We start from the raw sequence: 112367 nt of genomic DNA, 5'->3' as shown, positions 1-112367 counted from the left end.
GCGACCCGCGCGACCACGGCCGCCTGAAGGCGCAGGGCCTCTGCCGCGACATGGATCCCGTCCAGACGGCCAGCATCGGCGAGTAGGCCAGCCATTTCGATCGAACGATCAGGCTCCCTCACCCAGCGTGAGGGAGCCGTTTCTTTATGCCATGAGACCAATTGCCGGGCTCGGAGACAGCCCCACCTCTCCTCTTACAGACGATACGGCCTTGATAAGGGCAGCATTGCTGACCAAAATGGGTGATCAGAAAAGTGGTCCATCGCTCCCCGCGACCATGGGCGGGCGAATGGAACCGGGAGGAACAGATGCTGCAGAATGCCGCCAAGGGCTTCAATTTCGATCTCGGCGAGACGGCCGACGCGATCCGCGAAACCGTGAGTGACTTCGCGCAGGAGAAGATCGCGCCCCGCGCCGAGGAAATCGACCGGACGAACCAGTTTCCGCGCGATCTCTGGCCCCAGATGGGCGAGCTCGGCCTGCACGGCATCACGGTCGAGGAGGAATACGGTGGGGCTGGGCTCGGCTATCTCGAACACGTGATCGCCATGGAGGAGATTTCCCGGGCCTCCGCGTCGGTCGGCCTGTCCTATGGCGCCCATTCGAACCTCTGCGTCAACCAGATCCGCCGAAACGGCAACGAGGACCAGAAGCGCCGCTACCTGCCGAAGCTGATCTCCGGCGAGCATCTCGGGGCGCTCGCCATGTCCGAGCCGGGCTCCGGATCCGACGTGGTCTCGATGCGCACCCGCGCCGAGAAGCGCGGCGACCGCTACGTGCTCAACGGCAACAAGATGTGGATCACCAACGGCCCCACGGCCGACACCCTGGTGGTCTATGCCAAGACCGATCCGGCGGCCGGCCCACGCGGCATCACGGCCTTCCTCATCGAGAAAGGCTTCAAGGGCTTCTCCACGCACCAGAAGCTCGATAAGCTCGGCATGCGCGGCTCCGACACCTGCGAACTGGTGTTCGAGGATTGCGAAGTGCCTGAAGAAAACGTGCTCGGTCAGGTCGGCCGGGGCGTGAACGTGCTCATGTCCGGCCTCGATTACGAGCGCGCCGTGTTGGCTGCCGGTTCCACGGGCATCATGCAGGCCTGCATGGACGTGGTCCTGCCCTACATCCATGAGCGCAAGCAGTTCGGGCAGGCTATCGGCGAGTTCCAGCTCGTGCAGGGCAAGGTCGCTGACATGTACGTGACCATGAATGCCGCGAAAGCCTATGTCTATGCGGTCGCCAAGGCGTGCGACCGGGGCGAGACCACCCGGGAGGACGCAGCCGGCGCCATCCTCTACGCGGCAGAAAACGCCACCAAGATGGCCCTCGATGCAATCCAGCTTCTCGGCGGCAACGGCTATATCAACGATTACCCGACCGGTCGCCTGCTGCGGGACGCGAAGCTCTACGAGATCGGCGCCGGCACGAGCGAGATCCGCCGAATGCTGATCGGGCGCGAACTTTTCGCCAAGACGGCTTAGAGCATCGTGCGAAAAAGCGGGCACCGCTTTCGCATGGGAAGATGCGATCGAGCACAGGAATGAAGCTACGAGCGTAAGGTCTATCCGACGTCCGGAGATTCAGGAGTCCTTCCTGATCTTGTAGAGCTGGAACCCGCGCCCATTGTGCACGATCCGCAGGAGATCGGGCGCAGGATTGGCCGTCTCGTCCGGATCGGTGCCGAGCACGATCAGATAGTCGTAAAAGTCGGTCCATCGATCCCAGTAATGGGGGCCATCGGCCGGAGCCTCTTCTTCCTCCGCAGCCACGATGATCTGGCTGATGCGCGGCGTGTCCCCATCTTCCGTATCGACGTGCCCGCCGTATTCCGGCCGCGCGTGAAGGATCTGCTTTCCAGGCACGACGAACAGGCGGGAGACGAGCGCCGAGCGCTCGATTACCGCAAGCGTCGGCGCATGGGACAGGGCGGCGTCGACAGGGCCCTCGGCGGGATCGTCCGCCTGGGTGACGAGCAGACGCGAGCCCGAGGGCATGAGGCGGAGCGAGCTTTTCAGCTCCTGAAGCGGCTGCGAGATGGCCACCCAATGGGCTGAGACGTCGACGACGCGGAAGGCGATCGCGACGAGGCAGACCGCGAAGAAGGCGTTGTGGTTCTCGAGCCTTTTCAGATCGACCGAAATGAAACCAAGCGTCATGAAGAAGATGCCTACAACGATGCGCTGGTCGGCCATCCAGGACCCGAAGGCCATGCGCGGCATGGCCAGAAAGGCCAGAGTCAGCACACCGGCCACAATCAGGCCAGCCGGATGAAAACTGACCAGACCGCGTTTGATGGCGATTCCAATGGCGATGGCGATCAGGATCAGGAAGGGGATGTCGGTGACATCGGAATAGACCGAGAGGAAAAGCGTAAGGGCCTCGAACTTTCCCTGCGATTCCCAGACGATGTCGTGCGAGAGCCCCCATGTCGGGCTGCTGACCAGGAAATAGAGGAAGGGCAGGAACGGTACGCCGAGTGCCAGGGCGCTCCTCAGCAGAGGCGCAGGCTTCCAGGCCTTCTGCGTCCAGAGCCGCCAGAACTCGAAACTGGCGATTCCGAGGCCATAGAGACCGAGCGCCGACAAATGGCACACATAAAGAACCGCGCAGAAGACGAAGCTCGCAAGGGCTCGGATGACCATCGGCTTCCCGCAGAGCGTGATCCAGACGGAGAGACCCAGCACCGCCGCCCCAACGCCGAACAGGTAATTCATCAGACCCGTGAACAGAAAGCCGTTATAGACGAACAGCCCGCCCACGAGGGGCCAGGCCGACCAGCGCCCGTCGAGCGTGCGATGCAGCAGCATCGGCCCCAGGAGCATCAGGAGGAGCGTCAGCCCCACGAAGACCCGACCAGCGGCATAGACACCGAAGACCTGGACCAGCGGCGGGACGATCAGGTCCATGATGAGATTGGGAATCGGCGCCCAGGCGACCTCGTAGAACCGCGACAGGGGCTCGTTGCCCGGGATGCTCGCAAGCGCCTGCATCCGGGCCAGGTGATTGGGATAATCCTCCAGCGGCGGCACGATCGTGTAGAACAGCGGCAGAAGGATCAATGCCGCCACGAGCACCGTCTGCTTGAGGACGACCCAGGGGCGCTCGATGCTCCTGTCGAGAGACGCGGGGGCCGACAGGCCGCGATTATGAAATTCAGACATCCCCTACCCCGCATCCGCATTGTTCATGGACGGCGCGAATCCCGTCTCTACAGGACGGCATAAGAGCCAGCTCCCGTTCCAGGTCAACCTCATCGTTCAAAGAGGCACTTTGAGAAATGTCTGGAAAGCCGGGCATTGCGACACTTCGCTCAGATCGTCCACACATCCCGGGTGATGGCGATGAGGGAAAAGCCTCGGTCGCCCCTGCGGAAGATCAGGCGCAGGCTCTTCCACTCCAGGTCGGTTGCAACGGTTTTACCGCGGATATGCAGTTCGACGACAACACTGTCGGGCGCAAAGGCGTGATTGTTGTTGATATCGTTTCCCCTCTGACGCGGTTCATTGTAGCGTACCTCATCCGCTCTGCGGTAATCCGCACTCCATACGAACTCCTCGAAGTAGCGGCGGCAATCGGCCTCGATGGGGTCGCCGCTGCCGTCCTTCTCGCCCCAATGGCGCACCCGCGGATCCGTAGCGCAGCGCTCGACCTCGGCTCGGGACAGGCGCACATCGCCGTCATCGATCGTCACATAGGGGCTCACGATCAGCCCCTCCCCACCGACGAACGATGCAAGCTTATTGAAATCCTGTGTCGCCAGAGCGTCCAACACCTCCCTGACGAGACCCTGTACAGCTTGGCGGGCTTCACCGGGTTTCAGCGGCACTACCGAGGCCGATGCGGCACCGAGGGTGAGATACAGCAGCCAAGGGGCGAGAAAGCGATTCATTCACCGTTCCAAACCAGCGCGTGCCTCGACGGCACCATTCTGACATGAAACATTGATGCAGAGGATGGCAAGGTCTAATGGTGGCGTTCGGGGCGGACGGCCGTTATGAGTAGCTACCCCAACGTCAGGAACCTCTCATGACTCTCGACAAGACGATCGCCGATGCCCTTCGCGCTGCCTCTACCGCCACGATCACAACTGTGCTTCTGAAGAAGGGCGTCCGCCGCTGCTGGATGAGGGGGCCGATGCCCGCATTCAATGCCACCGAGAAGATGGTCGGCCGTGCCTTCACCCTGCGCTTCGTGCCCGCGCGCGAGGATCTGGCCACGCCGGAATCCTGGGCCTCACCGCGCTCCACCCGCGCGGCCATCGAGGACATGCCGGAAGGCTGCATCGCGGTGGTCGATTCCATGGGCGTCACCGATGCCGGCATCTTCGGCGACATTCTCACCGCACGCATGCAGAAGCGGGGCGTCGCCGCCCTCATTACCGATGGCGTGGTGCGCGATGCGGCTGGTGTCGAAGGCACTAACCTGCCGGTCTGGTGCGCGGGCGTGGCCGCTCCGCCCTCCGTCGCGGGCCTTACCTTCGTCGGCTGGCAGGAACCCATCGGCTGCGGCGGAGTCGCCATCTTCCCCGATGACGTGATCGTCGCAGACCGCGACGGCGTCGTCGTGATCCCCGCCGCCATGGTGGAAGAGGTCGCCAAGGCCGCCGTCGAGCAGGAGCGCTACGAACTCTGGGTCATGCGTGAGGTCGAAAAGGGTGTCCCCCTCCCCGGCCTGTATCCGCCCAATGCGGAGACCAAGGCCCGCTACGAGGCCGAGTCGAAGGTTTAAGACGTCAAGAAGGATGGCGGGTGTTCTATTACGTCTCGAAAATTGCGTGGTTCTTCGCCACGCCATCCAACCTTCTGATCAGCCTCATTCTGATGGGGCTGATCCTTGCAGCCTTCAAACGCTACCGGCGGGTCGGCATCGGCCTTAGCCTCGTGTTCACCCTGGCGACCATCGTTCTGGGGCTGCTCCCGATCGCCAGCTACATCCTGCTCCCGCTGGAGGAGCGTTTCCCGCCCTTCCGTGACGATGGAAAGCCGGTCGACGGCATCATCCTGCTGGGCGGCTCCGTGGAGGCGGCGGATTCGGCCGCCCGGGGCATAATCGTCTCCAATGAATCGGCCGAGCGCGTCCTCGATACGATCCAGCTCGCCCATCGCTATCCGGGCGCCCGGATCCTGATTTCGGGCGGAGGCGGCACGGTTTTCGGGGATGGGACCGCCGAAGCACCCATCATCGCGGAGTATTTCAAGAGCATCGGGATGGATCCGGCACGCATGCTGATCGAGGATCGCTCGCGCACGACTTACGAAAACGCCGCCTACTCCATCGAGCTCGCCAGGCCCAGGCAGGGCGAGCGTTGGCTGCTCGTCACGTCTGCATGGCATATGCCGCGCGCAGTCGGCGTCTTCGAAAAGGTTGGTTTTGCTGTCGTTGCCTATCCGGTGGATTTCCGCACATCCGGCGGTTCCGGGATCAATCGCCCCTTTGCGTTCATCTCGGAAGGCCTGCGGCGGCTCGACATTGGAACTAAGGAGTGGGCCGGTCTGATCGCCTATTATCTCGCGGGCCGCACGGTGGGGCTGTTGCCATCTCCTCATGGATCTTGGATCGGCGACAGCGCCAACCGATAAGTTCCGCGAAAATCGTCGGGATCGACCGGACGGCCCTTGCGGAGGATGACGATGCGGCCCTCCTTCATGAGGCGCACGGCCACCTTCCTGACCGGCTGCATCAAGGGTCCCCAACCTTCCGGCTGGTTGCCGCCGATGGCCTGGGCCACATCGGCCGGGCTGATGGTCTTGCCGGGGCCACGCTCCTCGAGAAGCGCCAGCATCGCCGTCTCCAGCTCCTCGGGCTTTGCGTTCTTAGACATCGGCTGACCTTAGGGCTGCATCGTGGGCATCGGACAGGAACTGGCGCCGCCACATGACGAGAAGGACGCCGGCCGTCGCTCCGATGAAGAGATAGGCGCTCACGAACCAGCCGAGATAGGCCAGGGAGAAGAAAAAGGCCCGTTGTCCCCTGTTGAAATGCTTCCCGGCCACCGCATTCATCGCGGCGGCCTGACGGGCAACAGCCAGCGCCTCCTCGCGATTGCCCTCCTTCAGCACCGGCACGGCCCCGACGATGATCGCCATGTAGTTGAACAGGCGGTACGACCAGGCGAATTTGAAGAAGGCATAGACGAAGATCACCGCGAGCCCGATCACCTTCACGTCCCAACCCAGGCGCGTCGGCGGCTCTCCGAACGGAAGGTCGGCAAAGAGCGGCAGCACGCTATCCGCCGAGCGCAGGAGCGCCAGCACGCCGCCGATGGCGATCAGAGAGGTCGAGGCGAAGAACGCGGTGCCGTTCATGAGCGAGGCCATGATGGTGGTGTCGACGATGCGGTTCTCCCGCACCACCATCTGCTCCATCCAGTGGTAGCGGTATTGGTTCATGAGCCTGTTGAGGCTGCCTTGCCCGGCAGGCGTGAGTTCGAGCGCGGCATGATACCCGAGCCAAGCGGTAAGGAAGAATGCCAACGCCCCATAATCGAGATTCGTGAAACCCAGCACCCGTCGTCTCCCGTTGACTCCGCCGCCATCTTGCCCAGTTTGTGCAAAGCCTCAATGGGGAGCGACCGTTCATGTCTCAGACCATCACCCGCGGCTACAAGGCATTGCTCGACGAAGCCAATGCGAAGATCAGGACCCTGCCCATCGCCGAGGCCATGGCCCTGCACGGCCGGGACGACGTGGTGTTCGTGGACCTGCGCGACCCACGCGAGCTCGAACGCGAAGGTCGCGTTCCCGGCGCGGTCCATTGCCCGCGGGGCATGCTGGAATTCTGGATCGATCCGGAAAGCCCCTATCACAAGCCGGTCTTCGCCCAGGACAAGACCTTCGTGTTTTTCTGCGCCGCGGGATGGCGCTCGGCACTGTCCACGAAAACGGCGCAGGATATGGGCCTGACCCCGGTTGCTCATGTGGAGGGTGGCTTCACCGCCTGGAAGAATGCGGGCGGTCCGGTCGAGACCGGGGCTCCGGCGAAAGGTTAGACCGTCCCTCGAACCTCGAACCGGCTCGAAAGGTCATATTCAGGATCGCCTTCGTCGAGGATCTCGACCTTCTCCACCCGCGAGCCGGCAGGCCCCTCGTGGCAGGCCTTCAGCATCACCTCGACGAGGTCTTCCGGCCCCGAGAACAAAGCCTCGACCGTACCGTCCCGCCGATTGCGGACCCAGCCCATGAGACCATGCAGCTGCGCCTGATGCTGCGTCCAGGCGCGAAAGCTCACGCCCTGGACGCGTCCGTGGATCAGTACGTGCGAGGTTCGATGTGCGGTCATCATGCCCTATCGTGCGTGCGGCAAGCGCGGTGTGGCGCCCGCCGGAATCCTAATCCACCGTCTGGATAATGCGCTCTGCTCTCGGCAGATCCAGCCTGCGCAGGATTTCATCGGCCTTCGTCTGGCCTCAGCGTGGTCTACGGATCGTTCCCGATGGCGCGTCCCAGAGGGGGCGGACTTTGGGAAGCTGAGGAACCGGTGCGGTGACCTGGGTCCTGGGCAGCCATGTTCCTAAGCTCCGGACGTAATCGTCCGGCAGTCCCGCATGCCGGGCCGCCTCGATCACGCCCTCCATATAGCCCGGCAGCGGCGTGCCCGGCTTGGCGCTCCGTCCGATGTAAACTACGGCCCGGCGCGGACCTTTGTCGGTCACGATGGGCTGGATGACCTTGGTATAGAGGCCCGTCGAGAGGCTCTCGTAGCGGTCGAGGGCGGGAACGTCCGCCAAGGCCAGGTCCCAGACCATGCCCCAGACCGCGCGCTGCGAATCCCGCACCACGGAAGCATAGCCCTCATCGAAGATGATGAAACGATGCCGCATGAGCCGCCCGATGCCGACCGGCTTGGAAGCCGGGCAGCGTTGAAGCATGGCGGTCCGGTCCATGTTGGACCCATAGGCGAAATAGAGGGGCATGGCGTAAGCGCTCTCTTCGTTGGCGTCGGCCTAATCCATGAGAATCTGGCCATCCACCTCCCACGTCATCACCGGCCTTGTGCCGGTGATCTCGATTACGTGAAATGCTGAGCCTCTCGTTATCGGGATGGCCGGCACATGGCCGGCCATGACGTCCAGGTAAATTTCCTGACGGCGGATCGGCCCCAGATTTTCGTCAGCGACCAGTTACTAATAACGATCGAATGTGACCGCGTTATGCGAATTCCATGATAACGGCATCCACCGCCAGGCTGTCGCCTTCCTTGGCGTGGATCTTGGAGATGGTGCCGTCGCGCTCGGCGCGCAGGACGTTTTCCATCTTCATGGCCTCGACGATGCAGAGCGGCTCGCCGGCCTTGATCTCTTGGCCGACGCTGACGCTGATCGCCTTCACCAGACCTGGCATCGGGCAGAGCAGCTGCTTGCCCGTATCGGCCTCGAGCCGCTCGGGCATCAGGGCAGCCAGCTCGGCCTCGCGTCGGGTGTAGACCCTCACCTCGGCCGAGGCGCCGGCATGGGAGAGCACGACGCCATTGAGGATAGGCCGAACCTGCACGGCAATGGCTTCACCGCCGACCGTGCCGGTCCAGACCGGCTCGCCGGGCACCCAGCCCGACACGATGGGCCAAGCCTGACCGCCGATCACGACAGCGAAGCCGCCCTCGATATCCTCGATCACGACCTCGTGCCGCTCCCGGCCCAGGAGCACCACCCGCTCCCGGTCGAACTGCACGCTCGAGACGGACCTCATCTGGCCCGAGATATGGCGCTTGCGCTCGTTGAGCAGGTGATCGATGGCGGCACCGACGGCCGCCATCCTGAGCGCCACTTCACCCTCCGGTGCCGGGGCTCTGAACCCTTGGGGAAACTCCTCGGCGATGAAGCCGGTTGAGAGCTTGCCCGATTGCCAGCGCGGATGCTGCATCAGGGCGGACAGGAACGGGATGTTGTGGCGGATGCCGTCGATGGCGAAGGCATCGAGCGCCGTCGCCTGCGCCTCGATGGCCTGGAGGCGGGTCGGCGCATGTGTGACGAGCTTGGCGATCATCGGATCGTAATAGATCGAGATCTCGCCGCCCTCGTACACGCCCGTGTCGTTGCGCACCGTGACGCCGTCCTGATCGCCCTCCTGGGGCGGGCGGTAGGTGACGAGGCGGCCCGTGGAAGGCAGGAAGTTGCGGACCGGGTCTTCCGCATAGATGCGGCTTTCGACCGACCAGCCGCTGAGCTTCACGTCCGACTGCGACAATCTCAAGGGCTCGCCGGCGGCAACCCGGATCATCTCCTCCACCAGATCGATGCCGGTGATCATTTCGGTGACCGGATGCTCCACCTGAAGGCGGGTGTTCATCTCGAGGAAGTAGAAGGACTTGTCCTGGCCGGCCACGAACTCCACCGTTCCGGCGGAATCATAGCCCACAGCCTTGGCGAGAGCGACCGCCTGCTCGCCCATCAGGCGGCGCGTCTCCTCATCGAGAAGCGGCGATGGCGCCTCCTCGATGACCTTCTGGTTGCGGCGCTGGATCGAGCATTCGCGCTCGCCGAGATAGATGACGTTGCCGTGCTTGTCTCCGAGCACCTGAATTTCGATGTGACGCGGATCGGTAATGAACTTCTCGACGAAGACCCGGTCGTCACCGAAGGAGGATGCCGCCTCCGACTTGGCGCGGGCAAAGCCCTCGGCGACCTCGTCGGCCGAATAGGCGATGCGCATGCCCTTGCCGCCGCCGCCGGCGGAGGCCTTGATCATCACCGGGTAGCCGATCTCGTCGGCGATCTTGATCGCCTGCTCCGGCCCCTCGATCACCCCGAGATAGCCGGGCACGGTCGAGACCCTGGCGGCCGCCGCCGCTTTCTTCGACTCGATCTTGTCGCCCATGGCCGCTATGGCGCCGGGGTTCGGACCGATGAACACGATCCCAGCCTCGGCCAGAGCCTTCGGGAACGCCTCGCGCTCGGAGAGGAAGCCGTAGCCGGGATGGACGGCCTGGGCGCCGGTGGCCTTGCAGGCCTCGATGATCTTCTCGATCACCAGGTAGGACTGGGCTGCGGCCGCCGGGCCGATATGGACGGCCTCGTCGGCCATCTCCACGTGGAGCGCGTCCCGGTCGGCATCGGAATAGACCGCCACAGTCTTGATGCCCATGCGCCGGGCGGTCTTGATGACCCGGCACGCAATCTCGCCCCGGTTCGCAATCAGGATCTTGTCGAACATGAACCCTCGAACGCTCCACCCAAAACAGAACTCAGCCCCACCTCCGTTACTGCACATCCGTGCCTTGGGGAAGCGGGGCTTCGTCAGCATTTAGCGTTAGACGGCAATCCGCCCTTGGGTGGCTGGCTTAATCCAGGCTCCAGGACCGGGATCACGTAATAGGATCGACTTTATCCGGTCCTACTTCACTTCGGCCTCGTAGATATAGAGCGTGGACTTGTCGTCCTCGGGCATGAAGTAGCCGCGGATTCCGGCGTCGCTCGCTTCCATCCAGACTGGGTTGTGGGTCATGTCCATGCCAGAGGCGGACCAGAGCAGAACCGGCGTCTGGAAGATCGGTCGGCCATCCGTGAGGCTGACGAGATCGAGCCCACCGAGGCGGAACAGGGGTGCATCGGGCGTGACCCGCATCTCGGTCACACCGGAGCACAGCATCCGGCTTTTGCCCGCATATTTGCAGTCCTGGTAGTCGAGATAGTGCGAGGTGTTGAGCGCCCTCAGCTTCTCGGGGCTTTCGCCGGCATTCGTGGGCTTTCCACTATCGTCGAGGGACCAGCGGTAGAAGCGGCGCGAGCCCCAGCTCACGCCGTGCAGGGTCTTGTCATCGGTGTTGTGCACCAGGCCGCCCACATGGTCTGCGAAGCGGAACATCTCCTCGGCCTTCATCGTCTCCGGGTCGACCCGGTAGATGATGGATCGGCTGTTCGGGCGGTATTCGGCCACGGGAACCCAGATGTACTTGCCGTCGTAATCGATGCCGCCCGGGTGATAGATCGTCCCCTCGCCGAGAGTGATATCGGCGATGAGATTGCCCTTCATGTCGATCTTGAACAGGTGCCCGACGCCCGCGCCCGTGTCGCGATCATAGCCGTCCACCGGCTGCGGGAACCGCTTGGTCGGCTCCTTGATCTCGACCGAGGACACGAACAGCGTGTCGCCGATCTTCACCATGCCTTGCGGGTGATGGGTCAGAAAGTTGATCGGAACAGCCGAGACCGGCTTCCATTGGGTCCCGCGCGACAGCTTCGTCACGCGGTCGGCCAACACGTCACGGTCAGGCTCCGCCGCCATGAGAACCGCAGGCGCAGCCCCGAGGCAGAGCATCGTCAGAATCGCAGTCAGGCAACGTCTCGAAAAGCAATCCATCGCGTTCCTCCATCAGTGACGATCCGCTTCTAGCGAGCGGGTGGTGTCACTTTAGTGTCGAGCCCAGGCGCTCGGCAAATCGGGGAGTGATGGCAAGGACAATGAACTATGTTACAAGAGACGCTCTCCATTGAGCGGTCCATGCGCAATTTCCTGATTGTCGTAGCCTACATTCTTGCCGTGCCAGCCTGCGTTTTCGGCACGCTTTTCACGGCCATGTGGTTGTCGCTCGATACGCATGAATTCGGGCGATGGGATCCGAGATATCTGCTCCTCATCTATGGAACTCAGGTTGAGGAACTGGGTCTGATGGACCCTATCGCCGGGAGCGTCGAATATAGAGGACGGGCACAAGACGGTACGGCTCCCGCCTATGCATATGTGACGTACAAGACCAAGAGCATGCCGCAACAGGTCATCGACACGTACGGGACGCGCTGCCGAACCATTCAGCTAGCCGCTCGACGGCTGCCGGACGAAGCGCAAAAGCTACGGCTAGCCTGCGAATGTGGGGGAGTTGAACTTACGATCGAGGCCGAACGGTCCGGCGACGCTACCAATGTAGCTATCGGCGGATGGGAATTTGAATAATCAGTTCGACCGCTCGCGACTGAAGGACAGGAGCCGAGCTCTCGGCCGTCACCCCTCCAGCTCCTCCCGCAGCATCTCCAGCTCCAGCCACCGTTCCTCGGCCGTGTGTAGTTCCGTCTGCAACTGCGTCAGTGCATCCATGGCCTTCTGGAAACGGGCCGGGTCGCGGGAATAGAGTTCCGGATCGGCGAGGATCTCCTGGACCTTGGCGATCTTGGCCTCCATCTCGGCCATGCGCTGAGGCAGGGTCTTGAGATCATGCTGCTCGTTGAAGGAGAGTTTGCGCTTCGAGGCCGGAGCGGCCTGGGCGGCAGGCTTGTCGGCGCTCTTCGTCTTGGCGTCCTTCTCGACGATTCGGGCCTGAACGCCGCGGCCGCGCTGGGCCACCATGTCCGTGTAACCGCCCGCATATTCGATCCAGCGCCCCTCGCCTTCCGACACCAGGACGGAACTGACCGTACGATCGAGGAAATCGCGGTCGTGGCTGACCAGGATCACGGTGCCCGAATAATCCTGGATCATCTCCTCCAGGAGATCGAGGGTTTCGAGATCGAGATCGTTGGTGGGCTCGTCCAGCACCAGGAGATTGGAGGGCTGGGCCAGGGCCCGGGCCAGGATGAGGCGGTTGCGCTCTCCCCCTGAGAGCACCCCCACGGGGGTGCGGGCCTGCTCGGGAGAGAATAGGAAGTCCTTCATGTAGCCGATGACGTGCTTGGTTTGCCCGCCGATGGTGACGGAATCCCCGCGCCCGCCGGTCAGGGTCTCGGCCACGGTGGCGTCGGGATCGAGGCTCGCGCGGCGCTGGTCGAGGGTGACCATCTGCAGATTGGAGCCGAGCCGCACCCGGCCCTCGTCCGGCTCCAGGGCGCCGGTGAGCAGGTTGATGAGGGTCGTCTTGCCTGCCCCGTTCGGTCCGATGATGCCGAGACGGTCGCCACGCAGGACGCGCAGCGACAGGTTAGACACGATCGGCCGGTCGCCGTAGGACTTCGAGATGCCCTCCGCCTCGACCACCAGGGTGCCGGACTGCTCGGCCTCGGCGAGGCTCATATTGACCGTACCGACGGCCCGCTGGCGGTCCCGGTATTGCTGGCGCATGGCCTGGAGGTTGCCGAGACGGCGGACGTTGCGCTTGCGCCGGGCGGTCACCCCGTAACGCAGCCAGTCGGCTTCGGCCACGAGCTTGCGGCCCAGCTTATGATGCTCGGCCTCCTCCTGCTCCAGCACCTGATCGCGCCATTCCTCGAAATGGGCAAAGCCCCGATCCATGCGGCGGGTCCTGCCCCGGTCGAGCCAGACGGTGGCCTGCGACAGGCTCTCCAGGAAGCGGCGGTCGTGGCTGATCAGCACGAGGGCGGACCGGAGGCTCTTCAGCTCGCCTTCCAGCCACTCGATCACCGGGAGGTCGAGATGGTTCGTCGGCTCGTCAAGGAGCAGGATGTCCGGCTGGGGCGCCAGCACATGGGCGAGCGCAGCCCGGCGGGCCTCGCCGCCGGACAGGTCGGCGGGCTTCTCCTCGCCGGTCAGCCCCAGCTGCTCCAGCAGGTAGCGTGCCCGGTAAGGGTCGTCGCCCGGCCCCAAGCCCGCCTCCACATAGGCAAGGGTCGTAGGATAGGCCGAGAGATCGGGCTCCTGCGCCAGATAGCGTACGGTCGCCCCCGGCTGCACGAAGCGCTTGCCACGGTCGGCTTCGACGAGGCCTGCGGCGATTTTGAGCAGGGTGGACTTGCCCGAGCCGTTGCGGCCCACGAGGCACGCCCGCTCGCCTGGAGAGACGGACAGCTCGGCGCTCTCGATCAGCGGTGTGCCGCCGAATGTGAGAGCGATATCTTGAAGGAGAAGAAGAGGAGGAAGCGCCATTCCCGCTCACCTGACACCTCTTCGTCGCAGATGCAAGACCGGTCCCATCCGTTAAAGCATCGGGCCCGATAGTGGACTGCACTTTTGGGATTTGTCCGATGCTGACCTTAGGACTTGCGCGTCGTTTGAGCGGAACCGGAGGGCCGCGCCGGCGAAAACCCAAGCTACTTTTCCGCACGATGCGGCTGAGGGGTGGACGGTTACCGCGGTTTATGGTCCCCTTCCCACGTTAAGCTGAGCGTTTGCATGACACTGACGAGGCGTCTGCTTCTTCTTGCTTTGATCTCGGTTCTTCCGGCGATCGTCATCTGGACTTACACGGAAGTCTCGCTGCGCCGTGCCCGGGAAGCGGAGGTAAGCGACCTCGCCATCAGGCAGGCGCAGCTGGTGGACGCGGAAATCGAGCGGATCTTCGACGGCATCCACGGCCTTCTGCTGGCCGTGGACGAGTCTCCGTCCATCCGTTCCTTCGACACGGCCGCGTGCAGCTCCTACATGAAGGCCATCCAGGAAAAGGTGCCTTATGTGCTGTCCTTCGTGGCGATGGACATCAGCGGGCACATCCGTTGCCGCCCGACAGGGACCACCGACACAAAGCATTATTATGCCGACCGCTCCTATTTCCATCAGGCCCTGGGAGACAAGGATCTCGTGGTCGGCGAATATACTCCGGTCTTCGAGGAAGGTGACCTGCCCCCCCATCCCGTTCTGCCCCTCGCCCTGCCGATCTGGAACGACCGGGGCGACGTGATCGGAGTCCTGGCAGCTGCGCTCGATCTGAAATGGCTCGGCCAAAAGCTGAAGGAGCGCACTGTCCCGGATGACGGCTCCCTGACGATTGCCGATCGGAGGGGAATCGTCCTTGTGCAGAATCCCAATCCGGAGCGGCTGATCGGGAAGCTCCTGCCTCCGGAATACATGCGTCAGGCCATGGCGAAGAGTCCCGGGACGGCGGAAACCACGAGCCTCGACGGCGCCCGCCGCATCATCGGCTACATCCCGATCGCGACACCACCCCACGACATCTACATCAATGTCGGCTTGTCCACGAAGGCGGCCTTCGCGCTGATCAACCAAGCGGCAAGACGCGGGTTCATGCTGATTGCGGCCGCGCTCGTCCTGGCGCTGTCCCTGTCCGCCCTCCTCAGCCGCGCGTTCATCACCAAGCCCTTCGAGCTCGTGACGGACGGCATCCGGGCCTGGAGGCAGGGCGATTATCGAGCACGCATTGCGCTGCCGGGGAAATCCGGGGAGTTCGGCATCCTGGCACGGGCCTTCAATGACCTGATGGACGATGTGGCTGAACGGCAGAAGGCGCTTCAGGCCAGCGAGGAGCGAGCGCGCCTTGCCCTCGAAGCGGGGCATATGGGCACCTGGTGGTTCGACCCCAACAAGAATGTCGGCGGCTGGTCCAGCCAGGCGGCGGCGATGCTCGGGCTGTCTCGTTACAATGAGGCGATGGACAACAAGTACTGGCTGGAAATCCTTCACCCCGAGGATTTGGATCGCGTCATTCAGAAATGGTACGACGCCGTCAAGAACCAGGGAGATTATCAGGACGAGTACCGCATCCGACTTCCCAACGGTAATCTGCGCTGGATCAACTCCAAAGGCCGCGTTTTCTTCGACATTCAGAGAAGGCCCGCTTATTTCATCGGGATCTTCCAGGACATCACGGAACAGAAGCACGCCGAGGAGCAGCAGCGCTTCTTCCTCGATGAGCTGAATCACCGGGTGAAGAACACCCTGACAACCGTACAGTCCATTGCATCCCAAACCCTGCGCACCACCGACTCCCCCGCTCAGTTCAAGGAAGCCTTCGAGGGCCGGCTGCTCGCGCTGTCGAAAACGCACAACCTGCTGACCCGCAAATCCTGGCGCGAGGCGGAGCTCCGCGATGTGGCCGAGCAGGAGCTGGCGCCCTATCGCAAGCAGGGAGATGAGAGGGTCGTGCTGACGGGACCCGACGTCAGGCTCCCGGCGCGCTATGCCATCAATCTCGGATTGGTCCTGCACGAGCTGGTGACGAACGCGGCCAAGTACGGGGCGCTCTCGACCAATACGGGACTTCTCGAAGTGAGCTGGTCGATCACCGAACATGAGGATCGCCCGGATCAATTGCGCATTTGCTGGACGGAAAGCGGTGGTCCTGCCGTGCCGCCACCGAAACGCCAGGGCTTCGGCTCGCGCCTGATCCGCCGCAGCATCGAGGGCGAGCTCGGTGGCTACATGGTGCTCAACTTCGCGGAAAGCGGCGTTTCCTACGACATCTCCGTGCCGCTGGCGCATACATCTAGCGCAGCAGCATAGCCAGGAGGCGGTTCATGCGGCTGCCGTAAGGCGGCTTCGACATTCCGGCGCCGTTGAAGCGAGCCTGGCGGAAGACGGATCTCGCATGGCTAAAGGTCCGGAATCCGGCCTCGCCGTGATAGGCGCCCATGCCGCTCGAGCCCACGCCGCCGAAGGGCAACTCCTCCTGTACGCAATGGAGCAGCGTATCGTTGACGGTCACGCCTCCCGAAATGGTCCGCTCGAGAATGCGGTCCACGATTCTGCGGTCATGACTGAACGGATAGAGCGCCAGCGGATGCGGTCGCGCTGCGATGAAGCGGCAGGCTTCATCAAGATCGTCAAAGGCGATCACCGGTAGCACGGGACCGAAGATCTCCTCGCTCATGATATCTGCGTGATCCGGCACGTCCGTCAGGACAACGGGTGCCATCTTTCGCCGCGACGGATCGAATGTCTCCCCAGCTGGATTGATCTCGTGCATCCGTGCGCCGCAGGATCGAGCATCCGCGACGAGATGACGAAGGCGCTCGTAATGCCGCTCGTTGATGATCGCCGTGTAATCGGGATTGGCGGCAAGCGACGGATAGAGTCGCGCTACTGCATCGCGATAGGCTGCCATGAAGGTGTCTTCAACGTCGCGAGGCACGAGCACGTAATCGGGGGCGATGCAGGTCTGCCCCGCATTGAACAGCTTGCCCACGGCGATCCGCTCGGCAGCCTTCTCGACCGGATAATCGGCCGCCACCAGAGCCGGAGATTTTCCTCCCAATTCGAGCGTCACCGGCACGAGATTATGCGCCGCCGCCTGCATCACCTGGCGCCCGACCGCCGTGGAACCGGTGAAGAACAGATGATCGAGTTTCAATCGCGCGAAGGCTTTCGCCACATCCGGTCCGCCCTGGATCACCGCGACTTCCAAAGGATCGAACACCTCGCCGATGATCTGCTCAAGCAGAGCGGAGGTGCGTGGCGTGATCTCGGACGGCTTGACCATGACCCGGTTCCCCGCAGCCAACGCTCCCGCGAGCGGAGAGAGCGTGAGCTGGACCGGATAATTCCACGGGCTGACGATCCCGACGACGCCGAGGGGCTGATAATGCACCCGCCCCCGGCCCGGTTGGAACATGAGCTGGACAGGGCGGCGCCGCGGCTTCATCCAGGTCCGGAAATGTTTTCGCGCATGGTGCAAGGCCGCCACTACGGGATAGAGATCGGCGAGCTTCGTTTCGTGAAAGGAGCGATGCCCGAAATCAACCGCGATGGCGCTCGCAAAATCATCAGCATGGCGGATGACGGCTTTCGCCAGCCCGTCGAGGCCTTCGGCCCGCCGCTCGGGTGTCAGAGGCCCGTGCACGGCCAGGGCGGCACGCTGCGCGTTCAGGCAAGTCTGCAGCCTGTCCTCCACTGGATTTTGAACGACGTCGTGCACGGGGTCGGGACTCCTCCTGATGAGCGTGATGATATGGCAGCGCCGGCTCCATTCTCAACATGACGTCAGACAAGATGGATTGACGAAGCGGCAGAGATCGCAAGGATGAGCCTCCGAACTCCGCAGGAGCATGATGTTGAGCCCTCTCTCCCCCGTGCTGTCGATCCAGAACCTCTCCATCGGCCTCCCCGCCCTGGCCGATCGGCAGCATGCGATCAAGGACCTGTCGCTCTCCATCAATCCAGGCGAGACGCTCTGCGTCGTAGGCGAATCCGCGTCCGGCAAGTCCATGACCGCCATGGCGACCATCGGGCTCCTGCCACCGGGCGTCGCGGTCCTGTCCGGCTCGATCAGGCTCGGCGGACGCGATCTCCTGGCCCTCGACGAGCCCCGCTGGTGCGACGTGCGCGGCCGGGAGGTCGGCACCGTATTCCAGGAGCCGATGACCTCACTCAACCCGGTAATGCGTGTGGCCGACCAGATCGCGGAAACCTTCCGCGCCCATGGCCTTCTCAGCCCCGCCGAGCGCGACCGCCGCGTCCTCGACCTGCTCTCTGAAGTCAACCTGCCGAACCCGGAGCTGATCGCGAAGGCCTATCCGCACGAGCTCTCGGGCGGGCAGCGCCAGCGGGTCATGATCGCCATGGCACTCGCCCTTGAGCCTAAGCTCCTGATCGCCGACGAGCCGACGACGGCCCTCGACGTGACAACCCAGGCCCAGGTCCTGAAGCTCATCGACAACCTGCGCCGGAAGAAGGGCACGGCCGTGCTCTTCATCACCCACGATTTCGGCGTCGTGGCCGAGATCGCCGACCGGGTCGCCGTTCTCCAGCAGGGGGAACTCGTCGAAGAGGGACCGGTCGAGGAAGTGCTGACCCGTCCGCAGCACCCTTACACAAAGCGCCTTCTGGCGGCGGTGCCATCGCTGACCCCTCCCGCCCCCAAGCCCCTCGCCGGACAGCCCATTGCCCTCAAGGTCAATGCGTTGACCAAGGCTTACGGCGGACGCGGCTTGTTTCGCAAAAGCCGCGAAGTCCAGGCCGCCGATGCGGTGAGCTTCGACATCCGGCGCGGCGAGACCCTGGGGCTCGTGGGCGAATCCGGCTCCGGCAAGTCGACCGTGGGGCGCTGCGTGCTGCGCCTGATCGAGCCGGATGGCGGCGCCATCGAGATCGGGGACCTTTCCTTCGGCACCCTGTCCCAGCGTGAGTTGAGGCCATACCGTCGCCGGATCCAGATGGTGTTCCAGGATCCCTTCGCCTCCCTCAACCCACGGCGGACCGTGGGACGCATCATCGCCGAGGGGCCGGTCACCCAGGGGGAAGAGCCGGGCAAGGCGCTGGACGAGGCACAGCTTCTCCTGGAGAAGGTTGGCCTGCCGGCCAAGGCCGTCGACCGCTATCCGCACGAGTTCTCCGGTGGTCAGCGCCAGCGCATCGGCATCGCCCGAGCGCTCGCCATGAAGCCGGACGTGCTGGTGGCCGACGAGGCCGTCTCGGCCCTCGACGTGTCGGTTCAGGCCGAAATCCTCAAGCTGATCCGGGGGCTTCAGGAGGAGTTAGGCCTTGCCATTCTCTTCATCACCCACGATCTGCGAGTCGCAGCCCAGATCTGCGACCGCGTGGCAGTTATGCAAAAAGGCCGGATTGTGGAAATGGCCGAAACCGCGCAACTCTTCGCGCACCCGCGGGACGCGTACACGCGTCAGCTCCTGGCCGCCGTGCCGGGCATGAACAAGATGATTTAGGGAGACGATATCCGTGAACGATCAGGTCAGCGCGCGCCTCGCGCCCAACATGGTGTTCCAAAACCTCATTGGAGGACAGGAGCGCCCGGCTTCCGACGGAATGACCCTCGACGTGCTCTCGCCGGTCGACGGCTCGCTCCTTGCCCGGATCGCGGCCGGGACCTCGCAGGACATCGACGAAGCCGTGAAGGCCGCCCGCGCGGCCTTCGAAGGCCCCTGGGGCAAGTTGACGGCAACGGAGCGCGGACGCCTGCTCACCAAGCTCGCCGCCGCAGTCGAGACCCGTGCGGATGAGCTTGCCATCCTGGAGAGCCGCGACAACGGCAAGCCCCTGCGTCAGTCACGGGCCGATGCCATCGCGCTCGCCCGCTATTTCGAGTTCTACGGAAGCGCGGCCGACAAGTTGCACGGGGACGTGATCCCCTATCTCAATACCCATTTCATCGGCGTCGAGCGGGTACCGCACGGGGTGACGGGGCACATCGTGCCCTGGAACTACCCGATGCAGATCTTCGGGCGCTCGGTCGGTGCGGCACTCGCGGCCGGCAACGCCACGGTGGTCAAACCCGCGGAAGACGCCTCGCTCACGATCCTCCGCGTGTCCGCGCTCGCCCGGGAAGTCGGCTTCCCTGATGGAGCCCTCAACGTCGTGACCGGCCTCGGCCGCACGGCCGGCGCGGCGCTCGCCGCCCATCCGGGCATCGACTTTCTGTCCTTCACCGGCAGTCCCGAGACCGGCACGGCGGTCCAGACGGCGGCGGCCAGGAACCACGTGGGCGTCACCCTCGAACTCGGCGGCAAGTCGGCCCAGGTCGTCTTCGATGACGCGGATCTCGAACGCGCCCTGCCGACCCTCGTCAACGCCATCATCCAGAACGGCGGCCAGACCTGCTCGGCGGGCAGCCGCCTGCTGATCCAGCGTGGCATCTTCCAGGATGTGGTCGATGCTGTAGCCGAGCGCTTTCGGACGCTCCGTGCCGGACATCCCGAGCATGAGCCCGATCTCGGACCGATGATCAACCAGGCCCAGCAGCGTCGCGTCCTCGGCTACCTGGAGCGTGGCCGCAACGAGGGGCTGAACGTCATCGGCGAAGGCATTGTGGCGCTGGACGCGCCGGCCGGCGGTTATTACGTGGCGCCGGCCTTCCTGGCCCCGGTCCCGCATGAGAGCATCCTGTCCCAGGAGGAAGTCTTCGGCCCGGTTCTGGTGGCGACGCCCTTCGACGACGAGGCGGAGGCGGTCAGGCTCGCCAACGGCACGCCCTACGGCCTTGCCGCGGGCGTGTGGACCCGCGACGCCATGCGCTCCACCCGCGTGGCTCGTTCCATCCGCGCAGGCCAGGTCTTCGTGAACTGCTACGGCGCAGGCGGCGGAATCGAGCTGCCCTTCGGCGGCTTCGGCCGGTCGGGCCACGGCCGCGAGAAGGGCTTCGAAGGCCTCGTCGAGTTCACGACGACGAAGACGCTCGTCATCGCGCATGGATGACAGGTGTAAGCAAAACTCACCCTCATCCTGAGGAGCAGCCGTAGGCTGCGTCTCGAAGGAGACTCCAGAAAACACTGGAAGCGCCTCGTCCTTCGAGTCGGATTGCCGACGCAATCCTCCTCAGGATGAGGCTTTGGATCAGCATGATTTGTAAAATAGGGGAAGAAACATGAATCGCCTGGAAGGCAAGGTGGCGCTGATCACGGGCGCCGGATCCGGTTTCGGTCTGGGCATTGCGGAAACCTTCGCCCGGGAGGGCGCGAAGGTCGCGATCGTCGACATCAATGAAGCAGCGGCCAAGGGCGCAGCCGAGAAGATCGGCTCGTCGGCCATCGGCCTAGCCGCCGACGTATCCAAGGCTGCCGATGTGAATGCCGCAGTGGAGAAGACCGTCTCTGCCTTCGGGAAGCTCGACATCGTCGTCAACAACGCGGGCATCAGCCATCGCAACCGGCCGATGCTGGAAGTGGAGGAAGACGAGTTCGACCGGGTCTTTGCGGTCAACGTGAAGTCGATCTATCTCTTCGCCAAGGCGGCCGTGCCGCTGATGCAGAAGCAGGGCGGCGGCGCGATCATCAATGTGGGCTCCACGGCCGGCCTGCGCCCTCGCCCCGGCCTCACCTGGTACAACAGCACCAAGGGCGCCGTGCACACCATGACCAAGTCCATGGCCGTGGAACTCGCCCCCAACAAGATCCGCGTCTGCGCCCTTGCTCCCGTGGCCGGCGAGACGCCGCTGCTCGCCACCTTCATGGGGGAGGACACGCCCCAGAAGCGCGAGCTCTTCGTCAACTCGATCCCGCTCGGCCGTTTCTCGACCCCACAAGACATCGCCAACGCGGCGCTCTACCTCGCCTCGGACGAGGCCAGCATGATCACCGGCGTGGTGCTGGAGGTCGATGGCGGGCGGTGTATCTAAGACGGCCATTCTCTGACGTCATCACCGGCCTTGTGCCGGTGATCTCGATTGGAAGAGCCACGTCGGTGTCATTCCCGACCGGAGCGCAGCGGAGGGGAAGGGAATCCATCGCTCAGCATTTGATCGTGGATCCCCTTCCCGCACTTCGTGCGCCGGGGATGACACGAGGCGACCTGTTTAGGCTTTCCACTCGAACGGCAGCGGCGCTTCCCTGAACGCGAACCGATCGAGATGGGACGCGACGACCCCCTTCATCCGCTGAAGCGTCTCGTCGTCTTGCGCCTCCACGCTCACCGTCAGGGCGTCCGGGGCGGCCGTCATCGTCGCGACGGCGGCCGGAAAGCGGACGATTCCCTCGTTTTCCGAAAACTGAACATCCAGCTTGTGGCTCCAGTGCTTGCAGAGCTGCTGGAGGTATCTGGCGCCGTTGGCGGTCGGCACCCGCGCGGTTTCAAGAGCCATTTTCAACCCTTTCACTCCGCCGATCGCCCTGAACCGGCCGACCCAGGCGGATCTCTTCGACCCAATGCTTAAGTCCCGGCCACGCGGAAGTTAAGTGAAGAATCGGTAATGAGCATCTTCCATCCGGCGCGGTCCTGCGTAAGCTGAAGCCACCGCGACCTGTCGCATCTCCCACTGGATGGAGTTCAAGCCCTGATGACGAAACGCCTCCTGACTGCCGCTCTCCTTCTTACCGTCAGCGTCATCCCGGCCTTTGCCGCCAAAACCTCCCTCGTGGTGGGCATGCCCATCGAGCCGCCGGGACTCGATCCGACGATCGCCGCGCCCGTGGCGATCCGCGAAGTGACCTGGGTCAACCTGTACGAGGGCCTCGTGCGCATCGACCGGACCGGTAAGGTCCAGCCGCTGCTGGCAAAGAGCTGGGAGGTCTCGCCGGATGGGCTGACCTATACCTTCCACCTGCAGGAAGGCGTGAAGTTCCATGACGGTTCCGCCTTCGATTCGGCCGATGTGAAATTCGCCTTCGACCGTGCCCGCGATCCGAAATCGACCAATGCGCAGAAGCAGATCTTCGCGCCCATCACGTCCATCGAAACGCCCGATCCCGCAACCGTGGTGATCAAGCTCAAGGAGACTTCGGGCAACTTCCTCTATTATCTCGGCTGGGGCGACGCGGTGATCGTGGCGCCGGAGACCGCGGCGAACAATGCCGCCACTCCCGTCGGTACCGGGCCCTTCAAGTTCAAGTCCTGGACGCGCGGCGACCGGGTGGAACTCGTGCGCAACCCGGATTACTGGCAGAAGGACAAGACCAAGCTCGACAGCGTTACCTTCCGGTTCATCAGCGACGCGCAGGCCCAGGTCGCGGCCCTCAGGGCCGGCGACGTGGATGCCTTCCCGAATCTCGGCGCGCCGGAACTCTTCGCCGAGTTCCAGAAGGATTCGCGCTTCAAGGCCGTCGCCGGCAATACAGAGGGCGAGATCGTCGCCGGCATGAACAATGCCAAGAAGCCGTTCGACGACGTGCGCGTGCGCCGCGCGCTCATGCATGCGGTGGACCGCAAGGCGCTGGTGGAAGGGGCCTATTCGGGCTTCGGCCAGCCGATCGGCAGCTTCTTCTCGCCGAACCATCCGGCGTTCGTGGACATGACGAGCGTCATCCCCTATGACCCCGAGAAGGCGAAGGCTCTTCTGAAGGAAGCAGGATACGGCAGCGGCCTATCGATCACGATCAAGAGCCCGCAGATGGCCTATGCGAGCCGCTCGGCGGAACTCCTCTCCGCGATGCTGTCCGAAGTCGGCGTCGACCTGAAGATCATCCCGACGGAATTTCCGGCGAAGTGGATCGAGGAGGTATTCAAGGCCAAGGACTACGACATGACCATCGTGGCCCATGCGGAACCGCTCGATATCGATATCTTCGCTCGCGACAACTATTACTTCAATTACAAGAACGACACGTTCAAGACCTTGGTTGCGGACGCCGCCAAGACTACGGACGAGAAGGCGCGCTTTGCGAAATACGCAGAAGCGCAGAAGATCCTCGCCGAGGATGTTCCCGCCCTCTTCCTGTTCCAGCTGCCGAAGCTCGGCGTGTGGAACGCGAAAGTGCAAGGCCTGTGGGAGAACTCGCCGATCCCGTCGAACGACGTGACGGAGGTTTCGTGGACGGAGTGAGCTCTGTTCATATCATTTGGGAGTTTCTGCGAAGAGATCCGGTCTGCACGAGACGACGAGCATCAGATCGAGCCCGAAAGAGGATTGGCTCTTCCGGGATCGAATCTTCGATCACCGGAGAAATGCGGGCCGACTATCCACAAGAAGCCGCCCCATGAAGCTTGCTCCTTCCTTTGTGAAATGAGCGGTATCATAAAAGATCGGCTTCCGATCATCTGTCAGGACATGACATCGATTGGCTGCCGGACAGACGATGCTCATCATGTCCACGTATCTGTTGCCGAACATCCCCGAGAGCATCGCATTTATCCTTGTTGTCTCGGGAAGAATCCGTCTCGATGCGAAGTTCTCGATGCCTTCGAGCTTCTTGTATTTGTTAACGATCTCCACACTGCTTTGACTGAGATCCTTGCGCCCGAGAACGTAGATTTCCGCGCCCGTATGCCTTTGAATCTCAGCCACTGCAGCACTCAGATGCTCCACGCTTTCGGGAAACCACAGCATCGCGATGACCACGGCATCTGCCTTGGTCAGAGCAGGAGAATTCAGCACGGCTTGCATCTGCCGCCGGCATTCGGGGATAAAGGCCGGGTTCTTAATCGTATGGCGATTCTCAACTGTCCAAAATGTTTTCTCATTTGCCTCGGAGATATAGGGCACGCCGCATTCCATCACGACGCGGCCCGATACGACTTCCGCACCGTTGTTCCGATCTGCTTCGAAGAGCATGTTGACCAAGTCAGCAGCCTGAGAGTCTCCAATCACGTAGATGCGCTTCTTCTCTGTCGTAAATGACTTTCCCTCGACCAATTCATACTGCCGGAACAGATATTTTCTTACAGCCTTTTCGTCGAAAGTGCCGATTTGACCGACTGCCTGCGGCATTCGCCAAGCCCAGCCCTTTCCGATCCAGCTGCCCACAGCGGGAACCATAATCAGCACTGACACAACGACACAGGCGAGGTTGAAGGCGTGGGGCGGCGACAGCCTCCCGGTCTTCGGTCTGCGGAACGTCGTCTCGACGATTTGATACAGTACAAAAGCCGACGCAAAAGTTGTGGCAATCAGCAATGCCACCTCAATTGCGGTCAGTTCGCGCGACACGATGTAGCGCGTAAATACCCAGAGCGGCCAATGGACCAGATAGAGCGAGTAACTGATCGCACCAATTCTCCTCATCGGGGCGCTTTGCAACAGGCTCGCGCTCCGTGCCGCGGAACCGGACTGGATCATAGCCGCGGCGCCCAGAGCCGGAACCAGAGCTGCATAGCCTGGGAAGCGTGTCCGCTCGCTATAGACAAAAACGGCAACCAGAACGGCTGCAAACCCTGCAGAATAGAGTACCTCGGAGAGCCATTGTGGCAATCTGAGCGGCTTCAGAAAAACCACCATCCCGCCGAGGGCGAATTCATAGATTCTGAATGGTGTCAAATAGAATACGCCAGTGGGGTCCTTCTTCAGCATCAACACCGAGATAGCAAAGCTTACACCGGCTGCTAGAGTGATTCCAATCAGGACAGTCCGGCGGCTTCGGGTCCGAGCGAGCACGAACAAGAAGGCTGGCCATACGAGATAGAATTGAAACTCTACCGCCAAGGACCACGTGTGCAGCAGAGGCTTGAGAATGGCGGCGGTATCAAAGTAATCCGCTTGAATCCAATAAAAGATATTTGAGACCGTTAGGACAGCGGCCAAGGTCGCGCGAGACAATGGAAGAAAATCGGGCGCTGCGAAGAAGAAAAATCCTGCTGTGTAAGTTCCAGCGATAGTCACAAGCAGGGCTGGCAAGAGCCGTCGGGAACGGCGGGTATAGAAGTCAGCAAAGGAGAACGCTTCTGCTTCCGCCCCATTGAGGATGATTTTGCTGATCAGGTAACCACTGATCACAAAGAAAATGTCGACGCCGACAAAGCCTCCCGTGAAGGGCCACACCTGAAAGTGGAACAGGAGAACAGCCAGCACGGCTACAGCGCGCAAGCCATCGATATCGGGACGGTAGGAAGGATTAATCATCCTGCCCTCATGCCATACAGAATCCGCACAAGCAATTTGATAACATATAACTAAGCTATAGCATCGGCGACTGCTAAGTTGAAACTATATTACAATAATATATCATTATCATGCTTAAAGCTGGCGTGTTGGAGAATTTTTTGTGACCTAATGTTCCAGGAGATCGAAAAGCAATTCTCCTAGCAATCACTCAAGACCATGTTAGATCAATGTCTCGCCTCGTCATCTCACGCCTCGTCTCTCTGGCCGTCACACTGCTGGCGGTGTCGCTCGCGATCTTTCTGATTCTTGAAGTGCTTCCCGGCGATCCGGCGGCGATCATGCTTGGTACCGCCGCGCGGGAGGATACGCTCGCGGCCCTGCGGCAGGAGCTCGGGCTCGATCAGCCGGCACTCGTGCGCTACCTGCATTGGATCGGCGGGCTTCTGCACGGCGATCTAGGGCAGTCGATCACCTACAAGATGCCGGTCTCGACGCTGGTGGCTGAGCGCATGAACGTGACGTTGCCACTGAGCCTTCTCGCAATCGTGATCTCGACCGCGCTCGCCCTGCCGCTCGGCGTCGCGGCGGCCGCGCGACGCGACGGGATCGTGGATCGCGCCGTGCTCGTCTTCAGTCAGCTCGGCGTGGCCGTGCCGAATTTCTGGATCGGCCTTTTGTTCATTCTCTTTTTCTCGACCTGGCTCGGCTGGTTTCCGGCCGGCGGCTTCCCCGGCTGGAGCGCGGGGATCTGGCCTGCCTTCCAGGCGCTTCTGCTCCCCGCCGTGGCGCTCGCGCTGCCGCAGGCCGCCGTGCTCACACGCGTCACGCGCTCCGCAACCCTCGAAGTGATCGGCGCCGATTTCGTGCGCACCGCTCGCGCCAAGGGCGTCGACAAGGGAGGAACGCTGCGCCGCCACGTGGTGCCGAATGCGCTCATTCCGGTCACGACGATCTTAGGCCTGCAGCTTTCGTTCTTCTTCGGCGGAGCGATCCTGGTTGAGAACGTGTTCAACCTGCCGGGCCTCGGACGGCTCGCCTATCAGGCGCTCAACCAGCGCGACCTCGTGGTGATCAAGGATATCGTGCTGATCTTTTCCGGACTTGTGATCGTCGTGAACTTCGTCGTCGACATCGGCTATGCCATCCTCGATCCGCGCCTGAGGGGTCGGTCATGAGCAAGCGCTCCCGCATTCCCTTGAACTCTGCCCTCGTCATCGGCGGCATCCTCACGACGCTTTTGATCGCTACCGCACTCGTATCGCTCGTCTGGACGCCAGAGGTGCCGACGCGCGTTCGCGTCGCAATGCGTCTGAAGGCGCCTGGGGAACTCGGCATTCTGGGCACCGATCATTTCGGCCGCGACGTGGCCTCGCTCCTCATGGTCGGAGCGTGGAACTCGCTCGCCATCGCCTGGCCGGCCGTCCTGCTGGGAGCGGCCATCGGCACGGCCATCGGCTGCGCGGCCGCTGCCTGGAAGGGCATCGCCGACGAGATCGCCATGCGGGTGTCGGACGTGGTCTTCGCCTTCCCCGCCGTGCTCTCCGCCATCATGATCGGTGCGCTCGTGGGTTCCGGCCCGCTTGCGGCGATCCTGGCGATTGCGGTGTTCAACATCCCGGTCTTCGCCCGCGTCACGCGTGGCGTCGCGCTGCAAGTCTGGACGCTCGATTACATCGCGGCGGCCCGCGCCATCGGCAAGCACCCGTTGCGGATCACCTGGGAAGACGTGATGCCCAACATCGCGGGCGCGCTGATCGTGCAAGTGACGATCCAGCTCGCGCTCGCCATCCTGACCGAAGCAGGCTTGAGCTATCTCGGCCTCGGCGTGCGCCCGCCCAATCCGAGCTGGGGGCGCATGCTAAGCGACGCGCAGACCTATCTCTCCCAGGCCCCTCACCTAGCTATCGCGCCAGGTGTCGCCATCGCGCTGTCGGTATTGGGACTGAACCTGCTGGGTGATGGATTGCGCGACGCGCTCGATCCGACATTGAAGGGGCGAGGCGCGGCTTAGGAACGCGAGTGCTTTAATGCCCACCTACACGTCGTCACCGGCCTTGTGCCGGTGACCTCGATGCCGTGGAGCGCCGCGCTCTTCCAATCGGGATGGCCGGCACAAGGCCGGCCATGACGAGAGAAATTTACTGCAGTGCTTAAGCCGCTTTGCTCATCGCCTTGTGCACGTCGCTGAGAATCTCGTACGAGCGCAGGCGCTTGGAATGGTCGTAGATCGCGGCTGCGACCATGACCTCGTCGGCACCGGTCTGCGCGATGAAGCCCTCCAGCCCCTCCCGTACAGTCTTGGCTGAGCCGACGAAGGAGCAGGACAGCATATTCATGGCCTGCGCCTTCTCGTGTGGCGACCAATAGCTCTCGATGTCGTCGATGGGCGGCTGGAGCTTGCCGCGGGCGCCGCGGAACAGGTTCGTGAAGGATTGCTGCGCCGAGGTGAAGAGATGGCGCGCCTCCTCGTCCGTATCGGCAGCAATCACGTTGACGCCCACCATGGCATGGGGCCGGTCGAGCTGGGCGGAAGGCTGGAACCGCTCGCGATACACCTGCAGCGCCTGCATCAGGGCTCCGGGTGCGAAATGGGACGCAAACGCGTAAGGCAGGCCCAGCATGGCGGCGAGTTGCGCGCCGAACAGGCTGGAGCCGAGAATCCAGATCGGTACATTCGAGCCTGCCCCCGGCACGGCCTGGATCACCTGATCGGGCTGGACGGGTCCGAGAAGCGCCTGCAACTCGAGCACGTCCTGTGGGAAGGTGTCGGCCGATGTGGGATCGCGGCGAAGCGCGCGGAGCGTGCGCTGGTCCGTACCCGGAGCGCGGCCGACACCCAGATCAATGCGCCCGGGAAAGAGAGCATCCAGGGTGCCGAACTGCTCGGCGATCACCAGGGGCGAGTGGTTCGGCAGCATGATGCCGCCCGCACCGATCCGCATGGTCTTCGTGCCGCCGGCCACATGGCCGATCACGACGCTCGTCGCGGCACTCGCGATGCCGACCATGTTGTGGTGCTCAGCTAGCCAGTAGCGATTGTAGCCCCAGGCTTCGGCGTGCTGCGCCAGATCGAGCGTGTTGCGCAAGGCATCGGAGGGCGTGAAGCCTTCGGGAACGGGCGCGAGATCGAGGACCGAGAAGGGAGGCATGATTAAGCTTTCTGGTGCGGTTCAAGGCCGGACAAGGGTTGCCATGAGATCATCATTCCATGGGTCGGATGCAACCCTCCAGCCTCCTGTTTGAGGCACACCAGCCCTGCAAAGAAAAAACCCGGCGCTTGAGACGCCGGGTTCTGCACTATGATCGTCGGTTTAGACTTAACCGCGGGTGCGGGCGCGGATCATGTAGGTGTCGAAGGCGTATTCGGCGACTTGGAACCAGAGATATTCCTCGTTGCGGAAGGCGCGGAGCGAGTCGATCAGCTTCTTGAAGTCCGCATTCTGCGCGGAAATCTCCGCATAGACCTCGTTCGTTGCCTTGTAGGCAGCGTCGAGGATCTCCTGCGAGAACGGACGCAGCTGGGCGCCGGCACCCACGAGGCTGCGCAGGGCGGCCGGGTTCTTGGCGTCGTACTTGGCCAGCATGTCCATGTTGGCGGCCATGCAGCCTGCCTGCAGGATCGCCTGATAGTTCTTCGGCAGGGATTCCCACTTGCCCTTGTTGAACAGGAAGTGGAGGGTCAGGCCGCCCTCCCAGAAGCCCGGATAGTAGTAGTACGGCGCGACCTTCTGGAAGCCGAGCTTCTCGTCGTCGTAAGGTCCGATCCACTCGGCGGCGTCGATGGTGCCACGCTCGAGGGATGGGTAGATGTCGCCGCCCGCCACCTGCTGCGGAATGACACCGAGCTTGGCCATCACCTGACCGGCGATTCCGGCGATACGCATCTTGAGGCCCTTCAGATCCTCGACGGTCTTGATCTCCTTTCGGAACCAGCCGCCCATCTGCGTGCCCGTGTTGCCGCCCGGCAGAGCATACAGATTGTGCTTCGCCATGAAGTCGTTGACGAGGCCGATGCCGCCGCCGTGATACTGCCAGGCATTGAGCTGGCGGGCGTTGAGCGTGAACGGCACCGCAGCGGCGGCCGCGAAGGTCGGATCCTTGCCGACATAGTAATAGGCGGCCGTATGGGCCATTTCGACCGTGCCGGCCGAGACGGCGTCCGCCGCCTGGAAAGTGCCGACGATCTCACCTGCGGAGAACGGCTGGATCTGGAACTTGCCTTCGGTCGCTTCCGACACGTACTTCGCCAGGAAGTCTGCGCCGCCATAGATGGTATCGAGCGACTTCGGGAAGCCCGACGTCAGACGCCAGCGGATTTCCGGGTTGGACTGGGCAATGGCGGGCTTGGCAACGGCGCCGGCAGCGAGACCTGCGCCGGCGGTTGCGAGAAAATGACGGCGTTTCATCGGAGCTTACTCCAGTTCGAGGGCTGTCGCGCTTTGAGGAAGAGTCGGTAACAAGGGATGCTCGACCTTGAGTAAAGTTAGACTAAAGAAGAAGTTAGTATCGCAGTCCGTGCGGCAACCGGCTCTCTCCCTATCCTAGAACGATCTCCTTCTTAGCCTCAACCTGTTGATATCTTGAGGATGTTGCTCTTTCCGCCGAGAGATTCGTTTCAGCAGCAATGTTTCACAAATCTCTTAGGCATGAATTCAACGCAACGGCCCTCTGCCAAGCTTGCATGGACAACACGACATGAAGGACGACAACCAAGGAGTGTACCGCTTTGAGGCCGATTGCACACGAACTTCTGCGCATTGCTCAATGATATAAAGTAGATGAAATTAGTCATTATTTCGATAAATGTTTCGCTTCAGTAAATTCCAACGGTCCCGCCGTTTTTACTTAAAAAAGCATCAGTATCACCAAAGCATACCTCTAAGGAGATAAGAGGAACCTGTCTAAAAGTCACAGTTCAGCCGCAATCTTTAATTGAGCTTTACCCAAGCAAGGGGAAGAGCCAAAGTGCTCTTATAGGCCGATGAACAGAACGCTTATTTTGCTTGGTGCGTCCATCGTCACGCTTGGGACGATTTCCAGCGGCGCCGAGGCCCGGCTGGTTCGCTACGAGATCAACGGGAAACACTATTCCTACAGCACGAACAATCGCGCCCAGACGGCCGAAGCCAGGAAGCGGATCGCGGCGGCAAAGGCTGCCGAGGCCGCGAAGGCGAAGGCCGAGGCGGAAAAGGCCAAGAACCCGCTCGTGGCGGCGTTCGGCTCAGCAACCCAAAAGGAAGCCACGGAGGCGCATGAACGGCTTCAAAAGATCCTCTCCGGACCGACGGAGTACATGGCGGTCTCCCAGGGCCCCCGCGACCGCACGAGTGATTCCGACAAGAAGCCACAGGACAAGCAGCCATCACAGGCGTCCGTCGCTAAGCCGTCGCAACAGCCGATCGCCGTCGTCCGCACGCCGCCCAGGCCGATCCTGGCCTCGGCGTCGGTTGCATCGCTCGTGATTGCCGAGCCGGTCGATCCGCACCGTCGGACCAAGGTGAAGTCCGTCTCCTTCGACATCCAGACAGGAATCAAGACGACGATCATGATCGACGGCACCATCGAGGAGGAGCCGTTCGACAGCAGCGCCCTTACCTTCCTCGCTCCCGAGCCGGAGAAAGTGAACAGCCTGACGGCCTTCGTGAACCAACTGCGCAAGATGGCGCCCGAGGACATGACCGGCTCGATCAGAACCAGCGTCGCCGAGCCGGGAGACACAGGGCTGATCCGGCATCGGTAGGGCTGCGGAAGCGTCTTCAGTAATTTGCTGCAGTAACGCCCGGCTCCAGGAGTGTGAGCCGGGACCGGCTGCAATCGATCTCTGCCGTGACGCCATATGGCAATGTCGTCATCGGGTCGGTGTGCCCGAAATCGCACTCAGCCAGAACGGGAAGGTGCTGCAAGCCTGCCTCGGCGAGCGCGCGCAAGACCGCCTTCTCCTGCTCTCTCCTATATGCCTCATCCGTCTGCCCGCCGGGCCGCCCGAGAACAATGCCCGAGAGACGAGGCAAGATGCCCTGAGCGGCGAAATTGCGCAGCCATCGCAGGACATGGCTTGCCGGTGGAGCCTCCTCGGAGGTCTCATAGAAGAGGATCGCGCTGTTCCAATAATCCGCCGGCGGCCACCAATCCGAGCCCTTCAGCATCTCCAGAACCTCCGCGCATCCACCGATGAGTTGGCCCCGAGCAATGCCCGTTCCCTGCAGGATGCGGGGCCCTGTCGAGGGCGTCAGTGTTCTGCGACGGCTCTGGTTCGCGGGGTCCTTCCAGGGCAGGCGCTCGACGGTCCACCCTTCCGAGTTTGGCTCGATCTCGCCGATGGGGCCCGTTTGAAAGATGACTTTGCGCAGAGCCTTCTCGGTGTAGGCGTGCATGCCGCCGTTCTCGGCAAAACCTGCCATGATCGTGGGACCGTAGAAGGACCCCAACCCTGCCTTGAGGCACCCGAAGTGCAGGACGGTCGGATCGGAGTAGCCGAGAAAGATCTTCGGATTGTCCGCAATCACATTCAGGTCGATATATGGGATCAGGCGGATCGCATCGTCGCCGCCGATACTCGCAATGACGCCTTTGATCGAGTTATCCGCAAAGGCAGCGTGAATGTCGTCGGCCCGAGCCTGGGGATTCCGATCAAGCCATGCGGCATCGCGAAGGGCATGAGGCATGTCGATAGGCTCAAGCCCGAAGAGCTCCGCCAAATACGCCTTGCCTGCCTCGTAGCGATGCGGAAAGGTCGCGGGCCCGCCCCAGCTCGTCGAAACGATGGCAATACGGTCGCCAGCCTTGAGGGCCCGCGGTTTAACGAGAGGTCTTCTCCACCAACGATCAGCCATAGCGTCTCCGCGGGTCGACGATTTGCCTCTTGTCGCAGATTGAACGCTCAAAGAAAACGGCGCCGCTTGCACGGCGCCGTTCGCTCTTTGGATGAGGCTGGAGCTTAGAAGTCCATGCCGCCGGCCGGCATCGCCGGAGCCGCCTCCTTCTTGGGCTTTTCAGCGATCATAGCCTCGGTCGTGATGAGAAGGCCTGCAACGGAGGCGGCGTCCTCGAGAGCGACACGCACGACCTTCGCCGGGTCGATGATGCCGAGCTTGTAGAGGTCGCCGTACTCGCCGGTCTGAGCGTTCCAGCCTGCGGAGTAGTCCGTCGCTTCCGCCACCTTGCCGACGATTACGGATCCGTCCTCACCGGCGTTGAGAGCGATCTGCCGGGCAGGAGCCTGGAGCGCCCGACGCACGATTTCGACGCCGGTCTTCTGATCGTCGTTGACTGGTTTCACCGACTCGAGAGCCTTGAGGGCGCGCAGCAGCGCGACGCCGCCGCCGGGCAGGATGCCCTCCTCGACAGCCGCCTTGGTGGCGTGCATGGCATCGTCGACGCGGTCCTTCTTCTCCTTGACCTCGACCTCGGTCGCGCCGCCGACGCGGATCACCGCGACGCCGCCGGCGAGCTTGGCCAGACGCTCCTGGAGCTTCTCACGGTCGTAGTCCGAGGTGGTCTCCTCGATCTGCGCCTTGATCTGGCCGACGCGTGCTTCGATGTCGCGCTTGTCGCCGGCACCATCCACGATGGTGGTGTTCTCCTTCTCGATCACCACCTTCTTGGCGCGTCCGAGCATCGGCAAGGTGACGGTCTCGAGCTTGATGCCGAGATCTTCGGAGACAACCTGTCCCTTGGTGAGGACGGCGATGTCCTCGAGCATGGCCTTGCGGCGGTCGCCGAAGCCCGGAGCCTTGACGGCGGCGATCTTCAGGCCGCCGCGCAGCTTGTTGACCACGAGGGTGGCGAGAGCCTCGCCTTCCACGTCCTCGGCGATGATGAGGAGCGGCTTGCCGGTCTGAACGACGGCTTCGAGCACGGGCAACATGGCCTGGAGGCCCGAGAGCTTCTTCTCATGAATGAGGATGTAGGGATCCTCCAGCTCCACACGCATCTTCTCGGCGTTGGTGATGAAGTACGGCGAGAGATAGCCGCGGTCGAACTGCATACCCTCGACGACTTCGAGCTCGGTTTCGAGCGACTTCGCCTCTTCGACGGTGATCACGCCCTCGTTGCCGACCTTCTGCATGGCTTCAGCCAGCATGCGGCCAACCTCGGCGTCGCCGTTCGCCGAGATGGTGCCGACCTGGACGATCTCGTCGTTCGAGGTCACCTTCTTGGCGTTCTTCTTGAGATCCGCCACCACGGCCTCGACGGCCATGTCGATGCCGCGCTTGAGGTCCATCGGGTTCATGCCGGCCGCCACGGATTTGGCGCCCTCGCGCACGATGGCCTGGGCCAGAACCGTCGCCGTGGTGGTGCCGTCACCGGCGCGGTCGTTCTGCTTAGAAGCGACCTCGCGCACCATCTGGGCGCCCATGTTCTCGAACTTGTCGGAGAGCTCGATCTCCTTGGCGACGGTGACGCCGTCCTTGGTGATGCGCGGCGCGCCGAAGGACTTCTCGATCACCACGTTGCGGCCCTTGGGACCCAGCGTGACCTTCACGGCGTCGGCCAGAATATCGACGCCGCGCAGCATCTTCTCGCGAGCGTCCAGGGCGAATTTGACTTCCTTAGCAGCCATTGTTCGTCACTCCTGATGAGACGTAACGATGTGTGACTCTGATTGTGGGACTTGGCCTTAGGCGGCCTTCTTCTGGGCGGCCGACTGTTCCAGCACGCCCATGATGTCGCTCTCCTTCATGATCAGGAGATCCTCGCCATCGATCTTCACTTCCGTGCCCGACCATTTGCCGAAGAGCACGGTGTCGCCGACCTTGACGTCGAGGAGAACGAGCTGGCCCTGGTCGTTGCGGGCGCCGGGACCGACAGCGATCACCTCGCCCTGCTGGGGCTTCTCCTTGGCCGTGTCGGGGATGATGATCCCACCCGCCGTCTTCTCCTCGGCATCGATGCGCTTGACCACGATACGGTCATGCAAAGGACGGAACTTCATGAAGCTTCCTCCAATGATATCAGCGTGTTAACTGCTCACACGGAGCCTCTCGGGGCCTCCGCGGGCGATGATTTGGTTGAACAAGCTTCACCGTTCAAGAGGGCGACAGAAAAATTTTTGGCAGTGGTGGGAACCGGGCGAGAGCCGAATGCTCCTTCCGACGAAAGAGGCATGGTTTTGAACACCTTCCAAACGCCACAGGCACTGGAGCGGAGACAGGACGAGGTATTCCCCTCCTTATCATACCGGTCTCGCGCCGGTGATCTCGCTTCCGTAAAGAGCCGCGCCCTTCTCATCGGGATGGCCGGCACAAGGCCGGCCATGACGAGGAAGGATCCAACACACGATCCTGGTATCGGCTCCGCAGCCGAGACAACCGGCGCAGCCTTGCTAGTAATGCGGCGGCGGAGGCTCGGGCGTGGAGTTCCCGCCCGCGTTGTCCTCGACTTCTTGGACACGGTCGAGCAGTTCGTTGAGCTGCCGTTTGAGGCTGTCGATCAGCTTCCACTGGGCAATGACGGTCTGGTTCAGGTCCTCGATTACCTGGTCCTGATAGGCGGCGCGCACCTCGAGCGCCTCGATGCGGGTCTCGACGTCACTCATCGGATTGCCCTGCCCCGTCCGGCTGCTCGACGAGTCCGTGGCCGAGCGCGATGCGCTCGTCGAACACGAAGCACCCGCCGTTCCAGCGGCTCTCCGTTTCCGGAACCTCTTCAAGATATTTCAGAATGCCGCCCTTGAGATGGAACACCTCTTCGAAGCCCTGGGCCAGCATGTAGGAACTGGCCTTCTCGCACCGGATACCGCCGGTGCAGAACATGGCGACCTTCCTGTGCTGCTTCGGGTCGAGCTCCTTCTCCACGAAGTCCTTGAACTCGCTGAAGCGCTTGATCCGGGGATCGACCGCTCCCTCGAAGGTGCCCATCTCGACCTCGAAATCGTTACGTGTGTCGAGCAACACGATGCCGGGCTCGTCCAAGAGCCGGTTCCACTCGGCGGGCGTCACATAGGTCCCGACCTGACGCAGCGGATCGGTCTGCGGATCGCCGAGGGTCACGATCTCCTTCTTGAGCCGCACCTTCATCCGCTTGAACGGCATCTCCGCCGCGCTCGAGAACTTGAGCTCGAGATTGTCGAGGCGGCCGTTGAAAAGCGGGCCGTCACGCAGCTCGGCCATAAGCCCGTCGATGGCCTCACCGGTCCCGGCCACCGTCCCGTTGATGCCCTCATGGGCAAGGAGCAGCGTGCCCCGGATTCCGAGGTCGAGGCAGAGCTTGTGCAGCGGGTCCTTCAGCTCCCGGAAGTCCGGCAGCGGGACGAACTGGTAGAGAGCGGCAACTTTGTACGTCATGGCGGCTGTTTATCAGCAGCTCTCATGGGAGAAAACCCATCCACCCGAGCCCTGATGTCGCTTCGATAGTCCCGCCTCTTCGAGCAACCGGAATGACTGGGGCAAGCCCGGCCATGACCGGCGAATGTGAGCCATGCCGCTACAGCTTCGGCCAGGGTCGCTTGTTCGCGCACATCGTCTCCCAGGCTTGAGAGAGCCGCAACACGCCCACATCGTCGAAGCGGCGGCCAATGATCTGGAGGCCGATGGGAAGGCCCGCCTTCGTGAAGCCCGCATTGACGGAAGAGGCAGGCTGGTCCGACATGTTGAAGGCGACCGTATAGCCGATATGCTCGAACGGCTCCTCCGGATTATGAATGGGCGACGCCAGTTCCGCCGGATAGGCCACGCAGGGCGCCACCGGTGAAATAACGAAATCGAAGCGGTGGGTTGCGGCGACGGCCGCATGGCGCATCACCATCATCTGGTTCATGCCGCTATACACTTCTGCGCCGGTCAGATCCTTGCCACCTTCCGCCCATTGCAGGATGTAGGGCAGAATCTTCCCACGCTCCTCGTCGCTCAAGGGAGCCATGTCCATCCAGGCCCGCTGGCGCCAGAAATCGTCGAGGCCGTCGAGCATCTCGCGGGTAATGAAGGGCGGCACATCCTCGATGATCGCACCGGCGTCCTGGAAAGCCTTCGCTGCCTTCTCGATGGCGGCACGAACCTCCGGGTCGAGCGGCATGCCGATGCCCGCCTGCATCATCACGCCGATGGTCAGGCCTTTCACGTCGATATCGAGATCGAGCCATGGCAGATCCTGATACGGCAGGCTCATGGGATCGCGCGGGTCGGGGCGCGTGAGGCTTCTCATTATGAGGGCCGCGTCGCGCACGGTGCGGGTCATCGGCCCTGCAACACGCCCGTAATAGGTTGGATCGATCGGGATGCGGCCGAAGCTGGGTTTGAGGCCGAACACGCCGCACCAGGACGCCGGCAGGCGGATCGAACCGCCGATATCGGTGCCGATATGGAACGGCCCATAGCCGGCTGCTGCGGCTGCGCCCGCCCCCGCCGAGCTGCCGCCCGGGTTCTTGGAGAGATCCCATGGATTGCGCGCGAGCGGATGGAAGCTCGAAAGGCCCGAGGAGAGCATGCCGTAATCCGGCATGGTGGTCTTGGCGAGGATGATCACCCCATCCTCGCGCAGTCGCGCCGCCGCCGGCGCATCCTCGGCGGCCGGGACGAGCGGGCGTGCCGCGGTGCCGAGCGGCACCGGCGTTCCTTTGGTGGCGATGTTCTCCTTGATCGTGGCCGGAACGCCATCCAGCGCCCTCGCCTCTCCGTTCATCCAGCGCTGCTCCGAGGCCCGTGCATCGCGAAGCGCCGCATCCGGATCGAAGGCGTAGAGAGCCTGGAGTTGCGGTTCATATGCATCGATCCGCGCAATCACGGCCTTCGTGACATCCACCGGCGACACAGCCTTGCGAGCATACGCTTCGAGTAGCTCTGGAGCAGACCAGTCGGCCAGGTCCACCGGCGCAGCGCCGCGTGCCTGATGCGAGGATGATTGCGTACTCAATGCGAAAGTCTCCCAAGGAATCGGCCCGTAGCCATGCTGGATTCTTCCGTGAGACCGGTAAACCTGTTTTCCCCGCGATCATGCGCATGGGCCCATGACATCAGCGCAGGGGCAGGCCTCGAAAGGTAATCGCGCCCCTGGGCCGCACTCTTTGGAGGCATGCTCCATCGGGGAACGGCACAAAGCGAAGAGCCCGTTGTTGCTCTGAAGTCAAGCAGAGGCTTCGGTTCCAACACTTTCCTGCAGGGAGGGCCAACCAGCGAATGAGAAACGCCTGTTCATAAGGGACCCATCGGGATTGCACATTTTTGGAATGTGATATCAATATCAGGACGGATCTCAGGTTACCCCGTCCGGGGATCCGAAACGCGGTGAGACCCTGCCATGAAGAATGGTATGAAGGCCGTCATCCACCGGAGAAACCAGCTCCTCGCTGCTTTGGAGCCAGACGATTATTTGTGGCTGGAGTCCCATCTCGAAGTTGTCGACCTCCCGCGAGGGAAGGTTGTGTATCAGGCCGGAGAACGGATCCGGCATGCCTATTTCCCGCATGATGCCGTCATTTCCCTAGTCGCCGCTTTACAGGATGGGGGTTCCGTCGAGATGGCGCATTTCGGCCGGGAATCCGTCGTCGGCTTCATGAGCGCGCTCATCATGCCTCAATCGTTCGGACGCTACGTCACCCAGGTTGCCGGAACGGCGTCGCGTATTCCTTTGGATCGCTTGAGAGATGTGATTGAGAGGCGCGAGAACATGCGCAGCTTATTGTTCCGGTACACGGACGCCCTCTTGGCGCAGACGCTTCAAGCCGTCGCCTGCAATGCCATCCACAGTGTGGAAGCCCGCTGCTGCCGTGCCATCCTGAGCACCCGCGACAGAACCGAAAAGGACGACGTCCCTCTCACGCATGAAATCCTCGCCGAAATGCTGGGGGTTCAGCGCTCTACGGTCAGCAGCGTTACGAGCACGCTCCAGCGGATGGGACTGGTCAGCCAAGGTCGTGGAACGATCAGGATCACCGACCACGAAGGCCTCGAGAGGACGACCTGCGAGTGCTACCACACCATCCGCCAAAGCTTCGAACGGCTTCTGCCCGGGCTCTCCGAACAGGGAGCACCCGATAGGAAAGATCGCCCGGCTCCTACCAAGAAAAGAAATACGGCAATTTGATCGAAAGAAAGATTTCTTCCGGTTTTGTCGGGTTCCCAACAGACGGGGTAACCCTACCTCAGTATTCTAAGGCTCTATTAACGAAAGTTAATATGAGGAACGAGATGAGCGATACTAAGTTTCATAAAGATGAACAGTATAACGGGGCCATCTTTCCTAGAATCTATCCATCAAGCGTCCAGCCGCTACTTCAATCCCTTCTCGCGACCTTGGCCGACATCGATTTCGATTACGAACAGGAGCGTCAGAAACTAAGTAACACTTCCCCGGACACGAATCTCAAGATTCGCGCACTCGAAAGGCTGAAAGCACGCCATTATGAGCGTCGGCAGCCCTATATTCAGCAACTCGCCATCCTGCAGAAGCGCATGATGGAATTTACAGCCTAATCAAACGTCTCCTTGTACGGCGTAATTCAGACGCCAAGCGCCGCAACCAACAATAATTCTCTGGGGCATCAGCACTCAACGAGGCAGGTCGCCTGAGTGCTTTCACAAGACCTGAGCACAGACCGACTGCTCATGAGGGATTGTAGCCAATGACTGAGGAAGAGATCGAAATCGTTGCAGAGGAGCTGGCCAAGATCGGTGGCGTGACTTGGTATCCAGGCCGCGAAAAGGGAACCCTGATGCGGGTCGTCTGCGACCGTTACCGCGACAGGGCCAGGGTGGCAATTCAAGCGCTTGAGCGCTACCGGGCCGGCCAGCAGGCGGCCCTTGAACAGGACAACAGACAGGTCACTACGCTTTCGGCCAGCAACGAGCCGCATGCATCGGCCCATGACGAGATCAGGCCCGGCGTGACCGTCGTCTACCGCCCCCCGGGGGACCGGAGGGCCTATTCCTGCCGCGTTGTCGAAATCGAGGGCAATCGTGCGTATCTTGCCCCCATTCTCAGGGCGTGCACGGACTGGGTGTCCATCGAGCATCTCGTCCCGATGCAGGAGCCCGACAAGGCCGCTGCTCACGATTGAGCATTGTCGCCGCAACGAAAGGGCGGCTCCATCAGGAGCCGCCTTCGTCTTAGCTGGGCAAGTCGCCCCTCACTGAGCGAGCTTGCTGTACGTACCGCCCTTCCAGACATTGATGTTGTATTTCGGATCCTTGATGTCGCCCTTCTCGTCGAAGGTCACCGGACCGAGGACCGTATCGACGTTCGTACTGCGCAACGTCTTGGCCACCGCCTTTGGATCCGCGCTGCCGGCCTTTGCGATGCCACCGGCGATGGCCTGAACTGTCGCATATGAGAACAGCGTAAAGCCCTCCGGCACAAAGCCGATCTTCTGGAACTGCTCCAGTGCTCCCTTGGCGGCATCGTTGTCACGTCCGTCCGGCGGGAAGGTGAACAGGGTCCCGTCGGCCGCAGGCCCAGCCACGGCACCGAATTCCGGTGTCGCAATGCTGTCGCCCATCATCAGCTGGAACTTGTAGCCCTGATCGGCGGCCTGCCGCATGATCAACCCGGCCTCGGTGTGGTAGCCGCCGAAATAGAGGAACTCGACGCCCTGGCTCTTGAGGCGATTGACCACCGCCTTGTAATCCTTTTCGCCGGCATTGATGCCCTCGTAGAGCACTTCCTTGACCCCGGCGCCGTTGAGGGAAGCCTTCACAACATCCGCAAGGCCTTTGCCGTAGGCGCTCTTGTCGTGGAGAATCCCGATCTTCTTGGTGCCGTAGTTCTGCTTGATCCACGGCCCGATGAACTTGCCCTGCGCATCGTCACGTCCATAGAGTCGCATGATGGTCGACCAGCCCTGCTCGGCCGCCTTGTCGGTCATGGCCGGATTGCTGGAGGCTGGGCTCATCATCAGGACATCCGCTTCCGCATAGACCTCGGAGGCCGGGATCGACGAGCCCGAGCAGGCGTGGCCATCGACGAACTTGATGCCCTCGGACACGATGCGGTTGGCGATGGCTACGGCCTGCTTGGGATCGCAGGCGTCGTCATAGACGACGATCTTGACGGTCTTTCCGTTCACGCCACCGTTGTTGTTGATGGCCTGTGCGGCCAGCTCGGCACCGTTCTTGAGCTGCTCGCCGATGGTGGCGACTGCGCCGGTCATGGGCCCGGCCACGGCAATCGCGATGTCCTCCGCGCGGGCCAGCCCGGTTCCTGCCAGCAGGGCCAGAATCGACAGATGACAGACGTATCCCTTCTTCATGGCAGCTCCTCCAGAATTTGATTTGTCGTCTCAGGCCGATTGTGCGCCAAAGCGATCAAGCCTGAACCGAGAGATGTCGTTCGCGGACTCATTTCCAAGGGCGAGGTCGGCCAGCACCTCCCCGATCACGCTCGCAAACTTGAAGCCGTGGCCCGAACAGGGCGAGGCCAGCACGATCCGCGGGTCGGCCGATGACCGGTCGATCACGAAGTCCTCATCCGGCGTGCGGGTATAAATGCAGGTCCGCATTGCCTTGAGCGGCCCGTTGGCATCCGGCATCGCCAGGGCGAGCATTTGCCGAATATGCGCCTCGTCCTCGGCTCCGCCGTCCTGCGCCAGGTCATTGGCCGACGGGAGATCAGCGCCTTTGCGGTGGGAGGCCGTTTTGACGCCCGTACCGGCGAGATCCGGGAAACCGTAGCAGGCGTCGTCTTCGGATTCGAAGATGAAGACCGGGCACCGATCAGGCGTGTATGAAGCCGGTCGGAGGGGCTCGAACCAGCCGAGCACCTGGCGCGTCAGCTTGAGGTGCGGCCTCAGTTCGGGTGCGAAATCGCCGATCCAGGCGCCTGCCGCGATGATGACCGATCCGGCCTCGATCTCACCGGCGTCGGTCGTGACGCGGACGCCGGAGCCGACCGGCTCGATGGCGAGGACACGTGTCCCGGTCCTGACCTCGGCGCCATGCCGCTGTGCAAGTCCGACGAATTGCCGGATAGCAAGCTCCGGTCGCAGGAATCCGCCGTCCGGCTGATACAATCCGGTCCAATGGGACGGGACCTTGAACGCGGGAAAGCGCCGGTTGATCTCGTCCGCGCTCAGGACTTCGTGCTCGAGCCCGTGCAGCCGGGACGCTTCCAGGGAGCCTTCGACAACCTGACAGCCGGGAAAGCCCGCCTCGAGAACTCCCGTGACGGTCAGAACCGTCTCGCCGGAGAGCTTCTCGAGTTCGCGCCATTTTTCCAAGGCCCGACGGGCCAGCGGCACATAGGACGGGTGTTCGAAATAGGAAAGCCTGATGATCCGGCTCTCCCCATGCGAGGAGCCCTTGTCGTGGCCCGGCTCGAATTGTTCGATTCCGATCGCACGCCGCCCTCGGCGGGCGAGCTCGAAGAGCGCGGCGCTTCCCATTGCGCCCAATCCGATCACCGCTACATCGAACGACGCCATCGATTACACCTTTCAAGACTCTACCGAGTGAGGGCGCATACATTCCTCAGCGCGCAAAGGTTCGTCAATCCGGCCCATTGGCCGGTCCCTGGGGCCATGGGTTCTGCGCCTCTGGCCATGGATCCGCGAGAGAGATTGGAACCCTTTCGGGTCGACCGCGATTCTCGTGCATCGGACGAGGAGGAAAACATGAGCCGAGGCTTTCCATCGATGACGGCCCTTTTGGGACTTCTTGCCGTCGCAGGATTTCAGAATCGCGACAAGATCGCCGAAATGCTGCGCGGTTCGACAGCCAACAGCAATCCCACTGGCACGCCGGGAAATCTCAGCCCACCACAAGGCAGCTCCAATGGCCTGGGCGGCTTGGGCGGCCTGGGAGGATTGCTGGGAGGCTTGAGCGGGCAGAACCCGGGCGGCTTTCTGAGCGGTGGCTTGGGAGAGCTGGTCGACAGCTTTAGGCAAAGCGGTCACGGCGATGTTGCCGATTCCTGGGTGGGCACAGGCCCGAACAAGGAGGTCGCGCCACAGCAACTGGAGCAGGCCATCGGACCTGACGTGCTGGCGACCTTGACACAGCAGACCGGCTTGTCCCGCGAGGAGATTCTTGCACGGCTGTCCAAGGAGCTGCCGCAGGCCGTCGACAAATATACGCCGGAAGGGCGGCTCCCTTCCGCCTGAGCGGCTCCTCTCGATCTTGGGCAATGGTCGCCTTCGATGCTGTCGATGGCGACCGTTCTTCGAACGAGAGCACCGCATCAAGTGCAAGGTGGAGGCTCGCTTCGACCAAAGGATCGAGGCGAGCCTCTATCCTTTTGACCTCCCCCCTACCTCCATCGCCTCCTTCCTGAAGGACGGTAATCGGGTAGCCTGCCAAGTCTCGGTTGCAAAGCATGGGAGGGGCTGATGCATACGGACCGCTTTGTCGTCTTCAAGTTCCAGGACGAGTGGCTGGTGACATACGCAGACCGGGAGCAATCGGCCTTCGCGACACGCCAGGATGCGGAGCGGTCGGCCTTCGATGCCGCCGATACACTCGCGTCACATGGTCATGCGGTATCCGTGCTCATCATTCCCGATGGCGCGAGCGACGCTTCCAAGCCTTGTCTTTCCATCGTGGGGTCCGAGAAGAAGAGCCTGAATTGAGCTGATCCTCTCCAGAGCCTTCGGCCGTACAGGCAATCGCATCCTTGTCTCAATCTCGAACCTTGCTCTCCTGCAGCCGCTCGCTTGTCGGCTCGCATTGGATTAGGATGCAACGTGAGACGGGGTTCCTCAGGCCGGGATGGCGGCGATGCTCTGGGCAAAGAAGGCAATCGACCCCGATGAATGGGACCTGACGCAGGATCGGTTCGAGGAATTGTTCGTCAAGCTCGGAAGTCCGAAGCAGATGATGCTCGCTGCGGCGTGCGACCCTGAATCCGGACAATCGATCCTCCTCATGAGCCTGCCGAACACGGCATATCTGGGCTTCTTCTCAGGCTTCGAATCCGTGACGGAGGACGCCCTGCCGTCGGAAGCCGCCCTGCTCGTCGGCCATAGCGACGAACTGCTCAAACGCTTCAAATATCCGGCAAGCCGGGCCGCTCCTTAGAACGAATCGCTCTTTCCGTTGAACATCCCACACCTGAACCTAGCTTGGGCATTCCCTTGCCACAATTGGCTGCCAATGGCCGAGCTCGTTCGAGACTTCGCAGTGGAGAGCATCGTGACAGCAGCCCACGATTTCGACGAGATGGTGGACCTTCTTGCACTCACCCGGCCATACGAGAGGTCGACCGGCATGAACATGGCATGCAAGGTGGCAACATTGCCGCTTCGGGACGCCGTCACCGTGGTGGTCGAGGATTGGGCCGACGACAAGTTCCGGCAGTTGAGCGCCGTGATCGTCAGGCCGTCGGGCCCAGCGATCCGAAGCTTCGAGGAAATCCGGCATCTCTACGGGAAGGCTGAGATGAGTTCTCCGTCATGAGCGAAGCGGTGTAACCTGCCCCTCGGCATTCACGGTGCTCGGCTTTTAGTCGCAAAGGTAAACATTTCATCACCCGACACTCTTCCCTATCGGGCCCGCAGCCGCTCTTATGCCGTCGGTCACTGGCCGACGGAGGAACAGAGTGGAACTCGACGAAGCCAATTGCTCATGCCCGAAATGGTTTCCGATATTCCTTTCGGGGATCGGATTGACCAGTCTCGCCCTGTCCCATCTGTTCTGGTAGGAGCACGGCCCTCGTTTGCAGGCCTCTCAAGCTCGTCTTTGATCCAGAACAATGCCGTAGCGTAAGCACATGATAGAAAGAGCCCCAACCAAGGGGATCTATCATGCACCCGTTCCATCAAGACCTTTGGTCATTCGCTCTGGATGCCTTCCTGCTGGTCGGCGCGACCGCCGGGCTTGGCGGCCTGCTGGTTTCTCTCGTCACCCTGCCCTGAAGCTCCGAGCCGCGACCCCGCACGCGGTCAATTTTGGACCTTGACGAAAAGACCCTCTTCGCGTCTATTGCGCCACCTGCGAAGCGGGATCCCAGATCCGGCTTTTCGCCCGGAGACGTGGCCGAGCGGCTGAAGGCACTCGTTTGCTAAATGAGCATACCCCAAAAGGGTATCGAGGGTTCGAATCCCTCCGTCTCCGCCATACCCCACCTAAGTTATTGAGCGAACTTAAAGCCTTGTGGCAAAAGCGTATTTAGCACCTTCGTACGCCACATTTTACACCACAAGGCTCACCACATGCGCTTCGGGTTCAAGGAATTCCGCAAGAGCCCCCATAGTGATTCCACCGAATTTCGGAAACGCTATCCAGCGGACATTTCAGCTAAAACCGGAAAACAGCACTTTACTGTCTCGGTTGGTCAGATAACCGAGAAGCACGCGTCCGCAGCTTTCGCGAAAGCGTTCTCTAAGTACGAGGAAAGGTGTACAGAGTTACGTCAGGTCGAAGGAGCTACAATCGGCTTAGCTTCCTTCAGGCAACCAATCTCCCCATCCGCAGCGGCTTTCCCCCTCCCGGTGATCAACCCAACACTTGCAGAGGAAGCTATCGAGCGTTGGCGAATAAGTGAGACGATTCGCGCATATGAGGAGATCGCGAACGGTCAAGTGAGCCTAAACCCGCTTGGAGCAGAGGCGATTGAGCGGAGCGAGCGCTGCGTGATGCTCGATCAGTATCGCAGTGACCTAAAGGTACCAGAGCAGTATCGCAGTCACGCAAGAATACCCGACTTCGACGACCGAATGCTGGCAGCCTTAGCAGGGCAAGGCTACATTATACCAGACAATCATCCCGTCCTGCGAATGCTGCGGACTAGCTTCGCAGATGCATGGTTATCTGTTGAGCGGTACCGGGATCGCATGATTCGCGATCCTGCCTCGGTCGAGCCACCGTCAAGCTTAACCCGCCAGCCCGTGACCGGTCAAACGTCCATCTCCAGCTTAGCCTCACAATCCCCGACAACGTTACAGGAGTTGGCAGAGAAATGGCTCGACAAGAACAAGAAGCCAGCAAAGACAAGAAGCAAGCTCAACCGGTGTGTAGCGATGCTGTCTGCTCACTTGGGCGGCAATGTTCCAGTCGAGAGTATCACACCGTTACAGTTGATCGAATTTTATGAAAATGCAGTGAAGCTCCCTGCAAGGCCGCGTCAGCATGAACGTGACATGACGTTTGCAGAATTGGTCAATCAGGACATTCCGGCCCGCCGTTGCCTTACCATTCAAACAATCGGCAATTGGTTCAATATTCTTCACTCCGCCTGCAATTGGGGAAGGAAGACGAGGTTGATCGGTTTCAATCCGATCACTGACCACAAACCGGATACGTCAAAAGCGAAACAGAAATATCCGACACGCGTCCCAACTGATGCGGAAATCTCGAAGTTTTTCACAAGCTCGATCTACACTGAACGGGCGAAATCGCCTGCATGGTTCTGGCTTCCTCTCCTATCAATGTACACAGGAGCCCGCCTTAATGAACTTGGCCAGCTTGAGCGTTCGGATGTGGTTTGGGATGAAACCCCGTACTTACATATCACAACAGATACAAGCGAAGACGAGGACCACAATTCCTCATCCCAGCAAGAGAAATCGGTCAAGAACAATAACTCCAAACGCAAAGTTCCCATTCATCCACGGCTGCTGGAGTTAGGATTCAGGGAATTCTGGCATTCGTCCAATGCAATCCACTTGTTCTCTGATCTTCCCCATGAAGAACTTCGTGAGGGCCAGACCCCAACGCAAGACTTTAGCCGGAATTTCGGCCGGTATCTTCGGAGGTTAGAAGTCCCAAGAGGAGTCAAATTTCACTCCTTCCGGCACCTCTTTACAGATGTTGCCGAAGATATGGGAGTTCACCCCAAGGTGCGAAGTGTGCTCGTCGGACATGGGAAAGAAAATGATCTGAAGCTCGTTCTGGCTGCGCAGATGACGGATACATACGGGAGCGGATATGGAAGAAAATCTCGCCTCATGTTCATGCATAGCGAAATCAAAAAAGTCGAGTATGCTTCATTGCCTCCGATAAAACCATGGCAAAAAATACGAATACATCAATAAATATTGACCTTATTCGCGAAGATAAATATTATTCAGAGATACATCTGAAGGGCTTAATTATATAGGCTGGCCCGGTCGAAACCGTTGCGCCTCTGACTGTGGGCCTCCAACGCGGGAAGGATGTCCCAAGAGGTTAGGTGTCCCCTCCAAGTGATGGATACCAAAAGAGGATCGCAACGTCTGACAGGCATTTGCCAATCTTGACGACGATCCGCCTGCACCCGGTCGAGAGGTTTGGCTTGGTGCAGGTGCTCGCATCATCATTGATGCGTAACCGCTAGGAGGGCCGTGCCTTCCGAGAAGGGCAAATACACGCAGGGTTTCGGGTAGCCACCTGCTCTGTCGCCAGACAGTACGTTGCTGAAGCCCTCGTGATTCCCAAACGAATGAACACAACCTTTCTTCTCCCCCGCTTCTTACGAAGGACGCTTGATATTGGACCATCGAGCTATCAGCCGCGTAAGGAGCGGGGGGATAGAAGTTTCGATCAAACCCAACGAATGGACAAAAAAATATTCATCTCAACACTGGTGAGTGAGTGAGCGAAGCAAGGCGAAGCGAACCACGAAACCAGTAGCACGAGCGTTTAGCTCGGGCTCAGACATCATTTTGGATGCGTTCTCGAATGATCCCTTTGTGTCCAGTTCCAGCACCTCTTTAGCCGAAAACCAGCTTGAATGCTGTGGCAGTTGAAGGATCAGAAAAGCTGAAAATTATCTCGTCAGTTCTTGGATCGGTTGCGCGGCTCCACCTATCGCCGCGCTCATGGAACACGTTCGTCCTACACCATGCCTGCCCACGATCCCATTTGTCACCGTGTGCATTGAGAGTTGTCGCAGCCGGAAGCCTTACAACATGAGGTAATCGCCCCTCCGCTGGTCCATTCACATCACGCGACAATTCAGCCATGCGCTTCCAAAGGACGGCGATCTCGAAAGGAGGCTTCATGGATTTTTGTACAGACGCCATCTCAGAACCTCCATTTTAGAAGCGTGGCGCTGTCGCTCCGTGACTTCCTGAGCAGCGATGCGCGCCAGTTTAATGGACCTGTCCGCTGGTGATGGCTGCAACATTGCCTGTTGTCGCTGCAAAGCAAGGTCGTGCATTTTCGAGAGGTGGCGGTTTTGCTCGCCGTCTATCTGCTTTCGAATTACCGCCATGCGTTGAATGTCTTTGTACGCACTACCCGGGCGTATCGTTTTATATCTCTTCATAACTGTGCAGTCCGATGAAATGTTTTATATATTTATCGGATAATATCGGACTATTATTACGAATAATCCAATCAGCATTATCAACAAAATCTCTTCAGAAAGAATTCAGGTGGCTGACATCTTAAGTTGTATCCAAGTTTTATTCATAAAAACTTGTCGTTTGATGCGGAATACATATTGACACGTCAGTTGTGAAATTTATAAATGGTCGTATACGAACTTCACGGTGAGGCTTACGCGTGGCGTCGCATAACTATGTTGCGTACTATAGAACATCTCTTCGGGATCAATGTCTCGGTATCGAAGCGCAGAAGACCTCGGTCGCGACTTTTCTGAAGGGTGGCGACAATCGCCTTCTTGCAGAGTTCGAGGAGCATGAGTCAGGGAAGAACAACAGCCGCTCTGAACTCAGAAAAGCTCTGTCAGCGTGCAAAAAGCATAAGGCGACATTGATAATAGCGAAACTGGATCGCCTCAGTCGATCATCCGCATTCATCAACAATCTTATGGAGTCTGGGGTTGATTTCGTAGCATGTGACAATCCTCACGCGAACAAACTCACAGTCAGAATTTTGGCCGCCGTTGCTCAACACGAGCGCGAGCAGATTTCATCCCGAACCCGGGATGCGCTCGCAGCGCTTAAGGCTCAAGGCAAAGCGCTCGGCAATCGAACCAATTTGAGTCAGGCGCAAGCAGTAGGTCGTGCGAAGCGGTGTGCAAAAGCAACCCAGTTCGCCTCCAACATCCTTCCTATCGTGGAAAAGATAACCGCGTCTGGGATCGTCACGTTGCGAGCAGTTGCCGCTGAACTCAACGAACGGAACATCCCTGCTCCGCGAGGTGGGGAGTGGTCTGGTAAACAAGTCCAACTCCTCCTGCGACGCGCTCAACCATCTCCCAGTAATCCTTATGAATCGGTTCGGTGAAGAACGTGGCTCAGAAACCCAACGCAGATATTCCCGCAGAACTTAGCCCCTCCGCATTCATGCGCATGAGGAGACCAGAGCAATTCTCCGACTCAAAGGAGGAGGAAAGCCCCGTCCTCGACAGAAGCTTGTTTGAATATCACTTAGATACGGTAACTAGTCGCAGTGATGAGAAAGCGTTCGAACATTTCTGTCGCAAGCTGGCGCAAAAGGAGCTTTGCCCAAACCTACTTCCGCAAACCGGCCCTACAGGTGGTGGCGACAGCAAAGTCGATACAGAAACCTATCCCGTTGCCCCCGAGATCGCAGACCGTTGGTACCAAGGGGATGTGAATGCCGGTTCTGAACGATGGGCATTTGCCATCAGCGCAAAAAAGGATTGGAAACCAAAAGTTCGCTCCGATGTCAAAAAGATAATCGAGACAAACCGTAGCTACTCACGAATATACTTTATGTCCAATCAGTACATACGGGACAAAGATCGCGCTGATATCGAAGACGAGCTTTCAAAGGCGTATGGGGTTCCCGTAAGGATTCTCGATAGAACATGGATAATTGAAAAAGTCTTCGAAAGAGGGCATTGGGCCTTAGCTATCGAGGCGCTGAACATCAGCGTCTCGACTTCACAGAAGCGAGTGCATAGCGGTCCCTTAGATACAGAGAGGCAAGCTCACCTAGATGAACTTGAGGCTCAGATCGCTGATACAAGTCGTTATGCCGGTGTTGAGTATCAGCTTGCCGAGGATTGCCTTGATGCTGCCGTTCTGGCGCGTGAACTGGAATTAGGAAGGGTCGAGGTCGATGGGCGCTTTGACCGCGCAGAACGTATTGCCAAGCGGGTCAACTATCGCCCTCAAAAGCTTCGCGTCAAGTATCAGCGCGCATGGACAGCGTGCTATTGGTTTGACGACTTAGAAACTACCGATGACCTCTACGATGATATCGAGGCTCTAGCACTTCCCAGCGACCAAACTGACGACTTAGAGCTTCTGCATAACATTTGGACGATTCTCGCAAGCGGAGTGAAAACCGGTAGACTGAGCGACCCAGAAGGCAAATTGCTGCAACGGACGGAAAGACTGAAGGCACGGCTGCAATCACTTGCGGAGCAGGTTGAGCGGCCCAACAATGCAGCGAATGCGGAGTCGATGCTTTGCACATTGCAGATTATCGAAAGCCCGCATGACAAAGAGGTTATCAATAGTTCGATCAGACGGCTCGCCGCAGTTTTCAGCAAATCCGAGCGTCTTGGAGGTTACCAATTTGACCGCTTTGCGAAAATTTTCGAGGAGCTTGGCAATTTAACCGGTGGCGAGCCTGCTTATGATGAAGCATTCGAGATCATCCTACCTATTCTCGAACGGAGGCGAAGCGAAGGTGCTGCTGGATTTGCGCTGCTAAGGCGCGGCTTTCAGAAGATTGATGAAGGGAAGAACATAGAAGCGATACGTCTCCTCGGGCGCGCGCAACAGAAATTGATCAAGCACGAGTATCGTGACAAGCTCGTTCTGAGTCTTGTCGCTTGTGCCCAAGCATACGAGCAAGTGGGACTCCTCTGGGCAGCGCATTCGAATTTACTTGCGGCTGCATCAGTTGCGTTCGCGGACTTCGACAGAGGTGGGCAGATCAGTAATGTAGCCCTGAGGAGTATTCAACGGCTTGTCTGGATCGAAATCCAACTTGGACGCGTGCCACAGGCTCTTGAGTATCTAAGTTTTCAGCAGATTCTCGTTAGCCACCTCCAGATGGAGGACGAGAATAAAGAGCGTTCTGATCAGCAGTTCCAGCATCAGGATGCTGTTCTCGCGATGCTGCTGCTTAGGTCGAGTTTGAAGCAGCTTGCCGCGATGGAGAGTCTGCCTAAGACTTTGGAGCGCCATGGCCTGTTTGTTTCTGCTATGACTCTTTTGTTCTCTCTGGGTCATGAGGAGGCTTTGAGTGCTGAAGGGTACATCCCATCAGGGATGTCGCGAGAAGAGTTATATGAAACCTTCAAGCGCCTATCAGAGCAGCCAGCAAAGGAGAGTCTTCCAGCGCAACCCGAAGTCTTTGATGAGCCTTTCGTTACCTTTCGCTCGTCCGTACTTGGCTGCGAGTGGGCTGTAAGTGTCGAGCTTGATGAAACAGCTATCAGGATTGCGGAAGCATTCTTAGGTTTTGTGGAGGCATTCTTCGCGACAAGTCTCGATCGCGATGCAATTCCTCATCGGCAACACATAAACATCGTGGTTTGCAAGCACAAAAGCGATGAGTCCTCTAATGACGACCCGGCGCTTCAAATTGTTCTTGATGACCCCGACGCTCTGGCCCGCATCGAATACAGCCGTGCGTACGATCCTGATAAGGATTTAGCAGAGGGCAAGTTGCTAGAGTTCCTAAGGGACTCCTTAGCGGTCATCATACCGAGAGTCCTGTATGTCCCTGACTTCACGAAGTATTTTAGTCGGATCGCAGATGTCGAGGAAGGGTTTGGGCGCTCATTATCATTCTCAAACGTATTCGCCAGCGCAAGCAATGTCGTCGGCTCGAACACAGGATACAGACTGTCTGAATGGTTGGATGAAGAATCTCGGTACCCGCTGAAGCGAGATCAAGTGGTATCGTTTGAAACAGTGGCAGAACAGCGCGAGCCCAAAAAGTATGGTGTTGGTGAGCCCCCCGATGAACTTATGCAGACAGAAGGCTTGAGACACGATCAGCGCCGAGTTCTTTCGATAATCGACATTGAAGCATGGGATCAAGCTAAGTGGCGTGGCGTCGGGATTATCATTCCTCCATACCGCCCTCCACTTATGGCGCTGCTCTTCGAGAACGAGCACGCGGCAAGAAAGATTTTCTCGGGCTGGCTAAAGCGTTTTGGGGAGGAAGATAAAGAGGAGAAGATTCGTGTCTCTATCTTAACTGGAGTGAATCGTCAGCATCCGTCATCCTACAAAGTCGTGATAGGAGCAAACATAGATAAAGAGTTGGAGAACGCCTCACCGGCGAACCAGTTCGTAATTCTATCGCGTATACAAGAGATGCATAATCCTAACCCCGCAAACTTGGAATCTATGCTCTCGGCCTACAAGGAGTACGGGTGTTTCTTGTTGGCTCCCGCGATCATCTCTCCTGCTCGACAGCAGCCAGACCTGCTACTCGACATGGCGATCCTCAAACGCGAATTACTTGTCCGACCAGCATGGGAGATTGGAGATAATGATCCAGACAGTATTGCCATATCTCCCAGTGATGATCCCATTATTCCTGATGGTGTGATTGATCCTCCAGTTGCTGGAACACTCCTCAGGCGGAAAAAAATGCGGGAATGAAGCCGTTAACGAACCACCGTTTTATGCCGTGGCTTAGGAGAGCGGTCATAACACCAGTTTTGATGCCCGCTGCCGCGCTACAAGATCAAAGGCCTATCCCTGCGTGTAGATAAGTATGTTGCTCGAAACAGCGCTTGCATCAGCCCATAAAAAAGCCTTGTGGGATCAATTTTGTGAGGCCCATTCAATTGCGACAAGGAGTGTGCCCCTATTCGCGGCTGATTCTATGGGTAGGGTCGAAGTAGTCCGCCTTGGAGAGAAACAAGCACCGTTCCTACGCCGATCTCCTGCAATGGAGGACATGATTGGTATGGCTGTTGAACAGGTGCTTGCCGCCCCACCGGATGATGCTGAGGGGCTACTCTATATGATGCTACGCCTCGACGAGCAGGGAGGAGTTATCCCGCTTTACGTCGGCCGTGCGGGACGCCATGGCAAGAACGGAAGTCCATTATCCGCCAACCTGAAGGGTATCCAGCGTACCCGTCATGGAGGTTGGGGAAACGGCCGGAAATTCGCTCGATGGGGATATGGCTTTGCATATCATATAGGTGACCTCAGTTGTGCTGCACTACATGGGCATGAGCCGCGCCAGCCTGCCCCAAAGTATCTGCGCTGGGCACGTCACCTCTTCTCCGAGGTGCCTTCTACCTCCCCCAAGATGCGCTTTGAAACGAGGTTTTGGTGCACAACATGGAGGCCTACCTCGCCGAGCATCTGGCGAGAGTTCGGCGCATGTCCGCTTGCATTCATTGAATACCTTCTCATCGGCGTGGCGAGTCTGTTGTTCCCAACAGACCTCCTTAACGAGGAGGGCGTTAACCGCCGTGTCACGCAGGATCAGTGATAGATGCCGCCGACCCGCTGTGCCAAACCCCTGTCATTTACACCACATCTCTTGACGCAGGCTACACCACATAGCTATGGTCTACGTGCAAATAACTCTTCTGAAACAAGGCTTTAGTCGCGTGGTGTAAGGTTAGGCCGAGACTCCCTCCGTCTCCGCCATTTCCCATTGCTCCACTGTCCTGGCAATCTTCGGCTGTCATCCGTGCGCGGACTTGTGGTAGGAGCCTGACCTGCGACCGGGCATGGGGAGAATCGTACCGTGACAGACATCCGGCGGATCGGCGTTGCCGCACGCTACAGCGATCTCGTGATGCACGATGGGACGGCCTATTTCTCGGGCTACGTACCTGAGACGACCCTGGGCCTTTCGGCCGCGGAGCAGACTCGGGATATCCTGGGACAGATCGAGCAGTCCCTTGCAGAGATCGGCAGCGACAAGTCCCGGCTCCTCCAGGCGACGATCTGGCTCGCCGATATTGCCCACTACGACGAGATGAACGCGATCTGGGATGCCTGGGTCGTTCCCGGTCAAGCCCCCGCTCGCGTCTGCGTCGAGTCCAGGTTGGCCGACCCCGATTACAAGCTCGAGATCCAGGTCATTGCCGCGCTCTAAGCGGCCTTAAGCCTTGACTCGCTTCGCATCGGCGTTCGATTTCGTAAGGGCTCCCAGGCGCTTGCGCTCGTAGTGCTTCGCCAGACGCAAGTGGCGCCAGGTTGCGTAGTTCATCGAGATCAGGAAGCCATATGTGCCGCGCAGAAAGTGGAGCCGGCCGAAATAGACCTTCAGGAACGCGGCGGGGAACTCGAAATAGACCCGCCATGTGGGAATCGAGACCCCCCTCACCTCAAGGTCGACCGCCTGCTGGTCGGCGTAGCTGTTGAGCTTGGCCAGCTGGTCGCCGAGCGACCGCACGGATCGATGATGCACGAGCCCCTTCAGCTTGCCGACCTTGGTCTTGGGCTTCAGGTCGACCCGATCATGAACCAGCGAGGACGAATACCGGCCGGCATCCCGGTGATAGAGACGGACAGGCGCGATCCGGTAAGCCAGCGGATGAGGAGCGCTTTCGCCAGGATAGGTCTCGGCGATGCGGATCCCATACGCTTGGCAGGGCGGCTCGCCCTGTGCGAACAGCCTGTGGATCTCGGCCAGCAGCTCCGGCGACACCTCCTCGTCCGCGTCGAGGTTCAGCAGCCAATCGTACCGGCACTGGTCCTCTGCGAAGCGCTTCTGCAGACCGTAGCCGGGCCAGGGATTGAAGATTACCCGTGCGCCAAGTTCCTGGGCCACCGCCTGAGTTCCGTCCGTCGACCCTGAATCGACCACGACGATATCGTCCGTCAGCCCCCGGATGGCACGGATGGTCGCTCCGATGCGGTCGGCCTCGTTCTTGGCAATGATGAAAACGGAAACAGGAAGCATGGCACCGGGTGCCTAGCGCATCGTGCGAGCAAGTGAAACCGGTTTTTCACCGGCGCGCCCGTTCCGGTCACGCGGCAATCGATAGACCTTCGGCCTGCAGGGCCCGCCTGACCATCTGCCGTTCGGAAACCCGCCGCATGTATTCCATAACGGTCGGATGATCAGCCAAGTCGATTCTGTGGAAGCGAGCCCAGCTCAGAATTGTGAAACAATATGCATCGGCCACGGTGAAGCGATGCCCGGTCAGGTAGGGGCGTCCTCGAAGGCACTGATCCAGATAGGCGATGCGCCTTTGCAGACGGCAGATGGCGAACTCCCGGGCTCTGGGAGGCGTCGGTGCCTCCCAGAGCGGATCGAACCCGCTGTGGAGCTCGGCACCGGTGAAATCGAGCCATTCCTTGACTTGGTAACGTTCCCAGGAGCCCAGGTTCGGAAGGAGCTGGGCCGACGGCGCTTGGTCGGCAAGGTATTCCAGGATGACAGGGACCTCGGCCAGGATCTCGCCGCTCTGCAACGCGAGGGCCGGTACGTCCCCCTTCGGGTTGATGCGGCTGAAATCAAGTCCCGACGCCGTCGTTTGGGTCTTCAGGTCGACCTTGTCATATGCGATGTCCAGGCCGGCCTCGAATGCGATGATACGCGGTGCGAGCGAACTCGCTCCGGGAGTATAGTACAGCTTCATGAGAGTTCCGCGCCTTCGAATATATAAAGCTATAACGTAACACTTGGCGCTATTAATATGTCGCGGGAGAGCGCCTTCAAGGCACCTGGGCCGAGCTGCTCCATTATTTCCTGTGCCGGCGAAACGACAATCTAAAGGAGTTCACCCTCGTGCGCCCGCCTCTGCACGGAAGTGCCCAGCCGTTTGCGTACCCGCAGCTCCGCCAGGAGCGGAAAGTGATCCGATGCGACGCGCGTCATGGGATTCCGCACCGGACCGGCGTCGACCACCTCGATGGATTTGGTCACGAAGACATGGTCCAGGCGCAGGACGGGCGCACGCGTGTGGAATGTCGGCTGTGGCTCTCCGAAGGAATTCGACAGCTGAGCGTCCTGCATCCGGTTCGCGATCAGCCGATAGGAACGCGAGTAAGGCGGCGCGTTGAAATCCCCAAGCAGCACGGCCGGATCGCCGCAATCCGGATGGCCGATCCAATCGGGCCCGATGAGAGCGGCCGCCTGGGTTCGCCGCTCTCCGGAGCGGAGCGAGAGATGGGCGTTGACCACCTGGATCGTCTGGCCGTCGATTTCGACGGAGACCCAGAGGGCGCTGCGCTTCTCGAAGGACGGCCTCGTCGATTGAGTCGGAAGACGGCTCGACCTCACGATTTTCGAGGCGTGGCGGGTCAGGACTGCAATGCCGTATTGCTCTCCCAGGATGCGAATCGTGGGCTGGAAGTGCAGATCCATGCCGAGCCTCGACGCCACGGCCGCAGCCTGGTCGATCTCCCCTGCCCGCACGCGCCCGACGCGCACCTCCTGCAGGGCGACGACATCCGGATTGCAAGATGCAATCACGTCGGCGATTCGCTGCGGTGAGATCTTCCTGTCCGTGCCGAGCCAACGATGGACGTTATACGTGAGGATCCGAAGGGTTGGCCCCTGTTTGTCGCTATGCTTCAAAGGTCGGCACCGGCTCTATTGTTCGTTGAAGGTCAAACTACCGCGTCGTTCGACAAAACGGGAAGTCGCATCTGCCACCTAGGTGGCAAACGTGTCGGATCAATGACCCAGGCTCAAGCATGGTTCCCAAGCCAGGGCTCCGCCGCTCCAGATCTCCGAGACCCATGTTTGCATCCGCTTGACCTTCCCATGATTGGAAAGATTACACCCTGTTCCCATATGAGGATCAGGAGATTCACCATGACCGCCGGCAGACCTGCCTCTATCGATAGCATCGACATTCCCGTCCAGGGAATGAGTTGTGCCTCCTGCGTCGGTCGCGTGGAGAAGGCGATCCGCTCGGTGAAGGGCGTCACGGCCGCGAACGTCAACCTGGCGACGGAAAGGGCGCACGTGGAATTTGCCCCCTCGGGAGCCGATCCCGCGGCGGTCGCGGAAGCCATCCGCGCAGTGGGCTACGACCCGTCCGAGAGCACGGTCGAGTTGAAGATCGACGGCATGACCTGTGCTTCCTGCGTCAACCGGGTCGAGAAGGCGCTCAAGCGGGTTCCAGGCGTGGTGGAGGCCTCCGTCAATCTCGCCACCGAACGGGCCTCCGTCCGCTATCTCGGCGGTGCGGATATCGTGACCCGCCTGATCGATGCCGTTGAGCAGACCGGCTACGAGGCGAAGCCGATCCAGCGAGAGGACGGCCAGGCGGACCGGGAACGGGAGGCACGGGAGGCCGAAATCGCCGGTCTCCGACAGGCCGTGCTGGTCGCCACGATCCTGACCCTGCCGGTCTTCATCCTCGAAATGGGTTCCCACTTCATCCCGGCGATCCATGACTGGATCATGGGAACGCTAGGGCATCGCAACAGCTGGTACATGCAGTTCGCCCTGACCACCCTTGTCCTGTTCGGACCCGGGTTGCGCTTCTTCCGGAAGGGCGTTCCTGCCCTCCTTCGCGGATCTCCGGACATGAACTCGCTGGTCGTTCTCGGCACGAGCGCGGCCTATGCCTATTCGGTGGTGGCGACCTTCCTGCCGGGCCTTCTGCCCGCAGCCATGGACAACGTCTATTACGAGGCGGCGGCCGTGATCGTGTCCCTCATCCTGATCGGACGGTTTCTCGAAGCGAAGGCCAAGGGCCGCACATCGGAGGCGATCAAGCGCCTCATGGGCTTGCAGGCCAAGACCGCCCGCGTGGTACGAAACGGCGAGGTCCTGGAGGTTCCCCTCGACCAGGTCCTGGCGGGCGATCTCGTCCAGGTCCGCCCCGGCGAGAAGGTCCCGGTCGATGGTATCGTTGTGGAAGGATCTTCCTACGTGGATGAATCCATGATCACGGGAGAGCCTGTCCCCGTCGAGAAATCGGATGGCAAGGAAGTGGTCGGCGGTACCATCAACCGGACCGGCAGCTTCACCTTCCGCGCCATCCGCATCGGCGCCGACACCGTGCTGGCCCAGATCATCCGCATGGTCGAGCAGGCCCAAGGGTCGAAGCTCCCGATCCAGGCCCTCGTCGACCGGGTGACCGCTTGGTTCGTGCCGGCCGTCATGGCGGCGGCGGCCCTCACCTTCCTGGTCTGGCTCCTCCTCGGTCCCGATCCCGCCCTGACCTTCGCCCTGGTGAATGCGGTCGCCGTGCTGATCATCGCCTGCCCCTGCGCGATGGGGCTGGCGACCCCGACCTCGATCATGGTCGGCACCGGCCGGGCGGCGGAACTCGGCGTGCTGTTCCGCCAGGGCGAGGCCCTGCAGAGCCTCAAGGAGGTCGGCGTCGTCGCCCTGGACAAGACCGGCACCCTGACCCAAGGACGCCCGGAGCTGACCGACTTCGTGACGGCTCCCGGATTCTCCGAGACCGAGGCCCTGGGCCTGGTCGCCGCCGTCGAGAGCCGTTCCGAGCACCCGATCGCGCAGGCCATCGTGGCGGCGGCCGAGCGGCGCGGGCTCGCCCTCTCGCCGACCGACAGCTTCGAGGCCGTGCCGGGTTTCGGCGTCTCGGCCCTGGTCGAGGGGCGGAAGGTGGATGTGGGGGCGGACCGCTTCATGGCGAAGCTCGGCCTCACCGTCTCCGGCTTCGCCGACATTGCCGCCCGCCTGGGGGACGAAGGCAAGAGCCCGCTCTATGCGGCGATCGACGGCAGGCTGGCGGCCATCCTGGCGGTGGCCGATCCGATCAAGCCTTCGACGCCGGAGGCCATCGCAGCTCTTCATGCGCTCGGGCTGCAGGTCGCCATGATCACCGGCGACAACCGCAGGACCGCCGAAGCCATCGCGAGGCGGATCGGGATCGACGAGGTGGTGGCGGAAGTCCTGCCCGACGGCAAGGTCGAGGTGGTCAAGCGCTTGCGTCAGGCGCACGGCCCCATCGCCTTCGTGGGCGACGGCATCAACGACGCGCCGGCCCTGGCGGAGGCCGATATCGGAATCGCCATCGGCACGGGCACGGACATCGCCATCGAGAGCGCCGATGTGGTGCTCATGTCAGGCGACGTGCGTGGCGTCGTGAACGCCATCGCGCTCTCGAAGGCGACGATCCGCAACATCCGGCAGAACCTGTTCTGGGCCTTCGCCTATAACGTCCTGCTGATCCCGGTCGCCGCGGGCGTGCTCTATCCGGTGGACGGCACCCTGCTCTCGCCGATCTTCGCGGCCGGCGCCATGGCGCTGTCGAGCGTGTTCGTTCTCGGCAATGCCCTGCGTCTGCGCGGCTTCAAGGCACCCATCGCATCGGCGCAGCCGGCTTCTCACATTCAAACCGTCGAAGGTGTCGCATGAATATCGGACAGGCAGCCGCGGCTTCGGGCGTATCGTCGAAGATGATCCGCTATTACGAGTCCATCGGGCTGATCCCCAAGACCGTGCGCACGGAATCCGGGTACCGGGTCTATTCGGATCACGACGTACACACCCTGCGCTTCATCCGCCGCTCGCGGGATCTCGGCTTCTCCGTCGAGCAGATCTCGGACCTCGTGTCGCTCTGGCAGGATCGCGAGCGCGCGAGCAAGGACGTGAAGGCCATCGCGCTCGAACATGTGGGCGTGCTCGAACGAAAGATCCGGGAACTGCAGGAAATGACGTCGACCCTGAAGCATCTCGCCAGGAACTGTCACGGCGATGCGCGTCCCCATTGCCCGATCATCGAGGAACTGGCGAGCGATGATACGGCGTCCACTCCCATGAAGCCGGATGCGAAGTTCGGCGCTTTGGGGAAAGTGACGGCGCGGTAAGGGCCGCTGAGTGCGAGTGCGCCTGCGGAAAGCATCATGCAAAAGCATCATGCAAGAGTGAGCTGACCGAGACGCGCCGCTGTCATTCCGGGGCGAGTGTTAGCGAGAACCCGGAACCCATAGCCGCCTATGATACCGGAACAAGGCGCAACGTTGCGCGCTCATTACTGGTACGTCAGCGATTATGGGCTCCGGGTTCGCACCAGAGGTGCGCCCCGGAATGACAGTGGAGTAACACGGATCGTGCTGCGCCTCACCGGACTGCGCCTCACCGGATCGGGATGGCCGGCACAAGGCCGGCCATGACGTGGAGGTGAGTGCCCTGCCTGAGACTCGGCCCCTCAAGCCGCCATCTCGACCTCGCGGCTGCGCCCGAGATCATGCATCACCTGCACGTAATTCGGCATCCGCCGGATCTGGCGGCCGTAGTGCCGGCGCAGCGCATCCGTGAGCCGTCCGTTGCGCGACAGGAGGCCGTCCGCGAAATCGACCATGAGAGAGTTCGGCCATGCCTGCGGCCGGATCTCCGCCAACCGCTCGAACAATGCATCCTCGCTCTCGTCCGGATTGGACTGGGCCATGAGGGTCAGCATCGCGGCGGTCGAGCGCGAGACGCCCATATGACAATGGACGAGCAGGTGTCCCTCGGTGCGCTCATCCCCCTCCTCCATCACGTCCTCTCCGAAACGGAGAATGGATTCCACGTCCTGCGGCGTGGGAAGGATCATCCCTGGGATCGGATGGATGATGTCGTGGAAGCGCAGGATGGTCCTGTGGTGCGGATCGTAAGCCCCGAATGCCTCCGGGTCGGGGTGGTCCGGATCGAGGATCGAGAGAACATGGGTCACGGACCTGTCGCGCTGGTCCGGCAATTCGGAAATGCCACAGATCGTGAACATCCGTATGGGTATCCGCTGCATGAAATCGCTCGTTCGACACTTCGGGTGAGACAGAGAACTTAACGAACCTGTCAAAAGTGTTAACTCGCGGACTGCCGAATGGATCGAGGCATTCAAGATACTGTGTCTTGCAAACCACACCCGGGCTTTGCCACATTTCCGCCATGCAAGATCCACCTTGTCGTCACCGCCAAGGCTATGTCTCTTCATGAGTATTGCCGGCGCGCCTGAGCCTCGGCAGATCACACCAAAAACAGAAACTGCAGGTCACCCCACTGATGTTTGCTGCCCTGGCTTCGCGCCCGTCACTCTTGAACAACGCGCCCCGCTTCCTTGCGGTTCTTCTTCCCATGGCCCTGGCGGCCTGTGTCTCGACACAAGGCCCCACGCAGCAAGCCGTCCGCCGCATCGATCCCGCCTATGCGGCCATGTACGGACCGCGCCCGGACGAGCCGCATCCCCTGCCCGCCACCGACATTTCCGAAGTCGATCCGCGCTTCCTGCGCCGCGAGGTCGCCTATTACGGGCGCGAGGAGCCCGGCACCATCGTGGTCGATACGGAAGCCCGCCATCTCTACCTCGTGCGCGAGGGTGGCCGCGCCATCCGTTATGGCATCGGCGTCGGCAAGGAAGGGCTCGCCTGGAGCGGCCGCGCCCGGATCGGCCGCAAGGCCATGTGGCCGCGCTGGACGCCCACCGCCGCCATGATCCGCCGCGAGCCGGAGCGCAACGGCCGCTGGGCCGGCGGCATGGAAGGCGGATTGAACAATCCCCTCGGCGCGCGCGCGCTGTATCTCTACAACAATGGCGTCGATACCATGTACCGCCTCCATGGAACGACGGAGCCCTGGTCCATCGGCCAGTCCGTGTCGAGCGGCTGCATCCGCCTGTTCAATCAGGACATCATCGATCTCTACAGCCGCGTGCCCGTCGGTTCGCCCGTGGTCGTGCTGCAAGGAAAGCGCCTCTTCGACGTCGAGGATGAGTCGCGGGTGTCCTCGGCTTATTGAGCAGGACGGAGATCAATCAAAAGGGCCGGCGAGTAGCCGGCCCTTTTTCTTTTATCGCTGTCAGGCTTGTTGTAAGATCGCCGTGTCTCTGCTGGAGGCATGGTCATGACCGTAGAACGCGCGATCCTTCTGACCGTCGGGGGGCTCATCATCGTCTCCGTGCTGCTCGCCGTTACCGTGAACATCAACTGGCTCTGGCTCACTGGACTCCTCGGCGCCCATCTGGTGCAGGCATCCTTCACCGGGATGTGTCCGGTCGTGATGATGTTCAAGCGCATGGGGCTTCCCAGCAAGCCGGGTTTCACCTGATCCGATCGCAAGTATGCCCGGTCAACTGGCACACATTTGAGTCCTGATCCTGAGGAGGTGCGCAACGCCACCTGCTTTGCTCCACTGTCATTCCGGGGCCGCGCAGCGGAACCCGGAACCCATAGCCGCCGACGTTTCAGGAAGACGCGTCACGGTAATCGTGATGTCTTGAGACGTCGTGTTTATGGTTTCCGGGCTCTCGCTAGCGCTCGCCCCGGAATGACAGCAGCGCGCTCGAGGCATCCACGCCAGAAGCCGCTCTTTTCCCCAAATCACCCTCTCTGGCTACATTGCCAAGGTGTCCTATGAATCTATGTCCATGAGGCGGAAGGAACGCTCATGGACGATTGGTTTTTCTCGGCGCTCAAACTGACGACACGCGCCATCGAGGTCGGCGGGATCGCCATCATCGTCCTCGGCATCCTCGGATCGAGCATCGCCGCGCTCTGGCAGATTCTGCATGGCCGTCCGGGAGCGGATGCGTTCACCCTGTATCGCTCGAATGTGGGCCGCGCCATTCTGCTCGGCCTCGAATTCCTCGTCGCCGCCGACATCATCAACACGGTCGCCATCGAGCCGACGATTCAGAGCCTTCTGATCCTCGGCGGCATCGTCCTCATTCGGACGTTCCTCAGCTTCTCGCTCGAAGTCGAGATCGAGGGCCGCTGGCCCTGGGATCGGCACAGGGGCGAAATCGAATCCTCACGCCGCTCGGCCTGACGATGGAATGCAGGCCTCGCAGATCGCCGCGATGTGGCGATGGTCGGTGCCGCAGCATCCCCCGAGCACGGAAAGCTGCGTCATGCGCTGGCGCAGCGCCCGGTAACGCCGCCCGAGATCGACAGGGTCGCCCGGGTCGAGCTCGGTGGATTCATCAAGCTCCGCGTGGCTTTTGGCCGAGGCATTGGCGCGCAGCCCTCGAATGCGCCGGATCCATTCGTCATTCCCGGACAGGATGCCGTCGAAATGGGTCGGGTGTGCGCAGTTGATCATGTAATAAGCCGGAACATGACCGGTCTCGCGATCCGTTCTTTCGATGGCGGATCGGAGCGTCTCGCCGGAGGCGAGCCTGCCATCCGTTTCGACCGTGAACGAAATCACCACCGGCATGCCGAGCGCCTCCGCCGCGCGCGCGATGCCGATGGCCTCCTCCGCATAGTTCATGGTGACGGCGCTCACCATGTCCGCTCCACCCTCGCGAAAGGCTTCCACCTGCGGCGCATGATAGGCCTGCGCCTCTTCCGACGTCATCTGCGTATCGACTCTGTAGCCGTCCCCGCGCGGGCCGATGGCGCCATTGATCAGGACGCGCTCCCTGGTGTCTGAGAGCCTGTCTCGCAGTGAGGCAGCCCAGCGCACGGCCTCCTCATTCACGTTCGCCAGTTCGGCAGGCGAGACATTCAGCTTCGCGGCCCAATCGGTATTGGCCCGCCATGTGGGCGTATCCAGGATGAACCCGACATCCCGCTCCACGGCGGTGCGGATGTATGGCTCGAAATATCGTTCCAGCCGCGCCCGCCCCTCCTCGCTTCGCAGAAGCGGAAAGGCCGCGAAGCAGGGAAGATCGAGGCCTTCGAGAAAGACGAGCGTGGTCTCGAGCCCCCCGTCGGTCAGAAAGATCGCATCGTCGGAGGGTGGAAAGGCAAATCGGCGACTGGTCATGGCAGCACCTCCCGCATTCCTTGCATCAACGATGAACCGTCAGCCCTCCCCTGGAAGTGGACTGGCTTCGCGTTGTGCTCTGCCGGCGCGGGGTTGAGAACTGCGGCAGCCTGCGAGATTGCCCGAATCCCCATGGCCCGGATGTGCCTTTCCTCACGTTAGGGCAATCGCAAGATCTTTCCCCGTATGGCTTTGTGAAATTCCCCCATCATCGGATCGGAAACGCCAGTGGACATGAAATCGGGCTGCCAGGGATGCCGGAACAGCGAACCGCTCCCTTTCGATTTCACCATGGCCTTCCACCCGATCGTGGATCTCGATCGGGAGATCGTCTGGGGCTACGAGGCGCTGGTCAGGGGAACGCAGGGAGAATCGGCATGGCAGATCCTGAGCCAGATCGATGAAGCCCGGCAGTACAAGTTCGACCAGGCCTGCCGGGTGAAGGCCATCGAGCTGGCAGGACGCCTGTTCCCGAGAACCGAGGAGACGAGGCTTTCCATCAACTTCATGCCAAATGCGGTCTATGAGCCCTCGGCCTGCATCAGAACGTCCCTCGAGAGCGCTCGTCGCGTGGGCTTCGACACCCGGCGGATCATGTTCGAGTTCACGGAAAACGAGCGGATGACGGACACGAAGCACGTCGCCCGGATCATCGCGGAGTACAAGCGCCTCGGGTTCATCACGGCCATCGACGATTTCGGCGCAGGCCATGCGGGGCTGAACCTCCTCGCCAACTTCCAGACCGATCTGATCAAGATCGACATGGAAATCGTCCGCGGCATCACGGACTCGTCCGCACGTCAGGCCATCATCGCCGGCATCCTGGTGATGGCCCGCGCCCTCGACATCGCGATCATCGCCGAGGGCATCGAGACGGAAGCGGAGCTCGCCACCCTGCGGGACGCCGGCATCAGCCTGTTCCAGGGCTTCCTCTTCGCCCGGCCGGCCATCGAGGATCTTCCGGCCGTTTCGCTCAGATCCTGATGTCGAGGGGACGGCTCGTAAAGCGCCATCCTCTCCGTCATGGCCGGCCTTGTGCCGGCCATCCCAATTCAGAAGAGCGGTGCGATCGACAATATCGAGATCACCGGCACAAGGCCGGTGATGACGTGGGAGGATCTATGCTCTCATCTCAGGCATGCCCTTAAGATTGGCGAGATCCCTAGGCCTCACTATCAAATCAAGCTCGGCGGTTGACGTAACGTCCAAGGCTGATTAGGAACATCGTCCCGGCCGCCAGCCGCCGCCACTCTTCCAGTGTCCGTCGGCTCCATTCCTGCCTTGCGCACCCGCTCCAGCACACGACTGGCGCGCTTTGCCGTTCGCCCGATGGGAAACGGCATTCGAGGCAGATGTTCATCCCCTTTGCGGCCGTTCCCTGCAGACAATCGAACGCTCCCGGAGCGGCTGCTTCCGACCTCGCGTATCCACCATGAAGGACTTTCAATCGGGCTTCTTCCTGAACAAGATTCCCTATGTGAAATCGGGTTCAGGCCCCAATCCTATCGTCGTGCTCAACGGCGGGCAGGCTTTCGTCAGGCGCCCGACCCCGGCACGGGCGCTGAGGGATGCCAGGCGCATCGCCCGCCTCCTGCCGCCCGGCCGACCCGTTTACATCCTGGGCTACGAGCCGTCGCCGCCCGCCGATTACACCGTCGAGACGATCGTCGACGACGTCGCGCGGATCCTGCGGAACGACATCGGCCCGGCCACCGTGATGGGCATCTCCTTCGGCGGCTTCGTCGCCGGGCGTCTCGCAGCCCATCATCCCGATCTCGTGAAGGCATTGATCCTGATGGTCAGCGCGCACCGGTTCTCGCCAGAGGGACGCCGCAGCATCGACCGGCAGATCGCCTGCGCCTGGGCTGGCGACTTCGAAGGATTTCTCGACGAGTTCGGTCTGGTCTTCCGCCGTCCGTGGCTCAACTGGCTCATCCGTTTGCGCTTCAGACAGGAGGGCAAGCGGCTGCACGAGACGATGAACGATCCCGTGACCATCGTGCGCGGACTCAACGCGGTTGCGGGCGAGGAATTCGGCCGCGATCCGTCCTGGCTCGCCCGCATTGCGGCGCCGGCCCTGATCGTCGGCGCGACACGCGACCCGTTCTTCGACGTGGCCGCTCTCGAAGAGACGGCCCGGCTCATTCCGTCCGCGCAGCTGCAGATCTTCAGGAACGAGACGCACATGCTCCCGGTCGAACGGGCGCGGGACGTAGCGAAGGTGATCGCGCGGTTTCTTCAGAAAGACCGGGAAGCAACGAGTGGCGGCATGTGAGGCGCTTCACAGCGCCCTCTCCCGAAGCACGTCATCCTGCCGGCCATCGAACAAAGCCGAAAGGAAAGCATCATGAACGCGACGAACCATCACCGGACGGAACACGAACCGGCCATGCGGCCCTTTCCCATATCGGTCGCGCTGCTTCTTGTCGTCATGGGCATCAACGTCGGGGCAACGGTCCTCTCGTTGCTCGCGATGGCGGCATGAGACTTCCCGTGTTTCAGCTCATGCGCCGCAGTTCTTGGAAATTGCCGGCCGTCGGACCGACATCGCGGAGATTTCCCGTTGCCCACATGGCGGCCTGGGTGCGGTTCGCGACGCCGATCTTGCGCAGGATCGCCTTGACGTGGACCTTGATCGTCGCCTCGGTGATGTCGAGCTTGCGCGCGATGACCTTGTTCGGGTCGCCGCCCATCAGGGACTGCAGGATCACGGTTTCCCGCGGCGAGAGCTTCGAAACCTTCGGATCCGGCGTCCGGTGATCGGCCAACGGAATGACCTCACCCGCACCGGCGGACGAGAGTTCCTGGGCGAGAATCTGGCGCATGAGCGAAGCAGGCAGGATCCTCTCGCCCAGCATCGTCAGCTCGAACGTCCTGATCAGAACCTGGTGCGCGCTCGTGGCAAGGCAGAAACTGTCGACCCCGGCCGCGACGGCGGATTGCACGGCCTGAACGTCGAACTCGTGGGAGATCGCCACCACCCGCGCCGCAGGATGCTGCGCCTTTGCATCACGGATGAGTTCGAGCGTCTGCTGGAAATGACCCGTGGCATCGACGATGCAGAGGTCGGGTTCGTTCGATGCCGATCCTGCCAGGTCGAAGCAGGTGCCCGAAAGAAGCTGTGAGAGCCCGGCCTGCAGTAGAACGTTCCCGCAAAGCAACTTCGTTGCAACGCGCTGCGCGGAATCGTCCACGCCGCCGCCTGCAGGCGCATCCTGCGCTGCGGCATCTTCCAAATGATCCTTGATCATCGATTGCCCCCCTAGGACAAAATGGAGCGGGCCTAGCCCTCCTGTCCCTATCAGGACTCAAAGTCTCGGCCCGATCAAGAGAGAGGTGCCCGTCTCTAATCACTAAGGAGTACTACGTACCACCTAATGGCTTTGAAGCAGAAAGCTTGTGTTAAGCTTTTCCAGGATCGAACGCATCGTGCGGACCCGTAGGGCCACCTCAAGGAAAGGTGGACCCGGCATTCACCGGCGTGGCCCTACGAGTCAGCGCCAGATGACGAGGACGAGCAGCGATGGCCGGCCCGGGCTTTGCTGGATCGAGCGGACTTCGTAAAATCCACCGGCTCTGTCCCTCCGGATTACCGACTTGGAGCCGGGTTTTTACTCCGCAAGCTTAGATTGCATGCGTTGCCGGCGAACATCCCGAAACGATATTATTCCTCACGGAGTCCGAAGGCTGGAGGGGGGACACATGCCGGTCAACAAGATGGGTCTGACGGATCATCACCCCGGGCGGAATGCGCCCAAGGGCATGATCACCGACAAGGACCTGAAAATTCTTTGGGTGGCACGGACGCTCACCAACATCGACTTCCAATACGGCGAGGATGTCCTGCATCTCAATCACAGTAACATCGATGCCGAGCAGAAGCGATATATCGGGGCGCAATTGCTCCTGAAATATCGCGAACGGCGGGAGCCTTATCAAAAGCTTCTGGAGAGTCTCCGGGCCTGAGAGCCTTCTGAAAAGCGCCCATAAAAGAGGCCCCCGAGAGGGCCTCAGTTCTTCAGAGGGAGCAACCAATGCTGTCGGCCACGCGTCAGTCTCCCCCTGTCCGCGCCATCGGTCAATTCACGTATCCTTACGGATCATGACGTTCGTGAACGATGGCCATGAGATTGCCTTGAAAGATGACGCCCCATGGAACAGCAAAGCATGCAGCATAGTTGATGGGGCAAGAACACATGAAGACGTGAAGATATCGGGGCCGTGCGATGCGTTCCAGGAGCCGCCTATGCCGACTGTTATAGCTATCGAAGCCAAGCCTCTCGAGTTCCATGACATCAACAGCGGCTTTTTTCATCTCTATCTGGTCAAGACGGAAACGGATGCGACGGGACGCGTCCTGTCCGAGAAGGTGATCAGGGGTTCTCTCGAGGGCTTCGGCCAGCTTGGAACGATAGCCGATGCCGACCTCGCCTCTTCGCCTGACAGGCGAGGGTCCGACACGCCGCAGGAACGGCATCGAACGCTGCTGGACCTCGGCTCGAGGGATGCGAACGATGTTTGGAAGGTGATGGTTCAGCACGCCAACAATATCGACAAGGCCGGTCTTCCTTACAGTGCGGACATCTTTCAGCAATCCCCCGGAGGGGACCTGAACAGCAACTCCGTCATTGCATCGGTTCTTTATACGGCCGGTCTCGATTGGGCTAAGAGCCTCCCGGTTGGTGTCAGCAGGTCGGAGGCTCCCCTCTACGGCCAACTCCAATACATGAACGTGAACGACGTCCTTTCGGGCACCGCACACATCGACCGGATCCACGGCGGCGTCGGGAACGACCGGATCAAGGCCGGACAGGCGAACGACACGATCTTCGGCGATGCCGGCAATGATGTCCTCTATGGCAATTCAGGCGATGACAACCTTTCTGGCGGAGCCAGTGATGATCAACTCTATGGCAGCTCGGGTAACGATATCCTACGCGGAGGATCCGGAAAGGACGCCTTCGTTTTCCATGCAGCCCTGAATGAATCCACGAATGTGGATACGATCCGAGACTTCTCGGTCAAGGACGACACCGTTTGGCTCGAGAACAGCGTCTTCACGGCAGCTGGTCCGACAGGGCGCCTGAACTCGGCGGCGTTCTGGACGGGTGAAGCTGCGCACGATGCAACGGATCGCGTCATCTACGATCGCGATCATGGCATTCTCTACTACGATCCAGACGGTACGGGAGCAGCCGAACAGATCGCCTTTGCCAAACTCGCCATAGGGCTGAAGATGACCTACGCAGACTTCAAGATCGTGTAGGTCCTTCGGGATCTGTGACATCCGTCAGAGAGGACCGTCGTCCTTAGCGCTGGGCCGCCGATTGGACTTCAGCAGTTCCGGGACGCTGGATTTTGCTCTCATGGAAGCGGCGCACCACATCGCTGCCGATGCTCGTCCTCAGGGTGCTCGCAGGTTGATCACGGTTGGCCGCATAACAATCCTGCATGGCAAACTTTTCGTTGGCCTTGGGGTTGTAAAACGTCTTTTCCGTGCGGTTATAGGTCCACGGCTCGTCGTTGCAGTTTCGCCCGAAAGCCCCGATCGTATTCTCGATGGCCATCCATTTGAGACCGGAACCGGGGCATTGCCCCTCATACTGCCCGCTATAGGCCCCGATGCGCGGATAACAGCTCGTCTGGGCGTGGACCGCGCCGAGTGACGACAAAAGGATCGCGGTGGACAGGATCGCTCTGGACATAGGTTCATTCGAGAAAGTTGCGGCTCAGATTAGCAACATCGATGACGCAAGGGAATGTGCCTGTGGGCCAGAACCGCTTCCGATAGGCGGCACCTTCAGCGGCTGGTCCAAGCCCGCAGGGCCAGAATCGGCGTCAGGATCGGCCAGCCGAAACCGGCGATCAGGATATGATCGAGACCAATCCCTTCGTCGCGGTCGATGGTGGTCGAGACTGCCAGCAGCAGGATCACACCGCACAAATAAACCATGAGAACTTCACGCATGAACCCAGCCCGCCTTTGTCGTTAAGGTCGAGCTTTGGCGCAGTGTTCACTTGAATCCAATGCGACCGGGGGTCGCCGCATTCTTTCGTACTAGATGCTCGGAAAACTCTATCGGGACAAGGAAGCTTGTCCCAATTGCGGGCCAGTGCCTCACATTCGGCAAAAAACTATTCTTTTCCATCAACTTATCCGAAACCCAATCCAACCTCGCCCGTTCTCAAGCTCAAGGACGAACAACAGATGGAGGGCATGAATGCCAAAGCGGCACCATCCTCATGCCGCAGGGCCCCAGGGAGAATGGAGCATCGGCTCCAGCAATCTGACCCCGACCGGCCAGTCGGAGCTCCTGAAGGACCTGGGACGGCAATTGCGGCAGAACTATCAGAATGTCCTGAAGGAGCCTGCCCCCGATCGCATCCAGCAACTGCTGGAGCGCCTGGAGCAGACTCATTACCCTGAAGAAGAAGACGAAGGTCTTTAGACCACCAGACTTCCCCTTCGGAAGTCCCGATAGGCCGGCGACATGGAATCAGGCTCTGCGGCGATCGCGACGGCCGGATTCTGCTTGGCGCGGGATGAGATTGTAGATCAGAAATCCAGTCAGGATCCCGGCTCCCAGCAGCACCAGCGGGTACGACCGAGCGCTTTGAACGACATCGGATGCCTTCTCCCGCACGACGTAGAGAGGTGCGGAGTCGTGGATCAGGCGTTCGGCGCGCCTGAGATTCGCGCGGCGCGTATGAATTTCCAGGTCGTACCCATCGTCATCCTCACGCTCGTGGACGGAGATGCTGTTGCGGGCGAACCCGCCGGACACCAGGCGCTGAACGGCCTGGTTGGCCTCCTTGCGGGACGGGAAGCTGCCTGTGGCGATGGACGTGTGCGGCATCAGTCATTCCTTTCGAACTGCTGACGCAAATTCCTGGCAAGCGCCAAGGTTCCACGCGCACCGTGGGATTGAAGCCTGAACACGCCCCTCGCTGTGGCGTCAGTTCCGCCGGGAAGCGTCCGCAGCCTTCTCGGCCTCCATCAGGACGTCCAGGGCTTTCCAGGGCTTCTGCATGAACCGGACATCCCGCGGCACATCGACTTCGCGCTGATCGAGAGGCCGCCCGGAGGTCAACAGAGTTCGCACCCACGGCCATTTCAGGCGCACGGTCCGAACCAAGTCCAGACCATCCATCAGGCACGGCAGGCGAACATCGGCGAACAGGAAGGCCACTTCGTCGGAATGCTGCCGCAGGTAATCCAGGGCTTCTTCCGCGCTGGACGCTTCGACAACCTTGAGGTCGGTCTCCTCCAGGAGGGCTGCCGCCAAGCCTCTCACCTCGAAGTCATCTTCGACGATCAAGGCAACACGATTAGGCTCAATCCTCTGTCCCATCCGGCGATCTCCTCTTGTTGCTCGGCGGCTGTTCTTGGAGCCCTCTGCGGGTACAAAGACGCGCAAGGCTCGGTGATCGTTGGAAAGACCGGCCCGGAAACGCAAAGCGGGTGGTCGGCGTGACGCAACAGAACGCGGTGCAAGCAGCTGTCCCGCTTGCCGCGCTTCAAAGCACAGTGTTCGAGGGGCCGAATACAAAAACTCAATTCCCCGGTGGTACGACCACCGGGTGCTGCCCTGATCACAGAACGGTGAACTTCACGCTCCGTTTCAGCTTGGCCGTCAAGAAATTTGCCACGGGGACGTTTTTGCCTTGGAGGAACCTGCCCCCAGGCTGTAGCTTAAGCTGAGAACCGACCGTCCGCAGGTGAGATCCCGACTGTGCTCAAGGAGACCAAGCTTCATCAAGAGTTCTTGGATCTGGAGCAACACATGCGGCTTCTGGATCGGCAGCTTGCGGATGCCATACAACGCATCCGTCACGGCTCCTCCCCCGATCTCGTCGAGAAGGCGAAGGAGGACGAGAAGCATCTTCTCTCGGAACTCGATCGCTTGATGACCCGGATGCGCGCCGTCGAAGGCCAGCTTCTCCAAATTCAGAAAACCGCCACGCGGCATTAAAGCATCGGATGTGAAGTCGAACTCACGTCCGATGCTTTAAGCTTTTGGCTTAACGTATCGTTTCACGCGAAAAGAGGATCCGGTTTCTCGCTTGAACACTGGGTTCTTCAAGGAGCGGAGCATCGTGTGCGGCAGCACACCTCGCCCAGCGCCCTTCAGGTGCAAGGTGACGTGCAATTTACGTTAGGTCATATTACGAAGAGGATGAGCCATGACCTTCGACGGCTCTCATCTCACATCCCGGACTGGAATTACTGGTGATCGAGCGCCCCGGCGGCTTGGCATTCCATTGGTACCGACATTGCTCGGCGCATTGGCCGCCCTGAATGTCGTGTCGGTCGTCATGTTTCTGATGGAATAGCTCGCTCCGCCGAGATTCAGGGCAACAAAGCCGGCACGAGCAACATCAAGAGCCGCAAGGCGCTTCGACGAAGAAGCAGCCTTGCAGATTCATGGATACGAGCCTGTGCATCGTGCGGGACGGAAGATCCGTGTCAGGCGATGCGCGGGCCGAAAATGACCATCGGATAGCCCCAAAAGCCAAAGTGCTTTTGGGTCCGATGCCCTATCGCAGTCCGAGGAACGACAAGATGGCGAGAACGACCACGATCGCTCCGATGAGCCAGATGATGTTGTTCATGATGATGCTCTCCTGACAATGGAATTGACCCCATGGCAACGGTCAAGGTGAGCCTTCGTTCCGTCGTTCAAGGCACATCGGATTATTCGGAAACACAGTCGGTCACATCCTGGCCGGCCACGTTTCCGGCCGGGCCGATCTGCCGCCTCGACACGGTCGAGCATGCCTCATGGGTGAGCCCCCGGCTCGTGTCCGCCTGGACGCGGCCGTCATAGACGCGGCCCGTTTCATAGCCCGGCCCGGATTGATATTCCCAGGTCGAAACACCGGCGGCACCCACGCATCCGGACACGCCGACTGCAAGCATCGCAACAGAAGCCAGGTTTCTGAAGGCTTTCGACATCGCTAACCCCGATCGTTTGTTCTCGCCTGTCACACGCGACCTTATAGGCAGCACTTCCGATACGGCAACGCGCCGCATCGAGCATCGGGCGCAAAAGCAGGCGCCGATTCGGAATCGACGGGTGCGACGGAACAATGGATTGAAGCCCCGGATGTAAAGCCGATCTCACGTCCATAGCTTTGGTGTGTCGAGGCGGAAAGCGGGTTCGCATTTCGCGCCCGGTGCGCCGCATTCAAAAGAAAACCCCGGTGTTGCCACCGGGGTTTTCCGATCCGATCGGGAGGAGCCGATTAGAAGTCGCGCTGAACGCGCAGGCGTCCTTCCCAGGAGTCGCTGTCTTGGCCGCCGTTCGGGCCACGCGGATCGAGGTTGGAATAGAGAACCTCAACACCGATATCGAGACCTGAAACCGGAGACCAGATCAGGTTCGTGCCGACGCGCCACTCGCTGAAGTCGAACAGCGATGCGCTGACAAAGGCAGGCGCGAAGGCCGCAACGCCGTTGTTGCTGTACTCGACGCGGGCATACGAGCCGAACACGCTCTGGCGGACGGTCGGGGTCCAGTAGTGGTTCAGACCACCGGCGATCGACCAGCCGCGGCCGGTGTTGATATCGCCGTTGGTGCCGATATAGCCGTCGACCACGTCGCGGGTGGTTGCGCCGGCCGTGACGTTCGGGTCGAAGCCCAGGTAACCGAGAGCGCCGTCCGCATAGGTTGCGGCAAGCCAGAGGGCGTCGCCTTCGGCCAGAGCGGGCAGGTTGACGTAGCCCTGAGCCGTGACGGCCCAGCCGAGCTTCGTATCCGGATAATCGTTGAAGCCACCGAGAGAGGTGATCACGTTATCGCTGCGCAGCTGGTGCAGGGCGCCGCCGAGCTGGGCCGAGCCCCAGGTGCCGGCATACTTCAGGTTACCGACGATGTCGGGCATCGTCTGACCGGCTTCGGTGAACACCGAGGTGTTCGCGAAGGTGGTGCCGGTGAAGCTGCCTTCTTCGATCGCCAGCGTGGCCGAGAAGCCGTTACCGAACGAGAAGGTGTAGGCGAAGGCGTTCACCGTCGGAGCGTCGTAGAAGCGCAGCGTGCCCCAGTTCTCGTTCGGCAGGTCGCTGTTCATGAAGAACGAGATCGTGCGACCGGCGGTGAGGCCGCCGAACTGAATGAAGGCCTGGTCGACGTTGGGCGAGGTCGAGCTGAAGCCGTACGAGCCGGTATCGCGGGTCATCTCGAAACGCACGAAGGTGCGGAGCAGACCGTAGGCGGTGGCGGTACGGGCATCGAGCTGGATGCGGCCACGAGCACGGAAGCCGATGGCGTCCTGAGCGCGATCGTTCGGCTCAACGTAGAGGAATTCGGCGCGAACACGGCCGCCGATGCGGAGGCAGGTTTCGGTGCCGGGGATGTAGAAGAAGCCTGCGCCGTAGGTGGAGCAGACGCGTACGTATTCGACGGCAGCGGCCTTCTTCGCAGGAAGGTCCGCAGCTTGTGCCCCTGCGATAGCCGCGAGACCCGCGACCGATCCGAGGAAGAGGCTCTTAGCGAGCTTCATGGTTGTCTCCAAAAGTTCCTGAGTCCGTGACTCATATACAACCGTGACCATAATCAAGCGTCGGCTTCGTGCAACGGGTGCAGCCACGCTGTTCGCCCATACAGACGCAATCTGCTGAAAAGATAAGCAAATTTTGACAGCGTGCAGGATTATCTCGGCCAGCGTGTCATTATTTCAACAGAGGAGATACGCCGCCCGGAGCAGAGTTACGTTGGGTCGTTGAGAGCGCCGGCTCGGTCATTGGAACGACCGGACCGGAGAGAGCGAAATTGCTTTCCATCGCGCGACCAGCAGGTCGCTTGGTCCTCAATCGTCGTAGAAATAATCCGCGTCCCGGCAGACGTAACCGACGAAACATTGCGGCGTATCCCGCGCCGGTACGTAGCGCGGATCGATGGTCTCGTTGTTTTCGCAGAAACTGCGGTCGCGGACGTAACGGTCGTAAGTGTACGTGCCCGTGCCGAGTACAACAGCGCCGCGCGAAAATACGAGGCCGCGAGCCTGATCGCAGGTCATACTGGGTGTGAAGGGCCGATTCTGAGCGAACGTGCTCGAAGCAAAACACAACGCAACCAGAACAAGAGCAACTCGTCTCATACCCGGACCCTTCATACAGACGCATCCGACGGGAGCACATTTCACGCATTACAACGTGGAAAGGCGGACCCGGTTACGCGCTGGTTCGAGGTTTTCCGGAAGAGAGCTTGGGGATCTAAAGCATCGGCTGCAGACGACGCGCCAACTCGACGGCGGCGGCGTAGTCGGTCTTGCCCGAGCCCAGGACCGGAATGCCGGAGACGAGGATGGAGCGGGGCATCCAGAGTTCGGGAAAGCCCTGCGCCTTGGCATGAGCCAGCAGCGCGTCCCGGTCCGCATCCGGCTTGTCCGTGATGAGGATGATCTGCTCGCCCTTGCGCGGATCCGGCACGGCCACGACCACATGGCTGTTGTCGGGCCAGAGGCTCTGAACCGTCGCCTCGATGGCGGCCAGCGATATCATCTCGCCGCCGATCTTGGCGAAACGCTTCGCCCGGCCCCGGATGGTGACGATCCCGTCTTCGACGGTGACGATGTCGCCGGTATCGTGCCATCCCTCGACGGGTGGACGGATGCCTCCCTGCGCCGTCGGATCGAGGTAGCCCTTCATCACGTTCGGGCCGCGCACATGAAGGCGACCACCCTCGTGGATGCCCTCGACCGGGTCAAGCCGCCACTCGATCCCCGGCAGGATCGGCCCGACAGAGCCGGGTCTGTTGCGATCCGGCAGGCTCACGGCGATGACGGGCGAGCATTCGGTGGCACCGTAACCCTCCAGGATCACCGTGCCGTACTTGGCCCAGAGCGTGCGCGTCTCGTCCTTCACCCGCTCGGCGCCGGCGATGACGTAACGCACGCTCGCCAGATCGTTCTCGCCCGCCGCGCGGGCATAGCCCTGCAGAAAGGTATCCGTTGCCAGCACGATCGTGGCGCGGGTGCCGGCCACGAGCTTCGGGATCTGGCGATAATGGAGCGGGCTCGGATAGAGCACGGACTTCATGCCGTTGAGAACCGCGGTCAGCAGCCCTGCCGTCAGGCCGAAGGAATGGAAGATCGGCAGGGGGTTGAAGAACACGTCGTCCGGCCGCAGCACGTCGCCCGCGAGCGCCTTGACCTGATAGGCGTTGGCGACAAGGTTGGCGTTCGAAAGCGCCACGCCTTTCGGCACTCCCTCCGAGCCGGACGTGAACAGCACGACGGCCGGATCGTCGGGCGCCACCGCGGCTCCGGCGTGAACGCGCCGCGCCATCCAGGAATCGACGAGGCCACGAAGCTTGTCGAAGCTCGTCAGCTGCGCACGAACATCCTCCAGCCACAGGACCCGCCGCCCCTCCCCCAAGGTCGCCACGATGTCGTCGAGCTTGCCCTGCTCGACGAAGCGGCGGGAGGTGACGATGGTCTCGATCCCGGCCAACTCGCAGGCCGCCTTCAGGTTCTTGATTCCGGCCGTGAAGTTCAGGAAGGCCGGAACGCGTCCGAACGCGTTGAGCCCGAACAGGGTGACGGCGATGGCCTGGACGTTCGGGAGCAGCACGCCGATCGTCTCGCGCTCGCCCGTCAGGCCTGCCAGTTTGCGCCCGAGGACGAGCGAGCCCAGGACGAGGCGCCCGAAGGTGATCGGCTGGCGCTCGAGGTCCTCGAGAGCGACCTTGTTCCGGCCGAACCGGTCCCTCGCATCGAGAAGGGCGCCGAACAGGCTCTTGCGCGTCCGCGCGATGTCGAACTCCGTCACGGGCGCCCCTCGATCCGTCAGCCAGCCGAGCCTTCGCGGATCGGAGCCTGATAGGCCAGGCCCATATCCCAGGGGAAGTAGATCCAGGTATCCTGGCTCACTTCCGTCACGAAGGTGTCGATCAGGGGACGTCCGGCGGGTTTCGCGTAGACTGCTGCGAAATGTGCGTTGGGGAGCATGTCGCGTACGATCTTGGCGGTCTTGCCGGTATCGGTGAGGTCGTCGATCACGAGGACGCCCTTACCTTGCCCGTCGCCCACGGCCTTGATCGAAGGCGCGATGTCCTTCAGCACCTGAAGGTCGCCCTGGTTCTTGTAGTCGTGATAGCTCGCGATGCAGACGCTCTCGATGAGCCGCAGGTCGAGCTCGCGCGCCACGATGGCGGCCGGCACGAGGCCGCCGCGGGTGATGCAGACGATCGCCTCGAACGGACCGGCGGAGGCCAGACGCCAGGCGAGAGCCCGGCAATCGCGGTGGAACTGATCCCAGGAGACGGGGAAGGCTTTTGGAGAGGTCGGGGACATTGTTCTGCTCGTATAGGGCTGTCGGGTAAAACAATTAACTCTTACAGGGGCGCCCGGTCGCCTTTCAGGCGACCGAGAAGCTCACGCACGGCGGCGGCGGCACCTGCGACCGCATCCGGGTCCTTGCCGCGCACGACGATCTGGTTGCGAAAGCCGCTCGTCGAGAACGACGGATAGGACCCGATGGACACACCCGCGTTCGACGAGGCGATCCGGCCCAGGCCCTCGGCATAGATGCCCTCGGCCAGCCCCTCGGCTTCGATGGTCTCGATGATCATGCGGGCGCCGGTCTGGAGCGACGGCGCGATGATGTCGAGCATGGCCTGCATGATGGACGGCACGCCCGCCATCACGAACACATTGCCGATCCGGAACCCGGGCGCCTTGGAGATCGGGTTCTCGATGAGATCGGCCCCTTCGGGGATCCGGGCCATGCGCAGGCGGGCCTCGTTCAGCTCGTGCGGCTGGTAGCGCTCCTGCAGCATGGCGACCGCCCGGGGATCGTGCCCGATCCCGACATTGAACGCCTTGGCGATGCAGTCGGCCGTGATGTCGTCATGGGTCGGTCCGATGCCGCCGGTGGTGAAGAGATAGGTGTAGCGGCCGCGCAGGGCGTTGACCGCCGCCACGATCTCCTCCTCGACGTCCGGCACCACGCGCACCTCGCGCAGATCGATGCCGATCCCGGTCAGGTACTCGGCGATGTAGCCGATATTCTTGTCCTTGGTGCGCCCCGTGAGGATCTCATCGCCGATGATGAGGAGGGCGGCGGTAACGGAGATGGCCATGCGCAGCGATCCTTTTGACGGCGTTTAGCCTCAGAAACGGCAATTCTCAAGCAAGGGTTCAGTTGAACCTCAGCCTTCTCCCCTGCTACCAGGGATTTTTCGTTCAAACGTTGGATTTTGATGCGTTTTCAGGAAACCCTGCTCGAGGGACGTCTCATCGAGCGTTACAAGCGATTTCTGGCGGATATCGAGCTCGATACGGGCGAGGTGGTGACGGCCCATTGCGCCAATCCCGGTGCGATGATGGGCCTGAAGGAGCCCGGCAGCCGGGTCTTCCTCTCGCGGGCGACGAACCCGAACCGCAAGCTCAAGTACAATTGGGAATTCGTGGAGGTCGCGGCCGGCGGCGGTCCACGCCAGCTCATCGGCATCAACACCTCTCGGCCCAATCTCCTAGTGGCGGAAGCCCTGGCGGAGGAGCGCCTGGCCCCCTTCGCGGGTTACGACCGGATCAGGCCGGAGGTGAAATACGGCCGGAACAGCCGGGTCGACTTCCTGCTCGAAAAGGCCGGCGAGCCGCCCTGCTACCTCGAGGTGAAGAACTGCCACCTGATGCGGGAGGCAGGCTTTGCCGAGTTCCCGGACTGCATCGCCGCCCGCAGCGCCAAGCACCTCTACGAACTCGCCAACATGGTGGACACGGGCGCGAGGGCCGCCCTCGTCTATGTCATCCAGATGGATGCCGAGCGCTTTGACGTGGCCCGCGATATCGACCCGGCCTACGACAAGGCCTTCCGGCATGCCCTTGCGGCAGGTGTCGAGTCCTACGCCTATGTCTGCCGCATCACGCCCGAAGAGGTGACCATCGACCGGCCCGTGGAGATCGTGACGCCGCGGTGAGCGTCTTCGCAGCCTAGCTCATCAAGCTCTCCCCTCATCCTGAGGAGCAGCGAAGCTGCGTCTCGAAGAATCGTCCAGAGCGCACGGGAGACGCCCTCGTCTTTCGAGACGGCCTGACGGCCTCCTCAGGATGAGGGCTGTTTTGGACGCCTACGTCGCGTCGGGCTTATCACACCCGCTCGAAAGCGAGATTCATCTTATTCTTGAGGATCTGCCGGTAACCCTTGCTCTTCAGGAGCTTCACCACGTCGATCTGCCAGCGATCCGGCACATTGGCGACGATGAACAGCGAGGGGTAGAGGGACGCGGGGGCATCCCGGAAGAAGGGATCGAGCACCAGGTCCTCGGCCCCCTCGACGTCGAGCTTGATCGCATCGACTCGGGTCAGGCCTTCCCGCTTCAGGAGTTCCAGCATCGTCACGGCGGGAACGCGAATTGTATCCGTCTGGCTCGAATTGACGATCTTCAGGCTCGCCTCGCCCCGGTTGAGGGGATCGAGGAAGAGAGTCAGCTCGCCGGTCTTGTCCGCCACCGCGCAGTCCACGGCCTTGATGGTGTAGGAGGGGTTCTGGCGGATGTTGTAGATCAGGCGGTCGAAGATCTCCGGCTGCGGCTCAACGGCCAGGATCCGCACCGGAACGGCGCCCGCTTCCCGGGCGACCGAAAGGGCGTACCAGCCGACATTCGAGCCGATATCGATGAAGGTGAATCCGTCCGCGACCCGGGAGGTCAGGATCTTGATCTCGTCCATGTCGAAGTATTGCGGCGTGAACAGGATGCGCCGCTCGCAAACGTTCTTGTAGGGATAGAGCCGCATGCGCAGGCCGAAGGTCTCGAGATCGAGCGGCAGCCCCTTCAGGGTCTTCATCGCCAGGCGGCGCAGCATCAGGGCCACCCGGCGGCCGGCCCATCCCTCGGGCAGCCCGCGCGTGCGGTCGATCACCCAGCGGGCGAGTCCTGAAGGCGCAAAGTCGCCGAAAGGGCGAGAATCATTCATTAAGCGAGAATCCACGGCCACCGAATGGGATGAACAGGGTTGCTCATGACACCCTCGCGCGCCAATCGCAAGCGCGACAGCAGGTCTTTAGAGCATCGTGCGGAAAAGTGGGTCCCGGTTTTCGCTGACGCGGCCCTCTGGGTCCGCGAGGACGATGCTCTCATTCATAAAGGAAGCATCGGATGGATCAATCCGATGCTTTAACTTGCGTCACGCGCGGCGATCCTTACATTCCGGACAGGAGTTCAAGGAACGAAAATGACCGAAACCGACGTTGTCGAGCGCAAGCGCTCCGCCGAGATCCCGCTGCACGGGCCGGCGGATTTCGAGGCCATGCGGCGGGTGTGCCGCATGACGGCCGAGTGCCTCGACATGCTGACCGACCATGTGAAGCCCGGCGTCACGACCGAATATCTGGACAAGCTCGCCTTCGAGTTCATCCGCGACCATGGCGCCTATCCGGCCTGCCTGAACTATCGCGGCTATACCAAGACGATCTGCACCTCGATCAACCATGTGGTCTGCCACGGCATCCCGAACGACAAGCCCCTGCGCGACGGGGACATCATGAACATCGACGTGACCCTGATCCTCGACGGGTGGCACGGCGATTCGAGCCGGATGTACTATGTGGGCGAGGTGCCCCGCCGGGCCCAGCGGCTCTGCGAGATCACCTACGAATGCCTGATGCGCGGCATTGCCGCGGTCAAGCCCGGGGCCACCACGAACGATATCGGAGCGGCGATCCAGTCCTACGCCGAGGCCGAGCGCTGCTCGGTGGTGCGGGACTTCTGCGGCCACGGCCTCGGCCGCGTGTTCCACGACTCGCCGACGATCCTCCATTACGTGGAGCCGGCCTACAACGTGGAGCTGAAGCCCGGCATGCTCTTCACCATCGAGCCCATGATCAATCTGGGTCGCCCCCAGGTGAAGGTGCTCTCCGACGGCTGGACCGCCGTGACCCGCGACCGCTCTCTGTCGGCCCAGTTCGAGCACACGGTCGGTGTTACGGAAACCGGCGTCGAGGTCTTCACCTTCTCGCCGAAGGGCCTGGACAAGCCGCCTTACGCCGCAGCTTGACACTAGCCTGATGCGTCGCTTCATGCCTACAAAGTAACATCGGCACACCGACCTCTCTTACGGAGTGCCGCAAGGCAACGGCGACGGGCGGGCATGAGCGGCGACGAGACTCCCCATTATCACGGCCATCGCGACCGGCTGCGCGCGCGCTTCATGGAAACGGGCGGCGACCCGCTGCCGGATTACGAATTGCTGGAGCTCGTGCTGTTCCGCTCGATCCCGCGCCGGGACGTGAAGCCCATCGCCAAGGAACTCATGAAGCGCTTCGGCACCTTTGCCGAGGTGCTGGCGGCTTCCCCGGCCCGGCTCATGGAGGTGGACGGGATCGGCGAGAGCGTGGTGACCGATCTCAAGATCGTCGAGGCCTCGGCGCGCCGTCTCGCCAAGGGCGAGGTGACGAAGCGGCCGGTCCTGTCCTCCTGGACCTCCGTGATCGATTATTGCCGCACCGCCATGGCCTTCATGGACAAGGAGCAGTTCCGGCTGCTCTTCCTCGACAAGCGCAATGCGCTCATCGCCGACGAGGTGCAGCAATCGGGGACGGTCGACCATACGCCGGTCTATCCGCGCGAGGTGGTCAAGCGGGCGCTCGAGCTCTCGGCTTCCGCCCTCATCCTCGTGCACAACCACCCTTCCGGCGATCCGACCCCCTCCTCGGCCGACATCAGGATGACCCGCGAGATCATCGACGTCGCCAAGCCGCTGGGGATCATCGTCCACGACCACATCATCGTCGGCCGCGAGGGACATGCCAGCCTGAAAGGCCTGAAGCTGATCTGAGTGCCCGAAGGGGGCGACCGCACGGAAACCTAGAAGAGCGTCTCGATCCCGGCGAGAATCGCGTAGACGAAGCCGAGGCTCAAGGTCATGCCGACGGAGCCGATGATCAGGCCGCCGATGATCACCAGTCCGTCGCGCTCGACGAGGCCCAGCCCCACGAGGCACACGGCAAGACCAAGGGGGATCTGCCCGACGAACGGGGGCGCGAAGAGCAGTCCCAGGGACAGGACCAGGATGACCGCGCCCATGAGCCGCATGGAAAGGGGGGTGTCGAGGACGGTCATGCGCGGACGCGAGATGCGCTCCAGCCGGCGAAAGACCGGGATCGCCCGGCTGACGGCCCGTTCCACGTCGGTGCGGGCCACTGACCGGTTCATGAGCTGGCGCGGCAGCCAGGGCGCCTCACGGCCGAAGGTGATCTGGATGGCGACGAGCGCCAGGAGCAGGCCGCAGACCAGCGGGATCGGCGGCGGCATGGGCAGGCAATTCGGCAGGCCGAGGAGGACGATGAGAAGAGCGAAAGCCCTGTCCTGAAGCACGGTCATGATCTGGCGCACGGTGAGGCGCTCGCCGGGCTGTGAGGCAAGGGCGAGCAGAATTTGTGAAGTGCGCGCGTTGGAAAACAAGGAGCCCTGACAGGTTCGGGGATGCTCAGGGCGCCTCTCTACCTGACTTAAGGTCCGGGGCCAAGGGTTTGAGGCCTCAATGGATGTTGATCTCACCCTGGATCGCCCGAAATTCCGCCGGCCTGATCAGATGGGCGTGGGTAACGGTGACCGAATGCAGCGGACCGGCGAGCTCGCGCTTCCAGAAATCGAGAAAGTCGATGAGAACGGGGAACCGGGGGGCCAGATCGTATTCCTGCCAGATATAGGTCTGGAGAAAGCTCGGGTGATCCGGCATGCGGTAAAGGATCTTGGCGGTCGTCAGCCCGTAGCCTTCCATCTGGCGGATGAAGTCCTTGGATACCATGCGAACTCCTTCTTTCAAGCTCCAGCAAGCCCTTCCGACAGGTATCCGCCCCAACGGCACAGGCGGTTCCCTGCCCTATGCTCAAGGCTAAATCTTGAGTGCGATTCCAGGTTCCCGCAACCCGATGGGGTTGCACATTCATGCGATGTTGCGTTGATTGCCAGGAAGCACGTGTGAGCCAGGACACCGGATAAGGAGATCACCGGGAATGCGCTTTGCCTTCGCCGGAATCGATTTTCTCGGAGATGTTTTCGAGACGTTGCTCGCTCGGGGCTGGGAACCGGTCAAACTCTTCAGCCGGCCCTGCGACGGAATCTACGACTTCAACGACGTGACGGTCGCCCGCGCGCGCACCTTAAGGCTGCCGATCCAGATGTCGCGGATCCTCCCGGCGGATCTGGCCGGGCTCAAGGCCATGGGGTGCAACGCCCTGGTGGTGGCGGGCTATCCCTGGCTGATCACCGGCTGGGAGCGGCACCTGCCCTTCGCCGTCAACTTCCATCCTTCCCCGCTTCCGATGGGACGCGGCCCCTACCCGCTCTTCCAGGCGATCCTGGACGGCCACCCCGAATGGGGCATGACGGCCCATCGGCTGGAGCCCGCCTTCGACACGGGCGCCATCGTGGCGCAGACGCGGTTCGCCTTAAGCGGAACGGAAACGCACGACACGCTCCTGGCCAAGTGCCAGATCGCCGCCAAGGAGATTTCCCTGCAGCTGCTCGACGATCTCCCGCGGCTCTGGGACGAGGCGCGCCCCCAGGGCCCTGGGACCTATTGGCCCCGGATCACGCAGGCGCAGCGGACGATCCATTGGGCGGGAGGCGTCCAGGACATCATGCGAACCGTCCGCGCTTTCGGGTCCATCGAGGCCTTCGCCCAGATCGAGTCCCGCTACGTCTATGTGTGGGAGGCCACTGGTTGGGAGGAGCCGCACGCCTACCGGCCCGGCACCCTCGTCCACAAGCACCGCCGGCACATGGTCGTGGCCGCACGCGACGGCTTCGTGCAGGTCACGGGCTGGAGCCCCTACGCACCGGGACCGGCGAGAGGCAAGTAGCGTCCCTGCCCGCTTCAGCGCCGGCGCTTCACCAGCTTCCAGGCCTGACGGAGGATGAAAATATTGCGGATGAGCTTGAACATCGGGTTTCCTTGAATTTCTTCCTGTCATTCAAGGAAAGGATGGACCGGAAGGTTCCAAGCCAGGCCGCAGCACGGACGATGCCTCTCGGCTCGGGTAGCCAATCCTTCAGGATTTTTACCCATCGGTTGCGGAACCAAGCCTCCCGCAGGGCATTATTCCGGTACGAAGGCCATGTGCCCCCAAGGTCTTCGAGACCCTCAAAGCCCTTCACCGCCCACGTGAAGGGCTTTTTCTTTGCCCCGAGAGTTCAACGCCAAGCTGAAACCCTCGGGCGCTTCGAACATTTCTCTGTCGAAGGCTATCCTGTTGGCCTTCAGGACCGGGAGGCCTCCTCATGTGCCGGCGACGGCGGGTGAGGAGGCCTTTCCGTTTGTCCACAGATTTCAGAGCTTCTGGTAATGCCGCCCCTGGTAGACGAGCGTGGGCTTGCGTTCCCCCAGCCGGATGCGAACGATTTCGCCGATGATCACGTGATGGGTCGCGACGATCCGGGCTTCTGTAATGCGGCAATCGAAGGAAACGAGGCTGGTCGTCAGCGCGGGCGAGCCCGTATCGAGCTTTTCCCACTCCCCGCGGGCAAAACGTTCCTGCCCCTGGAGGCCGGTGCGTCCCGCGAAGATGTCGGCGAGGGCCTGATCCTCGGCACCGAGGGTATTCACGCAGAACACCTTGTTGGCCAACAACGCCTGGGCCGAGCGTGACGCGGTGTTGACGCAGACCAGAAGCGAGGGCGGGCTGTCCGTCACGGTCGTGACGGCCGTGGCCGTGAAGCCCGCGCGTCCGGCGGCGCCGTCGGTCGTGACCACGTGAACGGCGGCAGCGACCCGGCTCATGCCTTCCCTAAAGAGAACGGCATCGGGACTGGCGGCACCTGTGCCGGCGGAATCGGGAGAGGCTTGAGAGTTCAACATGATGTTCCGACAAGCCTCTTCCACTCTTTCGGGGCAGAGCACAAGGCTGTTCGGAACCATATGGTTCCTGGTCTTAGCCTTTGGAAGCAGTAGTCAGACGGGAACTTGCCCAGTATTGGATCAGCCCCTGCCGCTTATTCCATCATGAGTGGTAATAGGAAACTTAACAGAAAGTTGTCGAACGGAAATCCGTTTGCTAGAGACACCAGCATCTTACGTCAGGCTTGGCGTTGCTCAGGCATCGTGCTTTCCTACGGTGTTTCCCAAGAATGACCCCGATCCAGAGGGGCAAGGGTAGGACATGGAAATCTTTGTGCAGCAGCTCATCAATGGGCTGACTCTGGGGTCGATCTACGGCCTCATCGCCATCGGCTATACGATGGTCTTCGGCATCATCGGCATGGTGAACTTCGCCCACGGCGACGTCTTCATGCTCTCCGCCTTCATCGCCCTGATCTTCTTCCTGATCCTGACCACGTGGCTCGGGATCTCGTCGGTGGTGCTGGCGCTGTTCTTCGTCCTCATCATCGCGATGGTGCTCACCTCCCTGTGGGGCTGGGCCATCGAGCGGATCGCCTACCGCCCCCTGCGCGGCTCGTTCCGCCTGGCGCCGCTGATCTCGGCCATCGGCGTCTCGATCTTCCTGTCCAACTTCGTCCAGGTCGCCCAGGGCGCGCGCAACAAGCCGACCCCGCCAATGGTCGGCGACGTGATCGTGTTGTTCCAGGGCGCGAGCGGCTACAACGTCGCCCTCTCCTACAAGCAGATCATCATCATGGTCGTGACGGCCGTGCTGCTGACGATCTTCTGGTACGTCGTCCAGAAGACCTCTCTCGGTCGCGCCCAGCGCGCCTGCGAACAGGACCGCAAGATGGCCGCACTTCTCGGCATCAACGTGGACCGCACGATCTCCCTCACCTTCGTGATCGGCGCGTCGCTCGCGGCGGTCGCTGGCACCATGTATCTGCTGTATTATGGCGTGGTGAGCTTCAACGACGGCTTCGTGCCGGGCGTGAAGGCCTTCACGGCAGCGGTTCTGGGCGGCATCGGCTCCCTGCCGGGCGCCGTCCTCGGCGGGCTGATCATCGGGCTCATCGAGACCTTCTGGTCGGCTTATTTCTCGATCGAGTACAAGGACGTGGCCGCGTTCTCGATCCTCGCCATCGTCCTGATCTTCATGCCCTCCGGTATCCTCGGACGGCCTGAGGTCGAGAAGGTTTAAGGAGCCTGAAGAGCATGAACGCTCCTTCCATCACCACCGCGGGCCAGACCCAGGCCGTGACGCGGAAATTCGACCTGAGCGCCGCCCTGAAGGACTCCTTCAAGACCGCGCTGATCATGCTGGGTCTCTCGATCCCGATCCTGGCCTACAAGACGGATCAGTCCGGTGCCGATCTCTTCCTCACGCCCCGCTGGGGCCTGGTGGCGATCATCTGCGCCATCGTGTTCGGCCTGCGCCTCGTGCTGCACGCCTTCACGGCCTCCCGCGCCTACCGCCAGGCGACGCCCAGCGCGCACCAGGCGACGGAGCCGGTCCATGCGGAGCCGAGCGCCTTCCAGCACGTCTCCAAGTTTGCCATTCCCTTTTTCCTCGGCGTGGCGCTCGCCTTCCCGTTCCTGATCTACCTGATCCAGGGCGGATTGAACGAGTCGCGCTACTGGGTCGATCTCGGCATCCTGATCCTCACCTACGTGATGCTCGGATGGGGCCTGAACATCGTGGTGGGCCTCGCCGGCCTGCTCGACCTCGGATACGTGGCCTTCTACGCGGTCGGCGCCTATTCCTACGCCCTGCTCTCGACCACCTTTGGCCTGTCGTTCTGGATCTGCCTGCCGCTTGCCGGCATCCTGGCTGCGTTCTGGGGCATGATCCTCGGCTTCCCGGTGCTGCGCCTGCGCGGCGACTACCTCGCCATCGTGACCTTGGCCTTCGGCGAGATCGTCCGCCTCGTCCTCATCAACTGGGTGGACCTGACCAACGGCGGCGCCGGCATCTCGTCGATCCCGCGCGCCACCTTCTTCGGCATCCCGTTCACCAACGGCGAAGGCGGCTTCGCGCAGACCTTCGGGCTCGAATTCAACGGCATGCACCGGATCATCTTCCTCTACTACCTGATCCTGGCGCTGGCGCTGATCACCAACTTCGTCACCATGCGCCTGCGCAAGCTGCCCGTGGGACGGGCCTGGGAGGCCCTGCGCGAGGACGAGATCGCCTGCCGGTCCCTCGGCATCAACACCACGAACACCAAGCTGACGGCCTTTGCCATCGGGGCCATGTTCGGCGGTTTTGCCGGTTCGTTCTTCGCGGTCCGCCAGGGCTTCGTCTCTCCGGAGAGCTTCAACTTCCTGGAATCGGCGATCATCCTGGCCATCGTGGTGCTCGGCGGCATGGGATCGCAGATCGGCGTCGCCATCGCGGCCATCGTGCTGGTCGGCGGCCCCGAGATCCTGCGCAACCTGACCTTCCTGCAAGCCATCTTCGGATCCGGATTCGACCCGAACGAGTACCGCCTGCTACTCTTCGGCGCCGGCATGGTGGCGATGATGGTCTGGCGTCCGCGCGGCCTGATCTCGGAACGTGAACCCTCGGTGATCTTGAAAGAGCGCAAGGCCATTTCCGGCTCGCTCGTGAAGGAAGGACACGGCTAATGCGCTGGCTGCAGGATCCCATCCTCGACGTACAGCATCTCACGATGCGCTTCGGCGGCCTCGTTGCCGTCAACGACCTCTCCTTCCAGGCCGGGCGCGGCGACATCACCGCCCTGATCGGTCCCAACGGAGCGGGCAAGACCACGGTCTTCAACTGCATCACCGGCTTCTACAAGCCGACCGAAGGCATGGTCGCCCTTCGCAAGCCCGACGGTTCGCACCTGTTGCTGGAACGGCTTCCGGGCTTCGACATCAACTGGAAGGGCAAGGTCGCCCGTACCTTCCAGAACATCCGCCTGTTCTCAGGCATGACCGTGCTCGAGAACCTGCTGGTGGCCCAGCACAACCCGCTCATGATCGCTTCGGGCTTTACTTTCCTCGGCGTCCTCGGCCTCGGCGGCTACCGCAAGGCCGAGAAGGAGGCCATCGAGAAGGCCAAGTACTGGTTGGAGAAGGCGCGCCTGATCCACCGGGCGGACGATCCGGCCGGTGACCTGCCCTACGGCGACCAGCGCCGCCTGGAGATCGCCCGCGCCATGTGCACGGACCCGCTCCTGCTCTGCCTCGACGAGCCTGCGGCCGGCCTCAATCCGCGCGAGTCGCTGGAGCTCAACGAGCTGCTCCTGTCGATCCGCAAGGACAACGGCACGTCGATCCTCCTGATCGAGCACGACATGTCGGTCGTGATGCAGATCTCGGACCACGTGGTGGTGCTCGATTACGGCACCAAGATCTCGGACGGCGCACCGGCCGAGGTCAGGAACGATCCCAAGGTCATCGCCGCCTATCTCGGCGTGGCCGATGACGAAGTCGAAAAGGTCGAGGCTGAGGTGGGCGCATGACCGCTGCAACGAGCATTCAACAAGCCGCCATCGACGCAGGCCGCCAGCCACTTCTCAGCGTCCGTGGCGTGAAAACCTATTACGGCAACATCATCGCCCTCAAGGGCGTCGATATGGACGTTCATGAAGGCGAGATCGTCACGCTGATCGGCGCCAACGGTGCCGGCAAGTCGACCCTGATGATGACGATCTTCGGCAACCCGCGTTGCCGCGAGGGCAAGATCACCTATGCGGGCCAGGACATCACCAAGATGGCCACCCACGAGATCGCCCGCATGTCGATCGCGCAGTCTCCCGAAGGCCGGCGCATCTTCCCGCGCATGACGGTGTTCGAGAACCTTCAGATGGGCGCCTCCCTGCACAACATGGCGCATTTCGACCAGGATCTGGAACGGGTCTGCACCCTGTTCCCGCGCCTGAAGGAACGCCTGCAGCAGCGCGGCGGCACCCTGTCGGGCGGCGAGCAGCAGATGCTGGCGATCGCCCGGGCCCTCATGAGCCGCCCGAAGCTCCTCCTCCTGGACGAGCCCTCGCTCGGTCTCGCTCCCCTGATCGTCAAGCAGATCTTCGAGATCATCAAGGAGCTGAACCAGAAGGACGGCATGACGGTCTTCCTCGTGGAGCAGAACGCCTACCACGCCCTCAAGCTGGCCCATCGCGGCTACGTGATGGTGACGGGCAACATCACCATGAGCGGCACCGGCAAGGAACTGCTCGAAAATCCGCAAGTGCGGGCAGCCTATCTCGAAGGGGGGCATCACTGATGCAGGGCATCCTCTACGAAGAGCCGTCGATCTGGCTCTTCCTTCTCATCACCGTGATCATGGGCGGCTGGGCCGCCTGGATGACCGGGCGGGCCATCGCCCTCACCTGGCGCCCCTTCTGGACCCTGATCATCTACCTGTTCATCCTCGGCGCCGCGGTGCGCTTCATCCACTTTGCCCTGTTCGGGGGGACGCTGCTGTCGATTCATTATTATGCCGTCGACACCATCGTGCTGCTGATCATCGGGGCGCTGGGTTTCCAGTACCGCCGCGCCCGCATGATGACGACGCAATACCGCTGGCTCTACGAGCGGACAGGCCCCTTCTCCTGGCGGGAAAAGGCGTCTGCGGCCAAGGGCTAAGCGCATCGTGCGGAAAGGAGGTTCCGGCTTTCCGCAACGAACGATGCGCCGCTTTAAGAAGCCGGAGCATCGGTTTGATCCCAAAAGTGTAATCCACTTTTGCGTCCGATGCTCCGGCCTAAAAGATTCCCAGGTGACATCCGCTTAAAAAACAGCATGATGTTACCTCGGATGACGGGTCTACCGTCAAACCGGCCCCACAAGGAAGAGGGGCCTATAAAACCACCCAGAGGAGTGACCTCATGAAAAAACTGCTGTTGACCGGCGTGGCGCTTGGTCTTGGCCTCGCCTTCTCCAGCGCTGCCAGCGCCCAGATCAAGATCGGCGTCGCTGGCCCCGTCACCGGCCCGAACGCGGCGTTCGGCGCCCAGCTGAAGAACGGCGTCGAGCAGGCCGTCGAAGACATCAACGCAGCCGGCGGCATCAATGGCCAGAAGCTGCAGATCGTCGTCGGCGACGACGTGTCCGACCCCAAGCAGGGCGTGTCGGTGGCGAACAAGTTCGCCGCTGAAGGCGTGAAGTTCGTCGTCGGCCACTTCAACTCCGGCGTGTCGATCCCGGCCTCGCAGGTCTACGAGGAATCCGGCATCGTCCAGGTCACCCCGGCCTCGACGAACCCGCAGTTCACCGAGCGCGGCATGTGGAACACCTTCCGCACCTGCGGTCGCGACGACCAGCAGGGCGCCGTTGCCGGCGGCTACCTCGCCGACAAGTTCAAGGGCAAGAAGGTCGCTGTCGTTCACGACAAGACCCCCTACGGCAAGGGCCTTGCCGACGAGACCCAGAAGGCCATGAACGCGAAGGGCCTGAAGGAAGTCGTCTACGAAGGCATCAACCCGGGCGAGAAGGACTATTCCGCGCTCGTGTCGAAGCTGAAGCAGGCTGGCGTCGACGTCGTCTATTTCGGCGGCCTCCACACGGAAGCCGGCCTCATCATCCGCCAGATGCGCGACCAGGGCCTCAACGCCCCGCTCATGTCGGGTGACGGCATCGTGTCGGCCGAGTTCGTCTCGATCGCCGGCCCGGGCGCCGACGGCACCCTGATGACCTTCTCGCCGGATCCGCGCAAGAATCCGAATGCGAAGGACGTCGTGGCCAAGTTCAAGGCCAAGAACTACGAGCCGGAAGCCTACACGCTCTACAGCTACGCCGCTGCTCAGATCCTGGCCGAGGCCGCCAAGCAGGCCGGCAGCACCGATGGCAAGAAGGTCGCCGACATCATGAAGTCGGGCAAGCCCTTCAAGACCGTCATCGGCGATATCTCCTACGATAAGAAGGGCGATATCACCCGTCCGGACTACATCATGTACGTCTGGAAGAAGGGCGCTGACGGCAAGATCGACTACACGGGCAACGAACTCGCCATGTAATCGATCGGCCTGAAAGCCGACATTCGGAAACCCGCCCTGTCGCCAGGGCGGGTTTTCTTATGGATATTGGATAAACCTGGACGTCATGGCCGGGCCCGTCCCGGCCATCCCGATACGGAGAAGCGCGGCGCCTCCCACATCGGGATCACCGGCACAGGGCCGGTGATGACGTGCGAAGTGAACTACCAGCCGGAGATTCAAGAACGGTGGCCATGCCCGCTCTCAGCCTTTCCCTGCTCAAGGCGTCCTACGCAATTTGCCGCTTTCCTGCGGGCTCCTCGGTCACGGCTCCCTCGCCCGGTCCCTTCTCGCTCGTCGTCCAGGCAGTCGAGGAGACGACGCTCGTCTGCCCGCTCGACCATGTCCCATCGGAAGCCGAGATCGACGCCGGCTGGCGCTGTTTCCGGATCGAGCAGAGCTTCGATTCCAGCGTCCCGGGAATCCTGGCCTCCGTGCTCGCACCGCTGGCCGGCGCCGGCATCGGCATCTTTGCCACCTCCACCTTCAGCACCGACTACGTGCTGGTGAAGGCCAATGATGCGGACAAGGCCACGGAGGCCCTGAGGAACGCCGGCCATATTGTTCGAACCGAGGACTGATCAGGCCCGCTCGATCCGGGCCGCGAAGCAGCCGCGCCGGGCGAAATGGGCATCGATATGCGCGACCTTCGGGTCGGCGAAAAAGCGTTCGATCACCCGCAGAACGTCCTCACCCTCGGCCACGTCCGCATCGACGATGAAGGCCTCGGCATCGTAGGCCCGCAGGGACAGGAGCCTATCCCGCATCATCGGTGGCAACTCGCTCCGATACAGCCCTGTCCTGGCATTTCGGCTGACGAAGATCGGACCGGCCGCGCGATACGGCGAGGTCGCCGTCGTCTGGTGGGCGTGGTTGAGCAGCAGCAGTTCCTCCCCGACCGCAACCCGGGTCAGCGACACTCGGCAGGGATAAGCATCGGCCTCGTCGGCATGGACACGCTTGGCGCCGATGGCCCTAAGATCTGTTTCATTCAGCGCGAAAAGCGGCGCGAAAGGCTCGGCATCGAGGCCGCGGATTTGGAAGGACATCGTTTGTCTCCTTTGGTGAGACAGCGATGGTGAAGAAATCAATTTGGAGAAACGACCCGATTTCTGCGGAGCCCCACATTGTGATACTACATATCAACAATGAGGGTACGTCGTGCATAAGATTTGAGTCACAACACTTACTCCGCTCCTCGCTATCCTGATAGGTACAGCCAACTCAGAGGCTGCTCCCGCACCGAAGAGAACAAGCATCATTGGGTGTTGGGATCGGATCTATAACAAGCCTTTTGGTCGCTGGCCGCCAACGCGAAATACATTATGCTTTGACCGACACAGGAAGCTTCACGGCATCACCATCGATGATGGAGACGGTTGGGATTACGGTGGGACTTGGCAATATTCTGGCAGCGAGAGCATATCAGTCTACTTTCCGCGTGATGACGAGCCTCGGCGGGGCACCTGCTCCTTATGGATCGACGAGGCCCGCAACGTCTTGATTTTCACAGAGTGCAAGAACGTAAAATGGGACGGTGCCTGGCAGCGGGACTTGGAAATTGAACCCGCTGTTAAGCCCTGAGAATCACGTTACCCCAACCGCCCCAGCGCCGGGAACGTCTCCAGGAGCCAGAACGACATGGTGGTGATCCAGCCGGTGAGGAAGGCGATGCCCGTGAGGACGAGGAGGATTCCCATGACCTTCTCCACCATGGCGAAGCGGGAGCGCATGCGCTTGACGAGCGCCACGAACGGCTTCATGGCGAAGGCCGCGAGCAGGAACGGGATGCCGAGGCCGGCCGAATAGGCGGCGAGCAGCAGGGCCCCGCGGGAGACGCTCTCCTCCGAGCCCGCCACGGTCAGGATCGCGGCCAGGACCGGGCCGATGCAAGGCGTCCAACCGAACGCGAAGGCAAGGCCCATCACATAGGCACCCCAGAGCCCCACGGGCTTGGCGACGTTGAACCGGGCCTCGCGGTAGAACAGGCCGATGCGGAAGAGCCCGAGAAAGTGCAGGCCCATCACGATGATGGCGATGCCCGCCACCGTGCTCAGGACATCGAGATATTGCCGGATCACCTGGCCCAGGGCCGAAGCGGTGGCGCCGAGCAGAACGAAGACAGTCGAGAAGCCCGCCACGAACAGCAGGGCCGCCAGCATCGCGCGCTGCCGGACCGCGCGGTCGTCGCCTGCGCTCAGCCGGTCGAAGGTGGTGCCGGCGAGGAACGACAGGTAAGGCGGCACCAGCGGCAGGACGCAGGGGCTCAAGAAGCTGATGAGGCCGCCGAGCGCCGCGGCCGGATAGGAAACACTGAGCATGGACGCCTTCTATCCTGTCACGACGGCTTGAGAAAGGCGGTGAAAGGCCGGTTCTCCAGCTTGTGAAGGCGGCCGAAATTCGGTTTGCTTCACTCCATGACACAGCGTCGCAATCTCATCACCGACGTCGCCGGTCTTCGCATCGGCAATGCCCAGGATTCCGCCCTCGGCTCGGGCGTGACCGTCGCGCTTTTCGACGAGCCTGCCGTGACGTCGGTCTTCGTCATGGGTGGGGCTCCGGCCACCCGCGAGACCGACCTGCTCGACCCGGACAAGATGGTGCCCGCCATTCATGGTGTCGTGCTCTCCGGCGGCTCCGCCTTCGGTCTCGACGCGGCCGGCGGTGTCCAGGCTTACTTAAGGGAACGGGGGATCGGCTTTGCCGTCCGGGAAGCGCTTGTCCCGCTGGTCTCACAGGCCTCTATCTTCGATCTCATCAACGGCGGCAACAAGGATTGGGGCCGCTATTCGCCTTATCGGGAACTCGGCTACGAAGCGGCCCATCGGGCCAGCCTGGATTTCGAACTCGGCACGTCCGGCGGCGGATACGGCGCCACGACGGCGGACTTCAAGGGCGGCCTCGGTTCGGCAAGCGCCGTCACCTCCGCCGGGCACACTATCGGCGCGCTCGTGGTGGTGAACAGCATCGCCTCGGCGGTCATCGGAGACGGCCCGCATTTCTGGGCCGGCGCCCTGGAGGAAGGCGAAGAATTCGGCGGATACGGGCATCCGGAGCGCATCGAAGCGGAGAAACGCAAGCTCGTCTGGAAAGGCGGCCCGCAGCCGGCCACGACCATTGCGCTCATCGCGACCGATGCCGTCCTGACGAAGGCCCAGGCCAAGCGGCTTGCCGTCGCGTCGCACGCGGGCCTCGCCCGGGCTTTGCGGTTCTCGCACGCCCTGTTCGACGGCGACACCATCTTCGCCGCCGCCACGGGCCGACGGCCGCTCCAGGACGAGGCGGCGGAATTCACGGAGCTTACGGCACTCGCCGCCGACTGCCTCACCCGCGCCATCGCACGCGGCGTGTATGAAGCGACGGCCCTGCCCTATCCGGGCGCGCAGCCGGCCTGGCGGGACAGGTTCGTGAAAAAGACCTAAAGATCCTCGTCATGCCCGCACTTGTTGCGGGCATCAACGTCTTGGGAACTGCCGCGTCTCAAGGGCGTGGATAGCCGGGACTGATCCCCGGATCGGGTCCGGGGACGGCCATGACGAAGTGCTTAGAGCCGTTTCCACTTGCGTGGAATCGTCTCTCTTCTTTGCTGGGTCGCATTTTTTGACGGCGAACCGGATCCACTTCGCCGAAAAATGCTCTAGCGTGAGACCAGCGCCAACTAAAACCGCTCCGCCCGATACGGTTTCGGGTCGACGACCGGCGTCTCGCCGGTGATCATCTCGGCCAGGAGCCGTCCCGTCACCGGGCCGAGGGTCAGGCCGTGATGGGCGTGGCCGAAGCCGAACCAGAGGTTCTTGTGCTTGGGCGCCGGGCCGATGATCGGCATCATGTCGGGAGTGCAGGGGCGCATGCCCATCCACGGCTCCGGATCGACGCGCTCGCCCAGCGGGAAGAAGTCCCGGGCGATGGGCTCGGCCCGGGCAAGCTGGACCGGGGTCTTCGGTGCATCCCGGTTGGCGAACTCGGCTCCCGTCGTGAGGCGAATGCCCTTCGTCATTGGGGCAAGGAAATAGCCCCGGTCGAAATCCAGGGTCGGCCGGTTGAGCACCGCATTGCCCACGGGCTTGTAGTGCATGTGATAGCCGCGCTTGACCGCCAGTGGCAGATCATAGCCCAGCTTCGTCGTCACCACATCGGCCCAGGCGCCCAGGGCGATGACGACCTCTCCCGCGTCCACCGGCCCCTTCTCCGTCTGGACGCGCCAGCCGGTCGGCGTCTGCTCGAGGGTACGGGCATCACCCGCCGCCAGCTCGCCGCCGAGGCGCTCGAACAACCCGACATACCCCATGGTCAGCATGTGGGGGTCGGACACCGAGGCCGGATCGGTCCAATGGATGCCGCCCTTCGTCTCCACCTTGAGATGCGGCTCGCGCTCGGCGACGGCCCGCGTGTCGAGCGCATCGAAGTTGACGCCGAAATCGCGCTTCACATCCTCCGCGTCCTTGAACTGCTCGTCGCGGCTCTTCTCGTCGCGGAACACCTTCATCCAGCCGGTCGGGCGGATCAGGTGCGTGGAGCCGGATTCCTCCGCCAGCGCCATGTGCTCGGTGACGCTGCGCTCGATGAGAGGCGCATACATCCGGGCGATGGCCTTGTGTTGGGCGGGCCTGGAGTGCATCCAGTACTGCCACAGGAAGGGGGCGAGCTTCGGGATCGCGGCCCAATGGTAATGGGCGTCGATGGTGTTGTTCAGGGCATAGCGCAGCAGGGCGCCGAAATCGTGCGGGAAACCGTAGGGATACACGCCTTCGCGCTGGATCAGGCCCGCATTGCCGAAAGAGGTCTCTTCGCCGGGCTTGCGCTTGTCGACCAGCAGGACCGACCGACCCCGCTTCTGCAGGTGCACGGCAATCGACACGCCGACGATGCCGGCCCCAAGAACAACCACATCCTTACGCATGAAGGCCCTGCCCCATTAAAGTCGCTTCCGACGAGAAGCGAAATCGTATCCTTGCGACGAGGCCATCTTTACTCCTGTTGGATCAAGGCCGTCCATGGAATTCCTGTCGCAAACGGACCTCTCCCCAACCAAGTGGTCTTCAATTGGTTGGACCGGTGGCCCAATGTCCCGTTGCGGCCGGAAAAGGCTCGTGCTACCGGCGCGGCATGACACGCCCGCTCCTCATCGCCCCCTCCATCCTCGCCTCCGACTTCTCGAAGCTCGGAGAAGAAATCCGCGCCATCGACGCCGCCGGCGCGGACTGGATCCATATCGACGTGATGGATGGGCATTTCGTGCCGAACATCACCATCGGGCCCGATGTGGTGAAGGCCCTGCGCCCTCACACGTCCAAGCCCTTCGACGTTCACCTGATGATCGCACCGGTCGATCCCTACCTCGAAGCCTTCGCGAAGGCGGGAGCGGACATCATCAGCATCCATGCGGAAGCCGGGCCGCACCTGCACCGCTCGCTCCAGACCATCCGCAAGCTCGGCAAGAAGGCGGGGATCGTCCTCAACCCCGGCACGCACGAGGCTTCCATCGAGCCCGTGATCGACGATGTCGACCTGATCCTCCTGATGACGGTCAATCCGGGCTTCGGCGGACAGGCCTTCATCCCCTCCGTCTGCAGCAAGCTGCGCCGGATCAAGGAGATGGTCGGCAACCGGGACATCGATATCGAGATCGATGGCGGCGTGACCCCTGAGACCGCCCCGCTGGTGGCCGAAGCCGGAGCCAACGTGCTCGTCGCCGGATCCGCCACCTTCAAGGGCGGCCCGTCGGCCTACGCGGCCAACATGGCGGCCATTCGCGAGGCGGCCGCAAAGGCGCGTTGAGACGACAAGGAAACACGACATAGCTCTCCTCCCCCTTGTGGGGAGGAGTTGGAGGTGGGGGTGTCGGCGTCATACCTTCATAGGTGAGAGCTCACACCCCCACCCTAACCCTCCCCACAAGGGGGGAGGGAATTTCAGGTTCGCACGTCAGGATAGCAACATGATCCCCCGTTACAGCCGTCCCGAGATGGTGGCCATCTGGTCGCCGGAAACCAAGTTCCGCATCTGGTTCGAGATCGAGGCCCATGCCACGACGGCACTCGCCAATCTCGGCGTCGTGCCGAAGGAAGCCGCGGAGAAGGTCTGGGAGAAGGGCTCCAAGGCAACCTTCGACGTGGAGCGGATCGACGCCATCGAGCGCGAGGTCAAGCACGACGTCATCGCCTTCCTGACGCATCTCGCCGAGATCGTCGGCCCCGAGGCCCGTTTCGTCCACCAGGGCATGACATCCTCGGACGTGCTCGACACCACCTTCAACGTGCAGCTTGCCCGCGCGTCTGACCTGCTGCTGCGAGACCTCGACGAGCTGCTCGCCGCCATCAAGCGCCGCGCCTTCGAGCACAAGATGACACCGACCATCGGCCGCTCGCACGGCATCCACGCGGAGCCCACCACCTTCGGACTCAAGCTGGCCCAGGCCTATGCGGAGTTCGAGCGTTGCAAGCTCCGCCTGATCGAGGCCCAACGCGAGATTTCCACCTGCGCCATCTCGGGCGCGGTCGGCACCTTCGCCAATATCGACCCGAGCGTCGAGGAATACGTGGCCGAGCAGATGGGCCTCCAGGTCGAGCCGGTCTCGACCCAGGTCATTCCCCGCGACCGGCACGCCATGTATTTCGCCACGCTCGGCGTCATCGCCTCCTCCATCGAGCGGCTGGCCACCGAAGTGCGTCACCTGCAGCGCAGCGAAGTCCTGGAGGCGGAGGAGTTCTTCTCGGCCGGCCAGAAGGGCTCCTCGGCCATGCCGCACAAGCGCAACCCGGTGCTGACCGAGAACCTGACGGGCCTCGCCCGCATGGTCCGGGCCTATGCCATGCCGGCCATGGAGAACGTGGCGCTCTGGCACGAGCGGGACATCTCCCACTCCTCCGTGGAGCGCATGATCGGCCCGGACGCCACGGTGACCCTGGATTTCGCCCTCGCCCGGCTGACCAACGTCATCGACAAGCTGGTGGTCTACCCGGAGAACATGCAGAAGAACCTGGATCGCCTCGGCGGCCTCGTCCATTCCCAGCGGGTTCTCCTGGCCCTGACCCAGAAGGGCGCCTCCCGCGAGGACGCGTACCGGCTCGTCCAGCGCAACGCCATGCCGGTCTGGCGCGGGGAAGGCGATTTCCTGACCCTCCTGAAAAACGACGCCGACGTGACGAAGTACCTGACACCGGAGGAGATCGAGGCCTGCTTCGACCTCGGCTACCACTTCAAGCATGTGGATACGATCTTCGCGCGGGTCTTCGGCGCAAGCGGCGCATAGCTCGGGGGTGGAAAAATTTCCAGAGTGAGCGACAATCCCTGTCTGGAGACCAACGGCGGGGGTTGTTGCCATGCTGTCGGAGAAACTTCTCGATCTTGCGTTCACGCGGGCCGTGAAACACGGCACCCTGGAGATGACCACGGCCAGGGGCAGGCGTTCCACCTTCGGCGACGGGGCTGAACCGCAGGTCTCGATCCGGTTCACGGATGCGGCCGCCCAGATGGCTCTCTGCCTGCACCCGGAGCTGAAGCTGGGTGAATTGTTCGTCGATGGCCGCCTCGTCATCGAGAAGGGCAATATCCTCGACCTGCTCCAACTCCTTCTCCAGGATACCCACGGGGAACTCGACGAACTTCCCCTCCATCGCCTGCGCAGGATCCGCGCCCGGATGATGCGCCGCGCCGAGAACAATGCGATCCGGTCGAAGCGGAACGTCGCCCACCATTACGACCTCGACGGCCGACTCTACTCCCTCTTTCTCGACAGCGACCGCCAGTACTCCTGCGCCTATTTCGACCATCCCGATGCGAGCCTCGAAGAGGCGCAGATGGCCAAGAAGCGGCACATCGCGGCCAAGCTGATGGTGGATCCCGGCCATAGCGTTCTGGATATCGGTTCCGGCTGGGGCGGCATGGGGCTCTATCTGGCCCAGGTTGCCGGAGCCGGTTCGGTCAAGGGCATCACGCTCTCGGAGGAGCAGCTGGAGGCTTCGCGCAAGCGGTCCGCTACGGCCTGCCTCCAGGACCGGGTGCACTTCAAGCTTCAGGATTACCGCGACACGAAAGGCATCTTCGACCGGGTCGTTTCGGTCGGCATGTTCGAGCACGTGGGCGTGTCCTCCTACGATGCCTATTTCCAGGCCTGCCGGAGGCTCCTGAAGCCGGACGGCGTCATGCTCCTCCACACCATCGGGCGGACGGGCACGCCCTACCCGACCAATCCCTGGATCACGAAATACATCTTCCCCGGCGGTCACCTGCCCGTCCTGTCGGAGCTGATGCCAGCAGTCGAGCGCTCAGGGCTGGTGGTGACCGACATCGAGGTTCTTCGGCTGCACTATGCCTATACCTTGAAGGCTTGGCGCGAGCGCTTCATGGCGCATCGCGAGGAGGTTCTGCGCCTTTACGACGAGCGCTTCTGCCGGATGTGGGAATGCTACCTCGCCATGTCCGAATCCGCATTCCGCTGGCAGGACGCAGTTGTCTTCCAACTCCAGCTCGCCCGCCGCAACGATGTGGTGCCCCTGACCCGCGACTACATCTCCGAGCGGGAGGCTGTCCTGAAGGAGGCGGAGGAGAACATGGAGTTGAAGCGGAGCGCTTGAACCTGCCTGCGCGGGTCTTTATCTCCCGATCATGAAAACCTCCGATTGCGAAATCCTCATCGTCCCCGGTTACGAAAATTCAGGCCTCGATCATTGGCAGAGCCGGTGGGAGCGCCAGCTCTCGACCGCGTGGCGGGTCGAGCAGGAGAACTGGGACGCCCCCAACAAGGACGCCTGGGTCGAGCGCATCGTGCGCGACGTGGAGCGCGCCAAGAAGCCTGTCGTGCTCGTCGGGCACAGCCTCGGCGTTCTGGCCATCGCCCATGCGGCGCCTCAGCTCGCGGGCACAAAGGCCCGGGGCGCCTTCCTGGTCAGCCTGCCGGACGTGGAGCGGCCTGATTTCATCCCTGCCATCGACCGGGCCTTCGCGCCGATCCCACGCGAGCCCTTTCCCTTCCCGTCGGTCCTCGTCGCCAGCCGGACCGATCCGCATTGCGACTACGCCAAGGCGGAAGACATCGCCTATGCCTGGGGCTCGGCCATCGTCGACGCGGGCGATGCCGGTCACCTGAACACGGAGAGCGGCCACGGCCCCTGGCCGGAGGGCCTGATGCGCTTCGCCGGGTTCCTGAAGCGGTTGTGAGGGTTCGGAGCCCCGCTCCAAACCTTATCCACATGACGAAAAGTTCATGCGGCCTTCACCTGAGTGAGAACAGGATCGGAGCAATCTAATCCTATCGCCACAACGGAGGATACCCATGAAGACCTTTGCAACCGTCGCCCTCGCGGCCCTGCTGGCAGGCTCCGGAACTTACGCGTTCGCTCAGCAGCAGAATCCTGCGCCGAACGCGCCGACGGCCTCCCAGGACCAGGGTCAGCAGAACCGGCGCCCCCGTATGAGCCAGGACGATTACAACCGGCTCGTGGATGCCCGCATTGCGGCGATCAAGGCCGGTCTGAAGTTGTCAGCCGATCAGGAGCGCCTGTGGGGTCCGGTGGAAACTGCGATCCGGACATCTGCTGCGGATCGCTACGCCCGTATGCAGCAGTTTCGCGAGAACCGCGACCAGCGCCGGTCCATGGACCTGATGCAGCGCTTGGAGCAGCGCAGCACGATGCTGAACCAGAGCGCCCAGCGCTCCGCCGCGCTGACCACTGCCCTTCGCCCGCTCTGGGACAGCTTCAGCGAGGACCAGAAGCGGATCGCTCCGCGCCTCATGCGGGAAGCCATCGACGGCGGCTGGGGCGAGCGGCGCGGCCGTGACGGCCATAACGGACGCCGTGCAGCGATGATGATGGAGCATGGCGGAGGAATGGGCCCTGGCCCTCGCGGCCCCGCCCAGCAGTAACCAACAAAAAAGGCCGCCCAATCGGGCGGCCTTCTTCTTTTCGAAACCAGCTCTTCGCGGATTAGCGCGAATAGAACTCGATCACGAGGTTCGGTTCCATCTGGACCGGGTACGGCACTTCCGACAGGGTCGGGATGCGCGTCACGCGGGCCGTCATCTTGGAATGATCGACCTCGATGTAGTCCGGAACGTCACGCTCGGCGAGCTGGGACGCCACGACGACGACCTCGAGCTGCTTCGACTTGTCCTTCACCTCGATCACATCGCCGGCCTTCACCTGATAGCTCGGGATGTTCACGCGGCGGCCGTTGACCTTCACGTGACCGTGGTTGACGAACTGACGAGCAGCGAACGGGGTAGCGACGAACTTCGCGCGGTACACGACCGCGTCGAGACGGCGCTCGAGCAGGCCGACCAGGTTCTCACCCGAGTCGCCCTTCAGACGGATCGCCTCCGCGTAGTAGCGGCGGAACTGCTTCTCGGTGATGTTGGCGTAGTAGCCCTTGAGCTTCTGCTTGGCGCGCAGCTGCGTGCCGAAGTCCGACATCTTGCCCTTGCGGCGCTGGCCGTGCTGGCCGGGGCCGTATTCGCGGCGGTTCACAGGGCTCTTCGGGCGGCCCCAGATATTCTGACCCATACGGCGGTCAAGCTTGTGCTTGGCCTGAATGCGCTTCGACATCGCTGTTCCTCTTTGTTGTCGAATCTGCGAGGAACGCGCCCTCCTCTTCCCTTCATGCCCGAGAAGGTCCAAAGGACCGTCTCGAGGGACGGGACGACAGGCCGACCGAAGCCGGGCCACGGGAGCGTAAAAAGTTACGCGGCCCCTGAGGACCGCGTGAACGGGATTGCCTTAGTCGAGAAGGCCTGCCCTGTCAAGGAAGAGGCCTCACTCGGCCGCCTGGGCGGTCGCTTCGGGCCGCGCCTCGGGCTCGGGATGGCGACCGGCCCACCAGGAGCGGACGGCCAGGGAAAGGCTGTCGAGGTAGAGATAGACCACCGGAGTCGTGAACAGCGTCAGGGCCTGGCTGACCACGAGACCACCCACGATGGCGTAGCCGAGGGGCTGGCGGATCTCCGAGCCCGTGCCGTGCCCGAGCATGAGAGGCACGCCGCCCAGAAGCGCCGCCATGGTGGTCATCATGATCGGGCGGAACCGCAGGATCGCCGCCTTCCGGATGGCATCCCGGGGGCTAAGCCCCTCGTCGCGCTCGGCGCTGATGGCGAAATCCACCATCATGATGCCGTTCTTCTTCACGATGCCGATCAGCAGGATCACCCCGATGAAGGCGATGAGGCTGAAATCGAATCCGAACAGCATGAGCGTCGCGATGGCGCCCAGACCCGCCGAGGGCAGCGTCGACAGGATCGTGATGGGGTGGATGTAGCTCTCGTAAAGGATGCCGAGGATCAGGTAGACGACCACGAGAGCCGCCAGGATGAGGAGCGGCACCGTCGCGAGAGAGGCCTGGAAGGCCTGCGCGTTGCCCTGGAAGGTTCCGGCGAGCGAGCCCGGCGGGTTGAGCGAGGCCACGGCCCGCTGGATGGCCTGGGTCGCTTCTCCCAGGGCGGTGCCCTGCGCGAGGTTGAAACTGATCGTGATCGCGGGAAACTGCCCCTGGTGATTGATCGCAAGCGGCGCGATCTTGCGCGTCGTCCAGCTGGCAAACGTCGAGAGCGGGACCTGCTGACCGGAGATCGGAGACTTCAGATAGATCCGGCCGAGGGTCTCCGTATCACCCTGCAGCTCCGGCAGAACCTCCATGACCACGTTGTAGCTGTTGAGCTGCGTGAAATACTGGGTGACCTGCCGCTGCCCGAAGGCGTCGTAGAGCGTGTCGTCGATCTGCTGCGGCGTGAAGCCGAAGCGGGAGGCTTGGTCCCGGTTGATCGTCAGGGTCAGGGTCGTGCCGCTCACCTGCTGGTCGGTCGCCACGTCGCGCAGCTCGGGCAACGTCCGGAGCCTTTCCAGGACCCTCGGCGCCCAGTCGTTCAGCTCGTCCAGGTTCGCGTCCTGGAGGGTGTACTGGTACTGCGTGCGCGCCTGGCGCCCGCCCACGTTGATGTCCTGCGAGGCCTGCAGGAACAGGCGGATGCCCTCGACCTTGTCGATCTGCGGCCTCAGGCGGGCAATGATCTCGGTGGCGGACGCGCTACGCTCCGACCGAGGCTTCAGGCTGATGTAGAGCCGGCCCGTATTGAGGGTCGACGCGCCGTTTCCCGCACCGATGGACATGGCATAGGTCGCGACGTCGGGATCGTTCGCCACGATCTCGCCGAGCACCTGCTGGCGTTCGTACATGTCCTTGAACGAGATGTCCTGGGCCGCTTCCGACGTGCCGACGAGAAAGCCCGTATCCTGCTGCGGGAAGAAGCCCTTTGGGATCGCCATAAACAGGGCGACCGTCGCGGCGAGCGTCGCGAAGAACACGAGGAGAGTGAGAAATCGGTGGCGCAGGACCGCGTCGAGGCCCCGCTCGTAGCCGCGCTCCATCGCCGTAAACGATGCTTCCAGCCAGCGGTAGAGGTGGCCGTGCCTCTCCTCCGGTCCGTGCGGCATGAGAAGACGCGACGCCATCATGGGCGTCAATGTCAGCGACACGATGGCCGAGACGGCGATCGTCATCGTCATGACGATGGAGAATTCGCGGAACAGCCGGCCGATGATGCCACCCATCAGCAGGAGCGGGATGAAGACCGCGATCAGGGACACGCTGATGGACAGGATGGTGAAGCCGATCTCCCCGGCGCCCTTGTAGGCGGCATTCATGGGCGTCTCGCCGTCCTCGACATGCCGGACGATGTTCTCGAGCATGACGATGGCATCGTCGACGACGAAGCCCACGGAAATGGTCAGCGCCATGAGAGACAGGTTGTCGAGGCTGTAGCCCGCCAAATACATCAGGCCGCAGGTGCCGAGCAGGGCCAGGGGAACCGTAACGCTCGGAATGACCGTCGCCCAGAGCCGTCGCAGAAAGACGAAGATCACGAACACTACGAGGGCAATGGTGATCAGAAGGGTGAACTGCACGTCGGCCACGGAGGCGCGGATTGTCTGGGTCCTGTCGCTCAGGACCCCGATCTTGATGGCGGGTGGCATCGCGGCCTCGAGCCGGGGCAGCTGAGCCTTCACCCGGTCGACCGTCTCGATCACATTGGCGCCGGGCTGCTTGAAGACGATGAGGAAGACCCCGCGCTTTCCATTGGCCCAGGCCGCGAGCTTGGTGTTTTCGGGGCCGGACACCGCCCGCCCGATGTCCCGCACCCGGATGGGAGCGCCCTGCGCGTAGGCCACGATGACGTCGTTCCACTCCTCCGCCTGGACCAGCTGGTCGTTGGCGTAGATGGTGAAGCTGCGGGTCTGTCCATCGATGGAGCCCTTGGGCGCATCGACCGTGGAAATGGCGAGCTTGGCGCGCACGTCTTCCAGGGACAGGTTCTTGTTCACGAGCTTCGTGGGATCGAGCTGCACCCTGATCGCGGGCTTCTGCTGTCCGCCGATCACCACCTGGGCCACCCCCGAGATCTGGCTCACCTGTTGCGCGAGCTTCGTGTCCGCATTGTCGCTGACCTCGGTGAGCGGCAAGGCATCGGAGGTCACGGAGACGATGAGGATCGGCGTGTCGGCCGGGTTGACCTTCCTGTAGGTCGGCGGGCTCGGCAGATTCTTCGGCAATTGCCCGCCGGCCGCGTTGATGGCCGACTGCACGTCCTGGGCGGCCGCGTCGATGTTCCGATCAAGATCGAATTGGATCGTGATCGAGGTCGAGCCGAGCGCGCTCGCGGACGACATCTGGGTCACGCCCGGAATCTGTCCGAATTGCCGTTCGAGCGGCTGGGCGACCGACGAGGCCATGGTCTGCGGGCTCGCGCCCGGCAGCGTTGCGGAAACCTGGATCGTCGGAAAGTCGATCTGGGGCAGCGGCGCGACCGGGAGGAACGGATAGGCCGCGAGGCCCGCGAACAGGATCCCGATCATCAGCAGCGTGGTGGCCACCGGATAGCGGATGAAAGGTGCCGAGACGCCGCCTCCTGGGAATGCTGCACTCATCTCACTGCATCTCCCCGGCGGCGACATGCTCTTCCGAAGCATTCGTCACCCGCACGGGCGCTCCGGGCTGGAGACGGTAATGCCCTGCCGTGACGACCCTTTCCCCGACGCTCAATCCGCTCTCGATCACCGCCTGGTCGCCCGTGATCACCCCGACCTTGAGGGGCCGCATCTCGACCGTATTGTCGCTCCTGACGACATAGGCGAAGAGGCCCTGCGGCCCTCGCTGGACCGCCGTGCTCGGCACGGCCGCGACCCCCTTCAGGGTGCGCACGAGCAGGCGCGCATCCACCGACATGCCGGGCCAGAGGCTATGGTCCTTGTTGGCGAACTGCGCCTTGAGGCGCACGGTTCCGGTGGCGCTGTCGACCTGGTTGTTCACCAGGGTGAGCTCGCCTTCGGCCAGAGGCGCCTTGCCATTCGATGCCAGGGTCCAGACCTTGAGCGGCCCCTGGCCCTGCGCCTTCAAGATACCGGAAAGCTCCGCCTCGGGAGCGGTGAAGATGACGGCAATCGGCTCGATCTGAGCAATCTGCACGATGCCGTTCGTGTCGGAGGCATGGACGATGTTGCCCTGGTCGACCTGGCGCAGGCCCGTGCGGCCCGAAAGCGGGGCGCGGATCGTCGTGTAGCTCAACTGCGTGGTGGCATTGTCGATGGCGGCCTGATCCGCCTGGATCTGAGCGTTGAGCGAGTTCACGTTCGCCTGCTGGACATCGAATTGCTGCTTGGACGCGAAGTCGCGGGTGATGAGCTGACGGGTCCGCTCGAGATCCGCCTTGGCGCTCACGAGCTGCGCCTCGTCCTGCGCCTTTTTCGCGACGGCTTGGTCCAGGGCGGCCTGGAACGGACGTGGGTCGATCTGGAGCAGGAGGTCTCCTTCCTTGACCATCTGCCCTTCTTGGAACGCGATCTTATCGATCTGGCCGTCGACCCGGCTTCGGACGGTCACCGTATTCAGGGCCTGCACGGACCCGAGCCCCGTCAGGTAGATCGGGATGTCGCTGCTCTCCACAGTTGCCGCCTGAACCGGAACGGGAGCAGGCGCGGCAGGTCGTGCGGCAGCCGTCCTTTGCGCGGTCTGTGCCTCATGCCAGCGCCAGGCTCCCCAGCCTCCTGCGACCAGGATGAGGATGAGAAGAACGGCAAAGAGGCCTCGGGACCTTCGCCCCGACGTCGGATTCCGCTCGACCATGGAGCTCTCCCGCGCGTGGACTCTCCTCCGTATCTAGGGAGCGCCACCGGGAGCGTTAGGGCGTTGCCCTACACACTTTCGTGCGCCGGCCTATTCAGGCTGTGTCACGGGAAGACGCATGGGCCAGGATTCCACGACCACCTGCGACAGCCCTCGCGTATGGAGCGCGGTCCGCAAGGGTGCGCCGATCCCTGCCCCGTCGGTGAAGATCGCAATGGCCTCGTCATCATCCGCTTCATGGCCCGGCACGGGCCCGCCGATGAGCTGGGTGACGCGGCGGGCGATGGCCGGAGCCGGGTCGATCCAGGTGACAGGCCAGGGTGCCAGGGCCTGAAAGCGTGGGAGCAGCAGCGGGTAATGGGTGCAGCTCAGGGCCACCACGTCCGTCCTGCCGTCGGAACCCTCGATGAAGCAGGGCAGAAGCTCGTCGAGCAAATCCTGGTCCGAGACGGGATCGCCCGCAAGCTCCGCCTCTGCAAAGCCGGCGAGGCGCCGCGAGCCGACGAGGTTCACCTTGCAGCCCGCCGCGTAGGTCTCGATGAGGTCGCGGGTATAGTCGCGTGCCACGGTGCCCGGGGTGGCGAGCACGGAGATGTGCCCGCTCTGCGTCATCCGGGCTGCCGGCTTGATCGCCGGGACCGTGCCGACGAAGGGAATGGCGAACCGCTTGCGCAGATGCGGCAGGACCACCGTGGAAGCGGTGTTGCAGGCGACCACGGCGATGTCGGGATCGTGCAGCGCGATCAGCCTCTCCATCACGGCGACGACCCGCTCGGCCAGAACCGCCTCGCTCAGCGGCCCATAGGGAAATCCCGCATCGTCGGCCGCATAGACGTAGCGCGCGTCCGGGCGTGCCTTCAGCACCTCGGCAAAGACCGTGAGGCCGCCGAGACCGGAATCGAAGATGAGGATGGTGGGAACGGGAGATGGCATGACGGCGGGATTATAGGTTGCCCCTGCCAGAAGATCGACACGCATAACCAACCCTTACGAACGCGACCTGGTCAGAAAATCCGCTAAAGCATCGGACCCAAAAGTGGCCTTGCACTTTTGGGATCCAATCCGATGCTTAACTCTTGAGCTTGCGCATCGTTCGGCGCGGACCCGGCGGGCCGCGCTAGCGAAAACCGGGACCACTTTTCGCTGACGCGGCCCTCTGGGTCCGCACGATGCGCGAGTCCCTGCTTGGTTTCCGAAGGCGTCATGTTCAGCTTGCGGCGCGGCGCCGGCTCGCCCTTGCTCTCCGGCCCCTCTCCTTTCGGCATCTGAGCCGACAGGCGCTTGACGGGCCAGCCGTCGCTCCAGGTGCTCATGTCGACGAATTTGGGATCGCGCAGGAGAGCCGCGGCCTCCTTGCCGGCAAAGGCCGCGTCGGAAGCAAGGTCGAAGGTCTTCCAGAAGGCGAGAAAATCGAGTGCATCGGTGCCGTTGGTGCCGAGCTGCTGGGTCAGGATCGTCTGCGGCCCGCTGAGCGCCATGTCGGCGCTCCAGCGCCAGGTGTTCCTCTGCTTCGGGTCGCGCGGCGGATCGGGCGGCAGCTTGATGGCGGAGGCGTCGTAATCGGGTTTCGGCGACCCGGGAGATGCAAGAGTCGAGGTCAGCGCGGGAAAGCCATGGTCGTCAGACGGTGCGCGCATGAACAGCTTGCGGGTCGCGGGAACGGCGCTGGCCTGCTGGAGCAGCAGGCGGGACGCACGATCGCTCGGAATGTAGTCCCTGTCGCCGCTCATGGTGATGATCATCGTTGCCGAATCGACCGCCGAGAGATCGCGCAGGAGGATGCCGCGCTCCTTCTCATTGGACGCGATGCCGCCCGGCATCAGGCCGAAGATCAGCTTCGGCGCCGGGACCTTGCCGGAACTCGCCCCGGCCGCAAGGTTGAGCGCGATCGGCACGCCCGCCGAATGGCCGATCAAGGCAACCCGCTTCGTGTCGGGCTTGGCCTTCGGATCGTTTGCCAGCTCGGCGAGAGCGCTCTGGATCAGGTCTTCGGCGAGATTCGAGGCGTCGGCGGGGCGGGAGCGGTTCACGTCCTGGAACCGGGGAAAGAGCACGAGGTGCCCCCTGCGCGCCAGATGATCGATCCAGCCGCCATAGAGAGCCGGATTCACGGCTCCCCAGGAATGCAGGAACACCACCACGGGACGCGGCGCGGAGGGTTCATCGTTTCCATGGAACACGAAGGTCCCGCTGCTCGCGGTACCGACCGCCCGCTTCACGACTTCGGACGACGTGTAGTCGCGCCCGCCCGGCCCCTGCGCAGGCTGTTGCGGCGGCGTCGCCGCGTGAGCCGACAGGGCAACGAGAGAGGCGCCAAAGAGCAGAACAGGCAGCAGGGAGCGGCGCATCGTCGTCTCGAACTCTTTCCACAACCGGCCAGATAGGGCCCGACCGGTATAAGGCCACGATTTGATTAAGGTTTTCTCAATCGTCTTCCTTCCGCAAGGGCACGAATCGCCCCGCGCAGGGTGCGCACCTCCTGCTCGGTCATTTCGAGCCGATGGAAGATGTCCCGCATGTTGCGGGTCATGGTCGGCTTCTTGTCTTCGGGGTAGAAGTTCACGGCCTCGAGCTCGGTCTCGATATAGTCGAAGAACGACGTCACCATCTCGCGCGGTGCCGGAGGGGATTGCCGGCCGCCCTCGAAGGGCAGCGCGCCGCCGGTGGCGAGCTTGTACCATTCGTAGGACACCAAAAGGACCGCCTGCGCGAGGTTGAGCGAGGAGAATTTCGGGTCGACCGGGAAGGTGACGATGGCGTCCGCGAGCGACACCTCGTCGTTCTCCAATCCCGTGCGCTCACGCCCGAACAGAATGCCGACGCCCTGCCCAGTCCCGAGGCGCCTTTGCGCCTCCTTCATGGCATCGTCCGGTGCGAAGACCCGCTTCATCTGTCCCCGCTCGCGGGCCGTGGTGGCGAAGACGAAGTTGAGATCCGCGATGGCCTCGCGCACCGTGTCGTAGAGTCTCGCCCCCTCAAGCACGTGGGTCGCGCCGGAGGCGGCCGAATGGGCCCCCTTCTTGGGCCAGCCGTTTCGCGGCGACACGAGGCGCAGCTCCGACAGGCCGAAATTGGCCATGGCCCTGGCCACCATGCCGATGTTCTCGGCCAGTTGCGGTTCCACGAGGATGATGACGGGCTTTTGCGGAAGGTCGGTCATGGATGGGCTATGTATCGGATCACTTGGGAACACCACGGGCGAGAGCGGCTCTTAACCCCACTCCGAACATGGAACCATGATTCTCTCCAGGGTAGGCGCGCTGCGTCAGAGCGATATCGGCTCGGGCGCCAAGCCGCTTGAACATGTCTTCGAACATCATCCGCCTCTTCTGCAAGCGTGCCTTCCGGCGCTCGTCGGCCCGTGGATCCTCCGCGACATCGTAGAGGATCACGACTTCCGACTGTCCTACGGCGCGATGCTTCGAAACGCCTTCGGCATGCAGCATCAACGGCGCATGCCACGCTACGGAGGGGCTGATGGCGTAATAGGACCGGAAGAGATCAGGCTGTTTGAACAAGGCGTTGAGCGCGAAGAGACCGCCATAGGAATGGCCCCACAGCATCCGCCGCGCGGGATCGAGGGAGAACTCCTTGGTCAGTTCGGGAAGCATGCGCTCTGCGATAAGAGCCAAAAAGGCGTCCCCGCCGCCCGCCTTCTCCGTGGAAGCTGGATCGGCCGGAAACGTGACGCCATCCACGATAAAGGGCGGCGTGTAATCGAGGTCCCGTGCGTCCCCGTCGTTCCGTCCCTCTTCGTAGCCGATTCCGACAAGGGCATGGCCCCGCACGAGATCGAGATCCGCCTGCTGGAGAGCGTCGAAAGCCGCGTTGCCATCGAGCATGCAGATTGCGGGCCAGCCTTCGGCAGGCCGATCGATCACGGGAACAGCGACGAAGATCTGATAATGGCGTTGCCCGTCGGCGGAATCGAACCGCCTCTGCGCGAAGCGATGGGTCGGCGAATTGGTTTCCGAGTGCGCATATTTTGACCCGAGTCGCACGTCCGTCTGAGCCCGAAGGGCGGACATTCCGGCGATGAAGGAGGTCGCGGCAAGAAAGCTTCGTCTATCCATGGTCGGATCCGCAGACGCGATGGGCAACCCTGTCGATTTAAGCCAACCTGATCCGTTTGTCTGCACGTGAAAGCCGGATGGATGCCGCCTTGAGGCGCAGCTCCGACAGGCCGGAATTGGCCATGGCCTGAGTCCCCATGCCGATCTTCTCGGCTAGTTGGGGTTCCACGAGGATGATGACTGGTCTTGGAAATGCAACTATGCAACAAAAACCGGATGCGCCGGAGTGCTCAATGCGAGATTGGCTGAACTGGTTAGTGCGAATTGCCCTGACTTCTAAGGGGGATTTGATAAATCCGTCTACGCGCCCGCAGCCGCTCAACCGTGAACAGACCGCGCGATTGGTATCGCGCCTCGTCCAAAGAGGCTTTGCCAAGTTTACTGAGATCGAGGTAGGAATCCGTGACGAGCAGGTCTCATCATTGACCGCCGAAGATGAGCGCTGGCTACAAACCGAGATTCGTCGGCAGCTCAAGGACAAGCGCCGCGAAGAAAATGACTGGCCGGAGGAGACCTCCTGGGACCGCCTGAACAAGGTCTTCAAGAGCTTACGCCGCAGCGGCATCATTGCCCTTCATAACGCGGGCTTCGATGAAAGCGATGGCCTGACACTTGTCGATGAAGCGCGTGAAGCGTCCACATCCCGGCCATTCAAGGGCTTCTGCTTCTATCATCAACAGGACGTCGATGCGGCGCTCGATTATAACAGCCTTTCCCTGAGCTACGGAGCTTTCGATCCCTCGCCAGAGGCTATGCAGTGGGTCCCGCGATTGATCCTGACCAAATCGCGCGAAGCGGGCTTTGCTGCCGAATGGAGCGGAAATTACGCGGAACGCATCGTGCTCGCCGGGTTTGTTTGGCAAAAACGAAGCCCAAGAAGCACAAGCGCTCGACAATCCTTCTGAAAGCTATTCCAGCACCGCAAAGTCATCAAAGCGCTTTCCGAGCTATAACTCCCCGAAGATGATCCGGGCCGCCAACAGGCGGCCCGACAGTTTCGGCAAGGTTGCTACCAGCAGCCCCAGCCGCAATGGTAATACGGACGAGCCGAAGCCGCCCCGAGAGCGGCGCCGCCGACGACGCCGACCGCCGTGCCGACGGCCACCTGGCTGGCGGCCGCGTTCGACTGGGCGACGTTGTTGCGGTAGTTCGCGTTACGACAACGCTCGAAAGTCTTCGTGCCGGGCTTCAGGCCGGATTCCATGCAGACGGAATCGGCATTGGCCATCGACTGCTCGGCCGTCTGGCAGCCCGCCAGAACCAGGGCCGCAGTTCCGAGAATGATAACAAGACGCATGTCAGCTCCCCTTGATGTTCAACACAATCCTCCGACGGCATCCCTGAGCCTGGATTCGGCTCCGTTGCCTGCGAGGAAACCGCCGGAATGGTTGGATCTGAACTCCGGATAAGCTTGGCTTTCCGTGCGGCAGCACACGTGCCGCAGCAAATATTCCACAAAGGGGAACCCAGACCCGCTGTTATCCCTTATTTCCTGCGATTACTTGTCATATTATCACAAGACGCCCGCTGATGTCATGGAGTAACATGTGATTTCGTTGCGTATCGTCGTACTGATTCTCTGCGTGGGTGTTGGTGGCGCGCAATCTGCTTCTGCAGCATCGTCGATCAGAGCCCCGGCCCTTGCAGCTCCGCCCTTGTTCCACGGGAATTGGTGCGGCGCAGGCGATGCGAACCGGGCCTTTCCCATCGACGTCCTCGACGCCGCCTGCCAGGCCCATGACCTCTGTTATGAGCAGCGTGGCCGGGGCTCCTGCACCTGCGACAGGGCCATCCTCAAGGCGACGGCTTCCATCGTCAGAAGCCCTCGGATCCCGGAGACGATCCGGAGCAAGGCTGCGACCGTGAATTCGTTGTTCAGCGCCGCCTTGTGTACCGAGGACCCTCCATTGCGGTCGCAGACGGGAAAGCACTGACATGCCACCCGCGCATCGGGCCGTCTCAGAGAGCCGTACGCGACGATACACTCTTCCGGAAGTGGCGCATCGGGCAGATCCAAAAGTACAATTCCACTTTTGAAGCCGATGCTCTCGCCCCCACCTTCCCCCCCGGCCCTAACCGCGCTATAGCCCCCGCAACCATCCTGCCGCACGGCAGGACTGTTCCAGCCCTAAAGCGCAAGGTGAGATCATGGCGAAGATCAAGGTAGCCAATCCGGTCGTCGAGCTCGACGGCGACGAGATGACCCGCATTATCTGGCACTTCATCAAAGAGAAGCTGATCCACCCCTATCTCGACATCGACCTGAAGTACTACGACCTGAGCGTCGAGCACCGCGACGCCACCAACGACCGGGTCACGGTCGAGGCCGCCGAGGCGATCAAGAAGTACGGCGTCGGCGTCAAATGCGCCACCATCACGCCGGACGAGGGCCGGGTGAAGGAGTTCAACCTCAAGGAGATGTGGAAGTCGCCCAACGGCACGATCCGCAACATCCTCGGCGGCGTGATCTTCCGCGAGCCGATCATCTGCAGGAACGTGCCGCGCCTCGTGCCCGGCTGGACCCAGCCGATCATCGTCGGCCGCCACGCCTTCGGCGACCAGTACCGCGCCACCGACTTCAAGGTGCCGGGCAAGGGCCGCCTGTCGATCAAGTTCGAGGGCGAGGACGGCACGGTGATCGAGAAGGAGGTGTTCAAGTTCCCGGATGCCGGCGTCGCCATGGCGATGTACAACCTCGACGAGTCGATCCGCGAGTTCGCGCGCGCGTCGATGAACTACGGCCTGAACCGCAAGTACCCGGTCTATCTCTCCACCAAGAACACCATCCTCAAGGCCTATGACGGCCGCTTCAAGGACATCTTCGAGGAGGTGTACCAGAACGAGTTCAAGGCCAAGTTCGACGCCGCCGGCATCATCTACGAGCACCGCCTGATCGACGACATGGTGGCCTCGGCGCTGAAGTGGTCGGGCGGCTATGTCTGGGCGTGCAAGAACTACGACGGCGACGTGCAGTCCGACACGGTGGCGCAGGGCTTCGGCTCGCTCGGCCTGATGACCTCGGTGCTGATGACGCCGGACGGCCGGACGGTGGAGGCGGAGGCCGCCCACGGCACGGTGACGCGCCACTACCGCGAGCACCAGAAGGGCAAGGAGACCTCGACGAACTCGATCGCGTCGATCTTCGCCTGGACCCGCGGCTTGGCGCACCGGGCCAAGCTCGACGACAACGCCGAGCTCGCCCGCTTCGCCGCCACCCTGGAGAAGGTCTGCGTCGACACGGTCGAGGCCGGCTTCATGACCAAGGACCTGGCGCTGCTGGTCGG

109 protein-coding genes, 1 tRNA gene and 1 pseudogene (1 of these 111 running past the window's edge) are annotated in these 112367 nt (G+C 61.9%); 58 read left to right on the top strand and 53 right to left on the bottom strand.

Annotated elements, in window-relative coordinates; translation table 11 throughout:
- Positions 1-86, top strand: partial view of a glycoside hydrolase family 25 protein gene (locus DDF70_RS12020; protein WP_114945102.1) — the 3' end only. Its footprint begins 814 nt before the window's first position; 86 of the gene's 900 nt are visible here — the last part of the coding sequence; its start codon lies beyond the left edge, outside the window; the stop codon is at positions 84-86.
- Between the two features lie 222 nt (positions 87-308).
- Positions 309-1481: an isovaleryl-CoA dehydrogenase gene (locus DDF70_RS12015; protein WP_114945101.1), complete on the top strand. Its 1173-nt coding sequence runs from the start codon at positions 309-311 to the stop codon at positions 1479-1481.
- Positions 1482-1580: 99 nt separating this feature from the next.
- Here the strand turns inward: DDF70_RS12015 and DDF70_RS12010 are convergent, their stop codons facing one another.
- Both DDF70_RS12010 and DDF70_RS12005 read right to left on the bottom strand, forming a co-directional pair.
- Positions 1581-3161: a hypothetical protein gene (locus tag DDF70_RS12010; RefSeq protein WP_114945100.1), complete on the bottom strand. Its 1581-nt coding sequence runs from the start codon at positions 3159-3161 to the stop codon at positions 1581-1583.
- A gap of 149 nt (positions 3162-3310) precedes the next feature.
- A complete protein-coding gene (locus DDF70_RS12005) occupies positions 3311-3889 on the bottom strand; it encodes a hypothetical protein (RefSeq protein ID WP_114945099.1) in 579 nt (192 codons plus the stop codon).
- 137 nt (positions 3890-4026) lie between these two features.
- On the opposite strand from DDF70_RS12005, the gene DDF70_RS12000 reads away from it, so the two are divergent.
- Together DDF70_RS12000 and DDF70_RS11995 are read left to right on the top strand one after the other, a co-directional pair.
- Complete coding sequence (locus DDF70_RS12000) at positions 4027-4728, top strand: ribonuclease activity regulator RraA (protein ID WP_114945098.1); 702 nt, start codon at positions 4027-4029, stop codon at positions 4726-4728.
- A 20-nt stretch (positions 4729-4748) separates the two neighbouring features.
- Positions 4749-5579 carry a YdcF family protein gene (locus DDF70_RS11995; RefSeq protein ID WP_245435457.1) on the top strand — a complete coding sequence of 277 codons (831 nt, stop codon included), beginning with the start codon at positions 4749-4751 and terminating at the stop codon, positions 5577-5579.
- On the opposite strand, the gene DDF70_RS11990 is transcribed toward DDF70_RS11995, so the two are convergent.
- On the bottom strand, positions 5543-5821 hold the full coding sequence (locus DDF70_RS11990) for a DUF3253 domain-containing protein (RefSeq protein ID WP_114945097.1): 279 nt from the start codon (positions 5819-5821) through the stop codon (positions 5543-5545). The two genes, DDF70_RS11995 and DDF70_RS11990, sit on opposite strands and share 37 nt — an antisense overlap.
- Complete coding sequence (locus DDF70_RS11985; RefSeq protein WP_170316062.1) at positions 5814-6506, bottom strand: DUF599 domain-containing protein; 693 nt, start codon at positions 6504-6506, stop codon at positions 5814-5816. Before DDF70_RS11985 ends, DDF70_RS11990 begins: the two co-directional genes overlap by 8 nt.
- Before the next feature lie 71 nt (positions 6507-6577).
- On the opposite strand from DDF70_RS11985, the gene DDF70_RS11980 reads away from it, so the two are divergent.
- A complete protein-coding gene (locus tag DDF70_RS11980) occupies positions 6578-6988 on the top strand; it encodes a rhodanese-like domain-containing protein (protein ID WP_114945096.1) in 411 nt (136 codons plus the stop codon).
- Here DDF70_RS11980 and DDF70_RS11975 read toward each other — a convergent pair.
- The 4 genes and pseudogenes from DDF70_RS11975 to DDF70_RS11960 all read right to left on the bottom strand — a co-directional run bounded on the left by DDF70_RS11975 (position 6985) and on the right by DDF70_RS11960 (position 11294).
- Positions 6985-7281: an acylphosphatase gene (locus DDF70_RS11975; RefSeq protein ID WP_114945095.1), complete on the bottom strand. Its 297-nt coding sequence runs from the start codon at positions 7279-7281 to the stop codon at positions 6985-6987. The genes DDF70_RS11980 and DDF70_RS11975 overlap by 4 nt on opposite strands.
- A gap of 217 nt (positions 7282-7498) precedes the next feature.
- Positions 7499-7912: pseudogene (locus tag DDF70_RS11970) on the bottom strand (gamma-glutamylcyclotransferase family protein); the annotation flags it as partial.
- Positions 7913-8147: 235 nt separating this feature from the next.
- The gene (locus tag DDF70_RS11965; protein WP_114945093.1) at positions 8148-10148 is read right to left on the bottom strand and encodes an acetyl-CoA carboxylase biotin carboxylase subunit; all 2001 of its coding nucleotides are present in this window, start codon (positions 10146-10148) and stop codon (positions 8148-8150) included.
- A gap of 180 nt (positions 10149-10328) precedes the next feature.
- Positions 10329-11294 carry a DUF6454 family protein gene (locus tag DDF70_RS11960; RefSeq protein ID WP_114945092.1) on the bottom strand — a complete coding sequence of 322 codons (966 nt, stop codon included), beginning with the start codon at positions 11292-11294 and terminating at the stop codon, positions 10329-10331.
- Positions 11295-11435: 141 nt separating this feature from the next.
- On the opposite strand from DDF70_RS11960, the gene DDF70_RS11955 reads away from it, so the two are divergent.
- Positions 11436-11885, top strand: coding sequence for a hypothetical protein (locus DDF70_RS11955; protein WP_162820358.1), 450 nt, complete (start codon positions 11436-11438; stop codon positions 11883-11885).
- 48 nt (positions 11886-11933) lie between these two features.
- Here the strand turns inward: DDF70_RS11955 and DDF70_RS11950 are convergent, their stop codons facing one another.
- Positions 11934-13745 carry an ABC-F family ATP-binding cassette domain-containing protein gene (locus DDF70_RS11950; protein WP_114945090.1) on the bottom strand — a complete coding sequence of 604 codons (1812 nt, stop codon included), beginning with the start codon at positions 13743-13745 and terminating at the stop codon, positions 11934-11936.
- Positions 13746-13991: 246 nt separating this feature from the next.
- Between DDF70_RS11950 and DDF70_RS11945 the strand changes: the two genes are divergently transcribed.
- Positions 13992-16055, top strand: a complete 2064-nt coding sequence (locus DDF70_RS11945) for a sensor histidine kinase (RefSeq protein ID WP_114945089.1) — start codon at positions 13992-13994, stop codon at positions 16053-16055.
- Here the strand turns inward: DDF70_RS11945 and DDF70_RS11940 are convergent.
- Positions 16039-17466, bottom strand: a complete 1428-nt coding sequence (locus DDF70_RS11940; protein WP_114945088.1) for a coniferyl aldehyde dehydrogenase — start codon at positions 17464-17466, stop codon at positions 16039-16041. The two genes, DDF70_RS11945 and DDF70_RS11940, sit on opposite strands and share 17 nt — an antisense overlap.
- Positions 17467-17599: 133 nt before the next feature.
- Between DDF70_RS11940 and DDF70_RS11935 the strand changes: the two genes are divergently transcribed.
- The 3 genes from DDF70_RS11935 to DDF70_RS11925 all read left to right on the top strand — a co-directional run bounded on the left by DDF70_RS11935 (position 17600) and on the right by DDF70_RS11925 (position 21618).
- A complete protein-coding gene (locus tag DDF70_RS11935; RefSeq protein ID WP_114945125.1) occupies positions 17600-19213 on the top strand; it encodes an ABC transporter ATP-binding protein in 1614 nt (537 codons plus the stop codon).
- A 13-nt stretch (positions 19214-19226) separates the two neighbouring features.
- Positions 19227-20699, top strand: coding sequence for an aldehyde dehydrogenase family protein (locus tag DDF70_RS11930; RefSeq protein ID WP_425374070.1), 1473 nt, complete (start codon positions 19227-19229; stop codon positions 20697-20699).
- A 169-nt stretch (positions 20700-20868) separates the two neighbouring features.
- Positions 20869-21618 (top strand): SDR family oxidoreductase, encoded by a 750-nt coding sequence (locus DDF70_RS11925; RefSeq protein WP_114945087.1) that lies wholly within the window; start codon positions 20869-20871, stop codon positions 21616-21618.
- Between the two features lie 177 nt (positions 21619-21795).
- Here DDF70_RS11925 and DDF70_RS11920 read toward each other — a convergent pair whose 3' ends face one another.
- Positions 21796-22080: a DUF2218 domain-containing protein gene (locus DDF70_RS11920; RefSeq protein ID WP_114945086.1), complete on the bottom strand. Its 285-nt coding sequence runs from the start codon at positions 22078-22080 to the stop codon at positions 21796-21798.
- 195 nt (positions 22081-22275) lie between these two features.
- On the opposite strand from DDF70_RS11920, the gene DDF70_RS11915 reads away from it, so the two are divergent.
- Entirely contained in the window at positions 22276-23757 is a 1482-nt protein-coding gene (locus DDF70_RS11915) for an ABC transporter substrate-binding protein (RefSeq protein ID WP_114945085.1), read from the top strand.
- Positions 23758-23868: 111 nt separating this feature from the next.
- Here the strand turns inward: DDF70_RS11915 and DDF70_RS11910 are convergent, their stop codons facing one another.
- The gene (locus tag DDF70_RS11910; protein ID WP_114945084.1) at positions 23869-25770 is read right to left on the bottom strand and encodes an acyltransferase family protein; all 1902 of its coding nucleotides are present in this window, start codon (positions 25768-25770) and stop codon (positions 23869-23871) included.
- Between the two features lie 209 nt (positions 25771-25979).
- On the opposite strand from DDF70_RS11910, the gene DDF70_RS11905 reads away from it, so the two are divergent.
- On the top strand, positions 25980-26927 hold the full coding sequence (locus tag DDF70_RS11905) for an ABC transporter permease (RefSeq protein ID WP_114945083.1): 948 nt from the start codon (positions 25980-25982) through the stop codon (positions 26925-26927).
- Positions 26924-27763: an ABC transporter permease gene (locus DDF70_RS11900; RefSeq protein WP_114945082.1), complete on the top strand. Its 840-nt coding sequence runs from the start codon at positions 26924-26926 to the stop codon at positions 27761-27763. The genes DDF70_RS11905 and DDF70_RS11900 overlap by 4 nt, the downstream gene beginning before the upstream one ends.
- A gap of 139 nt (positions 27764-27902) precedes the next feature.
- Here the strand turns inward: DDF70_RS11900 and DDF70_RS11895 are convergent, their stop codons facing one another.
- Complete coding sequence (locus tag DDF70_RS11895) at positions 27903-28901, bottom strand: LLM class flavin-dependent oxidoreductase (protein WP_114945081.1); 999 nt, start codon at positions 28899-28901, stop codon at positions 27903-27905.
- Positions 28902-29069: 168 nt separating this feature from the next.
- Positions 29070-30158, bottom strand: coding sequence for a TRAP transporter substrate-binding protein (locus DDF70_RS11890; RefSeq protein WP_114945080.1), 1089 nt, complete (start codon positions 30156-30158; stop codon positions 29070-29072).
- Between the two features lie 575 nt (positions 30159-30733).
- Here DDF70_RS11890 and DDF70_RS11885 point away from each other — a divergent pair.
- The gene (locus DDF70_RS11885) at positions 30734-31492 is read left to right on the top strand and encodes a hypothetical protein (RefSeq protein ID WP_114945079.1); all 759 of its coding nucleotides are present in this window, start codon (positions 30734-30736) and stop codon (positions 31490-31492) included.
- 16 nt (positions 31493-31508) lie between these two features.
- Here the strand turns inward: DDF70_RS11885 and DDF70_RS11880 are convergent, their stop codons facing one another.
- From DDF70_RS11880 to DDF70_RS11855, 6 genes are all read right to left on the bottom strand, one after another.
- Entirely contained in the window at positions 31509-32585 is a 1077-nt protein-coding gene (locus DDF70_RS11880) for a S66 family peptidase (RefSeq protein WP_114945078.1), read from the bottom strand.
- A gap of 104 nt (positions 32586-32689) precedes the next feature.
- Entirely contained in the window at positions 32690-34315 is a 1626-nt protein-coding gene (gene groL / locus DDF70_RS11875) for a chaperonin GroEL (protein WP_114945077.1), read from the bottom strand.
- A gap of 57 nt (positions 34316-34372) precedes the next feature.
- Positions 34373-34687, bottom strand: coding sequence for a co-chaperone GroES (gene groES / locus DDF70_RS11870; protein ID WP_114945076.1), 315 nt, complete (start codon positions 34685-34687; stop codon positions 34373-34375).
- Between the two features lie 390 nt (positions 34688-35077).
- The gene (locus DDF70_RS11865) at positions 35078-35290 is read right to left on the bottom strand and encodes a SlyX family protein (protein WP_114945075.1); all 213 of its coding nucleotides are present in this window, start codon (positions 35288-35290) and stop codon (positions 35078-35080) included.
- On the bottom strand, positions 35283-36038 hold the full coding sequence (gene trhO / locus DDF70_RS11860) for an oxygen-dependent tRNA uridine(34) hydroxylase TrhO (protein ID WP_114945074.1): 756 nt from the start codon (positions 36036-36038) through the stop codon (positions 35283-35285). Before trhO ends, DDF70_RS11865 begins: the two co-directional genes overlap by 8 nt.
- 139 nt (positions 36039-36177) lie before the next feature.
- Entirely contained in the window at positions 36178-37602 is a 1425-nt protein-coding gene (locus DDF70_RS11855; RefSeq protein ID WP_245435456.1) for an amidase, read from the bottom strand.
- Positions 37603-37986: 384 nt separating this feature from the next.
- Here DDF70_RS11855 and DDF70_RS11850 point away from each other — a divergent pair, with 384 nt between their 5' ends.
- The 3 genes from DDF70_RS11850 to DDF70_RS11840 all read left to right on the top strand — a co-directional run bounded on the left by DDF70_RS11850 (position 37987) and on the right by DDF70_RS11840 (position 39745).
- A complete protein-coding gene (locus DDF70_RS11850) occupies positions 37987-38772 on the top strand; it encodes a Crp/Fnr family transcriptional regulator (protein ID WP_114945073.1) in 786 nt (261 codons plus the stop codon).
- Positions 38773-38876: 104 nt separating this feature from the next.
- Positions 38877-39161, top strand: coding sequence for a hypothetical protein (locus tag DDF70_RS11845; protein ID WP_162820357.1), 285 nt, complete (start codon positions 38877-38879; stop codon positions 39159-39161).
- A 149-nt stretch (positions 39162-39310) separates the two neighbouring features.
- On the top strand, positions 39311-39745 hold the full coding sequence (locus DDF70_RS11840; protein WP_114945071.1) for a hypothetical protein: 435 nt from the start codon (positions 39311-39313) through the stop codon (positions 39743-39745).
- Positions 39746-39814: 69 nt separating this feature from the next.
- Here the strand turns inward: DDF70_RS11840 and DDF70_RS11835 are convergent, their stop codons facing one another.
- On the bottom strand, positions 39815-40933 hold the full coding sequence (locus DDF70_RS11835) for an ABC transporter substrate-binding protein (protein ID WP_114945070.1): 1119 nt from the start codon (positions 40931-40933) through the stop codon (positions 39815-39817).
- A gap of 30 nt (positions 40934-40963) precedes the next feature.
- Complete coding sequence (gene solA / locus DDF70_RS11830; RefSeq protein WP_114945069.1) at positions 40964-42103, bottom strand: N-methyl-L-tryptophan oxidase; 1140 nt, start codon at positions 42101-42103, stop codon at positions 40964-40966.
- 189 nt (positions 42104-42292) lie between these two features.
- Between solA and DDF70_RS11825 the strand changes: the two genes are divergently transcribed.
- From DDF70_RS11825 to DDF70_RS11775, 10 genes are all read left to right on the top strand, one after another.
- Positions 42293-42781 carry a YidB family protein gene (locus DDF70_RS11825; protein ID WP_114945068.1) on the top strand — a complete coding sequence of 163 codons (489 nt, stop codon included), beginning with the start codon at positions 42293-42295 and terminating at the stop codon, positions 42779-42781.
- 225 nt (positions 42782-43006) lie between these two features.
- Complete coding sequence (locus tag DDF70_RS11820; protein WP_114945067.1) at positions 43007-43246, top strand: hypothetical protein; 240 nt, start codon at positions 43007-43009, stop codon at positions 43244-43246.
- Between the two features lie 148 nt (positions 43247-43394).
- The gene (locus DDF70_RS11815; RefSeq protein ID WP_162820356.1) at positions 43395-43694 is read left to right on the top strand and encodes a hypothetical protein; all 300 of its coding nucleotides are present in this window, start codon (positions 43395-43397) and stop codon (positions 43692-43694) included.
- 114 nt (positions 43695-43808) lie between these two features.
- Positions 43809-44072, top strand: coding sequence for a hypothetical protein (locus DDF70_RS11810; protein ID WP_245435455.1), 264 nt, complete (start codon positions 43809-43811; stop codon positions 44070-44072).
- A 569-nt stretch (positions 44073-44641) separates the two neighbouring features.
- Positions 44642-44732, top strand: a tRNA-Ser gene (locus DDF70_RS11805).
- Positions 44733-44827: 95 nt separating this feature from the next.
- Positions 44828-46648, top strand: a complete 1821-nt coding sequence (locus DDF70_RS11800; protein ID WP_114945064.1) for a site-specific integrase — start codon at positions 44828-44830, stop codon at positions 46646-46648.
- A gap of 1453 nt (positions 46649-48101) precedes the next feature.
- Positions 48102-48788 carry a recombinase family protein gene (locus tag DDF70_RS11790; protein WP_114945062.1) on the top strand — a complete coding sequence of 229 codons (687 nt, stop codon included), beginning with the start codon at positions 48102-48104 and terminating at the stop codon, positions 48786-48788.
- 5 nt (positions 48789-48793) lie between these two features.
- Positions 48794-52099: a hypothetical protein gene (locus DDF70_RS11785; RefSeq protein WP_162820355.1), complete on the top strand. Its 3306-nt coding sequence runs from the start codon at positions 48794-48796 to the stop codon at positions 52097-52099.
- A 115-nt stretch (positions 52100-52214) separates the two neighbouring features.
- Positions 52215-52946 (top strand): hypothetical protein, encoded by a 732-nt coding sequence (locus DDF70_RS11780; protein WP_162820354.1) that lies wholly within the window; start codon positions 52215-52217, stop codon positions 52944-52946.
- 261 nt (positions 52947-53207) lie between these two features.
- The gene (locus tag DDF70_RS11775; protein WP_114945059.1) at positions 53208-53561 is read left to right on the top strand and encodes a RidA family protein; all 354 of its coding nucleotides are present in this window, start codon (positions 53208-53210) and stop codon (positions 53559-53561) included.
- Positions 53562-53567: 6 nt separating this feature from the next.
- Here the strand turns inward: DDF70_RS11775 and DDF70_RS11770 are convergent, their stop codons facing one another.
- The 3 genes from DDF70_RS11770 to DDF70_RS11760 form a co-directional block, all read right to left on the bottom strand.
- Positions 53568-54371 (bottom strand): glycosyltransferase family 2 protein, encoded by an 804-nt coding sequence (locus DDF70_RS11770; RefSeq protein ID WP_114945058.1) that lies wholly within the window; start codon positions 54369-54371, stop codon positions 53568-53570.
- A gap of 67 nt (positions 54372-54438) precedes the next feature.
- Positions 54439-55053, bottom strand: coding sequence for a glutathione transferase GstA (gene gstA / locus DDF70_RS11765; RefSeq protein WP_114945057.1), 615 nt, complete (start codon positions 55051-55053; stop codon positions 54439-54441).
- Positions 55054-55184: 131 nt separating this feature from the next.
- Positions 55185-55994 (bottom strand): endonuclease/exonuclease/phosphatase family protein, encoded by an 810-nt coding sequence (locus DDF70_RS11760; RefSeq protein WP_114945056.1) that lies wholly within the window; start codon positions 55992-55994, stop codon positions 55185-55187.
- Between the two features lie 240 nt (positions 55995-56234).
- On the opposite strand from DDF70_RS11760, the gene DDF70_RS11755 reads away from it, so the two are divergent.
- Positions 56235-58760 (top strand): heavy metal translocating P-type ATPase, encoded by a 2526-nt coding sequence (locus DDF70_RS11755; RefSeq protein WP_114945055.1) that lies wholly within the window; start codon positions 56235-56237, stop codon positions 58758-58760.
- The gene (gene cueR / locus DDF70_RS11750; protein WP_114945054.1) at positions 58757-59212 is read left to right on the top strand and encodes a Cu(I)-responsive transcriptional regulator; all 456 of its coding nucleotides are present in this window, start codon (positions 58757-58759) and stop codon (positions 59210-59212) included. Before DDF70_RS11755 ends, cueR begins: the two co-directional genes overlap by 4 nt.
- Before the next feature lie 341 nt (positions 59213-59553).
- On the opposite strand, the gene DDF70_RS11745 is transcribed toward cueR, so the two are convergent.
- On the bottom strand, positions 59554-60111 hold the full coding sequence (locus DDF70_RS11745) for a tyrosine phosphatase family protein (RefSeq protein WP_245435454.1): 558 nt from the start codon (positions 60109-60111) through the stop codon (positions 59554-59556).
- A 278-nt stretch (positions 60112-60389) separates the two neighbouring features.
- On the opposite strand from DDF70_RS11745, the gene DDF70_RS11740 reads away from it, so the two are divergent.
- The 3 genes from DDF70_RS11740 to DDF70_RS11730 all read left to right on the top strand — a co-directional run bounded on the left by DDF70_RS11740 (position 60390) and on the right by DDF70_RS11730 (position 62150).
- Positions 60390-61121: a L,D-transpeptidase gene (locus DDF70_RS11740; protein ID WP_425374069.1), complete on the top strand. Its 732-nt coding sequence runs from the start codon at positions 60390-60392 to the stop codon at positions 61119-61121.
- Between the two features lie 105 nt (positions 61122-61226).
- Entirely contained in the window at positions 61227-61430 is a 204-nt protein-coding gene (locus DDF70_RS11735) for a YgaP family membrane protein (RefSeq protein WP_114945121.1), read from the top strand.
- Positions 61431-61769: 339 nt separating this feature from the next.
- Positions 61770-62150, top strand: a complete 381-nt coding sequence (locus DDF70_RS11730) for a DUF1622 domain-containing protein (RefSeq protein WP_170316061.1) — start codon at positions 61770-61772, stop codon at positions 62148-62150.
- Here the strand turns inward: DDF70_RS11730 and DDF70_RS11725 are convergent.
- A complete protein-coding gene (locus DDF70_RS11725; RefSeq protein WP_114945052.1) occupies positions 62133-63092 on the bottom strand; it encodes a homocysteine S-methyltransferase family protein in 960 nt (319 codons plus the stop codon). The genes DDF70_RS11730 and DDF70_RS11725 overlap by 18 nt on opposite strands.
- A gap of 234 nt (positions 63093-63326) precedes the next feature.
- Between DDF70_RS11725 and DDF70_RS11720 the strand changes: the two genes are divergently transcribed.
- The 3 genes from DDF70_RS11720 to DDF70_RS36535 all read left to right on the top strand — a co-directional run bounded on the left by DDF70_RS11720 (position 63327) and on the right by DDF70_RS36535 (position 65577).
- Positions 63327-64076 (top strand): EAL domain-containing protein, encoded by a 750-nt coding sequence (locus DDF70_RS11720; protein ID WP_114945051.1) that lies wholly within the window; start codon positions 63327-63329, stop codon positions 64074-64076.
- Between the two features lie 448 nt (positions 64077-64524).
- The gene (locus DDF70_RS11715; RefSeq protein ID WP_114945050.1) at positions 64525-65367 is read left to right on the top strand and encodes an alpha/beta fold hydrolase; all 843 of its coding nucleotides are present in this window, start codon (positions 64525-64527) and stop codon (positions 65365-65367) included.
- A 72-nt stretch (positions 65368-65439) separates the two neighbouring features.
- The gene (locus tag DDF70_RS36535) at positions 65440-65577 is read left to right on the top strand and encodes a hypothetical protein (RefSeq protein ID WP_162820353.1); all 138 of its coding nucleotides are present in this window, start codon (positions 65440-65442) and stop codon (positions 65575-65577) included.
- A gap of 13 nt (positions 65578-65590) precedes the next feature.
- On the opposite strand, the gene DDF70_RS37980 is transcribed toward DDF70_RS36535, so the two are convergent.
- Entirely contained in the window at positions 65591-66343 is a 753-nt protein-coding gene (locus DDF70_RS37980) for a LuxR C-terminal-related transcriptional regulator (RefSeq protein ID WP_245435453.1), read from the bottom strand.
- Between the two features lie 451 nt (positions 66344-66794).
- Here DDF70_RS37980 and DDF70_RS11705 point away from each other — a divergent pair, with 451 nt between their 5' ends.
- Positions 66795-67058 carry a hypothetical protein gene (locus DDF70_RS11705; protein WP_114945049.1) on the top strand — a complete coding sequence of 88 codons (264 nt, stop codon included), beginning with the start codon at positions 66795-66797 and terminating at the stop codon, positions 67056-67058.
- A 280-nt stretch (positions 67059-67338) separates the two neighbouring features.
- Positions 67339-68358 carry a calcium-binding protein gene (locus tag DDF70_RS38730; protein ID WP_281024359.1) on the top strand — a complete coding sequence of 340 codons (1020 nt, stop codon included), beginning with the start codon at positions 67339-67341 and terminating at the stop codon, positions 68356-68358.
- 43 nt (positions 68359-68401) lie between these two features.
- Here the strand turns inward: DDF70_RS38730 and DDF70_RS11695 are convergent, their stop codons facing one another.
- Both DDF70_RS11695 and DDF70_RS36530 read right to left on the bottom strand, forming a co-directional pair.
- Complete coding sequence (locus DDF70_RS11695) at positions 68402-68797, bottom strand: hypothetical protein (RefSeq protein WP_114945047.1); 396 nt, start codon at positions 68795-68797, stop codon at positions 68402-68404.
- A 95-nt stretch (positions 68798-68892) separates the two neighbouring features.
- Positions 68893-69060, bottom strand: a complete 168-nt coding sequence (locus DDF70_RS36530; protein ID WP_162820352.1) for a hypothetical protein — start codon at positions 69058-69060, stop codon at positions 68893-68895.
- A 253-nt stretch (positions 69061-69313) separates the two neighbouring features.
- Between DDF70_RS36530 and DDF70_RS11690 the strand changes: the two genes are divergently transcribed.
- Positions 69314-69541 carry a NepR family anti-sigma factor gene (locus DDF70_RS11690; protein ID WP_114945046.1) on the top strand — a complete coding sequence of 76 codons (228 nt, stop codon included), beginning with the start codon at positions 69314-69316 and terminating at the stop codon, positions 69539-69541.
- Between the two features lie 48 nt (positions 69542-69589).
- On the opposite strand, the gene DDF70_RS11685 is transcribed toward DDF70_RS11690, so the two are convergent.
- Both DDF70_RS11685 and DDF70_RS11680 read right to left on the bottom strand, forming a co-directional pair.
- A complete protein-coding gene (locus DDF70_RS11685) occupies positions 69590-69949 on the bottom strand; it encodes a hypothetical protein (RefSeq protein ID WP_114945045.1) in 360 nt (119 codons plus the stop codon).
- A 99-nt stretch (positions 69950-70048) separates the two neighbouring features.
- Positions 70049-70444, bottom strand: a complete 396-nt coding sequence (locus DDF70_RS11680; RefSeq protein ID WP_114945044.1) for a response regulator — start codon at positions 70442-70444, stop codon at positions 70049-70051.
- 432 nt (positions 70445-70876) lie between these two features.
- Here DDF70_RS11680 and DDF70_RS11675 point away from each other — a divergent pair, with 432 nt between their 5' ends.
- The gene (locus DDF70_RS11675; RefSeq protein WP_162820351.1) at positions 70877-71065 is read left to right on the top strand and encodes a hypothetical protein; all 189 of its coding nucleotides are present in this window, start codon (positions 70877-70879) and stop codon (positions 71063-71065) included.
- 722 nt (positions 71066-71787) lie between these two features.
- Here DDF70_RS11675 and DDF70_RS11670 read toward each other — a convergent pair.
- From DDF70_RS11670 to DDF70_RS11645, 6 genes are all read right to left on the bottom strand, one after another.
- Positions 71788-72048: a hypothetical protein gene (locus DDF70_RS11670; protein WP_114945042.1), complete on the bottom strand. Its 261-nt coding sequence runs from the start codon at positions 72046-72048 to the stop codon at positions 71788-71790.
- A gap of 290 nt (positions 72049-72338) precedes the next feature.
- Positions 72339-73595: a porin gene (locus DDF70_RS11665; RefSeq protein WP_114945041.1), complete on the bottom strand. Its 1257-nt coding sequence runs from the start codon at positions 73593-73595 to the stop codon at positions 72339-72341.
- A gap of 306 nt (positions 73596-73901) precedes the next feature.
- The gene (locus DDF70_RS11660; protein ID WP_342633912.1) at positions 73902-74111 is read right to left on the bottom strand and encodes a hypothetical protein; all 210 of its coding nucleotides are present in this window, start codon (positions 74109-74111) and stop codon (positions 73902-73904) included.
- A 196-nt stretch (positions 74112-74307) separates the two neighbouring features.
- Entirely contained in the window at positions 74308-75864 is a 1557-nt protein-coding gene (locus DDF70_RS11655) for an AMP-binding protein (protein ID WP_114945040.1), read from the bottom strand.
- Between the two features lie 17 nt (positions 75865-75881).
- Positions 75882-76388 carry a xanthine phosphoribosyltransferase gene (gpt, locus tag DDF70_RS11650; protein ID WP_009494102.1) on the bottom strand — a complete coding sequence of 169 codons (507 nt, stop codon included), beginning with the start codon at positions 76386-76388 and terminating at the stop codon, positions 75882-75884.
- Between the two features lie 41 nt (positions 76389-76429).
- Positions 76430-77176: a competence/damage-inducible protein A gene (locus tag DDF70_RS11645; protein ID WP_114945039.1), complete on the bottom strand. Its 747-nt coding sequence runs from the start codon at positions 77174-77176 to the stop codon at positions 76430-76432.
- A 120-nt stretch (positions 77177-77296) separates the two neighbouring features.
- Between DDF70_RS11645 and sfsA the strand changes: the two genes are divergently transcribed.
- Complete coding sequence (gene sfsA, locus DDF70_RS11640; RefSeq protein WP_114945038.1) at positions 77297-78016, top strand: DNA/RNA nuclease SfsA; 720 nt, start codon at positions 77297-77299, stop codon at positions 78014-78016.
- Positions 78017-78185: 169 nt separating this feature from the next.
- Here the strand turns inward: sfsA and DDF70_RS11635 are convergent, their stop codons facing one another.
- Positions 78186-79013: an FkbM family methyltransferase gene (locus DDF70_RS11635; RefSeq protein ID WP_114945037.1), complete on the bottom strand. Its 828-nt coding sequence runs from the start codon at positions 79011-79013 to the stop codon at positions 78186-78188.
- A 258-nt stretch (positions 79014-79271) separates the two neighbouring features.
- Here DDF70_RS11635 and map point away from each other — a divergent pair, with 258 nt between their 5' ends.
- Positions 79272-80093, top strand: coding sequence for a type I methionyl aminopeptidase (gene map / locus DDF70_RS11630; RefSeq protein WP_114945036.1), 822 nt, complete (start codon positions 79272-79274; stop codon positions 80091-80093).
- A 93-nt stretch (positions 80094-80186) separates the two neighbouring features.
- Positions 80187-80873: a RadC family protein gene (gene radC, locus DDF70_RS11625; RefSeq protein WP_114945035.1), complete on the top strand. Its 687-nt coding sequence runs from the start codon at positions 80187-80189 to the stop codon at positions 80871-80873.
- 29 nt (positions 80874-80902) lie between these two features.
- Here the strand turns inward: radC and DDF70_RS11620 are convergent, their stop codons facing one another.
- Positions 80903-81499, bottom strand: a complete 597-nt coding sequence (locus DDF70_RS11620; RefSeq protein WP_114945034.1) for an exopolysaccharide biosynthesis protein — start codon at positions 81497-81499, stop codon at positions 80903-80905.
- Positions 81500-81575: 76 nt separating this feature from the next.
- Positions 81576-81845 (bottom strand): usg protein, encoded by a 270-nt coding sequence (locus tag DDF70_RS11615; RefSeq protein WP_114945033.1) that lies wholly within the window; start codon positions 81843-81845, stop codon positions 81576-81578.
- Positions 81846-82053: 208 nt separating this feature from the next.
- Between DDF70_RS11615 and DDF70_RS11610 the strand changes: the two genes are divergently transcribed.
- Positions 82054-82902: a methionyl-tRNA formyltransferase gene (locus DDF70_RS11610; protein WP_114945032.1), complete on the top strand. Its 849-nt coding sequence runs from the start codon at positions 82054-82056 to the stop codon at positions 82900-82902.
- A gap of 467 nt (positions 82903-83369) precedes the next feature.
- Here the strand turns inward: DDF70_RS11610 and DDF70_RS11605 are convergent, their stop codons facing one another.
- Positions 83370-83897: a flavin reductase family protein gene (locus tag DDF70_RS11605; RefSeq protein ID WP_114945117.1), complete on the bottom strand. Its 528-nt coding sequence runs from the start codon at positions 83895-83897 to the stop codon at positions 83370-83372.
- Positions 83898-84198: 301 nt separating this feature from the next.
- Between DDF70_RS11605 and DDF70_RS11600 the strand changes: the two genes are divergently transcribed.
- The 7 genes from DDF70_RS11600 to DDF70_RS11570 all read left to right on the top strand — a co-directional run bounded on the left by DDF70_RS11600 (position 84199) and on the right by DDF70_RS11570 (position 90483).
- Positions 84199-85119 (top strand): branched-chain amino acid ABC transporter permease, encoded by a 921-nt coding sequence (locus DDF70_RS11600; RefSeq protein WP_114945031.1) that lies wholly within the window; start codon positions 84199-84201, stop codon positions 85117-85119.
- Between the two features lie 14 nt (positions 85120-85133).
- Entirely contained in the window at positions 85134-86546 is a 1413-nt protein-coding gene (gene livM, locus DDF70_RS11595) for a high-affinity branched-chain amino acid ABC transporter permease LivM (RefSeq protein ID WP_114945030.1), read from the top strand.
- On the top strand, positions 86546-87388 hold the full coding sequence (locus DDF70_RS11590) for an ABC transporter ATP-binding protein (protein ID WP_114945029.1): 843 nt from the start codon (positions 86546-86548) through the stop codon (positions 87386-87388). Before livM ends, DDF70_RS11590 begins: the two co-directional genes overlap by 1 nt.
- A complete protein-coding gene (locus DDF70_RS11585; RefSeq protein ID WP_114945028.1) occupies positions 87385-88152 on the top strand; it encodes an ABC transporter ATP-binding protein in 768 nt (255 codons plus the stop codon). Before DDF70_RS11590 ends, DDF70_RS11585 begins: the two co-directional genes overlap by 4 nt.
- A complete protein-coding gene (locus DDF70_RS11580; protein WP_114945027.1) occupies positions 88152-88514 on the top strand; it encodes a DUF6867 family protein in 363 nt (120 codons plus the stop codon). The genes DDF70_RS11585 and DDF70_RS11580 overlap by 1 nt, the downstream gene beginning before the upstream one ends.
- A gap of 242 nt (positions 88515-88756) precedes the next feature.
- Positions 88757-89884 (top strand): branched-chain amino acid ABC transporter substrate-binding protein, encoded by a 1128-nt coding sequence (locus DDF70_RS11575; RefSeq protein WP_162820350.1) that lies wholly within the window; start codon positions 88757-88759, stop codon positions 89882-89884.
- A 212-nt stretch (positions 89885-90096) separates the two neighbouring features.
- Positions 90097-90483: an ACT domain-containing protein gene (locus DDF70_RS11570; protein WP_114945026.1), complete on the top strand. Its 387-nt coding sequence runs from the start codon at positions 90097-90099 to the stop codon at positions 90481-90483.
- Here the strand turns inward: DDF70_RS11570 and DDF70_RS11565 are convergent, their stop codons facing one another.
- Positions 90484-90951 (bottom strand): DUF1203 domain-containing protein, encoded by a 468-nt coding sequence (locus tag DDF70_RS11565; RefSeq protein ID WP_114945025.1) that lies wholly within the window; start codon positions 90949-90951, stop codon positions 90484-90486. It lies immediately after the preceding gene.
- A gap of 543 nt (positions 90952-91494) precedes the next feature.
- Positions 91495-92223 carry a cytochrome c biogenesis CcdA family protein gene (locus DDF70_RS11560; protein ID WP_114945024.1) on the bottom strand — a complete coding sequence of 243 codons (729 nt, stop codon included), beginning with the start codon at positions 92221-92223 and terminating at the stop codon, positions 91495-91497.
- Positions 92224-92319: 96 nt separating this feature from the next.
- On the opposite strand from DDF70_RS11560, the gene DDF70_RS11555 reads away from it, so the two are divergent.
- On the top strand, positions 92320-93324 hold the full coding sequence (locus tag DDF70_RS11555; protein ID WP_114945023.1) for a P1 family peptidase: 1005 nt from the start codon (positions 92320-92322) through the stop codon (positions 93322-93324).
- A gap of 236 nt (positions 93325-93560) precedes the next feature.
- Here the strand turns inward: DDF70_RS11555 and DDF70_RS11550 are convergent, their stop codons facing one another.
- Positions 93561-94802, bottom strand: coding sequence for an NAD(P)/FAD-dependent oxidoreductase (locus tag DDF70_RS11550; protein ID WP_114945022.1), 1242 nt, complete (start codon positions 94800-94802; stop codon positions 93561-93563).
- A gap of 206 nt (positions 94803-95008) precedes the next feature.
- On the opposite strand from DDF70_RS11550, the gene rpe reads away from it, so the two are divergent.
- The 5 genes from rpe (at position 95009) to DDF70_RS11525 (ending at position 99767) form a co-directional block, all read left to right on the top strand.
- The gene (rpe, locus tag DDF70_RS11545; RefSeq protein WP_114945021.1) at positions 95009-95680 is read left to right on the top strand and encodes a ribulose-phosphate 3-epimerase; all 672 of its coding nucleotides are present in this window, start codon (positions 95009-95011) and stop codon (positions 95678-95680) included.
- Positions 95681-95840: 160 nt separating this feature from the next.
- A complete protein-coding gene (purB, locus tag DDF70_RS11540) occupies positions 95841-97154 on the top strand; it encodes an adenylosuccinate lyase (RefSeq protein ID WP_114945020.1) in 1314 nt (437 codons plus the stop codon).
- A gap of 70 nt (positions 97155-97224) precedes the next feature.
- Positions 97225-98478: a cyclopropane fatty acid synthase gene (locus DDF70_RS11535; RefSeq protein WP_114945019.1), complete on the top strand. Its 1254-nt coding sequence runs from the start codon at positions 97225-97227 to the stop codon at positions 98476-98478.
- A 31-nt stretch (positions 98479-98509) separates the two neighbouring features.
- Positions 98510-99061: an RBBP9/YdeN family alpha/beta hydrolase gene (locus tag DDF70_RS11530; RefSeq protein WP_114945018.1), complete on the top strand. Its 552-nt coding sequence runs from the start codon at positions 98510-98512 to the stop codon at positions 99059-99061.
- A gap of 115 nt (positions 99062-99176) precedes the next feature.
- Positions 99177-99767, top strand: a complete 591-nt coding sequence (locus DDF70_RS11525) for a Spy/CpxP family protein refolding chaperone (protein ID WP_114945017.1) — start codon at positions 99177-99179, stop codon at positions 99765-99767.
- Between the two features lie 61 nt (positions 99768-99828).
- On the opposite strand, the gene rpsD is transcribed toward DDF70_RS11525, so the two are convergent.
- The 7 genes from rpsD to DDF70_RS11490 all read right to left on the bottom strand — a co-directional run bounded on the left by rpsD (position 99829) and on the right by DDF70_RS11490 (position 109083).
- Positions 99829-100446: a 30S ribosomal protein S4 gene (rpsD, locus tag DDF70_RS11520; protein WP_009494134.1), complete on the bottom strand. Its 618-nt coding sequence runs from the start codon at positions 100444-100446 to the stop codon at positions 99829-99831.
- 207 nt (positions 100447-100653) lie between these two features.
- Complete coding sequence (locus DDF70_RS11515) at positions 100654-103815, bottom strand: multidrug efflux RND transporter permease subunit (RefSeq protein ID WP_114945016.1); 3162 nt, start codon at positions 103813-103815, stop codon at positions 100654-100656.
- Position 103816: 1 nt separating this feature from the next.
- Positions 103817-105010, bottom strand: coding sequence for an efflux RND transporter periplasmic adaptor subunit (locus DDF70_RS11510; RefSeq protein ID WP_114945015.1), 1194 nt, complete (start codon positions 105008-105010; stop codon positions 103817-103819).
- Between the two features lie 90 nt (positions 105011-105100).
- Positions 105101-105988 (bottom strand): glutamate racemase, encoded by an 888-nt coding sequence (gene murI, locus DDF70_RS11505; protein WP_114945014.1) that lies wholly within the window; start codon positions 105986-105988, stop codon positions 105101-105103.
- Between the two features lie 38 nt (positions 105989-106026).
- A complete protein-coding gene (locus DDF70_RS11500) occupies positions 106027-107358 on the bottom strand; it encodes an alpha/beta hydrolase family protein (protein WP_114945013.1) in 1332 nt (443 codons plus the stop codon).
- Positions 107359-107423: 65 nt separating this feature from the next.
- Positions 107424-108170, bottom strand: coding sequence for an RNA methyltransferase (locus DDF70_RS11495; protein ID WP_114945012.1), 747 nt, complete (start codon positions 108168-108170; stop codon positions 107424-107426).
- A 19-nt stretch (positions 108171-108189) separates the two neighbouring features.
- Complete coding sequence (locus DDF70_RS11490; RefSeq protein WP_114945011.1) at positions 108190-109083, bottom strand: alpha/beta hydrolase; 894 nt, start codon at positions 109081-109083, stop codon at positions 108190-108192.
- 200 nt (positions 109084-109283) lie between these two features.
- Here DDF70_RS11490 and DDF70_RS11480 point away from each other — a divergent pair, with 200 nt between their 5' ends.
- The gene (locus tag DDF70_RS11480) at positions 109284-109988 is read left to right on the top strand and encodes a DUF6891 domain-containing protein (RefSeq protein ID WP_162820349.1); all 705 of its coding nucleotides are present in this window, start codon (positions 109284-109286) and stop codon (positions 109986-109988) included.
- A 104-nt stretch (positions 109989-110092) separates the two neighbouring features.
- Here the strand turns inward: DDF70_RS11480 and DDF70_RS11475 are convergent, their stop codons facing one another.
- Positions 110093-110380 carry a hypothetical protein gene (locus DDF70_RS11475; RefSeq protein WP_114945008.1) on the bottom strand — a complete coding sequence of 96 codons (288 nt, stop codon included), beginning with the start codon at positions 110378-110380 and terminating at the stop codon, positions 110093-110095.
- An 851-nt stretch (positions 110381-111231) separates the two neighbouring features.
- On the opposite strand from DDF70_RS11475, the gene DDF70_RS11465 reads away from it, so the two are divergent.
- A partial coding sequence (locus tag DDF70_RS11465; protein WP_114944735.1) for an NADP-dependent isocitrate dehydrogenase occupies positions 111232-112367 on the top strand: 1136 nt, incomplete at its 3' end.

Source organism: Microvirga calopogonii (assembly GCF_003347665.1).
GTDB classification, from domain to species: Bacteria; Pseudomonadota; Alphaproteobacteria; order Rhizobiales; family Beijerinckiaceae; genus Microvirga; species Microvirga calopogonii.
This window is presented reverse-complemented; position numbering and strand designations above follow the sequence as displayed.

What these genes read in the sequence shown, in the direction of transcription:
- DDF70_RS12015 (WP_114945101.1), top strand. Translation starts at nt 309, where the DNA reads ATGCTGCAGAATGCCGCCAAGGGCTTCAATTTCGATCTCGGCGAGACG.
- DDF70_RS12010 (WP_114945100.1), bottom strand. Translation starts at nt 3,161, where the DNA reads ATGTCTGAATTTCATAATCGCGGCCTGTCGGCCCCCGCGTCTCTCGAC.
- DDF70_RS12005 (WP_114945099.1), bottom strand. Translation starts at nt 3,889, where the DNA reads ATGAATCGCTTTCTCGCCCCTTGGCTGCTGTATCTCACCCTCGGTGCC.
- DDF70_RS12000 (WP_114945098.1), top strand. Translation starts at nt 4,027, where the DNA reads ATGACTCTCGACAAGACGATCGCCGATGCCCTTCGCGCTGCCTCTACC.
- DDF70_RS11990 (WP_114945097.1), bottom strand. Translation starts at nt 5,821, where the DNA reads ATGTCTAAGAACGCAAAGCCCGAGGAGCTGGAGACGGCGATGCTGGCG.
- DDF70_RS11980 (WP_114945096.1), top strand. Translation starts at nt 6,578, where the DNA reads ATGTCTCAGACCATCACCCGCGGCTACAAGGCATTGCTCGACGAAGCC.
- DDF70_RS11975 (WP_114945095.1), bottom strand. Translation starts at nt 7,281, where the DNA reads ATGATGACCGCACATCGAACCTCGCACGTACTGATCCACGGACGCGTC.
- DDF70_RS11965 (WP_114945093.1), bottom strand. Translation starts at nt 10,148, where the DNA reads ATGTTCGACAAGATCCTGATTGCGAACCGGGGCGAGATTGCGTGCCGG.
- DDF70_RS11960 (WP_114945092.1), bottom strand. Translation starts at nt 11,294, where the DNA reads ATGGATTGCTTTTCGAGACGTTGCCTGACTGCGATTCTGACGATGCTC.
- DDF70_RS11955 (WP_162820358.1), top strand. Translation starts at nt 11,436, where the DNA reads ATGCGCAATTTCCTGATTGTCGTAGCCTACATTCTTGCCGTGCCAGCC.
- DDF70_RS11950 (WP_114945090.1), bottom strand. Translation starts at nt 13,745, where the DNA reads ATGGCGCTTCCTCCTCTTCTTCTCCTTCAAGATATCGCTCTCACATTC.
- DDF70_RS11945 (WP_114945089.1), top strand. Translation starts at nt 13,992, where the DNA reads ATGACACTGACGAGGCGTCTGCTTCTTCTTGCTTTGATCTCGGTTCTT.
- DDF70_RS11935 (WP_114945125.1), top strand. Translation starts at nt 17,600, where the DNA reads ATGTTGAGCCCTCTCTCCCCCGTGCTGTCGATCCAGAACCTCTCCATC.
- DDF70_RS11925 (WP_114945087.1), top strand. Translation starts at nt 20,869, where the DNA reads ATGAATCGCCTGGAAGGCAAGGTGGCGCTGATCACGGGCGCCGGATCC.
- DDF70_RS11920 (WP_114945086.1), bottom strand. Translation starts at nt 22,080, where the DNA reads ATGGCTCTTGAAACCGCGCGGGTGCCGACCGCCAACGGCGCCAGATAC.
- DDF70_RS11915 (WP_114945085.1), top strand. Translation starts at nt 22,276, where the DNA reads ATGACGAAACGCCTCCTGACTGCCGCTCTCCTTCTTACCGTCAGCGTC.
- DDF70_RS11910 (WP_114945084.1), bottom strand. Translation starts at nt 25,770, where the DNA reads ATGATTAATCCTTCCTACCGTCCCGATATCGATGGCTTGCGCGCTGTA.
- DDF70_RS11905 (WP_114945083.1), top strand. Translation starts at nt 25,980, where the DNA reads ATGTCTCGCCTCGTCATCTCACGCCTCGTCTCTCTGGCCGTCACACTG.
- DDF70_RS11900 (WP_114945082.1), top strand. Translation starts at nt 26,924, where the DNA reads ATGAGCAAGCGCTCCCGCATTCCCTTGAACTCTGCCCTCGTCATCGGC.
- DDF70_RS11895 (WP_114945081.1), bottom strand. Translation starts at nt 28,901, where the DNA reads ATGCCTCCCTTCTCGGTCCTCGATCTCGCGCCCGTTCCCGAAGGCTTC.
- DDF70_RS11890 (WP_114945080.1), bottom strand. Translation starts at nt 30,158, where the DNA reads ATGAAACGCCGTCATTTTCTCGCAACCGCCGGCGCAGGTCTCGCTGCC.
- DDF70_RS11885 (WP_114945079.1), top strand. Translation starts at nt 30,734, where the DNA reads ATGAACAGAACGCTTATTTTGCTTGGTGCGTCCATCGTCACGCTTGGG.
- DDF70_RS11880 (WP_114945078.1), bottom strand. Translation starts at nt 32,585, where the DNA reads ATGGCTGATCGTTGGTGGAGAAGACCTCTCGTTAAACCGCGGGCCCTC.
- groL (WP_114945077.1), bottom strand. Translation starts at nt 34,315, where the DNA reads ATGGCTGCTAAGGAAGTCAAATTCGCCCTGGACGCTCGCGAGAAGATG.
- groES (WP_114945076.1), bottom strand. Translation starts at nt 34,687, where the DNA reads ATGAAGTTCCGTCCTTTGCATGACCGTATCGTGGTCAAGCGCATCGAT.
- DDF70_RS11865 (WP_114945075.1), bottom strand. Translation starts at nt 35,290, where the DNA reads ATGAGTGACGTCGAGACCCGCATCGAGGCGCTCGAGGTGCGCGCCGCC.
- trhO (WP_114945074.1), bottom strand. Translation starts at nt 36,038, where the DNA reads ATGACGTACAAAGTTGCCGCTCTCTACCAGTTCGTCCCGCTGCCGGAC.
- DDF70_RS11850 (WP_114945073.1), top strand. Translation starts at nt 37,987, where the DNA reads ATGAAGAATGGTATGAAGGCCGTCATCCACCGGAGAAACCAGCTCCTC.
- DDF70_RS11845 (WP_162820357.1), top strand. Translation starts at nt 38,877, where the DNA reads ATGAGCGATACTAAGTTTCATAAAGATGAACAGTATAACGGGGCCATC.
- DDF70_RS11840 (WP_114945071.1), top strand. Translation starts at nt 39,311, where the DNA reads ATGACTGAGGAAGAGATCGAAATCGTTGCAGAGGAGCTGGCCAAGATC.
- DDF70_RS11835 (WP_114945070.1), bottom strand. Translation starts at nt 40,933, where the DNA reads ATGAAGAAGGGATACGTCTGTCATCTGTCGATTCTGGCCCTGCTGGCA.
- solA (WP_114945069.1), bottom strand. Translation starts at nt 42,103, where the DNA reads ATGGCGTCGTTCGATGTAGCGGTGATCGGATTGGGCGCAATGGGAAGC.
- DDF70_RS11825 (WP_114945068.1), top strand. Translation starts at nt 42,293, where the DNA reads ATGAGCCGAGGCTTTCCATCGATGACGGCCCTTTTGGGACTTCTTGCC.
- DDF70_RS11820 (WP_114945067.1), top strand. Translation starts at nt 43,007, where the DNA reads ATGCATACGGACCGCTTTGTCGTCTTCAAGTTCCAGGACGAGTGGCTG.
- DDF70_RS11815 (WP_162820356.1), top strand. Translation starts at nt 43,395, where the DNA reads ATGCTCTGGGCAAAGAAGGCAATCGACCCCGATGAATGGGACCTGACG.
- DDF70_RS11800 (WP_114945064.1), top strand. Translation starts at nt 44,828, where the DNA reads ATGCGCTTCGGGTTCAAGGAATTCCGCAAGAGCCCCCATAGTGATTCC.
- DDF70_RS11780 (WP_162820354.1), top strand. Translation starts at nt 52,215, where the DNA reads ATGTTGCTCGAAACAGCGCTTGCATCAGCCCATAAAAAAGCCTTGTGG.
- DDF70_RS11770 (WP_114945058.1), bottom strand. Translation starts at nt 54,371, where the DNA reads ATGCTTCCTGTTTCCGTTTTCATCATTGCCAAGAACGAGGCCGACCGC.
- gstA (WP_114945057.1), bottom strand. Translation starts at nt 55,053, where the DNA reads ATGAAGCTGTACTATACTCCCGGAGCGAGTTCGCTCGCACCGCGTATC.
- DDF70_RS11755 (WP_114945055.1), top strand. Translation starts at nt 56,235, where the DNA reads ATGACCGCCGGCAGACCTGCCTCTATCGATAGCATCGACATTCCCGTC.
- cueR (WP_114945054.1), top strand. Translation starts at nt 58,757, where the DNA reads ATGAATATCGGACAGGCAGCCGCGGCTTCGGGCGTATCGTCGAAGATG.
- DDF70_RS11745 (WP_245435454.1), bottom strand. Translation starts at nt 60,111, where the DNA reads ATGTTCACGATCTGTGGCATTTCCGAATTGCCGGACCAGCGCGACAGG.
- DDF70_RS11740 (WP_425374069.1), top strand. Translation starts at nt 60,390, where the DNA reads ATGTTTGCTGCCCTGGCTTCGCGCCCGTCACTCTTGAACAACGCGCCC.
- DDF70_RS11735 (WP_114945121.1), top strand. Translation starts at nt 61,227, where the DNA reads ATGACCGTAGAACGCGCGATCCTTCTGACCGTCGGGGGGCTCATCATC.
- DDF70_RS11730 (WP_170316061.1), top strand. Translation starts at nt 61,770, where the DNA reads ATGGACGATTGGTTTTTCTCGGCGCTCAAACTGACGACACGCGCCATC.
- DDF70_RS11725 (WP_114945052.1), bottom strand. Translation starts at nt 63,092, where the DNA reads ATGACCAGTCGCCGATTTGCCTTTCCACCCTCCGACGATGCGATCTTT.
- DDF70_RS11720 (WP_114945051.1), top strand. Translation starts at nt 63,327, where the DNA reads ATGAAATCGGGCTGCCAGGGATGCCGGAACAGCGAACCGCTCCCTTTC.
- DDF70_RS11715 (WP_114945050.1), top strand. Translation starts at nt 64,525, where the DNA reads ATGAAGGACTTTCAATCGGGCTTCTTCCTGAACAAGATTCCCTATGTG.
- DDF70_RS36535 (WP_162820353.1), top strand. Translation starts at nt 65,440, where the DNA reads ATGAACGCGACGAACCATCACCGGACGGAACACGAACCGGCCATGCGG.
- DDF70_RS37980 (WP_245435453.1), bottom strand. Translation starts at nt 66,343, where the DNA reads ATGATCAAGGATCATTTGGAAGATGCCGCAGCGCAGGATGCGCCTGCA.
- DDF70_RS11705 (WP_114945049.1), top strand. Translation starts at nt 66,795, where the DNA reads ATGCCGGTCAACAAGATGGGTCTGACGGATCATCACCCCGGGCGGAAT.
- DDF70_RS38730 (WP_281024359.1), top strand. Translation starts at nt 67,339, where the DNA reads ATGCCGACTGTTATAGCTATCGAAGCCAAGCCTCTCGAGTTCCATGAC.
- DDF70_RS11695 (WP_114945047.1), bottom strand. Translation starts at nt 68,797, where the DNA reads ATGTCCAGAGCGATCCTGTCCACCGCGATCCTTTTGTCGTCACTCGGC.
- DDF70_RS36530 (WP_162820352.1), bottom strand. Translation starts at nt 69,060, where the DNA reads ATGCGTGAAGTTCTCATGGTTTATTTGTGCGGTGTGATCCTGCTGCTG.
- DDF70_RS11690 (WP_114945046.1), top strand. Translation starts at nt 69,314, where the DNA reads ATGCCAAAGCGGCACCATCCTCATGCCGCAGGGCCCCAGGGAGAATGG.
- DDF70_RS11685 (WP_114945045.1), bottom strand. Translation starts at nt 69,949, where the DNA reads ATGCCGCACACGTCCATCGCCACAGGCAGCTTCCCGTCCCGCAAGGAG.
- DDF70_RS11680 (WP_114945044.1), bottom strand. Translation starts at nt 70,444, where the DNA reads ATGGGACAGAGGATTGAGCCTAATCGTGTTGCCTTGATCGTCGAAGAT.
- DDF70_RS11675 (WP_162820351.1), top strand. Translation starts at nt 70,877, where the DNA reads ATGCGGCTTCTGGATCGGCAGCTTGCGGATGCCATACAACGCATCCGT.
- DDF70_RS11670 (WP_114945042.1), bottom strand. Translation starts at nt 72,048, where the DNA reads ATGTCGAAAGCCTTCAGAAACCTGGCTTCTGTTGCGATGCTTGCAGTC.
- DDF70_RS11665 (WP_114945041.1), bottom strand. Translation starts at nt 73,595, where the DNA reads ATGAAGCTCGCTAAGAGCCTCTTCCTCGGATCGGTCGCGGGTCTCGCG.
- DDF70_RS11660 (WP_342633912.1), bottom strand. Translation starts at nt 74,111, where the DNA reads ATGACCTGCGATCAGGCTCGCGGCCTCGTATTTTCGCGCGGCGCTGTT.
- gpt (WP_009494102.1), bottom strand. Translation starts at nt 76,388, where the DNA reads ATGTCCCCGACCTCTCCAAAAGCCTTCCCCGTCTCCTGGGATCAGTTC.
- DDF70_RS11645 (WP_114945039.1), bottom strand. Translation starts at nt 77,176, where the DNA reads ATGGCCATCTCCGTTACCGCCGCCCTCCTCATCATCGGCGATGAGATC.
- sfsA (WP_114945038.1), top strand. Translation starts at nt 77,297, where the DNA reads ATGCGTTTTCAGGAAACCCTGCTCGAGGGACGTCTCATCGAGCGTTAC.
- DDF70_RS11635 (WP_114945037.1), bottom strand. Translation starts at nt 79,013, where the DNA reads ATGAATGATTCTCGCCCTTTCGGCGACTTTGCGCCTTCAGGACTCGCC.
- map (WP_114945036.1), top strand. Translation starts at nt 79,272, where the DNA reads ATGACCGAAACCGACGTTGTCGAGCGCAAGCGCTCCGCCGAGATCCCG.
- radC (WP_114945035.1), top strand. Translation starts at nt 80,187, where the DNA reads ATGAGCGGCGACGAGACTCCCCATTATCACGGCCATCGCGACCGGCTG.
- DDF70_RS11615 (WP_114945033.1), bottom strand. Translation starts at nt 81,845, where the DNA reads ATGGTATCCAAGGACTTCATCCGCCAGATGGAAGGCTACGGGCTGACG.
- DDF70_RS11610 (WP_114945032.1), top strand. Translation starts at nt 82,054, where the DNA reads ATGCGCTTTGCCTTCGCCGGAATCGATTTTCTCGGAGATGTTTTCGAG.
- DDF70_RS11605 (WP_114945117.1), bottom strand. Translation starts at nt 83,897, where the DNA reads ATGTTGAACTCTCAAGCCTCTCCCGATTCCGCCGGCACAGGTGCCGCC.
- DDF70_RS11600 (WP_114945031.1), top strand. Translation starts at nt 84,199, where the DNA reads ATGGAAATCTTTGTGCAGCAGCTCATCAATGGGCTGACTCTGGGGTCG.
- livM (WP_114945030.1), top strand. Translation starts at nt 85,134, where the DNA reads ATGAACGCTCCTTCCATCACCACCGCGGGCCAGACCCAGGCCGTGACG.
- DDF70_RS11590 (WP_114945029.1), top strand. Translation starts at nt 86,546, where the DNA reads ATGCGCTGGCTGCAGGATCCCATCCTCGACGTACAGCATCTCACGATG.
- DDF70_RS11585 (WP_114945028.1), top strand. Translation starts at nt 87,385, where the DNA reads ATGACCGCTGCAACGAGCATTCAACAAGCCGCCATCGACGCAGGCCGC.
- DDF70_RS11580 (WP_114945027.1), top strand. Translation starts at nt 88,152, where the DNA reads ATGCAGGGCATCCTCTACGAAGAGCCGTCGATCTGGCTCTTCCTTCTC.
- DDF70_RS11575 (WP_162820350.1), top strand. Translation starts at nt 88,757, where the DNA reads ATGAAAAAACTGCTGTTGACCGGCGTGGCGCTTGGTCTTGGCCTCGCC.
- DDF70_RS11570 (WP_114945026.1), top strand. Translation starts at nt 90,097, where the DNA reads ATGCCCGCTCTCAGCCTTTCCCTGCTCAAGGCGTCCTACGCAATTTGC.
- DDF70_RS11565 (WP_114945025.1), bottom strand. Translation starts at nt 90,951, where the DNA reads ATGTCCTTCCAAATCCGCGGCCTCGATGCCGAGCCTTTCGCGCCGCTT.
- DDF70_RS11560 (WP_114945024.1), bottom strand. Translation starts at nt 92,223, where the DNA reads ATGCTCAGTGTTTCCTATCCGGCCGCGGCGCTCGGCGGCCTCATCAGC.
- DDF70_RS11555 (WP_114945023.1), top strand. Translation starts at nt 92,320, where the DNA reads ATGACACAGCGTCGCAATCTCATCACCGACGTCGCCGGTCTTCGCATC.
- DDF70_RS11550 (WP_114945022.1), bottom strand. Translation starts at nt 94,802, where the DNA reads ATGCGTAAGGATGTGGTTGTTCTTGGGGCCGGCATCGTCGGCGTGTCG.
- rpe (WP_114945021.1), top strand. Translation starts at nt 95,009, where the DNA reads ATGACACGCCCGCTCCTCATCGCCCCCTCCATCCTCGCCTCCGACTTC.
- purB (WP_114945020.1), top strand. Translation starts at nt 95,841, where the DNA reads ATGATCCCCCGTTACAGCCGTCCCGAGATGGTGGCCATCTGGTCGCCG.
- DDF70_RS11535 (WP_114945019.1), top strand. Translation starts at nt 97,225, where the DNA reads ATGCTGTCGGAGAAACTTCTCGATCTTGCGTTCACGCGGGCCGTGAAA.
- DDF70_RS11530 (WP_114945018.1), top strand. Translation starts at nt 98,510, where the DNA reads ATGAAAACCTCCGATTGCGAAATCCTCATCGTCCCCGGTTACGAAAAT.
- DDF70_RS11525 (WP_114945017.1), top strand. Translation starts at nt 99,177, where the DNA reads ATGAAGACCTTTGCAACCGTCGCCCTCGCGGCCCTGCTGGCAGGCTCC.
- rpsD (WP_009494134.1), bottom strand. Translation starts at nt 100,446, where the DNA reads ATGTCGAAGCGCATTCAGGCCAAGCACAAGCTTGACCGCCGTATGGGT.
- DDF70_RS11515 (WP_114945016.1), bottom strand. Translation starts at nt 103,815, where the DNA reads ATGAGTGCAGCATTCCCAGGAGGCGGCGTCTCGGCACCTTTCATCCGC.
- DDF70_RS11510 (WP_114945015.1), bottom strand. Translation starts at nt 105,010, where the DNA reads ATGGTCGAGCGGAATCCGACGTCGGGGCGAAGGTCCCGAGGCCTCTTT.
- murI (WP_114945014.1), bottom strand. Translation starts at nt 105,988, where the DNA reads ATGCGTGTCGATCTTCTGGCAGGGGCAACCTATAATCCCGCCGTCATG.
- DDF70_RS11500 (WP_114945013.1), bottom strand. Translation starts at nt 107,358, where the DNA reads ATGCGCCGCTCCCTGCTGCCTGTTCTGCTCTTTGGCGCCTCTCTCGTT.
- DDF70_RS11495 (WP_114945012.1), bottom strand. Translation starts at nt 108,170, where the DNA reads ATGACCGACCTTCCGCAAAAGCCCGTCATCATCCTCGTGGAACCGCAA.
- DDF70_RS11490 (WP_114945011.1), bottom strand. Translation starts at nt 109,083, where the DNA reads ATGGATAGACGAAGCTTTCTTGCCGCGACCTCCTTCATCGCCGGAATG.
- DDF70_RS11480 (WP_162820349.1), top strand. Translation starts at nt 109,284, where the DNA reads ATGCAACAAAAACCGGATGCGCCGGAGTGCTCAATGCGAGATTGGCTG.
- DDF70_RS11475 (WP_114945008.1), bottom strand. Translation starts at nt 110,380, where the DNA reads ATGCGTCTTGTTATCATTCTCGGAACTGCGGCCCTGGTTCTGGCGGGC.